This window comes from Parabacteroides sp. 20_3 (assembly GCF_964238835.1).
Taxonomy (GTDB): Bacteria; Bacteroidota; Bacteroidia; order Bacteroidales; family Tannerellaceae; genus Parabacteroides; species Parabacteroides distasonis.
This window is the reverse complement of sequence record NZ_CAXSNO010000004.1, coordinates 1-115,343: the sequence shown is the minus strand read 5'-3', so window position 1 is coordinate 115,343 and position 115,343 is coordinate 1. Positions and strand designations below refer to the sequence as shown.

The following is a 115,343-nucleotide window of genomic DNA, read 5'->3' as shown; positions in this document are numbered from 1 at the left end:
GGTCTTACCAAACTGAATTGGAAGATGGTATCCGATTGGCTTATGATGATTTCCTGCATAATCCCATGCGTGCAGAAAGGTAACGATTTAAAACATTATTTATGCAAATTCTTTTATTATCCGGAGGCTCTGGGAAACGTCTTTGGCCTCTGTCAAATAACAGTCGTTCCAAACAGTTTATAAAATTACTCAATTCTCCCGATGGTCAAAAAGAGTCGATGGTACAACGGGTTATTCGTCAATTGGGAGAATCCGATTTAAAAGGTCATGTAACCGTGGCTACCAGCTTGTCTCAGGCTGATGTTATTTACAATCAGCTGGGTGAATACATCGATGTAGTGGTGGAGCCAGAAAGACGTGATACATTTCCAGCCATTGCTTTGGCAGCTTCATATCTGAAATATGAGAAATCATGTGCCGATGAAGAAGTAGTTGTTGTTATGCCTTGTGACCCTTTTACGGAAGCAGGATATTTCAAAGTTATTGAGCAGATGGTGCATGCGGTGGATGACAATGTAGCTGAGCTGGTTCTTATGGGGATTACTCCAACCTATCCATCTGTTAAATATGGATATGTAGTGCCTGATGAATCGAAACTGAAAGGTGGAATCTTTTCGGTCAAACGGTTTACGGAAAAACCAAATGTAGCTACAGCGGAATATCTTATAAAAGAAAATGCATTTTGGAACGGTGGCGTATTTGCTTTTAAGTTGGGATATATGATGAATATTGTGGAGCAATATATCCGGACTGTTTCTTTTTCGGAAATCCGTAACAGATATAGTGAATTCCCCAAAATCAGTTTCGATTATGAGGTGGCAGAAAAGGCCAAATTGGTAGCAGTAGTTCCTTTCTCTGGCAAATGGAAAGATTTAGGGACTTGGAATACACTTACAGATGAGTTGGAAGACCATGTAATAGGTAATGTTATCACAGATGGAGAGGCGGAAAATACACATATCATTAATGAATTGGATCTTCCGATTATGTGTATAGGAACCAAAGATTTGGTGATTGCAGCATCGAATGACGGTATTTTAATTTCCGAAAAGAACAAGAGCGAGAACATAAAAAAATATGCAGACCGGCTACAGTGTTGTCCAATGTATGAGGAAAGACATTGGGGAGAATACAAGATTATTCATAATGTTCAATATTCAGATGGCTTTCAGTCGTTGACGAAGCAATTGATTATAAAGGCAGGAAAAAGTCTCACATATCAAGCTCATCATCTACGGAAAGAGGTATGGACGGTTGTTGATGGAGAGGGACTGTTGGCTATAGAAGGAAAAATTACCCCAGTTAAACGGGGAGATACTGTTTGTATCCTTGAAGATATGCGCCACGGTCTAAAAGCCATAAATGACTTGACCCTGATAGAAACGCAAACCGGAAGCGATCTTCTTGAAGATGATGTGGAATTGTTTGATTGGAATTGGCAAAAGTAGATACAAAGTTTGGCGAGAACTTCCAGATAATCAAATCCGATTAAATATCTTACACAAAATTCAGAATTATAAAAGGTAAGGGCTTTTGTGATTCTTCCATTGATTATGAAAATCGAGTTTATGGGAGAATCAAAATTTATATTGCATTCCAAAAATGCAAATGTTCAGTGGATAGTATCAAAATATTCCGGTGTTAATCCATTAAGAATTTATCTTATGCTATTTCGTATGGGAATGAAGAAAGAACAAGAAGTGTTGGAACAAACTGCGTCTTGTACATCACTTTTTGTTCTTTTGATATCTTGAAAACATTGATTGTATAACATGGTTTCTTCGTTATCGGTTTATTATCGAAAACTTGCTTATCACGTAATAGAATCGGACGGCTTCCTATGGGTCGGATTCAAGCCGGGAATGGTACATTTTATTGCTAAAGAGGTTTGGAATATTCGCCCCTTGACCCGAACGGACGTTGAGAGATATTATGAGGAGTTTACAGTATTAACCCAAGGTAAAGGGAGTCTTTATTTTCGGATTGTAGCTCATGGTGGATTTCTGAAAGAGGCGTTGGCTTATGAGTTGCATGGTTTGACTGTTTCTGACGACAACTACCTCAGAAGCCTTAATTCCGGCAGACATGTAGAACTTTACCCACATAACGAGAAAGCTTATCGTGCTATTATAAAAGGCTTTGAACAGCATCGTATCGGTACCGTTGTGCAAGCGACCGGGACGGGAAAGTCATATCTGCTGGCTCGTTATATATCAGACCATGCCACAGAACGAATTTGCGTATTTGCTCCAAATGTCACAATCCTGGAGGAGATCAAAAAAGCGGTAGGCTTTACCTCTCCTTATATCTGCTATCGAACGTTTCAGTCATTGATATATTATCGAAAAAATGATAAACAACTCAAAGCAGATCATATTTTGATTGATGAGTTTCATCATTTCGGTGCAGAAATATGGGGGGCTGCTTTGCAGGAGGTAATTGAATCCAATCCGCAGGCCTATATATTAGGAACATCGGCGACTCCTATTCGCCCGGAGGGAATGATTGATACGGTGGATCTTTATTTCGAGGGAAATCTGTTTTATGAACTTACCTTACCTCAGGCTTGGTATTACCGTATTTTACCAGTCCCAATCCTGGTACAAAGTGCCTATGGATTAGACGGTGAACTGAATCGTTTACAAAAGCGATTGGATCGAAGCGGATGTTCAATTCGACGAAAAGAACAAGTCCAAAAGAAACTGGATGTGGCTCGCGTTGATTTTAAAGGGGCGTTAGGAGCTCCTGAGGTAATCCGAAAGTTCTTGCCCAAAGATGTATGTAAACTGCTGGTTTTTTGCCGTGATCTTACCGATCTGAAACAGATGGTTCCTGAGGTGTGTGGCTGGCTGACACAAGCCGGACGGGTAATCATACCATTTGAGATCCATCACACTCAAAGCGAACGGACTAATAATCAAATACTAAAGGCTTTCCAAAAAGAATCTGGGAAATTGCATGTATTGTTCTCTGTCAATATGCTGATAGAAGGACTGCATGTGGAGGGCATAGATGCCGTCTTGTTTCTACGGCGGACAGAATCCTATATTGTTACCCTGCAACAGCTGGGCCGTTGCTTGGATGCCGGAAGCGGGAAACAGCCTGTCGTATTGGATTTTGTGAACAACCTATCGGGCAAATCTGTATATGACATGATGGCCTTGCACATGGAACGCCTTGCCTGTCAGCCTTCACCCAAGGGATTTGAAGGGGTGACCTCTTTTCTGACCACAGGTTTCCTATCAGACATACGGCTTCGTATTGAGGAGATATTGACAGAGTTGGAACCTTGGCAGATCATGTATGAGAGGCTTATTGAGTTCCGTAAGAAAGAAAATGACTGGCCTTCGGTTACAGAGGGGAAGCTGGGCTTGTGGTGCAATACGCAGCGCATGGCTTACAAACGGGGAAGACTCTCGGAGGAGCGTTACAAACTGCTGGAGTCTGTCGGCTTTGAATGGAACTTGCTGGATTCAAACTGGATGAAGGAATTCCAATCATTGAAAGTCTTCTTTGCGACTCAAGGCCGCTGGCCCAAACGGGAGGATGGAGCTTTGGCTACCTGGTGTTATACTCAACGGGAAAGACGCAAGAAAGGACGTTTGAGCAAAGAACGTATTCGTGTGTTGGATGAGATCGGATTTGTGTGGAGTCAGGACTTGAACGGTGAATGGATGAAAAATTATGAAGCGTTGAAAATCTTTCTTGACAAACAGCAGCGCTTTCCCAAATCAGCCGAAGGTTATTTGGGCGAGTGGTGCAGTAGACAGCGGAAAATGCGCAAGCAAGGGAAACTTTCCCCTAATCGTCAAACACTATTAGATCGAATAGGATTTGTCTGGTCGGTGGAGCAGGTCTGGCGAAGCTACTTGGAACAGTTGCACCAGTTTCATGTCCAAAATGGACGGTGGCCTGGATGTCGTGAAGGGGCGTTGGGGCGTTGGTGTACGGTTCAAAGACGGAATTATCGAAGAGGAAGCTTGTCGGATCAAAAAATCGCCCAATTGGAACAAATAGGATTTATACCCTTGAAAGGAGACAAGTAATACAGAAGAAATGGAAATACTCTCATTTCATACGAAACAATAGAGTTTCCGCAGCCTTATTATCGCAGTTCAAAGTACACTATGATTTTAGAATACAATATACCCAATCGCTTTTCGTACTAATAGGCATATTACCGTTTATACAAGCCACCCTTAAATTTCGGATAGAAGGACTGGTTGCTTTCCACATACATATAGTGTCTAAATAAACAGCAAATATTGATAAATGAGTATTCAATATAAAATCATCTTTGGATATATGGTGTTGATTGTGGCTATAATCGGTATGATTATAATCATGGTACGTGAGCGGAATAGGGTTTTGGTGATTGAAACTGAGGCACAAACAATTCATCGGGTTCAACACAATGGAAATATAGTCCAGCATCACATCACGATTCTCTCAACTTATGGTGAAACAGCCCTTTCTTGGGAAGAGGAGGATTTTGCGAACTATCATTCTCTTCGTCTGCATATCGATTCCATGTTGCAGGCCATGCACAAGGGGTATGAGGAATTTGTCAGCCAAAGTCAAATAGACTCGCTGCGCTATCTATTATCCAGTAAAGAAGAGCATTTATACCAAATTATGCAACTTTTCCATAGTCAGAACAGTCAGGAAGGTATGCAATTCTCTCATTTACCAGCGGAAGCTCAACCGCGTACTGTTATTCGTAAAAAGAAAGGTTTTACAGGATTTTTAGGGGCAAAAGAAACTCTGGAGATAGTTCCTTCCGCATCTACAATTCTCAAGACATTGAACAAGGAATTGCTATCCATGCAGGAAGAACGGCAGAAAAGTATCAATGCTTATACCGATAGCCTCCGCAACCACAACAAGGAACTCAACCGAAAGCTTCGCCATCTGATAACCACGATGAACAACCAGACAGAACGTGTACTTGAAGCGAAGGAATGTCATCTTAGAGAATCTTACAACCGTTCCATATGTGTCATCTCCTGGCTGATTATCTCCGCCATTATTCTGCTTGTCATATCCTATCTGATTATTCAAAAAGATTTACGGGAAAAGGCAAGAACAAGGAAGCGTTTGGAAGATACGATACAACAAAACACTGCGCTGTTGGAAATGCGCAAGAATATTATCCTGACCATATCGCATGACATACGTGCCCCTTTGAATGTCATTGACGGCAGTGCCGATCTGGCAATGGATACACGTGAAAAGAAACGGAGGAATATCCATCTGAATAACATAAGGAGGGTGTGCAAGCATGTGGTACATCTGCTTAACAACCTGTTGGATGTGTACCGGTTAAACGAGGCGAAAGAAATACGGAACGATGTCCCATTCGACCTGCATGAATTATTGGAACGTACCGCTGCCGGTTTTTCTCATATAATCAATAATAAGGGTATCCTGTTCAATTGTGATTTTAAGGATACGGAAGTCAAGTTATATGGTGATGCAGACCGCATAGAACAGATTATAGACAATCTGCTTACCAATGCAGTTAAGTTCACGGAGACCGGCACAATCAATTTCAATGTGCACTATCTCAATGGACTGCTGGTCATGGAAATAGTGGATACCGGTGTTGGTATGAGTGAGGAGACACTTTCCCGTATCTTTCGTCCTTTTGAACGCCATACCTCTGCAACCAATGCGGACGGATTCGGATTGGGGCTTCCGATCACGCAAGGACTTGTCAATCTTCTTGATGGGACAATAGAAGTAACAAGTTTGATTAATTGTGGAAGCACATTTCGTGTGACCCTTCCCATGCCGGAAACGGATGAACCGTTGGAAAGCGAAAAACATGTCCCGACGCATTCCACACACCTGCATCACAATGTACTTGTTATTGATGACGACAGTATGTTGCAAGCTGTCATTAAAGAAATGTTAGAGCGTAATGGCGTGGCCTGTACAACTTGTACCACAGTCAAAGAGGTAGTAAAAGCCATGCGGGAAAAAGATTATAACCTGTTGCTTACAGATATCCTGATGCCTTACACCAACGGGTTTGAATTGTTGACTTTGTTACGTAACTCAAGTATTGGCAATTCAAAGACTATACCCATTGTCGCTATGACTGCACGTGGAGAGAAGGAGAAAGATGCTTTTTTGAATGCCGGATTTACAGCCTGTATTTATAAGCCGTTCTCATCTACAGAGTTGATCGGTCTGTTGTCAACTATAGAAAGGGGTTGCCCTGACAAAAAGCATGATGTAGATTTCAGCATGATGTTGTGTGAGGTGAGCGATAAGATAAAATTATTATGTTCCTTTATTGACCAGTCGAAAAAAGATGTTGAAGAACTCAATTCGGCCATAGAAAATTGTAATAGGAAGAAATTGCGTGAAACGGTTCACCGTATGCTGCCGATGTGGGAATTATTACATAATGAAGAAATGTTGTTCGCTTATCGTTCCCTTTTAAAAGATGAAAGGGCCAGTGACACTGCTTTAAAAGAATATACTCAACGGATAATAAATCATACCGATATGTTGATGGCAGCAGCAAAAAATGAAATAAAAAGACAGACAAATGAAACGGAAAATACTGATAGTTGAAGACAATATCAGTCTGTCTCAGATGCAGAAGGACTGGTTTGCACAAGCTGGTTATGATGTCGTGACAGCTATGAACGAACCGATAGCCCGTTCACTGATACGCAAAATACAATTTGATCTGATTCTATCGGACGTACGTCTACCCGAAGGGGACGGAATATCTCTACTGGAATGGCTGCGCAAGGAAAGAAAGGATATTCCTTTCATCATCACGACCGAGTATGTGTCGGTTCCCGATGTGGTGCGCACTATTAAGTTGGGAGCGATAGACTACCTTCCCAAGCCGGTACGCAAGGAACATCTGCTGGAACTGGCAGAAGATGTGTTCCGCCCCATGGTTACGGTACGGAAACAGGAAAAGGTACTGTTTCACCGTACAAGTCCGAAGATCCTACAAGTGGAGAAACTTGCCAGACTGGTAGCTCCATCGGAAATGTCGGTGATGGTACTTGGTGCCAACGGTACAGGGAAGGAGTCGGTGGCACAGAGCATCCATCTGGGCAGCGAACGCCGGGAGATGCCTTTCGTGGCGGTGAACTGCGGGGCACTGCCACGTGAACTGGCCGCCTCGTTGTTCTTCGGTCACGAGAAAGGGGCATTTACCGGTGCCGACACCGCCAAGACCGGATATTTCGACATGGCGAAAGGCGGAACTCTGTTTCTGGACGAGATAGGTACAATGTCCTATGAGATTCAGTCCATGCTGCTGCGCGTGTTACAGGAGAATACCTATACTCCGATAGGCAGTGACAAGGAACGGGTAGCGGACGTGCGTATCGTTACCGCCACAAATGAGAATTTGCAACTGGCCATCAAGGAAGGGCGGTTCAGGGAAGACCTTTACCACCGCCTTTGCGAATTCGAGATACGTCAGCCTTCATTGGCGGAATGTCCGGAAGACATCATCCCTTTGGCTGAGTTTTTCCGTGAACGCCATTCGAAAGAACTGAAAAGGGAAACACAAGGCTTTACGGAAGATGCCAAGCGCAGGATGCTTACCTATTCATGGCCGGGCAATGTCCGGGACTTACAGAACCGGATCAAACGTGCTGTATTGATTGCGGAGACTCCGATGCTGGATATGGAAGGATTGGATATTGAGATCCGCCAAAGTGGAGATACGCACTCCCCGGCAATTCAGCCGTTGAAGGATGAGTCATTGGAGAAAATAAATATTATCAATGCTCTTAAAACTTGCAACGGACACCGGGAACAGGCTGCCGCACTGCTGAACATCAACCCAGCAACACTGTACCGGAAGATGAAGAAATACGGGGTGAAATAAAAATGAGCCTGCCGTTAGTGCAAATCTCACTGAATATGTGTACATTTGCAAACAAATAGAGAAAAATCGACATATTGTCTCTAAGACAATTGCTGACTGTATATGACATAAGACCGCAAGGTGTTTCTAATGGGAATCTGGAAAATTAACATTGAAAGGAACTATTGCGTGATTGCTTATGCTATGCCTACGCATAGCGTGCATTCACCTATTCCTTTCAAAGGCATTCCAGAGCCTCCATTAGAAGTAGCGTGTTTGCACGCTTCTTTTTTTGACGGCTTACGGTCCGGTATCAAAACAGAATTTATGCCAAAAGTCCAAGCTGTAACGGCGATGACACTGGACGGCTTCCTGCCGGAAACCGACAACGTGCTGATGCGATGGGTAATGAACCACAGGAAAGGTTTTGCCCGTTGGCGGGAGCGTTGTGATGCCCGGATTTTACCCTATTACATACTAGACCTTCTTTGTGAAAAAGACACTAAAGGCGATTCCTTTATCTACCTAGCAGAAGTTTCTGATGCAGAAACATTGGATCTCCTGCGTGGCCTCTTCCATTACAATCTTGTGGAAGAATTTATTATCTACCTTTTTCCTTATTCCGCCGGCAAAGGGAATTCCATACAGGCCATCTTTCCCGTCCGGCAATGGCAGTTACACAAGGCCGTTGTCCTGCCTGGTGGCATCTGCCGTCTGATTTATCGTAATCCTTGCAGGATGTAACTTGCAGATTGCGAGAATCCTTGCATCCTGCAAGGTTAATTTCCCATCAAATATTTCTCCTTTATTTTTTATTATACTGTATTTCAACGGAATAGCTATGTCATTTCGTGAAATACAGAGCCATTGGCACGCCGTTAGCCCTATATCATAATATAACCTGTTGCGCGACAAGGTGTAACCGGTCAATTATTTACACTTTAAAGACAGACCGTATTATGATACAGACAGACCGTGAGACCTTCCAGATGATGCTTCATCAGATTATGGAAAGGTTCGACAGGATTGAAGACAGGCTGAGCCGTATGAACCGCCAGACCTCCGCGCTTGACGGAGACAAGCTGCTGGACAACCAGGACATGTGCGAGCTGCTCGGCATTACCAAACGCACTCTCGCGCGGTACCGCCAGAAGAAACTCGTGACCTATTACATGATAGACGGGCGTACCTATTACAAGTCCTCCGAGGTCGAGGCGTTCCTCAACCAAAAGGGCAGGCGTTTGCCGGCGAGACTGAAAAAACAGATGGAAAATTAATATAAATGAAAGAATATGGAACTTGTATGTATTGACAAACAGACTTTTGAAGAACTGCGTGTCCGTTTTTGCGAATTTGAGGACCGGGTGACACGCCTGTGCCGTCCGGTCGAGGATCTCGGCCTGAAAAACTGGCTGGACAACCAGGAGGTGTGCGACGTACTCCGCATCAACAAAAAGACCCTTCAGGCGTATCGTGCCAAAGGTCTCCTTCCTTTCAGTCGCATCAAGAACAAGCTTTTCTACAAACCGGAAGATATACGGAGATTATTGGAATTGAGTTACCACCCTTTAATAAAGAGCAAATTATGAGCTATCATTTTATAGACAAGAAAGACCCACGCATTGACGTGATGTTCCAGGGACTGGAGAAAATGGAGAGGATGCTTTCAGTAATGGAGGATGTACCGAGATCACTCTTCAACGGTGAACGTTTCCTTACGGACGAGGAACTTTCCAAAGTCCTGCGGGTAAGCAGGCGTACATTGCAGGAATACCGTACATTCGGTGTAATCCCTTACTATCTGGTGCAAGGGAAGGCACTCTATAAAGAGTCCGATATCATGAAAATACTGGACGATGCCTACAAACGGTGCCGGGAGGAACAGCGCTGGGTATAGTACTGCTTCTTTAATCAAGCACGGAGAAACTGCCTGCTGTCAGCCGGGCAGTTTCTCCGTTTTCCATTTCATACAGCCGGTGATTTTATTTTCCGCTTTTTCCTGACGGTGAAATCCTCCTCGCAAAGGTCTATCCTGTTTCCGAAACCTGTGGACCTCAACCGTTTCATGTCCTCGTCCACTTTCGTGTCCGTAACCTGCGCGTAAATCTGCGTGGTGGAAATAGAGGTATGTCCCATCATCCGGCTTACCGTCTCTATCGGAACGCCGAGCGAAAGGGTGATGTGGGTACCGAAATTATGCCGGGCCTGGTGAAAGGTCAAATCAAAACCATATACCTGCCCCAATTCCCTAGTCAACAGGATAAAATACCCGCGGGCATAAATATTGAACACCTTGTCTCCGCTTCTTTGGCCGCGGTATTTCTCTATGATTTGAAGAGGAATATCCAGCAGACGGACAGAAGAGAGCGTATCGCTCTTTTTCCGGTGGATATGAATCCACCATGTGCCGTCGCCGGCCTGCGTGATGTCCTTGTCCGAAAGCCGTTTCAGATCCGCATACGCCAGTCCGGTAAAGGTTGAAAAGATGAACATATCCCGCACGAATTGCAGTTGCGGTTTCTCCACCGGAGTGGTCATGAGTGTTTTAAGGTCTTCCAGTTTCATGTGGCGGCTCTTCCTTTTGGGCAGTTCGGGATGCAGGCGGCAATAAGGGTCGCGTCGCAACGTGCCCTGGCTCACAGCCCGCATCGTGAGCTTTTTCAAACGGTACAGGTGTTCATGCACGCTTTTGGGTTTCAGGTTGCGGTCAGTCCGCAGGAATACCTCGAAATCGTCATAAAACGTCCGGTCAAGGCTTCGCAGCGTCACATCTTCCACGCCTTTCTTTTCCCGGACAAAAGCGGAAAGATGCTTGTAGGAACGCTGATAGGAGTCGTATGTTTCCTGTATGCGGTCTATCCCGACCCGTTTCCTGAACTCCTCGTTATGCTCCCTGAAAAGAGCCAGCAGGGTAAGCGGTTTCTGTCCGATACCCTTGACTGCGTTTTTGACCAGTTCAGCCGTGATGAACCCCAGGCTGTTTCTTATCCGCTCATAATGTCCGGCAATCTCACGTGTCAGGTCATCTATGGCACGGTTCACGGTAACGGCATTCTCGCTCCTTCCGTTGGCACGGCCTTTCTCCGGATTCCAGATACCCGGATTGACAGAGACTTTGGTTCCTATCTGTGCCCATTCGGCATCAATGCTCACCTTGCACAATAGCTGGCACATTCCGTCCTTTCGCACTTTCGTGCGGTTAATATAAAACAGCACGGCAAAAGTGCTGCGTCGTTTGACATTCTGTTTTTCAGTATTCTTTTCCATATTCTTTCCATTTAAAAGGTTATTAAATGACGACAGAAAAACGCTCCGAGATTTTTCGGTTCAATGCCTTGGTGTCGGCGTCTATCTTCTCATCGGTCACTTTCGCGTAGATTTGTGTGGTCTCTATCTGACTATGGCCGAGCATCCTGCTGACCGTTTCAAGGGGGACCCCATGAGAGAGTGTGATTTCCGTTGCGTATGTATGCCGTCCTGCATGGAAGACCAACGGACGGTCAATGTGGCAGATTCGGGCAATCTCTTTCAAGTAGAGGTTCAGCGTGGAATTGCAATACATCGGCAGCAGCTTGTCACCGGGAGCTGTACCGCTATATTTCTTCAGAATCTGCAACGGTAAATCCAAAAGAGGAATCTCAAATTCTATCTTGGTTTTCTGCCTGGCACTCTTGATCCACCATATTCCATCTTCCGCAAGGCATAGGTTGTCCTTTGTCAGCAGGCGCATATCTCCGTATGGAATGCCGGTAAAACAGGAAAAAAGGAACATGTCACGGACATGATAGAGGGTCTGCCTGTGAAGCGGGGTGGTCATAATCCTGTGCAACTCTTCTGCCGTGAGATATTTCTGCACGTGCTTCGGGCGCACCGGCTCGTAGCCCATGAACGGGCTGGCGGTAATAATACCGTCAGCAATGGCCTCTCCGACAATGGTTTTCAGTTGGACGGTCAGGTTGATGATTGTTCCGGGAGCGAGGTTACGTTCCGTCCGGAGATACAAATCATACTTGTCAATGAAAGAACGGTCCAACGCAGAAAACGGAATATCGGAGAGCTTGTATTGCGCCTGCAAGAATCTTTCGATATGGCTATAGGCATTGCTATAGGCTCTCAGGCTTCCTACCGTACGGTTTATCCCCACACGCTTTTCAAAGTTGCGGATGAACCGCCTGAAATATCCCAGAAGCGTTTCCTGCCCGCTTGCCATTCCAAGCAGTATGCCTTTCACCTCTTCGGCCGTCACACCGTCACGGACAGCCGACTGTTCCATATAGATATTCAATGCCATCGCACGTATCTCATCCAGCCGGTTGTTGATTTCCTTTGCCGCCACGCTTTTTCCGGAAGCGCGTCCCGAAGACCAGCGGGATTGCGGGACTTTTATCTTCACACTGAATGCCGCTTCGGAATATTTTCCGACATTCAACTTTGCCATTACGGGGCAATTCCCGTCGGCATCCACCTCGCTCTTTTTCAGGTAGAACGACACCTTTACATTTGCCTGGTTCATAACCAATTCCTTTGTTTGCAAAATTATTATATGCAGAGTAAATGAACGGCATGAAAAATGTAGCGGAACGTAGAATAAGACCCCTCGGCCTGCAAACAAAGCCTGTATTTTTTTCTGATACGGAAAAATATGACTAAGTTTGCGTCAGCAGACATGGAAAAAACAGCGTTCTTTGCGGTGGTAAACGGGGTTATCAATGAAAGACGAAAGCTTGTTTTTCAAGCCTCTTTTTTTATCCCGAAAAGGCAACGGATAAGTAGTGATTTGTCCTCCTAACTCCACCTAAAACTTGCTAAAAGCCTCCTGCGGAAGAATGTGGTACAAAACGACATATCCCTTTTGCTATCAAACACTTTACATTATTTTCTCCAAAGTTATCCGTATGTGAGCGAGTTTTCCTATCTTTGATCCATTGGAAACATCCCAATCTGTATTATATGCTGTATATCAACTAGATGATAGAATGGTTAGAAAATAAAAAAGAAAAGTTTCCAATGTAATAAATCCCGTCTTATGACGGGATTTATAATTTCTAGAAGAGCTCTAATTGTTGACCGGGCGTATTAGGAGGTTGTACTTTTTTCCCATAGAACAACTCAATATTTCCAAATTGTTTGTCTGTAATGCACATTATTCCTATTTGCCCGTGTTCTGGTAAAAATGATTTTACTCGTTTTATGTGTACTTCTGCATTTTCTTGGCTGGCGCAATGTCGCACATAAATAGAGAACTGAAACATGGTAAAGCCATCACGCTGCAGATTCTTACGGAAATCACTATAAGCTTTCTTTTCTTTTTTTGTTTCCGTAGGCAAGTCAAATAATACCAACACCCACATAATACGATATTCGCTAAATCGATCCATGATTATTACCGTTCTGGATACACGATTCTTCGTTGCTCTCCACTGAAACATTTGTAAAGAGAGGCTGTTGTTTGAGCTACAGCGATCATTAACGGACTTCGTTTACCTCCAATCTTAACTTCTAATGTAGGAATGGAAAGAAGTGATGCTTTCCATTCTTTTGTTAATATTTCGGGTGATATGCCTCTTGTTCTTATCAAACCAAATACAAGCTCATCAACATAAGGTCTATAAGGTTCCATGATGTCATCGGCTAAACAATAAGCATTATATCGGTTATGGTGATGAATACCCAATGTGGGTAACATACCACTTGTGACTAGTCCACGTGCAACAATAGCACGAAGGATAGCATAACCATAATTTAATAAATTATTAGGAGGTATACCTTCCCGATCTCTTGTAAAACCTTCTATGTGTCCGAACAGATACTTCCAATAATAAGCAGCTGCACGTCCTTCCAAATTGTCAGGATCTCCACTACGTACATCATTGGCCCATATTCGCATACATTTTATTTCTTCGTTTTTACAAGAGCATAATACTGATGCTTGATTGTTGATTTTCGCTTGAATAGTCTGTTGCCAAAGTTGTTTCTTTAAAGGTAAGGAAGCGTCTAATTGATCTCGAAAGCGCTCATTTTGTGTCGTGTTTCCATAAAGCGGAAGCATGAGGCCTACTGGCATACTTCGTCCATCACATGTAATAACTGCGCAATTATTCTCTAGTAATGCTTCCAATACACCCTGGGTAATAGTAATTTGTTTGTTGTCAAGAACTATCACTGCAATATCTTCAATTGGTTTAGTAATTTCTGATTGTCGTTTGAAGCTTTCGGGCACAGTATCATTCTTTACTATCTCCGGTAACTTAATAACTAATTGCTGGTTACGAAGTGACAGGTAAGCAGGATTACCAAAATAAAATGTTTTCTTAATCATAGGATAAAATCTAATTAGTTAGTATACATAAACCTACTTGAATTATATTTCCTAATCTATCAACTTTAATGGGAAAACATATTTCTTTAACCATTTCACCTGTTATAGCTTTTTGATTTTTAGATTGAAGACTACCAATACCATATTCATTCTGAATGCAATTTTCACCATTACAATAGATTTCTGCAGTAGCTTTAGGTAAAGCAAAAATCAAATTGGCTGTTGAAGCTGGGATGAAATTAGCGGTAATGCCACTTGAGTCAACCATTTTGTATATTCGATCCCTATCTATCGGCATTACGACTTCCCCCTTATTAATCTCCTCCTGTGTCGGTACATATACCAGATCATTAGGAGAGAGTATATATTTAGGTAGATTACCATTCTCATCTTCAGGAGCCGAGGAAAGTCCCTGCTTTTGGCGTTCGATCACTACATTTAAGGGAATCGTGCTATAACTTCTTTTACGGATTACTTTTTTCGTATCCTTATCAATCTCTTCTGTTTCATAGATAGCAAAGAACAGGTTGGTTCCTTTTGCTGCCTCTACAAATTTAGTTCGCTTATTCCCTTTTTGTCCTACAGTAAACTTTTCAGCTTTTTCGTAGACACGCACTTTATAAATGGGCTGATGCTTTTTTCCTTTATTCAATATAAGAATATTACGGTTCATTTCATCAATACCATCTGGAGAGAATGCCAATGTGGGATCATTGTCTTTAGTTTCCAAATGTCGAAGCATAATTTGTTGGATACCTGTATCTGTAATGCTTTCCTTTATCTTCTTTTTGTCGAAACTAGTATCTATAGGCTTCCGCACCGCAAAATAGCGGTCTTTCGTCTCTTTTGTAAAGTAATAGACTTTGATTTTTGATGGATTAATATCTTGCCAAGTATCTTTATTTTCCTCGAAATAGTTCTTTATTCTTTTAGTGTCATAGCCTAACTCGAGCATAGCGAGTATTTTCTTCTTCAAGTCCATTTCTACTATTGCCTGTGGTTTCTTTAAGGCCTCATTAAGTGATACGGTTTTTATCATACGCAAATTTACTTCTCCGTGAACCGTTTCCTTATGCATTGATTTACGGATAGCCCAACTATCCCCTTTTGATTGGTTGGAGACTATCTTCTTTCCATTTTCATAATGCTGATAGTGGTTTGTTGTCTTGTTGATCACACGCAAATTTTGCTTAAAGCTAACCGTTATTTTCTGCAAAGCTGTCAATGTATCTTGAGTGAATGTTTCCCAAGGCTTGTCAATAACCCATTTGTAATTACCGTTATTATCAGTCTTGTCCTTGTGACATAATAGGGTTTGCAAATCTCGCCGTGTTATCTTTGTGTTTTTACTAGCCGACACATTATTGAGATAGTTCACGATGTTACGATTTGCGCATGCAATGATAATGGCATCCATCGCATGATGGCGGTGATCAATACGTTTTTTATTGAATCCCTTTTGTAACTCTAAGGGCATGGAGGGGATCATTGTATTATTGGTATTGATAGAAGTGAAACGGGTACTTTCAGTCAGTTCATTCAACCGAATGAAACGAGGAAGTACAATCTTATTCCAAACATCGTTGATGCCCCAATCCTTTTTTAATCGATCGGTAATACCTCCTGTACAAGGAATGACATTCTTGGAGATAGCCTCTTGCTCGTTTTCTTCACGCACTATATTAGAAAGCAGAGATTTTACTACTTTACTAATATAGCGGCTGTCGTTGAGTTGCCGTTCTATAAATTGATCTGGAATATCTTCCATGAGTAACTTTTTCATTTTACTTCTGTTATGTGAATAAGATTCATGCACAAGTTTTTCATAGGCTTCCACGGAAAGTACCTCAACAGGCTTGTCAAAAGCTAATTCCACCTTTTCTCCATGATGGTTTTTAATAAACTCATAGCCGAGGCTCCTATCCTTCAATTTATTTATCTCAGATTCACAGATCACCTTGTTGCTAAGTGAATCATCGAAATAACGTGATTGAGGAATAATATGCTCTATTTCATAAGCAGGAGTGAATAATTTACTTAATGGTATCATTTCGCCTGTATAAGGTGAACGATATTTTTGCTCCAACCATAGTTTGTAACGTAGTATTTCCGAGCGTGTTGGACGTTTTAGAGTATCTGTTTGGTTGAATTTTCCTAATATAATTCCTATATCTTCCGGTAATTTTAATATACTATTTAGTACGCCTTCTTCATAAATACGCAATAAATCCTGCTGGCTGGGGGAATATGGACGTACATTCTCTATTCCAAATTCCGGATTCAAAAATTCAGTCAATAGTGCTTTTATGCGTAAATTGGTATTCTCGTTCTTTATCATTTGTTGTGACATCCGGGCACGCTTGTCCGCCGGATTTTTCATTTCCCGTCCTAATTCAATATGTATCTCATCGATATGGCCTACTTGTTGCCAAATATCTCGTACGGTACGCAAGGTTTCCGTTATCACTTGCTCCACGATTGGGTTGCGTAACGAATGTTGTTTAAACGATTTTAAATAGAGATCTATATCCTTGGGAGTCTTCCATTTAACTATATCCTTGACTTCGGAGTGACGATCGTAAACTAGATAACAAGCTAACCATAAAGGCAAAGCTCGAAAATGGGTAATATCAGTTAGGTTAATAGCTTTTTGTCTAACTCTCTCACGAATGTTCTCGTCATACTCTCCATCTATAATTTTATTAATTCGTATTCTTGTCCCATTATCTATGTTTTCGATACTCCAATATTTACCCATTCGCATCAATGGAAGCAATTTCTTTATCGCCTTAGCCGAGTAAGAGCCATATTCCTTCTTGAAAGGAGGGAAATTCTTGAATTGTTCAATAAACTCTTCGCTTAGGTTATTCTTATTGGCAAAAGAGTGTAAGGCTTTTTCTATTTCTTGTTTATCTTCTATGGAATATAATATATGCCATAATGTCTCTTCCTTTTCCTTAGAAAGAAAAGCTTTTGGGATATGCGCTTTTCCTAAACGAGTTATTATTTGTGCATGGGTTTCATTACAGGGATAAGGTTTATCTTCCACATAATTCCAACGATAGTTTGAAGTTGTTTTCTTAAAGCCGAATGGCGGGTATTTAAAAAAGGCTTTTTGATCGATTTCTTTCTTTTCATTCAGCCACTCAAATAAAGTGACATAATCAGCCTCGGTAGGGAGTAATTCTTGTGTTACGTCAACATCCGTTTCCTTCCTGTAGATACGTAGGTTTACAATAAATTGCCAAAGGCGAAATTCTTGATAGAGAGGATGAGACTTGGCTATACATTTAATGGATGCATGTTTGATTTCTCCACTCTCTTTATCAATATACCTATTTTCCTCATAGGGACAATTGTCGATCAATGATTTCTTGCTCTTCAGTGGACGTTGATAGAAAATGATATCTTCTATAAATAAATGACAGAAATCTCGTGTGGAAATACTATTCCTACGTGGTTCGTTATTGGGATAAAGCTCATTAAGGCAAGCGATATATAACTGTTTATCTCGTAATTCCTCATGAAATTCACTTTGGGTCTTTAGTATTTGATAGAGTTCGTTTTTATAGTATTTACGTTCGATAGTACGTACTAGCTTCCCACGTATTTTCTGGTCTGGTTTTTGCAGAAGTGTATCATAAATATAAGCGCCGACAGTCATCTTGATCTTGTCGATATCTGCTTCCGTCTTCTTTTTTATTAATGTCCAATCATCATCTTTTGGCGCACGGAAAGAACGCTTTATATTTCCTTCCTTATCTTTCTTAGGACTACCATCAGCCTCTAGATCAGTGGTGACTATAAATTCTTTAGTTTTACCTTCCCAATCCAATGGTATATTACTTGTGCGCCGGTAAATCATCCCATTCTCCAAATGTACGTTATACCAGGTGTCCTTGCCTTTTCTCTCTCCCGAGTCTTCGACTTTTTCTACTTTCAATGAATAATATTCTACTAGTTTATTTGGAGTTTCCTCCTCTTCACCTCGAAGTTGATAGTATCCTCGTTTCTGATTAAAGTTCAAAAGAATCCAAGCGAGTTCCTCTTTTGATATTTTTTGTGTTAAAGCTTTCTTTCTAAGGTAATAGATCGTCCAATCGTAGGGTACTTTTTTGTTGTTTGCGATAAGTTTGGGGTGATGTTCGGTGAAATCGGCCAACATCTCTTTGAACGATTCCTGAAAGATAAATTTGTAAGAACCTGTTTCGTCTTTTACCCAAGGTAATTTACATTCTATGTCATTTAAGAATTTGCCATAGCGATTGAGAGAATCAGAATAATGCTTTGGTAAAAAGCCGAGTAAATCGAGAATTCTATGCAGGCGCTCACGTCTTAATAGATGGCGTTCACGCAATCTACGTATACCACGATAGCTTGTTCGATCCGCAGTTTGTGAGATAGAATTTCCCTTATCGAAATTTCCTAAGATGGCTGCGTCCATAGGTATAATACGACTGCCACAAGCTTCTATACCATATAAGTGTTCTTTATTATATTCATCTATATAAGCATTGATTAATGCCCATCCTATACTATTTGTACCTAAATCTAATCCTACTATTTTTTTCATGACTAGTATTGTGTTAACGATTTTTTCAAAGATAAAATAAATTATCAAGAAATACTTGCTTTATAAATATATTCTTTATTTCTTTGCTATACTAATTTGAAGCAAATCACAATAAGGATTATTCCGTTGTGAAAACATTTAGGTTCTAGCCCATCGTCCTTTATCGGTGGGCTTTTTTTATGTGTAACTAGTCCTGTTTTTTGATAAGAATGCCTTCGTTAGGCTACGCATATAGTCATGATAGGCTACACGATTACCTTAAATTTTTAAGGAAGTGTAGCTTGAAGATGAAGTATCGGGAATGGCTTGTTGGAGGAATCTGTCTCGTCTCTTCCTATCACTTGGAATCCCAGATGCTGATAGAAATGAAGTGCGGTTGTGTTTTGCTCATTTACGTCGACTTTTCGGATGGGTGTCTCTTGCAAGGCGAATTGGATAAGTCGTTTACCTAATCCTTTGCCTTGCTCTTCCGGATGTACGAAAAGCATCTCGATAAGCTCATCGCTTAAGCCCATGAAGGCGGCGATCTTTCCTCGCTCATTTCGGATGATATAAAGTTCTACCAATGGGAAATATCCGGGAACAAGTTCTTTATAAAATAAGATATCCTCTTCTTTTAGGAAATGATGGGTACTACGTACGGACGCTTCCCAAAGCAGAAGAAGCTCATTGAAGTCCTCGAAGGAGGGACGGGTTATCGTTCGCCTCATCGGGGTGTACTTCATCCCATGTGTAGTTTGTTCTTCGCAGATTGGTTCGAACCCGAATTTCCGGTAGATTGGGATTGCATAGGAAGAGGAATTGACTGTCATTTCCGAGACTGGCTTATCTTGGATAGCGGCCTCGAATAATCGTTTGCCGATACCTTTTCCATGATACATAGGCGTGATGAAGAATAAGGAAATATGCTTTCCTTCATTTTTTGTAGCGATTAGACCTATTAATGACTCACCCTCGAATGCTCCGTAAATGGTTAGCTCATTTACCAGATCCTTATTGTAAATGAAACTCTTGAAGGTTTCCAATCCCTCTTCGTCGAAGTCATTCTTGCCACATTGGATGAACACGTCCAAAGACAAGGTTAATGCCCTATCGTATTCGTTTACCTGTAATTGTCTTATTTGCATAAATGGATTATAAGTCTTTGTTCCCAACTAATTTCTCATCCGCTACGATCTCAAAATGATGCGCATCGATGAATCGCCCGTTTTTGTAACAAGCTTTTCGGAAGATGCCAGTCTTCTTGAATCCCACTTTCTCTAATACCCGCATGGATGCCAGATTATATTCATACACCGTGGCGAATATACGAATAACCTCCGTATGCTCAAAATAATACTGGATCGCATCGGCTAACGCTTCAGAGGTAATCCCTTGGTTCCAATATCTCTCACTGATCCAATAACCAACTTCCGCATTGAAACGTTCCACATCCGTTCCTCTCACAAAACCTATATTGCCGATTGCCTCACCATGAACCACAATGCAGAAATCCGATATTTCAGTTTTTTCTCGTGCTTGGCTGATGAAGCAGCGGGCATTTTCTTTTGTATAAGGATGAGGCAATCCATCCCGACAGTTATCCCAGATCTTCTTGTTATTAAGGTGCAAGGTTAAGGATTCCGTATCTTGACCTTCCCAACTCCTGAGCGTATATAAATCTTTTGTTACTACTATCATAAACTATTGTTTTTGTTTGAAAAGGAATGATGGTCAAGATAATAGCACAAATGATCCTCTATTTGTCCAGTATGCATTAGCTCTGCTTGATGAAGCCGTCCTTCGTATACGAATCCATTCTTCTCTAATACACGTTGTGAGCGTTGATTGTGAGGATAACAATTCGCCGTGATCAAATGTAAATTCATTTGAGTGAACCCATAATTCAATACGGATTGCACTGCTTCTGTCATGAAGCCTTGTCCCCAACACTCTTCTTTTAGCCAATAACCCAGCATGCGAGCATGTGGGTTTTCTCTTTTGGGATCAGGAATGATGCCAATGGAGCCAATGACTTGTTGAGTCTCTTTTGATACGATAGCCCAAACCCCTTCTTTTCCGATAAATATGGTATTTAGTACATCAATAGTCTCTTCGATCGTTTCGAGAGGTTTCCATCCTGCGTTATTGCCTAGGTTTGGATTCTTACAGCTCTCAAAAACATCAGGAGCATCGCTTTCGCTGAAAGGACGGAGCACAAGACGGTTGGTTTCTATGTTCGATGTTTGTGTCATATACGGATGTTTATTTAGTCGAGATAAATCATTTTCTTGGTCATCCCACCGTCAATCGTAATATTCTCGCCATTAATGAAATCGTTTTCCTCTTGACAGAGAAATAAGCACATACGGGCGATATCCTCCGGCTTTCCCACCCTTCCGGACGGATGTTGAGCATGATCCTCCGGACGAAGCTGGTCGTAATTGTTATTCTGTATCCAACCGGGAGCGATAGAGTTTACCGTGATATGCCATTCCGAGAGCGATAAGGCCAACGCATGCGTCAAAGAATAGATACCTCCTTTAGAGGCGGCGTAACCCTCGCTACCGGGTTCACTCATCAAGTAACGGGTAGAGCAGATGTTGATAATCCTGCCGTATGGATTGGGGGTATCGAGAGATTGCCGATGGAGCGCTAATCGCCGGGAAGTGATGAACGCAGGACGTAGGTTTATGGATAATATCTTATCAAAATCCTCTACACTCGTTTCCGTGATGGATGAGAACTGGCTGATACCCGCATTATTGATGATGATATCGATATCGCCCCATTCCTCGATGATCTTTTGCAGGCAATTCTCCAATGCGGTCTTATCGCTAACGTCCACGGGAAAGAATTGAGTTCCGGTTTGTAACGCGGTCTCTTTTCCTGATGCTTCGTTTTTATCACAGAACGCTACTCGATGGCCGGCTCCCCTGAACGTTCTCACGATGGCTTTTCCAATCCCCTCGGCCCCACCGGTAATGAAGACTCTTCTTGTTTTATGGAGTGTCTTCGTATTGTGACTGGTTCTTGTCCCGGAGGTTTTCCGGGCTTGATATTGCTCGTATTTTTTTTCCAAATAGTTGTCTGCCATGATCCATTATTAGTTGAAAGAACAAATATAGTGTTTAACTAAATAGGTTGTGTGCTTGTTTATAAAGTAAAGCTCATTTAGAATCATGAAAATAGCGATCAGCGGTGCGAGTGGATACATAGGCCAGCATCTTACTCTTTTTTTCACGGAGAAGGGTGATGAGGTAGTTCCTTTAGGAAGGAACCTGTTCAAGGATGAGAATTTCGATGAGCTATGCCATCGTGTGGAATCGTGTGACGTGGTCATTAATCTGGCGGGTGTTTCCATTAATAAGCGCTGGACAAAAGCGTATAAACAAGAATTATATGATAGTAGAATCCGGACAACCCATCAGTTGGTAAATGCCATAAATACCCGGGATATTCTCCCTAAGTTGTTTATATCAACTTCTGCCGTAGGTTATTATCCCACATCCGGAGAATATGATGAATATAACAATCGGCAAGGTGAGGGTTTCTTGGCCCGGTTATGTGGCGCATGGGAAAAAGAGGCGCATGCGTGTTTGCCGGATGTGCGGCTTGTGATTGCCCGGTTCGGGGTCGTACTCTCGGAGGATGGCGGGGCATTGAGACAGATGCTTCATTTGCAACGTCTCTCCCGGATAGGTGTGGTGATAGGCGATGGCCAACAGAGTTTTCCGTGGGTTAGCGTGCATGATTTGTGCCGCTCTTTTGATTTTATGATACAAAATAGTACGTTGAGAGGAGTGGTCAATCTTGTCTCTCCGCAATGTATCACCCAAAAGCAACTGGCATATGCGCTGGCGAGAGCAGATGGAATCCGTTGGGTTATGCCTTTGCCTACATTCATTTTCCGACTGATGTTCGGTGAAGGGGCTTCGTTTGTAACGAAGGGGCAAACAGTTCATCCCACGAAATTATTGGAGTCTGGTTTTACGTATGATTATCCGACAATAGAAAAGCTTATGAATATAACAGATCATCGTACCGTGCAGGCACTGGATGTCCGCCGGTATATGGGAAGGTGGTATGAGATCGCCCGTTACGAGAATCATTTCGAGAAAGGTATGACGGATGTTACGGCTACTTATACATTGCGATCGGATGGAAGAATCCGTGTGGAAAACGAGGGGTTTAAAGATGGAATCCATAAAAAAGCAGTAGGCCGGGCGAAACAGCCGGAACCAGAAAATAGTCCGGGTAAATTGAAAGTCGCTTTCTTTTTATGGTTCTATTCAGATTATTATATCTTCGAACTCGACGAACATTATCAATATGTTGTGGTAGGAAGCAGTTCTGACAAGTATCTCTGGATTTTGAGTCGTGAGAAATCCTTGCCGGAAGCGGTTATGGAAGATTTGCTCGGCAAGATACTGAAACGAGGATATGATATCTCTAAATTGGTTTATAACAGAATTTGATTACATAGTTTCCAAAATTAGTATTGATGGTAATCTAGGTTACTATCAATACTAATTGCGTTTTCTATAGATACTAATTGCTATTACCCTGTCATTTATTTCAATTGTTTTCCATCGGAAAAGGCATTTCCTACCTTTTCGCCCACTCTCAAATAGTCGTTGTTGAATGGATCAAAGATGATGGGAGCGGCTTTAGCTACATTCACCTTGCCGTTCTCATCAAGTACACGCTCGTCAACACTGACATTTACGATCTCGCCACGGAGTATGCAAGTATCCGGATCGTAATCTTTCAATTTACATTCGATAGCCACGGCCAATTCGTCGATCAACGGAGCATCTACGAAGTCTGATTTTGTAGCGTGAAATCCTGCTTTGGCAAACTTGTCGGTAACTTTATTGCCTGACACGATACCTACATAATCACAAGCTACGACATGATCGGCATCTGCCATGCTTACCGTGAAAGCTCCACGCTTCAGGATATTCTTAACAGTCTTGTGACCGGCGCTAAGACACATGCTGATCTCATTCATCTCACTGATACCGCCCCAAGCGGCGTTCATCGCGTCGGGAGTTCCATCTTCTCCATACGTGGCGATAATAAATACGGGTTGCGGATAGCTCAAAGGCTTCGCTCCAAAATTCTTTCTCATAATCATTTATTTTTTAGTCCAATTCTTGATATCTTCTTCTGTCGCTCCGTTCATCAACTTCCCTTTTTGCCAGTTCACATCCGGATAGGCTTTCCGCAATTCACTCTCTGCGTTCGAGATACTGCTACTGCCTGATGTGGCGAATGGGATAACGGTTTTACCCGAGAGATCGTATTTCTCCAAAAAGGTGTTGATGAGTCTTGGGGCTTGATTCCACCAGATGGGAAATCCTAGGTAAACGGTGTCATACTCCGCTAGGTTCTTCAAATCATCGATAATGGCCGGTCGTGATGTAGGATCGTCCATCTCTACGCTGCTGCGTGAGGATTTATCCCGCCAGTTCAGATCGGCGGAGGTATAGCTTTTCTCAGGTTGGATCTTGTGAAGATCACCGCTGACAATAGATGCGACTTGTTGGGCCGCTTTTTCAGTATTTCCCGTTGCCGAGAAGTAAGCTACTAAAACTTTTGTCCCTTCGGCAGCCTTTTGCGCATAAGAGGCGATACATACCATTGAGACCATGACCATGAATAATACGATTCGTTTCATACTTCTTGAATTTTTGTTGTTTTTATATTCATTACGAGAATGCTATGTATTTATGGCGATAAAGATAGGAGAGAAAAATGAAACAGTTTGTACCCAAATTACTGATATATCTGATATTTTTGGCGATACGATCCTTATCTTTGTAAGGCGATTAACTAAAAGAAGAAAATATCATGCTTGCGTACACTTATATTGAACAAGGGAAATTTGAATTGCGGGAGAAACCGATACCGGAAATACAGGATTCATGGGACGCTATCGTACGTGTGACTTTGGGTAGTATCTGTTCTAGCGATCTTCATATCAAACACGGTAGCGTACCACGTGCGGTACCCGGAATAACCGTTGGGCATGAGATGGTTGGTGTGGTGGAAAAGGTGGGTGCCGATGTTACTGTAGTCAAGCCGGGTGACAGGGTGACCGTGAATGTCGAGACCTTTTGCGGAGAGTGTTTCTTCTGCCGGCGTGGATATGTCAATAATTGTACCGATCCCAATGGCGGTTGGGCGTTGGGCTGTCGTATCGATGGGGGGCAGGCGGAGTATGTCCGGGTTCCTTATGCGGATCGAGGCTTGAATCGTATCCCAGATACGGTTAGCGATGAGCAGGCTTTGCTGGTCGGTGATGTGTTAGCGACAGGTTTTTGGGCTGCCCGCATCTCGGAGATCTCAGAGGAGGATACGGTTCTCATTATTGGCGCTGGTCCTACGGGGATCTGTACTTTGTTGTGCGTGTTGTTGAAGAAGCCACGACGTATTATTGTTTGCGAGAAGTCTCCGGAAAGGGCCCGGTTCGTTCGCCAGCGTTATCCGGAAGTCTTGGTGACAGATCCCGAAAACTGTAAGGAATTTGTTCTTCGTAACAGCGATCATGGCGGTGCGGATGTCGTATTGGAGGTCGCGGGGAGTGAGGATACCTTCCGCTTGGCATGGGATTGTGCCCGTCCGAACGCCATTGTCACCATCGTAGCCCTCTATGATAAACCTCAGCTTCTTCCTTTGCCAGACATGTATGGCAAGAACTTGACTTTCAAGACTGGTGGGGTGGATGGCTGCGATTGCGCCGAGATTCTTAACCTAATAGAAGAAGGTAAGATAGACACGACGCCTCTTATTACCCATAAGTTTCCATTGAGCGAGATTGAGGAGGCTTACCGTATCTTCGAAAACAGGTTGGATGGGGTTATAAAGGTGGCGATTGAGGGGAATCTCATCAAACCTGTCTTTGTTTTGCCGCATACACCTTGATTCTCTCCTCGCAACATTGTCGCGTGATATCCCGGAGCCGTTCTACTTTGGGTATAAGCGCCTCGATATCTTCTTTAGTGACGCGGAAGTGTAAATTATAACGAGCTTGAACGTATGCGTCCTGCAGCAAATCGAAAAGTCGTTTTTCTTCTTCCGTATCCCGGGGAAAGGCTTCGGATGACTCTAGGGAATGCGTTTTGGCTCTGCCGGATAACGTTATTAGGCTATGCTCTTTGGGACTATACAATGTAAAAGTCAAGATTATGCTGTTGTAATAATTCTCACAAGCTTGATGCAAATGAAAAGAACATATTTTATATCTCTCGTCGTTTTTGTCATACATTGCATTTCGTAAAAAATCATTCGCACGTTCAAACCTGTCGTTGTAATACTCCTCCGCCAACTCTTTTATCTCCCGATAGTTCAGTTTACGACGGCGGGCCAACTTATAACGGCCGCTGTTGTAAAGCATGATACCTTCTCGCTTGATATCGGTATAGAAATATCGGTTTTTATCGATGGCTTTATTCAAGTCGTCGATGCTTTCGTCTATAAATTGTACGGTGGTGGATGCGTATCTGTTCTTCCCTTTGTAGTAATTATCGGTGGCCTTGCTCAAGATGTGATTGATAATATATCTTTGGAAACGGGTACTGGTAACTACCAAAATATCATAATCGCTCATAAAACAGGTGCGGATACCGTATTCGATGCGTTGGTCGTAGTCAACGTATGTATTCCGGGCATAACTTCCGTAGAGAATGATCATCTCACAATCGGGAAGTACTTCCAGTACGCACTCTACAATTCTTCTGAGGTCATCCCGTTTCTGTTCGGGAAGGTAATTGATGGATGTTTTCATTCTTCGTTTATCTATGCAAATTGTTTGTAATCACTTTTTACTTTCAATGAACATTGTTCTGTCCCGATAGCCTTTACGATAGCTAAAAGCGGTGCGCTGAACTGTTCGGTTAGCTTGTTCGGTACTTGTTCGGTCGACTTGTTCGGTTGGCTGTTGTGGGGTCATGATTTTCTCCCATCATTAAGTTTCTGAAAAATGCGATCAAGAAACTCATATCCGGTTCAACGTCTTTTCGCACATTTCTATAATTCGCACGAACCAGCGCATTGCGAAAGTACCAAGAGTTGTCGGCAAACAGATCATTGTTCACGTCAAAACCGATGCTACGCAAATGCTTTATAGCTGTATCTTTTAAATAATCGGATGTTTGCAAGCCATCTACAGCTTGTAAACCAATGGCTGTTTTCCAAGCTGAAGCCTTTTCTTTTTTGTCGGGCTCACTACCACGGATGTATGATTCGAAATCTATGTCCATATGTATCCAATCATGATTATAAACAGGCAATAAAGATATAAAATATCCTGCTATGTGATAGTGAAAAGATGAAGAAGTTGTATTGGCTCGGTCTTTTACGTATTATGAGTTTCCTGTAACATTGAATTTATAAAAATATCTACAATATCTACCACTCTATTATATACTTTTTGTAAATGAGAGTATTATCTGTTGGTTGTAGATCTCCAAACATCTACAATTATTATTCAATATCTACCATTTATTATTGATTTTCATGCAATTTTCTTTTCGCATGAAGGAAAAAAGTGTTATATTTGAGGAATACTGAAAATCTAAAAGATATGATAGAAAAACTCGATTACGCTATGGTGCCGACAGGCTTTGTACATTGTTTTAATGGAAATTGTAAGAACGCCAACCGCTGCTTGCGGCATCAAATCATCCGTTTTATCCCCGATACGCTTTGGGCGGTGAGTGTCGTGAATCCCGCACGTACCAGTCCTACCGGAAAGTGTGCGGCTTTCATGGCGGATACTCCCGTGCAATACGCTGTCGGCATGGATCACCTATTAGACCAGATACCTTATCTGGAGGCGAAACGCATCAAGCAACGTCTGTTGATGACATACGGTAAGAATAAGTTTTATCAGTTTAAGCGCAAGGAAAGAACCTTCTCGCCTGAAGACCAACAGTATATCCGTCAGGTCTTTCGGATGTACGGAGTAAAGGATGAGCCAGTCTTTGATGCTTGGCTGAGTGGCTACCGATGGACGAAAGGATAAGAGCTGATAAGAGTTTCCCTTAGGAGAACAAAGAGTTTCTCTTAGGGAAAACAAAAGTTTCTCCTAGAGGAAACAAAAGTTTCTTTAGTAAGAAACAAAAGTTTTATTAGGGGAAAACTTTTGTTTTTCTATAGGAAAAACTGTAAGCATAAGTTATTCAACTTCTTAAATGATATATTAGACATGAAAATAACCAAGCAAACAGCCTATCGACATACCGTCGCGCAGCGGGCGATGCGTATGGAGGAGATCGTGGCATGGGTAAAGGATGAGCGGACGAGGGATAAGCTTGCGCTCTTTCGAGAGAAATTAAGGCGGGCTTATCCCGACAAACGGTATCCGTTTACCCGGAAATTACCTCAGTTGCTCTTTGCCGGAACTTTTCGAAAAGGCGAGTTGAAGGAGTATAATGGCTGGATTTTGCTGGAGATCAATCGATTGAAGAGCATAGAAGAGGCTTTGTCCTTGAAACAAAAAATAGTGGAATATCCGCAGACACTGTTCGCTATGATCGGCTCTAGCGGACGGAGCGTGAAGTTCGTGGTGGCTTATACCTATCCCGACGGGTCGCTTCCCCGTTCGCGTACGGATGCCGAGGTTTTTCATGCGCACGCTTACCGACATGCGCTCAAGACGTATGAGCCTCGCCTTTCTTATCCCATCGAGCTGAAACGTCCGGTGCTGGAAATGGGCTGCCGCCTCAGTTATGATGCCGATGTGTATTACAATCCGGACGCTCTTTCCATTCATCTGGAGCAGCCTGTGGCTATGCCCGACGAAAGCGCCTACCAGGAACGGTTCGAAAAACGGGTGCCGGTACCGGTAGAGAGTGCCGGGCAGACGCTTTATGACCAATACCGTTACGTTGCCATCCAATATGAATTCGCTTTGCAGCGGGCTTTGGAGGAACATGGAAGTTTGAGCATAAAGGTGGATTTCAAACCTTTGTTGGTCACTCTAGGAAGACTTTGTTTCGCGGCTGGGGTAGAAGAGGAGGATTGTGTGAAGTGGACGATGCTTTATTTGGGGAATCTGATCTCGGAAGTGGAGATCCGGGAGACCTTGAGGCAGTCTTACCGCTTAGCCTCCGATTCTGATTTTGGCAGTACGTCCCTTTACAAGCCGGAGCAGCTACAGAGCTTGAAAATGGAGGAGTTTATGAACCGTCGTTACGATTTCCGGTATAATCTGATGGCCGGCGGACCGGAGTATCGGGAGAAAAACACGTTCTGTTTTGACTATCGCCCCGTGACGGATCGTGTGCTGAACAGTATCGCCTTGAATGCCCAGAAAGAAGGATTGCAGCTATGGGACAGGGATGTACGGCGTTTTGTCTTTTCAGATCGCATCCCGGACTATGCGCCTATCGAGAACTATTTGACCCGCTTGCCCGTGTGGGATGGCAAGGATCGCATCCGTCCGCTGGCCGCACGCATCCCTTGCGACAACGTACGGTGGGAACAGTTGTTTTACACTTGGTTCCTGTCGATGGTAGCGCACTGGCAGGGACGTGACAAACAGCATGGCAACAGCCTTTCCCCGCTCTTGGTGGGCGGGCAGGGATGCGGGAAGTCCACGTTCTGCTTCAACCTGTTGCCACCGGACTTGAATACGTATTACACGGACAGCATCGATTTCAGCAAGAAGCGGGATGCCGAGCTGTATCTTACTCGTTTCGGATTGATCAATATTGATGAGTTCGACCAAGTGAGCGCGAGGCATCAAGGCTTCTTGAAGCATCTGTTGCAGAAGCCGGTCGTAAATGTGCGCAAGCCTCATGCTACGCAGGTGGAATCGGTGAAACGTTACGCTTCCTTTATCGCTACGAGCAACCATACGGATTTGCTGGGCGATCCTTCCGGCAGCCGCCGTTTCATTTGTATCGAGGTGAAAGGGATGATAGACAATGCCCAGCCTATCGATTATCTCCAGCTCTATGCGCAAGCGGTTGCCGCCTTGAATAATAACGAGCGTTATTGGCTGACGCATGAGGAAGAGGTCTCGCAGATGCAAGCGAACGAGGCGTTTCAACAACGTCCTTTGTTCGAGGATCTGTTTTTTCAATATTATCGTCCCGCTTCGCATAAGGAGGAAGGTTTGAAGATCTCTGCCGGAGAGATCTACCTATCGCTGCAAAAAAAGAGCGGCGTAAAACTTCCGATGAGCAATGTCTCCGTCTTTGGTCGTTTCTTGAAAAAGATAGGGCTTAAGACGCAGTTAGCGAGTAGGGGACGGTTGTATTTAGTGGTCGAAAAGTAGTAAATGGTGGTAGATGTAAGTTGTTGGTGGTAGATGTTTTATTATCTACCACTATTAGATAAGTGATTTATCCCACTTCTGGATCTTCCCAAACACCTGTTTTGTTCATTCGATAGCTTCTCTCTATCTTTGGGGAAGAGTCTGCCTCCAGCGCATAGAGTATTTCACGACAGAACTCCAGAGTGGCAAATCCGTTGGCGGTAATAATGTTTCCGGCTCTGACGGCCGGTTCATTTATATAAAGACTTTCACCTGTATAATTTGGCCCAGCGAATTGTTTGAGGTAATCCAATCCGTTGCTGGTATGATTTACATGGTTCAAGAAACCGTGCCTGCCAAGAAAGACGGAGGCGTTACAAATTCCGGCTACCAGCCTCTTCTTCTCGATGGCCTCTTTTACCAGAGGAACAATGGCTTCGGCTTCCGGGGTGAACCAGCTCATGCCACCTATTAATACGATCCCTGCATAATCGGCCGGAATGTCATTGATTCCATAGTCGGGCAGCACCTTGAATCCTCCGATCGATACAACCGGCTCTTTCCTGACAGATACGGTTTTAACTATATATTTGCTTTCACTTCCGGGTTCAACACCTGCATTGAGGTTTGGAGCGATATAAGCCCCTTCCCAGTCGGCAAAGTCTTTTAACAAGACGAATAGAATTTCTTTTTTCATTATTTATTGTATTTATCGAAGTTATACTTCTTTCTAATCTCGTTTTGCTCGTCAGGCGAAAGAGATTTGAAATATCCTTTCCAACCTGGGCAGAAGTTTATGTGCCAACGCCAAAAGCGTCCCATTAATGACTGAGGACTTTTATCGTATTTTTTCCTTAGGGGGCAGTTGTTGCAGTTACTTTTTTGCATGGATGTTACAGAATGCTTGTTGTTTACAAAGGTAGTGCTTTTATTGGAATTGCTTTATTTCAATCTTTGTTTATTATGATAATATACCCCATCTGATATAATTGCCAATATTTATCGTAATTTTGCATTATTCGTGAAGATGGTAGTTGTTATGAGCATCCTCATTGGTTTGAATTGGCAAAGGATAAATGGGCGCAGGTTTATAAAACTACGGGAACTCCATGTAGTTGTTGGATGTGTAGAGGGGAGGAGTACGACCGCAAAGGATATAAGCAAGAGATTTTGCGTATTACCAAAGAATCAGAATATTAGATGTTTAATGAAAAGAAAGAAAAGATGTTGAAAGGTAAAACAGTTCTTGATGGTTTGTAAGTGTTTAATAGAGCCGTACACCGTTATAGGCTCAAAAATCTTACAAACAATGAGTAGAAGTAGAAAAGTAACCTTATGAGAAAAGTTAGAAAGAATACAGCAACTAGACAGGTCATTCATATTGTCGGTGAAGGATTGACTGAATTATTCTATTTCAACCATTTGAAAAAGTTGCTTGGTTATAGGTACTCTATTTCTCCACGTCTGTTTGACAATAATAGTGTTATAAAGCTATCAAAAAGTTAGCGAATAGTTGATTGGTTCTCAAGAAAATTCAGTATTTTTGCACTTACAATTGAATAAAAACATTAAAAAAATTACAATGCTGCAGAATAGAGTGAACATATTAGTAAACACATTATGTCGAAGCACAGTATGCTTTGAGAGTATGTCGTATGTTCATACTTTAGGCATTGAGTCATTCGGTAAATTCAAAAACACTTTCCAGCGAACGTTTTATAGACAGGTAGGAGTACATTAGATGCAGGTATTCCTATTAAAAAGATAAATTGAAGCCGTTGAAAAGTCCTTACTAAATTTTTCAACGGCTTTGTTTTTGCCCATTGGTGACGTTCGCATTATGCGCTCTACTCCGTCATTTCCGTCCATGGGCATTGAAAACTTCAGTTTTATTAACCAGCGCAGTGATGTGCATAAAAAAAGAAGATTATGGATTACAAATTCAACGGAAGCGGGGTGTTCTTTACATCCGATACCCACTTCAATCATACCAATATCATCCGGTTCTGTAGCAGACCATTCAAGGATGTAGAACACATGAATGAAACACTTATTGCCAACTGGAACCGTGTGGTCGGTCCGGATAATATCGTATTTCATCTTGGCGACTTCTGTCTTGGTGGCTCTGCTGAATGGACAAAGATACTCAAAAGGTTGAATGGGAAAATCTATCTCATAGCCGGTAATCATGACATGAAGAACTTGAGGCAGAATTATACAAAATATTTCGAACTGATCACGATGCAGATGTACATTGAGGTCGATAAACAGAAGATTTATCTGAATCATTGCCCGTTCCTTTGCTATAGCGGCTCATACGATGATACCTGGCAGCTTTTCGGCCATGTGCATACAAGCAGGAATAACACCGGAAAAGATAAGCCTCGCCTTCAAATGCTTTTCTCTACACAGTATGATGTGGGAGTTGACAATAACGACTTCACTCCGGTTTCATTCGCACGGGTAAAGGCAATCATAGAGAAACAGGTTGAACTATCAAAGAAATGAGAATACAATACATGAGTGATCTGCACCTATGCCCACTTTTCAGGTAGTTGCACCTTGTCACAAAGATTTGGTGCTGAACAGTGCCTTTGCGAGTGACTATGGGGACTTGATAAGCAACAACCGGATTGATGTCTGGATATACGGTCATTCACATACGAATATTGATGCAGAGATTGGTGGAACCAAAGTATTATCCAATCAGATGGGATATGTTTTCCAGAACGAGCATCTTATGAATGGGTTTGATTCGGGAAAGTATATTGAAATTTACTAAGAATGAAGATATGAACGAAAATAAGATAATAGATAGAAAGTTCTTTGCCGATTTGGCTGAAGAATATGCCTTGAATACCTCTCATTTTGAATGGTTGGGCGGGGTGCGTCATCTGGAGATTGTTGTTAAGGGTGATATGTTGGACAGGCTGATTGAACTCCAGTCCCAGTTTAAAAGATTGGAAGTGATGGGTGATATTCAACCCGATGGAAACACGCTGGTTTCATGTCGCTTCCATATACATGGAGCGAAGAGCAATCCGGTTTACAGACCGGAAATATACCCGTTTCGTTGTTTCAAATTATTCTTCGTATGTTTCGGATAATAATGAATACTATAACGATGAATGGAGCAGGGAAACTATTACCCGTATTTTTGCCTATCTGCGCAGACTGGTGGATGCCATTATTATTGTATGAGTCGTTCTACAGAAATTTGCCTGTCAGTAAATACAACCAGACTGAACAGACTTATGGCCCTAATGAATTGCATGACGTAGCTTATTATAATCGGATGAAGTTTGCAAAAATTGATGAGCAGTACGATATTGATAGTCCGGATGATTTCATCTGGTTTGCCAAGGATCATTATGGAGAACTGGGGCTTTCCCGCCTGAATATCTTTGCATCAGATACAGAACGGTCAGGATGGGTGATTGTCGTTTCCAACAGTTATTCTGCGAATGCCGGTCTCGCCATTGAAGTTGCCACAGCTCTATATAAGTCCGGTGTTCCATTAATAATCCACGATGCTGACAAGCTTCTGAAGATTCTTGAGGAAGAAGATTATGTCAGGTTGGTTCCTTATTCATACCATAACTATATGGGCTATCAAGAAGAAGGCTCCGTTTATGAGCTACCGTGGGAATACGAATGTAGTGAAGATGGTGGATCATCTCTGACTGCTGAGCAATACAAAGAGATTGTCTCGTTTGCTGAATGGCAGGAAGAGGAGAGGGTGAAGGTAAACTAATGTCATATTTCATATGTTAACGCACATCTGGCAATCCGTTTGGTTAGTCAGTAACATGCAAATTATCGGCACTGATTCGAAATAGTACCGATAATTTGCATAATTCTGATATTTCAAATATGACTTAATCAAATTCTAACTAACAGGCATTGTTCGATGCAATAGAATTCCCTACGATAGATGAAAGAATAAGAAATCTTTCTAATATGATGGATTGGATGAGATATCTTCCATCAGTTTCATTAGGTGGAGATCAAGAATTGTATTCAATAACGAAATAATAAGTTGTAGAGTAATGGTGTAAGATTCTATTAGCATATCGAGGATAATTTCAATAAACTTGGAGTTCGTTGATAACAACTTCTAGAGTTGCTGAAATAATTAACGAGGATATTTTTCTAACATTCTAAACGGAATATCATTTGTAGTAACTTTATCTATAGATATTTTGTTTATATTTAGCTGTATATCATTATTATAACATTTGTATGTATTCACAAATAAGAGATCCAAACAGCTTTATGAAATGATAATTGTCTATGATTTTGCCTAATTTGATAGGAATAAGTCTTCAAATTACATTGAGGGACATAAATTTGTCTCCCGTGTGCGACTTGAGGGGCAAATGGGGGACAAAAAACTGAAAAAATAATTATAACAAGAGAAAATACGAGTGAAAAAAGAAAATGGAGTAATGCTTTGAAGTGACTGATTTAACTCATTTTACGACTTTATATTTTCTCTTTTTATGATTTTGTTTTCATTTGGTTATTTGCCGATGCAACATGTAGATATAATTGATAATCAAAAACTTATATTTTAAACGGTAGAAAAGTATTTTTTAGACCATAACGGGTTGTTTTTGAGCCTGAATTTACTGTTCCTACGTTTATTCTTCAACATAAAATTAGAACCGTGGAAAATCTAAATTTTCCAACTGAAGTTCACCTGTTTTCTATCTACTTACAAAGATAGAGATAATACGTGAGTTTTTCGCCAAGTATGTCAACTAAATGCAAGAGAGTTTCGCGAATATTGTTTTACTGAACAAAGGGAAAAATAAAACTATTCTCTCTTTTCCCTTTATTTGACTTTACTTTAATAGACGTATATATGAATACGGTAGTAAAGTCAAGGCATTTTCCACTATTAACGCAATATATAAAGTTCATCATAATTCAAGAAAATGTCAATTCTATCATTTTTTTGAATTATACCATCAATAATTTATTATATGTTCAAATATAATAGTATATTTGTGGCAGTAATGTAATAGTTATGGAACGTAAACTTTTGAATCGTATAAAAGTTATTCTTGCCGAAAAAGGTAAAACTAATAAATGGCTTTCTGAACAGTTAGGAAAAGATCCTGCAATTGTTTCAAAATGGGTGACAAATACTTCACAGCCCAATGTGGAAATGTTAATTCAGATAGCTAAGTGCTTGGATGTAAAGGTTGATGATTTATTAAGAACCGAGTAATTATGGAAAATGAAACAGGTTATGTATATATATTGACAAACCCAAGTTTTAGAGAAGATTGGGTCAAGATTGGTAAAAGTTCACGTCCTGTAGATGTCAGAAGCAAAGAACTTGATAATACTGCTGTGCCTTTACCTTTTGAGATTTATGCAACTCTCAAAACAACTAAATATGCTAAAGTTGAGAGACAGATACATAAACAGATTGATCGTCTGACAGATTTGCGTATAAGACAGAATCGTGAGTTTTTCAATATAGCTCCATCTGTCGCTTTGGATATTATGCGTGATATTGCAGATTTGCTAGATGACGCCGAGCTATATGTGTATGTTGATGGGAAGCCTGTTGTCAGCAAAAGTAAAGATGAAGATAAGAAGATAGAGGCTGAATCTAAAGAAAAACAACGTAAGATCCAAAAGCCTCCGTTTAAGTTTCATATGATTGGCTTGAATGTAGGGGATACGATTGTTTTTGATCCACTTCGAATGCCTGTCAGAATTGCCAGTGATGATAAAATTGAGTATGATGGCCGTCTGTATAGCCTCTCTGCGTTTACAGCTAATTTCTTGCCAGAAGAAAAGCAGAATACATCGGGAGCATATCAAGGTCCTAAATATTTCAGTTATAATGGGAAGGTGTTAAGTGAATTGAGAAAGGAAAAGGAACAGCATTAAAAAGTAAATTATATATGATAAATATACGAAAACTTGAAGCAGAACTTTGGGAATCGGCTGACCTGTTGAGACAAGGCAGCAAACTGACAAGTAACCAGTATTGCATGCCGGTTTTGGCTTTGCTGTTTCTCCGTTATGCTTATAGCAGATATAAATTGGTGGAAGCAGAGATATTGAAAGATCGTCCTTCGCGCGGAGGAAGAGTAATGCCTGTTGAGCCAAGCGATTTTGAAGCAAAAAGCGCACTTTATCTTCCTCGGGAAGCTCAGTTTGATTTTCTTGTCAATTTGCCGGACAAGATCACTTCTGCCGGACTGAGAAACAAGGACGGTCAGCCGGTGAATTCATTGGGTGAAGCCGTAAACAACGCCATGCAATTGGTGGAAGAGCAAAGCGAACAGCTTACAGGTGTATTGCCCAAGACATATACGATGTTCGCCGATGATTTGCTCCGTGAATTGCTGCGCATTTTCAATAATAAGACAATTGATGAAATAGGTGGCGACATAATAGGTCGAATATATGAATATTTTCTTTCAAAATTTGCGAAAGCTGTAGCCAGTGACGATGGAGTTTTCTTTACTCCAAAGTCTTTGGTAAAAATGCTGGTCAATGTGCTGGAGCCGGAACAAGGCGTGATGCTCGACCCTGCATGCGGTTCGGGCGGTATGTTTGTTCAGACCGGTGATTTTGTAAATGCGGCAGGAATGAACGCCAATACGCAGATGACATTCTTTGGTCAGGAAAAAGTGGAATACAACGCCCAGCTCTGTTTGATGAATATGGCTGTTCATGGTCTTAACGGACGTATTGTGTCTGGCGATGAAGCCAATTCGTTCTATCATGATGCGTTCAATCTCGCAGGCAAATGCGATTATGTGATAGCTAATCCTCCTTTCAATGTGGATAAGGTAAAATCGGAGTCGGCTTTCAGTGCGGGACGCCTTCCTTTCGGACTGCCTGGTGTCAATGCCAAAACAAAGGAGGTGGGCAATGCCAATTATCTTTGGATTAATTATTTTTACGCTTATCTTAATGAGCGTGGACGTGCCGGCTTTGTCATGGCAAGTTCAGCTACCGACAGTTCCAACAAGGACCGCGACATCAGGGAGCAGTTGGTAAAGACCGGACATGTGGATGTGATGGTCAGTGTTGGGAACAACTTTTTCTACACATTGTCTTTGCCTTGTTCACTGTGGTTTTTCGACAAGGCTAAACGGGAAGAAAACCGCGACAAGGTGCTTTTTATAGATGCTCGTAAATATTATACAGTTGTTGACCGCACACTGAACGAATGGACTGAATGGCAGCTGCTCAATTTGCAGGCAATCGTCCATCTTTACCGTGGAGAAACAGATAAATATCAGGCATTATTGGAAAAATATAATCATGATATAAGCGAGGCGGTAAATTCTATTTCGGAAGAAGCACTTTCATTTGTGTCTTTCCTTGATGACGAGACTGCCAATCAGTTCAACTGTTCATTGGCATGGCTTAGCAGTCCGTGGAACAATTATGATGAATTATCCAAGAACTTGAATGGACAGATAGAGCAAACCAAGAGTTGCGTCAAGTTGGCGGAAGAAAGGCTGAAAAAGCGTGAACTGAAATCCATGAGGCTGGCAGGAGATAAATTCTGCAAAGTGCTTGAGGAAATTCTGACGATTATAGAAGAACACGAATGGCTGACCGGAAAATTCGGTAAAGGCAAGTATAACGACATTGCCGGGCTCTGTAAGATTGCCACTTTGGACGAAATCGAGGAAAAAAACTATTCGCTCACACCGGGTGCCTACGTTGGTGTTCCGGAAGCAGAAGACGACGGTGTGGATTTTCATGAACGTATGAATGAAATCCATGCGGAACTGGCAAAACTTCATGAAGAAGCAAATGTGCTTATGAAGGAAATATTAAACGACTGGGAGACGCTGAAATGAGCATGAACAATAAGACGGAAACATTGCTTTCCCTGCTGGATGAATATAAGGCATTGGGTATTGCGGAGCAGATAGACTACAACAAGTTCTATCTGTATTCCCTTATTACCCATTCCACAGCCATTGAGGGCAGTACGGTTACCGAAATAGAGAACCAGTTGCTTTTCGATGAAGGTATCACGGCAAAAGGCCGCAGCCTGCAGGAGCAGATGATGAATCTGGATTTGAAAGCGGCATACGAACAGTCAATGAAGCTTGCCAAGGTGCATGCTGATTTTTCTGTCGATATGTTAAAAGGCTTGTCTGCTTTGGTGATGAAAAACACAGGTGGAGAATATAACACAGCAAGCGGTAGTTTTGACTCATCCAAGGGAGAGTTGCGCTTGCTTGGTGTTACAGCCGGTGTAGGAGGAAGTTCCTATATGAATTTCCGGAAAGTTCCTGCCAAATTGGAGGAGTTTTGTCGATATATAAACAGTCTGCGAAAGGAACTGCTGAATACAGACGATGTAATCTCCAAATATAGGCTTAGTTTTGAAGCTCATTACCAGCTTGTCACCATTCATCCTTGGGTGGACGGAAACGGACGCATGTCAAGGCTGGTGATGAATCATCTGCAATATGAATTCGGTCTTATTCCTTCGAAAGTAGTCAAGGATGATAAGGCAGAATATATCCAGTCGCTTATTGATGCACGCGAACAGGAAACGCTTCTTCCTTTCTATGAATTTATGTTCGACGAACATATTCGGAACATAAATAAAGAGATTGAAGCATACAAAAAGTCACAGGCTGCTGACCTGATAAAACCTGTATCTGACCCGATAAATGATATATCTGACCCGATAACAGGACACTTGTATCAGGCTATTCTGAAGAATAATAAACTGAATTATGCTGAATATGGAGCATTATTGGGTGTATCGGAAGCAACTATCAAGCGACGTTTGGGTGAGTTGAGGAAAGTTGGGATGATTGTGCGTATGGGTAGTAATAAGAGCGGATATTGGGAAGTGGTAAGTTTGAAGGAAAGAAAGGAGGGAAAGGTATGAGTGAATGGAAGAAGGTGAAGTTGGGAGAATTATATACAGTGCATAATGGACTGTCAAAAAGTAAAGATTTCTTTGGAAGTGGTTATCCTTTTTTGACTTTTTCTAACGTGTTTAATAATTGGTTTTTGCCAGATAAATTAGATGCATTAGTAGAGTCTACAGATAAAGATAGAGAGTCTTTTTCTATTCATAAAGGTGATGTTTTTATTACGCGTACAAGCGAAACTATGGATGAGTTAGGAATGAGTTCTGTTGCTTTAAAGGATTATCCTAATGCTACATTTAATGGCTTTACGAAGCGATTACGTCCAAAAAGTGATAATATATTGCCTGAATATATCGGTTATTATCTGAGGTCAAAGAAATTTAGAAATAAATTTTTGGCGTTTTCTTCTATGACAACTCGTGCTAGTTTGGCTAATGGTGATTTGTTGAATATGGAGGTGGAAGTCCCTGAAAAGAACGTTCAACGAAACATTGCAAATATTCTCCTCCGTTACGATTCCTTAATAGAAAACTACCAAAAACAGATTAAGTTATTGGAAGAATCAGCACAGCGTCTTTATAAAGAATGGTTTGTTGATTTTCGTTTTCCAGGGCATGAGAATACTAAGATTGTGGATGGGATGCCGGAAGGATGGGAGAAGATATGTTTAGGTGAACTTGTATGTTTTAAGCGAGGCAAAACAATAACAAAAAAAGAAATAATTGAAGGTAATATACCTGTTGTTGCAGGTGGTACTGAACCTGCATATTATTGCAATAATTCGAATACAGGAAATCGTGTCATAACAATTAGTGCATCAGGCGCAAATGCAGGATATACACGTATGTATTTTGAAAAAATTTGGGCATCAGATTGTTCTTTTATTGATTGCTCTATGACGAACTATTTTCATTTTGTTTATTGTCATCTTATTGCAAATAAAATTGCAATTGATAACTTGCAAAAAGGAGCAGCTCAGCCACATGTATATCCTAAAGATATAAATGCATTAGCACTGTGCTGCCCACACAACGATATTCTTGATAGTTTTGAGTCTAAGATATCATATTATTTTGATTTGATATCTTCGTTACAAAAACAAATTCATAAACTCACCGAAGCCCGCGACCGCCTGCTTCCCAAACTGATGAGTGGAGAAATAGAAGTATAAAATCTAAAATTGAAATATTATGCAAGATATAACAATAAAAAATTTCCGATGCTACGAAGAAAAAAATATGGAATTTCGGAGAGGAGTAAATTTGCTGATAGGAGATAATTCTGTTGGTAAAACTTCGTTATTGCACGCCTGTAACTTAGTAGTAAATGCTTTTTTCTCTGGTTATAGCGATGAAAACACTGTATGGAAAAGTGCGGATGACAATGATTTCCGTGAAACGGGAGTTGCAGAATTACCCATTGAAATTATATTTCACCCCAATGAACAAGATTATCCCATTATACAAACACAGTCTGGTAACAATTATTCTTTAGACCCAAATGTAGAGCTGAAGATAGAAAAAAAGTCTAAAAAGAATTCTCGTAATCTTACAACAGGTTTAAAGCCATTAAGAGATTATGCCACTGTTTGTAATCATTCTTCTCATATACTACAAGAAGATAAAAGTATTCTACAAGTAAACGTATTGCCTGTATATGCTTGTTTTACTACGGAAGATATCCATTCAGTGCGTAAGTTTGATAAGAATAAATTTAACAAATACAATCACAAACCTTCATTTGGATATTTTGAGTGTTATGATTGTAGAGGATTGTTTGAGTGTTGGATAAAACGTTTGCTTGTATTAAAAGGGGCTCAAAAAGGTGAGGAGGAAATTAATTCCGTAAGAAATGCCATTATTGATGCATTAGGTCCTACTGGGTGTAATATCATCAATGATATGGATATACGTCATAATGAAGGCAAGGTATATTTCAAGTTTGTTGACGGACGCGAATCAGAATCCGCATTGCTGTCTGACGGTTATCGTCGTTTGGTAAATATTGTGATGGATATTGCTTTTCGTTGTGCTTTACTTAATAAATCTATGTTTGGCGCCCAGTGCTACAAACATACGCATGGCACTGTCATTATTGATGAGATTGATGAACATCTGCATCCGGCTTTGCAAGTCCGTGTGCTGAAAGCATTACAAGATACTTTCCCGAAAATTCAATTTATAATAAGTACGCATGCTCCTTTGGTTATGTCGTCAGTTGAACCAAGAAAAGATGAAAACGGTAATGACATCAATGTGGTGTACAGACTGGAATATGCCGATGGTATTTATTCTCATAAAGAATTAAAGCCATACGGATTAGATGCAAATTTAATTCTTGAAGAAATGTCTTTGGTAGATAGTCGGGTTCCTGAAATTGCTGACCGTATTGGAAAAATAAAAGATTTAATATCTGAAAAATTATTAGATCAGGCCTCTTCTGAGATTAGTTTATTAGAGGAAGAAACGGATCCGAATCAACCGGTATTGGTTAGACTCCGTGCTATTATTAACAGACTAGAAGCATTGGGAAAATGAGATATATTGAGAAAGATTTCAGCTGTGAAAATATAGATGTCATAGCATACGAAACAGAACTAATAGAAAATAAATTAGATAAATGTAATCTAAGTGATGCTGCTATTCATCCTACAATGTCAGGGCCTGATGTTTATGATGTAGTAAAGAGTTTTGACTCTTTTAAAGAACTTAAACAAGCAATGCTAAGAGAGCAAGGTTATATTTGCTGTTATTGTGGCCAGTCAATAAAAGATTCTACATGTATTGTAGAACATGTTTTGCCTAAATCGAAATATCGACATCTTGCTGGTGAATATGAAAATTTATTATTGTCTTGCAAGCCAACACAAGAAGAGGAGACTGAAAGAAAAAAAACTGGCGGAAATAAAAAAAACAATATAAAATATTGGCATTGTGATAAATTAAAAGAGAATGAGGAATTGAATTATACACCTTTGCAAAATGATTGTGCATCTCATTTTATATATTTGGATAATGGAGAGGTAAAAGGGGATGATATGCTTGCGAATGCCGATATAAAAACTTTAGGGTTAAACTGTAATTATTTAAAAAATAGAAGATATAATGCTATCCTCGGAGCAATATTCGATGAGGATAATACATTAATTTCAAATGAAGAAATGGAACAATATGCAACATTAGTTATGAAAAGAAAACAAGATGGCAGTTTAGTTGAATTTTGTTTTGTAATAGCGGGGGCAATAAATCATTTATTAAAAAAGGATAAATAAACCATGTCAACAGACTACAGCGAAGACCGACTCATACAGAAAAGTGCCGCCGAGTTAATGGAAACAGAACTTGGCTGGACTTCTGTTTATGCATACGACAAAGAGGTATTGGGAGAAAACGGTACACTTGGCCGTAACAGTTTTCATGAAGTATTGCTTATACAGCGATTCCGACTTGCCTTGAAAAAGCTGAATCCGTGGATAAACGACAAGCAGATTGCAGAAGCTATTGAAAGAATGACGGAACGTATGAACAGTCAGACTCTGATGCAGATAAACGAACAGAAATATCAGTTTATCCGTGATGGTATACCAGTAACACGTATAAAACAGGACGGTACATCGGAAGAAATAAAAGCTGTAGTCATAGATTTCGAAAATGCCGGCAATAATGACTTTCTATGCGTCCGGGAACTTTGGGTTTATGGTGCGCTATATAGGCGCAGAGCGGATATTGTGGGATTTGTAAACGGCATACCATTACTGTTTGTCGAGCTGAAGAACCACAATGTGGAAGTTGAAAATGCTTTTAACGAGAATTATCGGGATTATCTGAACACCATACCGCAGTTGTTCTATCATAATGCCTTTATCATATTCAGTAACGGACTGGAAGCCCGTGTTGGTACCATTGATTCGAAGTGGAAATTTTTCCATGAGTGGAAACGACTTACAGAATTGGATAATGGAAACATTGAGCTTCCAACAATGTTGCGCGGTATCTGTAAAAAAGAAAATTTCCTTGACCTGCTGGAAAACTATATCCTTTATGACCATTCCGACGGGAAAACGGTGAAAATTATGGCGCGAAACCATCAGTATCTGGGAGTGAACCAGGCTGTGGAGATGTATAAAAACCGTGAATATGTAAACGGAAAACTAGGAGTCTTCTGGCATACACAAGGAAGTGGCAAGAGCTATTCCATGCTGTTCCTTGCTTGTAAAATCAGACGGAAATTCGCGGGTTCTCCAACTATCGTAATCCTGACCGACCGAGAAGAACTGAACAAACAAATCAGTGACACATTTGAGAATTGCGGTGTGCTTGGGAATGTAAAAGCCAAAAGTTTCATTGCAAGCAGCGGAGATGACCTGATAACGAAGCTGAAAGGTAATCCTTCGTTCATATTCTCCCTGATTCAGAAATTCAACAAGCCTGATGCTGAACCAATTTATCCTGACCATGATATTATTGTAATCAGTGATGAGGCGCATCGTACGCAGAATGGAGTATTCGCAGAAAATCTTCTGCATTTGTTACCTACAGCCAACCGTATTGGATTCACCGGCACACCTTTGCTACGTGATGACAATATAACTGCCAGAACTTTTGGTGGATATGTCAGTATATATGACTTCAAACGTGCCGTTGACGATAAGGCTACTGTGCCGTTATATTATGAAAACCGCGGCGAACGTCTGAAGGAGCTGAAGAATCCGGAAATCAACGAAGAAATTGCTGCCGTTCTGGAACAGGCTGGCGAAATTGATGCTTCGCAACAGACGAAACTGGAACGCGAATTTGCCAAAGAGGTACATTTGCTGACAGCACCGAAACGCCTCAGAATCGTTGCGAAGGATTTTGTTCGCCATTACAGTGACTTGTGGACTTCGGGAAAGGCAATGGTAGTGTGCTACAACAAGGTGACTTGCGTACGCATGTACAATTATGTACAGGAATATTGGCAGAAAGAAAAAGAATCATTGGAAAAACAAATATCCAAATCCACCTATCAGCAGGAAGTACAGGAGTTAAAACGTAAACTGGATTGGATGCAACAAACGGAAATGGCAGTTGTCGTTTCGCAAGAGCAGAACGAAATACAGACATTCCAGAAATGGGGACTTGACATTTTGCCGCATCGTGAAAAAATGGAAAAACGCGAGCTTGACAAAGAGTTCAAAAACACAGAGAATCCACTGCGTGTAGTATTTGTCTGTGCAATGTGGCTGACCGGATTTGATGTCAAGTCGCTTTCATGCCTTTATATCGACAAACCAATGAAAGCTCATACACTGATGCAGACTATTGCACGTGCAAACCGTGTATCTGATGGTAAAGACAATGGCTTGATCATAGATTATATAGGAATTGTAAAGGCTCTTCGTAAAGCATTGGCAGACTATACAGCCAGTCCGGAAGGTGGAGCCGATGGTAATGATCCGACAATTGATAAACAGGAACTGATTAAGCATGTGACAGAAACAATTTCTGCGGCAACAGCTTTTCTTAAAGAACATGATTTTGAACTGCAGGAACTGATTGATGCTGATACATTCTTGAAACTGTCGCTGTTGAGAACTGGGGCAGACACTGTATGTGAACCGATTGAGATACGTAAAAGCTACTGTACATACATCACTACTTTGCTGAAATTATGGAAGTTCCTCGATCGTGATGACATCACGCAGGAAATGAAACAGAGCAAGGATGCTCTTGAGGCAATCTACAAAGAGCTGCAGAAAAAACGCAAACATGCTGACATCACTAATCTAAGTGTAGCGATTAATGTTATTGTTGATGAACATTTGGAATTGGATGCTGACAATATAGTAGCAGAAAGTGGTTCGAACCGTCGTTTTGATATCAGTAAAATCGACTTTGATTTACTCAGGCGGGAGTTTGCAAAAAAGAAAGAAAAGAATCTGATAATGAAAGATATCCAGGAACTACTACAGGAACGTATTGTTCAGATGATGGCAGCTAATCCCTCCAGAATTAATTTCTACGAGAAGTATCAGGAAATCATTCACAACTATAATGCTGAACAGAATAGGGCAAGCATTGAAAAGACTTTTGAAGATTTGATACACCTTACAGAAGAGTTGTCGGAAGAAGAAAAGCGTTACATCAGAGAGGGATTTGAAAGTGATGAACAGCTTTCTTTGTACGATGTATTGTTTAAAGACGATTTGTCAAAAGAAGATATTAGAAAGCTGAAGAATGTAGCCAAAGACTTATTGGGTAGAATAAAGTCTATGCTAAAGACAATGGATCATCCATTTGACAAACAGGAAACAAAAGCTTCTATTGTTATTGCAATAAGGGATTTACTATGGCAAGAACTACCTGAAAGTTATTCAGATGAAAGCATTACTTATTATCGTGATGCTGTGTTTAATTATATCAGCCAACGGTACGGTGGGGTAGCCTGAATATACAAAATTAATTTTTATCAAATAAATTATGATGACTTATAAAGATACTACACTTTGGAAAGAAGCATTCAATGATAAATACGGGTATATTGCATTAAGAGAAAGATTAACTAATGCATTTGAAATAGCACATAATAATGCATCATTTCTACTCGATAAAATTAGAATAGATTTTCCTTCATTAACAATACATGATATAACTCATGTTGATAGTCTTTGGCAAGTTGCAAGTATAATTGCAGGAAAGGATTATCAATTAAATCCTTTGGAAGGCTTTATTTTAGGATGTTCATTTCTTATACATGATGCAGCATTGTCTTATATAGCAGTAGGGGGTAAGGATTCATTGCGCTCTACCACTGAATGGAAAGACTTTCATTCAGATTATATTTCTAAATCAGATATGACTGATGAGGAAAAAGAATATGAAACCGATTTTAGAACTATTCGTTATCTCCATGCTAAATACGCAAAGGATTTATGTAATCAGATTTTTGATAGAGAAAATGGATCTACGTTTTACATTATAGAAGATGATGAATTAAGAAAACATTTATGGCAAGTTATAGGTGATATTGCAGCAAGTCATCATTGGAATATGGATAAAGTCAAAACGTTAGGAAATCAAATCCCTGCTTTAGCAGGTTTTCCTGTAGACTGGCGAATAAATCCATTGAAATTAGCTTGTCTTTTGAGATGTGCAGATGCGGGACATATTGATTCAGGGAGAGCGCCAGACTATCTTTTAAAATTATTAGATATAAATGGAGTTTCTCGGAATCATTGGGAAGCCCAAAATAAATTATCTCAAATAGATATTGACACAACAAATAAATCTAATGTTATTATTGCTTCAAATATTGCTTTTTCGGAATCAGATTATGCAGCATGGAATGTTGTTTACGATGCTGTTATGGTTCTTAACAATGAGCTTATTCAATCTTATGAAGTTTTAAATAATCTTCCGTCTCCGATACCTTTTCAGGCACGTCGGGTAAGTGGTGCTGGATCAAGAGAAGAATTATGTAAATATGTAAAGACATATGGATGGTTCCCTTGTGATGCTAATATTCATATTAGTAATATTGAAGGGGTTATAAAGACTCTCGGAGGGGAAAAATTATATGGAAAAGAAAAAAAAGTAGAGTATGTCGTACGCGAGCTAATACAAAATGCAAGAGATGCAATTGTCGCTAGAAAATATTTGGAAGAAGGCTTTGAAGGTCGTATTGATGTTTATATTGAAGAAAAAGATAATAATCAATGGCTTATTGTTAAAGATAATGGTATCGGCATGTCTATGCAAACCATAAAAGACTATTTATTAAATTTTGGAAAGAGCTTTTGGGCTTCAGATCTAGCTAAAGAAGAAAATCCAGGTTTGGCATCTTCTGGATTCAAATCTGTAGGTCAATTTGGAATAGGCTTTTATTCTATTTTTATGATTGCCTCTGAAGTTATTGTTGAGACTAGGAAATATAATGAATCGCTAAATAGCAATATTAAATTACGTTTTCCTAATGGTTTATGCTTACGTCCAATTGTATCACAATGCAATGGTAGCAGTATGAATGTAAGCACAATAATAAAAGTATGTATTAATCCTAAAGAGGTAATCTGGAAAAACATTGTAAAAGTTCATTCAGGGATGTCTGGTGTAAAGGATTTTAACGTTCCTTTTAAGGATATACTAGCAAATATTACTGCAGGACTTGATGTGGATGTGTATTACAATGAACTAGGAAATTCTTTTGGAAAAATACATGTTAATATATATTCTGAAAACTTTGATAAACACCAATGGTTGATAGATGCAACGTATGCTAGACATCATGAAGGGCAGAGATATGTAAAGTACATAGATAGCAATTATAATCGATTACGCTATATTTATTTCAATGAGCAAATTGTAGGATTGGCTGCATTAAATACACTTTATCAACGTCATTTTTCATATATGAGTATTCGTACAGTTGGAGGATTATCAACCTTTTCTGGTGATAGTGGAATGGGACTCTATATGGGATATATTTCAACAGAACCAGAAACAGCCAGACGTGATGGAAAATTTGACACTAAAATATTAAATGAATGGGTTATAGAGCAATATGACATTTTACTTAAACAAGGGTTAACTGATAGTGATAAACTATGGCTACCATATAACTTATGTAATTTTGATATTGATATGTGTGATATTTTAATGGTTTATTTTGCTAATAAGTCTAGCTTATTTTCTGCAGATCTAAAATCATTATTATCGTTGATAGCAAAAGGAGCTAATTTAGTCTTTGCGATTGCACCACATGGTGATGATGATAGGATTGATACATATACGGATAGGGAAAGAAGTATTAATATGCTTAATGAAAATGAATACCTTTTTATTCCATGTACTAATAGTAGTTTTTTAAATACTGAAGTTAAAGATAATTCTTATTTTAACATTATTAGTTGTATAAAAGCTGTTGCAGCCAAAATGGAACTTAAAATCCAATTTAATTTGGTTGATAACAAAACTCATTCTGGAATAGGAGGAAGGTATAAAGGGTTGGTCCTTAGTTGTTCGTGATTTAATGTATATAGGGAATTATTAAAAAAAGAGTTCTCAACTGGTAGATTAAAGTTTACCAGTTGAGACTATCTTAATATTTTACTTTTGTAAAAAATACGTCACCACTACCACCATCGTAATTCCCAAGATTGCAATAACTCCACATACAGCAACCATTCTCCAAATTAACCAGGAATGCAAAAATTCTACATTCGCCACGATCATACAGACCAAGAAAGAGGATAGGGCTATTAGAATGACAATCCAAATATAAAATGCTTTATATGATAGAGAAATGTGATTATCCATTTGAGCAATCCTCTGCTCTGTCTCTGTGCACTTGATCTCTATTTGGTCAATGAACTGGCCAAGAACGGTATTGCCAAATTTTACAGCCTGCTCTTGCGTATCCTGGGTAATAGACAACTTGTATTTTCCTAATAAATCTACCAATGCGGTAAGATCCGTCCTCAATCCATACACATTGTCATTCAACTCAGCAAGTTCTTTTACGTTTATGCCAAGCAGACGTTTTTCCTCTTCAAGATATTCATTTTGAGGAGTACTTATGGTAGCCTGCGTTTCCTTCATTTCAGCGGTAAAATCAAATTTCTTTTTCATAAGCTCATCGTTTTAATCCAGTTTTCGGTTTCTTTCCTAAGGAACGAATGGCAGCACGGGCACATCTTTTTGCCCAAAAGAGATCATCCTCGTCCTTATCTCTCCATGGCAATTCGCTTTGTGAACCACCGCCACCTCCGGTTGGTACATTGGGGACTTCCAGCAATCCGACAAATATTGCTACTGCCATATCGGTTAAATCCTGTGAATTGGAGACGAAACGATAATCAAATTCATTGTTAAAATGGTTGAGAACCTTTTCTGGAATGTAGAACCGATGTTCCTGACCTTCGTGACTCAATGTATAGGGAACCGTATTCGGATTGTAGTTCTTATATTGGGTATAATCTGCGGATGCCGATGCCTTCTGAATCTGTTTCGAATCAATGTTTTTAGGTTTGTTATTCGCTGAAATGCCTGACCTATAATGAAGTTTCTCCCATGTGGCAGGAAGTTTTGAAACCATCAAGTTTCTACCAATACCCAGATCGGAAGCTTTGTATTTCGTCTTTCCTTTCATGATAGCATATCCGTGAAGAATACCATCATCGTCCTTTCGCTCATGTATGGTGTATCCTTTCTTTGTCAATGCATTCTTGTATTCATCCCATGACCATGATGACATGGATTTAAGTACATTCATACAATCCCGTGTAACCAATGGTATGTTAACATTTCTTACCTGTTTTGCTGTTGTCCATCCACGTTTCTTTGCCACTCTTTCCGCTGCCCATTGGGCACGAAGGTGTATATTGTGGTCGTTGTTAATCTGTCCGTCTTCATCCATCCGGCAGACAGCAGCATGAAGATGTGGAACACCGCTATTGGATTCCATATGGAGCCAGACTGTGTATTTGCTGTTGGCCAGATTGGTCGGACAGTTTCGTACTTTCCCGTCCTTGTCTTTGAACATCTGTTTGTCAAACTCTGTAGCGAAATCCTGCCAAAGTTTTTGCCAGTCTTCAATGGTGAAGTCCTTGGTATGTTCGGGTGACGGACTAAGTTCAATCCTGATGACTGAATTCTTCACCGGACGGAAGCGGGAAAGAGTAAATTGCATGGAATTCCAGACACCCATTGCATCTGGTTCAGATGGCATCATATTGTCCAATACCCGATAGATTTTTTCCGGATGTTTTTTATTATGTGATTCGCCGGTTATATAACGGATGTCGTTTATGCCATGCGATATTGCTTTAGCCTTTGCGATCATGATTCTTCAGTTTTATTATTGGTTGGAATACTGTTTGGCTCTTTTACGGAATTTAGGAATTGGCAGACATTTTCTGCCACATTGCCAAGCTCCTTCAGCCAGTTCACCATAAATGGAATCTGGTTGAACATCGTGTGCCGTTGGCTTGTACTCATTCCATGAAGGGCTGATGTGTATTTCACCAGGTCAGCACGGCAGTTGTCCAGATTCTGCAGCAGTGCAGCTTCTTCTTTGGAGAGTCTTGCCTTTGGCTTATAATTATATGCCCGCGCAAGCAGATAATCGCTTACGGTCATTCCGCATTGTTCGGCCAGTGACTTGATATGTTCTTTCTGTCGGGGGCTGACTTTGGCCCCGATAAATACGGTTCTCCTGTTGTCCGGAGTCTCGTTCTGTTCTGTTTGTTTTATTATTTCTTTTTCCATGAAAATCTAATATTATAACGGGTTAAAGTGCGAGCCTGCGAGTACCGCACCGGCGAAGTGGCTGAGCCGGCGAGAGCGCCAATGTACAACCATAACGGAGTGGAGGTTATACATTGGCATATCTCGCAACAGATACCTGTTGAAACTGCACGGCAGGCCGTGTCGTATATACAAATGAAATAGACATTTCGACTACTACCATAAACGATATAAGTATTCTGGTTATCCAATAAAAGGGGAGAAGATGAATATTCCCTATAACATCTTTATGACTTTGCTTTATTCTAATATGTACACCCTGCCAATAAAGTAAAGCCGAATTCAATAATGGCTGTCTGGGTTGATTTTATATTCCTTTCCCTCTTTTATGACCATCCTTTTGTTACTGAGGAAGGTGGCAACTTTAACTGCTTTGTTATGTCCCAGCTTAATGTCCTGCAGAGCATATCCTTCCTTCAGTCGTTCCAGATAATCGTCATAACTGGTAATACAGACGTTTGTAAAAGCTGCGTCCAGAGCTGCCCGATGCACGCTCTCGGAAATTTCCTTGTACGGATCAAACGGTTCTTTTGCAGGTCTTCCAATTTTCTTTTCCTGGGGCTGATAGGAATCGAGCAGTTCAGGTAAGACTTCATCGTTTATGCGGAAAGCAAACGGTTCAAATTCCCGGTCACGGATATGAATGGCTTCTACTACGCTCACTGTTCTGTCCATTTTGTCCACTTCTACCTGCATGACTGTTTCTGCCTTGTTATTCAGTTCCGTGCCGATGTGACCACGGGCATTCTCGTCATTCTTGTTCTGATGGAGAATGGTATGAATGTGAATCTGGCGGTCATCCGTCCATTGCATGAATCTGGAAATAATATCGGTCGCTTCACTGGGGGAATTGATATCATAAAGAAAGTCTCGGATGCCATCTATAATCACCAGTCCGAGATCGGGGATTGTGCCGATAGCCTGTTCGACTATAGCCAGACGTATCGGAGGGGCGTACTTGCGCAAAGCCAGCATAATCAGATTATCTGGATTCTTCTCCTCCGGGAGTCCGGCAAGGCGCAGGATTCTTTTCAATACTTTCTGGCAATGATGGCGTCCCTGTTCTGTATCAATGTACAGAACAGTTCGCTTATCCTCTGGAAATGATGAACGGTATTTCAGCACTGTTCCGTTTTTCAATGCTGACGCTGCAATGGCTGTAACGTTAAAAGTTTTCTTACTTTTGGCTTTGCCTATAGAGGCACTGAAGTTCCCCAGTGTACCGATTGCGGCATTATCTACCATCAATACAACCGGTGACTGTTCATAAGCTCCGTTTGCACTTACAGCAGACTCCTCCATATAAGCGGTCAATTCCTCGTCAGTAGGAATTCTAATGTCTGTCTTGTCCATAGGCTTTACACGTTTTTAGGGTTAGCCTTACGACGGATGGCAGCAAGCATCTGTGTCTGTTCTTCTTCAAAAGTCAGTGGAGCCTGTACCTTTCTTCCGGTCTCAAGCCATTTGTCCAGTTCATCACGATAGACAAAAAGATGTTTGCCTTGTTTGATTACAGGAATGCCTCCATGCTTGACCTTATAATAAAATGAGGATTTGGATATACCAAGGTAGGTACATACTTCATCCACCGTCATAGGAACGTGATGGTTCTCTTTGACCTTGTTTTGGACTGCCAGACTGTTTTTCAATACAGTTTCCAGACTTTCAATTCTCTTACATAATTCACCTACAACTGTAGGTAAATCGTTAAAGGTTAAATTTCTAAAATGCATAATGTCTTTATTTGTTGTGTTTAAATACGCCACAAACTAAATCAATGACATTATGCAGAAAAATAGGAGACGAGAATCATTTTCCGGTCTGTATTAATTCATTTTTTCTCACACTGGGCTTTGTTTATAAGAGTATAATCAAATTTGAAATCATCATATTTTGGACTGTCAATAGGAATCTGACTGTGTATGGTATCCTTGAGATTCTTGACAAGGTATCCCAAGGTGGCATTTTTTAATTCATTAGGGAATATAGTTTTTATGAAATTGGCTCTTTCTGATAATGATATACCTAACCGTTCGCCTATATTCCAGACAAAATGTCTTAATGAAGGTGATGTAAGAGGAGTTTCCATTTTTGAACGGATGGGTTTATACAAATCTGATTGCCCACTTGCCAAATGGTCTATGTTTTCATGTAGTATAAGCAGATTCTCTTTAGTAAGAAATTTTGCGGTAGAATAGGTGGTATATTCATGAATAGCCTTTATAATCATTATTTTTCTCTCCAATTCTTCCTTCTGAATTTCTTCCATACGGCTTTCGAATCCCTGGAGATATGAAAAAGCTTCGGGTTTAACTTCTGAGGTAGGTTGTTGCTCCAAAACTTTGATTTCTTTCGAATCATCATGCTGCTCTGATATTGTAATGGATGTAACGATTTCAGAGCTGACAGCTTTATTTTCTGTCGTATCAGTATTCTTTGTCTTTTCCGGTAACTCAATCATTGAAATAACTTCTGTTGCATTGCTAACTTCAATCATTTCTATATCTGAAACTTCTACAGTTGGTTCACTGCATTCTTCAATTATCATATCTGGTTTGGGAATAACTTTGTCAGGTATAGAATTTCTTTGATTATCAGAAAAGATCTGCGGACATTCATCCGTAAGGAATATATAGAATACACGTTGTAATTCTCCGCACGTTATGATTATTACAACAGTTCCTAATATTATAGGTGTTGTATATCTGGTCAGATCTATCTGGTGATTAATGTACAGATATGTTGCAATTACTGAAAAAAGGATACAACTTACTGCAAGTATGAAACTTGTCTTTCGTGCCGATAATTTAATATTGTTTGTCATGTTCCGTAATTATATGTATTAGTTTTTATGGCAAATATATTTTCTATTTCCAAATAGTTGTAATTAGTGACAGATAATCGTTGAGATTTTAAGAAAAATAAGCCTAAAGTACGAAAATCATACTCTAAATCATACTATAATCATACTTTAGGCCTATTATTTATTTAGAATACAGACTGCTATCCTTTCCTTTTTAGGGTAATCTTGTTGCTCGCTTCACGCTTGTTGCTGTCCACTACTTTCATGTATCTTTGGGTCGTGGTTATGCTCTTGTGAGCCATCATACTTTGTATGGTACGGATGTCGGTCCCTGCAGCTCCTTGCAGGGTTGCGAATGTTCTACGATACGAATGGAATGTTATATTCTTTGTGATTCCGGCAGAACGAATCCATTCCTTCATGGGAACTTGGGTCCAGCACCTTTTCAAACCTTTGAATACCAAACCCTTCTTCTCAGGTGAGTATTCTATCAGCTTCAGGGCTTCATCACTAATGGGGATGATGTCTTCCGTCTTTGTTTTCTGTGTGATGGTGTGTACACATTTTCCTCCTGCTGCAAAATCAACGATTTCCTCCCAGCAGAGAGTAAGTATGTCACTGAGTCTCAAACTAGTCAGGCACGAAAAGAGGGAAGCGGTTTTTAGAACTGGTATCTTGCATGGTGTTTCGGCCAGACAGTACAATTCCTCTACACTCAAATAGTCCTTTACCACATCTTCCGGTTCAATCTTTTCCAGGAAATCATTTATGTTTGACTTGATCAGCCGATTGCGGTAGAGAATCTTCAGGAATCCTCTGAATGTGGACCAGTAGCCGGACGCAGAGTTTCGTGTAATATATCCATCTCGTTTTAGCTGTCTGGCATTGAGCAGATATTCACGAAACTTGTTGCACAGCTCCACATCAATTTCTTCGAAAGTACATTTGCCATGTACGAAGTTATAGAAGTGCTGATAAACGAATTCCCATTTCTGGTCGTGCTTGGGAAGTTGCTTACGGTAGTATTCCAGAAAGTCTGCCTTATATTTCCTCTTGTCGAAGAAATCATATCGTTCGTTTACGATAGCTTCAAAGCGCCGGCATCGGATGGCTTCTGCTTTCTCTGACATAGTTGCATTGAAGTCACGTTCCCGCTGATTCTTCGGATTTGCATAGATATAAATGTTCAAACCTTCGTGACGGATAGTCTTCATCGTTTCCTGGTCACGATAGCCCGGATAATAGTCCAGATAGAAGGAAAGCATACCATTTTTTAGTGGGCGGGTTCTCAAAGTTACAGTTTTACATTCTGACATAGTTACAAATGTTATTAGTTGACTTAAATTTTGCGGTGAAGATGCACAATGACTTTATGCAGACCGCATTCAGCATAAAATCATTTTCCAGTCTGTATATCTGTCTGTACAGATTCATTATCTGGCGCCCATAATGTGGTCAAATTCCACTTTCAGGAATCTCACAAAGCGCCCTTTCTTCTCCCGTTTTATTTCGTGGAATTGCAGAATGCCGTAAACTGAATCCCGTGTGAGACTATACTTCTTCATGGCTTCCTGCACGGTATAATATTCTGAAGAATCATCTTCGGTTGTCTTCTTGGACAGATCGAAGTGAAGTTTTGAGTAGAATATCTGGCCGTGCTCTTTCTTTGAAGGGATGTTGTTGCGGTAAACATGTGAACGGATGGCTACACGTGTCATCCCATAGTTTTTCTCGATTTCTTCCGGAGTGTACCATTCGGTCAAGGCGTCATCAGTCTTATATTTGGCAAATGCCGCATCTATGTGCTTTTTACTGTAATAATTAAACTGGCGGATTCTGACCTTGGGAACATTATTTTGCCGGGTATAGGTCCACACCCATTTGGCGTTAACTTTGTACTTTTCCGCAATCTGTTCAGCTGTATAATACTCGGTAACGTCAAATTCATCTTTTGGTCTGAGAACTTCATAAGGTTTTGTTTTCAGCATAAGTTCGATGTCGGTTCTTCTGATGAGCGACATTCTTGAACTCAGCCTTGATGCACGAAGTTTGTCTTCTTTTACCAATTTATAGACATACTGGCGAGAAACTCCCATTAGTCTGGCTGCTTGAGAAAAGGTAAAGTATTCCTGGCTCTCCAGTTTGTTCTTTACCTCCAGCATTTCCTGAAATTCGCGCATTTCCATTCTACGTTCCTTCATACGGTGTTTGTAACCTCTTTTGGAACATTGCGGACTACAATAATTGGTAGTGGTCTTTTTTGCCATGAAAGGCTTGCCGCACCACTGGCAGATTCTTTTTACTTCCATTTTTGTTATTCTCCATATTTTAGTGAAACATGAGCTTTTTACAGCTCGGATAATTTCCCTTTTTGTCTACTCACGTAAACCATTGTCAACACACGTCAACAAATGCGTCAGTGTGACATCGGGCAAAATCCCTTAATTGTTCCGCGGTAGAAATACGGTAGAAAAATATGGTGAACAACAGTATCCAACTGTTTATAGCTGGATTTTTGGCAAATAAAAAAGCCGCTGAAAATCAGCGACTTCATTATAGTTAGTTCTAAATCGTTGCAGTTGATTACAATATCCTACTTGCCGATGCAAAAATGCTGAAATATATTCCCCAGCACCTGATCTGTCGTAACCTCTCCTACGATATCCGATAAATGGAATATACACTCCCGTAAATCTTGCGAGATGAAATCCCCGGAAAGGCTGGAGTTCAAACCTTCTTGTACCCTATGTATAGCTTCCAGCGCATGCGTAAGCGCCTCGAAGTGGCGGGCATTCGTTACGATGATGTCGCTTTGGTGGAGGGTGGGGATGGAAGAGACTTCCGTGAGGAGTTGTTGTAGCTCTGCGATATGCAGCTTGCCTTTGGCGGAAATAGCGATTTGATGCCAGCCTTCGGTGGGGAAAGAGAAGGTTGGGAGAGAGGATGCGGGTAATACATCGCATTTGTTCATCGCTAAGATAACAGACTTATTCGTTAATCTCGGAGCTATTTCTTGATAGAAAGCCTCGAAATCCTTGAGGTCACGGGTTAAGTCGTACATGAGGATGACGATTTGCGCTTGGTCTAGAGCCTTGAAACTACGTTCAATACCAAGAGCTTCGATCGTATCGCTTGTTTCACGGATACCGGCGGTGTCGATGAAACGGAAGAGCTGGCCGTTGATATTGATCGTATCCTCGATAACGTCACGGGTCGTTCCGTGGATGTCGCTGACGATCGCTTTATCCTCGTTCAACAAGGCGTTTAGTAAAGTAGATTTGCCGGCATTCGTCTCACCGATGATGGCGACAGGAATACCGTTTTTGATAGCGTTACCTACGCTGAAAGATTGGGCGAGTTTGGAGATGACCTGTTCGATATGATCCGCAAGCGTGCGAAGCTCGCTACGATCAGCGAACTCTAATTCCTCATGGTCACTGAAATCCAGTTCCAATTCCATGAGAGAGGTGAAATGGAGCAGTTGGTTTCGAAGTTCGGCGAGTTCCCTACTGAAACCACCTCGCATCTGGCTTAGAGCCAAACGATGTTGGCCGGCCGAAGTGGAGGCGATTAAATCCGCAACGGCCTCCGCTTGGCTAAGGTCCATCTTGCCATTCATGAAAGCACGTTGCGTATATTCACCCGGTTGCGCTATACGGCATCCGCTGGAGATAAGGAATTGCAGGATTTGTTGTTGGATATACGTCGAGCCGTGGCAGGTGATTTCCACCGTATCTTCCCCCGTGAAAGAATGGGGGGCACGGAAAACAGCGGCGATCACCTCATCTATGGTTTCGTCATTGTTACCGACGATGGAACCATACGTTAAGGTATAAGCCTTTTGGGTAGATAAACTCTTATCTACCTTCTTCGGCCGGAATATCCGATCACAAATCTTGAAAGCATCCGGCCCGGAGACACGGACCACTGCGATTCCTCCTACTCCCGGAGCTGTAGATATAGCGCAAATTGTACTCATTCCGTCTATTAAACTGTTATTAATTCATACGCTTGAGAACCCAGTCCGATTTCCTCCGCATAACGTAGGCCGGCTTGCCAGTTCGTATCCGGATGAATCAAATGGAATTTATCCTCTCCCTCAAGGTGTTCGTGAGGATGAGTCTCGGCTAATTTATTACCTCCGATGATAGGAGCGTTGATAACCATATCGGCGCAAGCCTTATCCAAGGCCACCGGATCGAAAGACGCGGCGATACCCAAATCGGGGATGATGGCGGCATCGTTATGATTCCAGCAATCGCATTCCGGAGATACGTTCATGATAAAACTAACATGGAAATGAGGCTTGTCTGCTAATACGGCTTTCGTGTACTCGTCGATCTTGTAATTCAATCGCTCGGAAGTATCACCTTCGCCCATTACGGCACCGTCGTACTGGCAAAGAGCCACACATTGCCCGCAACCTACACAACGCTCGTAATCAATTTCGGCCTTTCGGTTGTTATTCAAATGGATGGCATCGTGAGCGCAGTGCTTTACACAGATGTTACAGCCTTTACAAGCCTCCGTATCGATACGGGGTTGTGAGGCACAATGTAATTCCAGTTTACCGCCTACGCTGGCGCATCCCATCCCGAGGTTTTTCAGCGCACCGCCGAAACCGGCTTGCTCGTGACCTTTGAAATGGTTCATGGAAATGATGATATCGGCATCGGCGATAGCGGCACCTATTTTCGGGGCCTTGCAATATTGCCCGTCAATCTCGATTTCCCGGTAGTCCGTACCTTTCACGCCATCGGCGATGATAACGTTGCAACCGGCGGACATGGGATTGAACCCATTTTCCATGGCGCTTTGAAGATGATCGACAGCGTTGGAGCGGCGGCCCGAGTATAAGGTGTTGCAATCGGTAAGGAACGGTTTCGCGCCTAATTCACGTAACAGGCTCACCAAGCGAGCGGCGTAATTAGGACGAATGTATGCCAAATTCCCCGGTTCGCCAAAGTGGATCTTAATGGCTACAAATTGATTTTTGAAGTCGATATTGGCGATACCGGCACGTTTTACCAGACGTTCCATCTTATCCAGCAGGTTGCTGCTGGGGGTCGTGCGTAAATTAGTAAAGTAGACTTTGGATGTATTCATCTTTTTATTGGTTTAGTGTTGACAAAGGTACGAAAAACACGGAACATTTTTTATATTCGCGTAAAACAGATTTGTATATGGACTTGCTTCAGCGGAATCATCAGCTATTGTTGAAAGGAATAAATTGTACATTCCTGCGTTATTTGCATGCACGGATAGAGTGGGAGGATCGGTTAATCGGCATCTTCGGCTCTCGAGGGGTTGGTAAGACTACCTTGTTGTTACAGCATATTAAGTTGAAATTTGAAGATTCACGGGAAGCCCTGTATGTGAATCTGGATGATTTCTGGTTTGAGACACATTCATTGACCGATGCGGTTAAGGAGTTCCTGCAAGCCGGGGGGCATTATTTGTTTTTGGATGAGATCCATTTCTATTCGGGCTGGATGGAAGAGGTCTCAGCTTTATTGGATGCCAACCCCGCCTTAAAGATTGTTTTCGCTACCACTTCTTTGTACTCGCAGACAGAGGTGCGGAACGGGTTAAGGCATGAGGCTGCTTTTTATACCATGCATCCGATGTCGTTCCGTGAATTCCTTTCTTACGAAAGCATTCTGGATAAAGATCCCATTCCGTTGGAGGATATCTTAGCGAACCATCATGATTTGGTGAAGGAGATCAATGCGGAGATGAATATTGTGCCGATTTACCGGAACTATCTGGAACATGGATGTTATCCTTTTTATTGGCAAGACCCGGATATGTATTATTTCCGTCTGCAAGAATTAGTGAGAAAAGAGATTTGCCGGGATTTGCCTTCGGTGGTTTCTATTTCGATGAGTAATCTGGAACGAGCTCAAAAATATTTTATGATGGTGGCTGAGTCGGCTCCTTTACGTCCGAAATCGATTGATGTAACCCGTAAGACAAATATGCTTCGTCAGCAAAGCGATAGCCTGTTGCGTTTCTTTCATGATGTGAGGCTTATTTATTACTCGGCAGACCAACTGGGAACCACTCCGGCCAAGCAGAAAGTCTTTATGGGGGATACCAACTTGCTGATCTCTTTTTTCGGAGATAAGGAGAATCGGCAATTGATGTGTGAAACCTATTTCTTAAGCCAGATGCGTTCCGTGGCGAACGTGGAATTCATGGAGAACGGAGATTTCTTGATTGGCGGTAAATATATCTTCGCCGTAGGTGATCCCTTAAGGGGATATGATCGTCTCCGCTTCGTACCCGACGCTTATGCGGCTATCTACGGGTTACCGAAAAGCGTGTTTAACCGTATGCCGGCATGGATATTAGGATTTAGTTATTGAGAATTTAAAAATAGGATTGCTATGTTAGAATGCATGAAGAATAGAAGAAGTATCCGTAAATATACGGATCAGGATATCCCGGAGTCTTTGCTGAATGAATTATTGGAAGTGGCTACTCGTGCCTCGAATACAGGAAATATGCAATTGTATAGTGTCGTGGTTACCCGCGACCCTGCGAACAAGGAGAAACTGGCTCCGGCTCATTTTAACCAACCAATGATTACGGGAGCCCCGGTGGTACTTACTTTTTGTGCGGACGCGAACCGTTTCGTGAAATGGGCGGAGTGCAGGAAAGCGGAGGCCGGATTCGATAATTTACAAACGTTTATCGCTTCGACGATAGATGCGATGTTGTTCGCCCAGAGTTTCTGCAATGCCGCTGAGGAAAAAGGCTTAGGCATTTGCTATCTGGGTACGACGGCTTATAATGCGGACCAGATCATTGAGGCGCTTTCTCTTCCCCGTCTGGTTGTCCCGATCGTTACGGTTACGGTGGGTTATCCGGCAGAGCCTATACCCGCTCAAGTTGAACGTTTACCATTGGCGGCTGTGGTACAAAACGAGACTTATACGGACTTTACTCCGGCTTCCATCGATGCCTTGTATAGTGAGAAAGAGGCATTAGAGGTGAATAAGCAGTTTGTAAGGGAGAATAATAAGGAAACACTGGCGCAGGTCTTTACGGACGTACGCTATACGAAGAAAAATAGTGAACATTTCTCCGAGGTGCTCTTGAAGGTATTGAAACAACAAGGATTCATGAAGTAAGCCCTAATACTTCTACCTTATAGTTCATAAAGAGTCCACTCTCGAGTACGCCCGTAATCGACTTGAGAGTGGATTCTGTATTTTCAGGGATATAGTCCATCCATACGTCTAGGATCATATTGCCATTCTCGGTAATGATCGGTCCATCCTTACCTTGCCCCATACGAAGTTTTATCTCACCGGGGTTCAAACGCTGGAGTCTGTCCTCTACATAGGTGAGAGCTCCCGGGAAAATCTCTATCGGGATCGGGAATTTAGCTCCCAGCCTCTCCACTTTCTTGGAAGGATCGACCAGTATATAGGTCTGCGGACTGGAACTGATTAATAGCTTTTCCTTGAACATGGCGCCTCCACGCCCTTTGATCAAGTTAAAGTGGGAATCTACTTCATCAGCCCCATCGAAGGTCCAGTCCGGCTTGTGGGAAAACAGGCTGGTAACCGGAATGCCTAGCTGGGCGCAAGTCATCCGGATTTCTAATGAAGTGGGGATCGCCAAGATGGAAAGACGTTCCGTCCGGATACGTTCCGCTATGCGAATCAACGCTAGATAGGAGGTAGAACCGGAGCCAACACCTATGACTTGTCCGTTTTCGACTTTAGATGCGATAAGGTCCGCTATCTTTATTTTATCTTCCTTATGGGAGATCTGATTCCCCCATTCCAACGTATCGATTAGTGAATGATCCCACTTCATAGTCTTGATATTATTATATACGGTCTAATACAGTTTCAATCAGTTCCTCCAAAGAACCTTTATAATCCGTATTCATATGATTATCCACACGTCCGGCGATAATACAACATACGGTCATTGCCCGGTGTCCCATGAGAGCGGCCAGACCAGCTAAAGAGGAGCTCTCCATCTCGAAGTTCGTAATCTTTCGCCCGTTGTACTCGAAAGCCTCTATTTTCCGGTTCAATTCCGGATCAGTCAAGGGCAATCGGAGCTCGCGCCCTTGCGGCCCGTAGAAGCCATTGGCCGCGATAGTCGTTCCCCGGATAATATCATTACGGGTGATTTGCTCGATCAACGATGGATCTGCCGATACGACATAAGGCCATATGCCGCTAAGCCGCCAATCAAGCTGTTTTATTAATTCAGATTCCAAGTCTGCGTCACGAACGGAATTACTATTTGCGTAGAAATAAATGACTCCATCGAATCCGATCGATTTCTCCGCAGCTACGTAAGTCCCAATCGGGACAAATGGCTGTAACCCTCCGGAAGTCCCGATACGAACTAGGGAAAGTTGCTTGAATTCCGGCTTGATCGTACGGGTTGAGAAGTCAATATTAGCGAGAGCGTCCAACTCATTTAATACGATATCAATATTATCTGTACCGATGCCATGGGATACAACCGTGATACGTTTTCCCTTGTATTGGCCCGTGATGGTATGAAACTCCCGGCTGGAAACCTCACATTCCTGAGACTCAAAATAGGAAGCGACGGTTGTAACCCGTGCGGGATCGCCAACAAGTACCACACGATCCGCGAGTTGTTCTGGTTTTAAATGCAGGTGGAAAACACTACCATCTGAATGGATCGCTAATTCTGAAGCGGGGATTGTTCTCATATTCGATCAGCTAATTAAGTTTACTTTTAATCATAAAAGGGCAAGGTGCGACCCTGCCCTTGGAGATAGTTCCATGTATATAACTATTTTAGTCCTTTAATGGTTTTGATGGAGTACCGGTCGGTTTAGCTATCGCTTCACGCATAGAAGTGTCCGCCTCGATGTTCTTCATCTTGTAATAGTCCATTACGCCTAGGTTTCCTGTGCGGAAAGCGTCTGCCATTGCCTTGGGAACTTCCGCTTCTGCCTCGATCACCTTGGCACGGGCTTCTTGTGCTTTCGCCTTCATCTCTTGCTCGAGGGCGACAGCCATCGCACGGCGTTCCTCGGCTTTCGCCTGAGCGATATTCTTATCCGCTTGAGCTTGATCCATTTGCAAGAAAGCGCCGATGTTCTTACCTATATCGATATCGGCGATATCGATGGAAAGGATTTCGAAAGCTGTTCCGGCGTCAAGCCCTTTGCGAAGCACTAATTTCGAGATGGAATCCGGATTTTCCAATACGGTCTTATGGCTTTCGGATGAACCAATGGAAGATACGATACCTTCACCTACACGGGCTAAGATCGTCTCTTCTCCGGCACCACCCACTAATTGCTTGATATTCGCACGAACGGTGACACGTGCCTTGGCGATTAACTGGATTCCGTCTTTCGCTACCGCTGTTACCGGAGGGGTATCGATCACTTTCGGATTTACCGACATTTGTACAGCCTCGAATACGTCACGTCCGGCCAAGTCGATAGCGGTAGCCATCTGGAAAGGAAGGTCGATATTCGCTTTCGACGCGGAAACCAGCGCATGCACTACTTTCTCGACATGTCCACCCGCTAAATAGTGCGCTTCCAGCTCGTCGCGTGTAAGCGTCTTTATTCCTGCCTTATGCGCTTCGATCATCGCACGAGTGATGATGTAGGGAGGAACTTTTCGGATACGCATCAAGAATAACTGGATCAAGGAGATATTGACTCCTGATACTTTGGCCGAGATCCATAACAGGAACGGCACATAATAGAAAAAGATTGCCAGCAGAAGTACTGCGGCCCCCAATAGGATAAGTGGCAAAAAGGTTATTTCCATATATAAAAAATTAAGCGTGAATATTTGTTTCTTCTTTAGGACGGACAATTACGTTGTAACTGTCTACCCTGATCACTACGATCGGCGTGTTCTCATCGATTAATTCGTCTTGAGATTTCGCTTCCACGTTAATACCTTTAATCCGGGCCTTGCCGATAGGGGCTAAGCGTGAGAGCGTGATCCCCTCGTCTCCGGGTTCTATTCCGAGATCCCTGCTGGATGTCAGCTTGGAATCGATATCTGTCTTTAAAGCGATCTTGTTAAAAGACCGGGAACGCAATAACCAAGCGAAGATTATTCCGAATGTAATGATTGATAAGGATAAAGTCAGATGCCCTACCCATATACCTACCGTATAAGCGAAAACGACTCCGCCGATAGCGAAAATAGCCCCGCCTATACCCGCGAGTGTTATTCCCGGAAGAAGGAATATCTCCGCCAGTATCAGTAGGATGGCCGCTACCATGAGGAAGACGATGATGGCTATGTCCAGTAGCATAGTTCTTCTTATTTATGGTTGTTTCTTAGGTATACGATCTCTGCGTTACGTGCCTTTTTCTCCCATTCGTCCGGTTGGCCGAGCAGGTTGTTTAACTTTTCTTCCGCATCAAGAATCGTAGGCTTCAGTTGTTCTCGCTTCGCCTTATTCCCTTTGATGTAGCTGGCTCGTAAACTCTCTAGTTTCTCATTTAGCTCCTTGATCTGTCTATGGATGGAAACTACTTTCTCGTAGTAGTTCTTCGCTTCCGGACTTTGGATATCGTCTAAGGTGTAATAAACGATATCATCATGGATCGGGAACGTGAAATCTTTCTTTATTTCTATACGTCCATAAGGAATCTCGGTATGGGCTAAATGAATAAGCTCTTCGTAATTCGATCCGGGTTTCCATGAATCCTTGATCGAGGCAATAGAGGCCCGGGCACGTTTTAGTTCGACATCCTCGCTATCTACTCGCTCGCGGTTGTCGTTCGGGATGAATAAGTATACGCAGACTTTTCCTTCCGGTTGATAACGATCGGAAACGAACCATCCCAATTGCTTGGCTTCGTCGATCACCATCATATAATCGTTAAACGGGGAGTTATAGGGCATGCCCAATTGCTCCGGTGTAAGGTAAGTATCGGAATTGATGTTGTAACGGGTGACGAATAAATCATATCCGCCCAGAGAGCCGTTCCCTTTGGATGCGTAATAAATCGTTACGCCATCGGATAGCACGAATGGATACCCATCGTCGGCGTCACTATTGATATTCATCGGTAACTGTTTCTCGTCTCCCCATTGATCCATGAGCTTGGATTGGGTAAAAAGACAATTGTGGTTACCGTCTGTCGAGTGGGCGTAATAAATCTTATCCCCCTTCTGGTTCATGTATACCGATGAGTTGCCCGGATCGTTTGTCTGGAAGAAATCTTGGTAAGTGGTCAACGTACCGCTTTCCTCGCTTAAGGTATAGGCTGATAAGAAATCATCTTTATCAACGACCAAGCTATCGATAATCTGGACATTCTCTACCTTATCAAGCATACGGCTTGCTTTGTTCGCCAAGTCCATACGGATCTGGTAAGGCTCCACATCTTGTTTCTTTTTTGTTAGGAGGGTGATGTATTCGTCGAACATCTCCTCGGCTTCGTCAAAACGATAGGTCTGGTAGTATACTTCTCCAAGGTATCGATAAGCGTCTTGTACCCTACGCTTTACGGCAACCTTAAGATGTTTCTCCGCTCCTGCTAAATCTCCGGTCTCGAAACAGCAAACACCATACCATTGATTATAAGAGGCATTGCTTGGCGCTTGTTTCACTAGTTTCTCGAACACAGGTTTGGCTTCCGCGTATTTCCCGTCGTTATATAATTTTTTTGCCTGATCAAGACTTTGCGCATGTAGTTGCATTCCTCCGCATAGGAGTGTAACTCCTAGCGTATAAAGCAGCTTTTTGGATAACCGTTTCATTTTGTCTATTCTAGATTATATAGTTATGCAGTTTCAAAGATAAGAATATTTTTGTAGAGGCATACAAATCGAAAAGATAAATGTATAATTTTGCGCCCGTAAAGAAAAGATATGGCAAAATTGACAGCGGACGAACGTTTGTTTCGCAAGATAGAGAATAAGGTAAAGAGAGCGATTTTCGACTATGGCTTGATCAATGATGGTGACCGGATCTTGGTCGGGTTGTCCGGAGGAAAAGATTCCTTGGCCTTGGTGGATTTACTGGGGCGCAGGTCGAAAATCTATTGTCCTCGGTTTGAGGTCGTGGTAGCGCATATCGTGATGACGAATATCCCTTATTGTTCGGATCGGGAATATCTTAGAAGTTGCGCGGAGGAGCATGATTTGCCTTTCATTGTCCATGAGACAAGTTTCGATCCTTCTACGGACACTCGCAAATCTCCCTGCTTTTTATGCTCTTGGACTCGCCGGAAAGCTTTGTTTGAGATCGCTAAGGCTCATAAATGCAATAAGATTGCGCTAGGGCATCATCAAGATGATATCCTAGAGACACTGTTGATGAACCTGACCCACCAAGGGGCTTTCGGAACAATGCCTCCCCGGTTGAAAATGGATAAGTTTGATATGGAGATTATCCGTCCGATGTGTCTGGTGGAAGAGAGGGAGTTGATTCAGGTCGCCGCATGGAAAGGGTACCGGAAACAATTGAAGAACTGTCCTTATGAGTCGGGTTCCAGTCGTTCGGATATGAAAGAGCTGCTGAAAAGTCTGGAAGCGATCAATCCGGAGGCCCGTTACAGCCTTTGGGGGAGCATGACGAATATACAAGAAGATTATTTACCTCGAAAAATAAGATAATATGCAAAGTGTTTATACGATTTTATTGTTGATCGTGTCTAATATTTTTATGACATGCGCTTGGTATGGTCATTTGAAGATGAAGCAACAATTCAGTTGGTTTGAGCATCTTCCTTTGTTTGGCGTAATCCTGTTTAGTTGGTTTCTCGCTTTTTTTGAGTATTGTTTCCAAGTACCGGCGAATCGCATCGGTTTCCGGGATAACGGGGGGCCGTTCAACTTGATTCAATTGAAAGTGATCCAAGAGGTGATTACGTTGGTGGTATTCGTGGCCTTCAGTACCATCGCTTTTAAGGGGGAGTCGTTTAAATGGAACCATGCGCTTGCTTTCGTATTCTTGGTAGCGGCGGTTTATCTGGTTTTCAAGAAATAAAGTCGTTGCGTTTGGCTTTGATAATCAGCGGAAAACCTTGATGCCTATTTTAAGATGCTTACAATGCCTATTCAAGCATGTTTATAATGCCCATTGTAAGCACCTTATAATGGGCATTGTTAAAACGCTATATGATCTGTTGGCTCAGATGTGTAAATATAGCTTCGGTCTCATCCGGATGGAACCATGTTATTTCTGGGTCCCGTTTAAACCAAGTCATTTGCTTCCGGGCGTAGACCCGGGAGTTTCGTTTGATTTTCTCCACGGCGAGGTCTAATGTCCATTCTCCGCTGAAGTAATTGAATAATTCTTTATAACCTACCGTGTTCAAGGAATTCAAATGACGGAAGGGATAAGCCCGGCGAGCCTCTTCCAATAATCCTTCGCTCATCATTTGATCTACACGTTGGTTGATGCGGTCGCATAATTCGTCACGATCTCTATTAAGCCCTACTTTGATGATCCGGAACGGACGCTCTTTCTTAATGTTCGTGCGGAAGGAGGAGTAAGGCTTGCCTGTCATCCGGCAAATCTCTACGGCATGGATCACTCGTTTGTAATTATTCCGGTCCACTTCCTCGTAATGAACGGGGTCTGCTTCTTTTAATTCAGCGAGGATAGGGGCTAGTCCCTCGGTTTCAAATTGCATGTATAGGGCATCCCGGATCTCCGGTGTAACCGTCGGGATATCGTCAATACCTTTACATACGGCGTCGATGTACATCATAGAGCCTCCGGTCATTACGACGGTCGGGATCGTTTTATGTAATTCGGATAGGAGGGAGACCACATCTTCCTCGAAGTTGCTGGCGCTGTAATAATCGGTAAGTGAGAGAGTGCCTACCATATAATGCTTGACACGTGCCATTTGTTCCGGTGTAGGGGCAGCCGTGCCGATCGGAAGGTCTTTATAGAGCTGACGGGAGTCGGAAGAGATAATCGGAGAGCCGAAACGTTCCGCCACTTGGAGGCTTAACTCGGTCTTTCCGACTCCTGTCGGCCCAAGTAATATAACGAGGGAATTCATCAAAAGCGCTCGTCGTCGTAAGGATTATCCATCGGACCTTCGCCTAAACCGTCGAAGCCGCTTTTGTCTAATTCGTCCATATCGTATTCGGAGTCACCGTAAAAATCTTCTCCTACGTCCGTGCTACCGTTCTTAGCCTCGAACTCATCGAAAGAAACTATTTGGGCGGGAGGCGTACCTACCGATTTGCTGCAAATAGGAGCATCCAAGTCTTTTCCCGGAACGATCTCACGAAGTTCCATGAAGAAGGCACGTTCGGTCATATAATCGAAAACGAAAAGTAGTTTTTGGTGCTCGTCTTCCAACAATTCTTCCAGTTGAGTATCGGCCATGACATAGCTGTCTTCCTCGGAAGAGGTATCCATCTCCACTAATGTGATCTCTGTCTTTTTACTCCAGTCATCGTCACATATGAAGAAAGAGGTCATTTGATCCTTTGTATAACCTACAGAGTCGAGGATGGCGTTTTGCAAATCCAAGAAAGTAGACTCGGAATCAATCTTGATCTCGCGCTTGAAGTCATCTGCTTCATCTGATAGGATTAGAAATCTAAATAGCATAGTTGTTTAGTTTTATTATCGCCTCAAAAGTAGTAAAAATATGGATATACCCAATATACGTCGCTATAAATAATGAAAGAGGGTGCGCGTCTGATCCCTGTATCTGAGGCGACCGTCGTAGCTTCGTCTTCAACCTTCGTCAAAGAGACGGAATCTGCGGCTGAGATATTAGCGGCAGTTGTCACCTTGAATAGGTAATTGTAATATGGGTAAATAATAAAAATCACAGTATCAGATATCAATCTTTTGTCTTTCGCCCGAAATGACATATCTTTATGGCACCGCCCGCTATTGGGCCGTAACTTAAAACCTATCAACTATGGATAAAAAAAAGGAGGATCAACGCATAAAAGAATTAAAAGACCGATACATACGTTTCGATTGGGCGATCAAGAGACTGCTCCGGCAAAAAGCCAACTTCGGTGTGCTGGAGGGTTTTCTCACGGTTTTTTCTTGGAGAGAAGATTACCATCGTGGAGCTGCTGGAGAGCGAGGGTAATCAACTGTCATGAGGATGACAAGTTCAACAGGGTGTACGCCAAGGCGCTTAACGACAAGGGCGAGATCATCATCGTGAAAATACAAAATATTCGCAAGCTATATTATCTCGAACAGGTACTCTATGGCGTGGCGAAAACCATAACCGAGTACATATCACTGGGCGAGGACTACCTTTATCACGGGCAGAATCATTTCATCGGCGTACATACCAAGGATCAATTGGTAGTCAACACGAAAGAGAGGAATGCGATTGTTTCCCGGCTACCTTCCGAGATTTTCCCCGAATACATACTTATACGGGTCAACGAGTTCGATAAGGTAGCCGTCACTCCCTTAGAGGAATGGATGAACTACCTTAAGGACAGAACGATCCGTCCCGGCACCATGGCTCCGGGATTAGGCGAAGCTCGAGAAAAATTAAAATACTACTCCATGACTCCTGAGGACAGACACGCTTATGACGAACACTTGAATGCGGTCATGATACAAAATGACGTGTTGGATTCGGCGAAGCTTGAGGGACGTATGGAAGGACATATGGAAGGACATATGGAAGGACTGGCGGAAGGCGAGGCGAAAGGTAAGGCAGAAGCGAATCTAGAAAACGCCAAGAAGATGAAAGCTATGGGGATCGATCTTGAAATGATCCGGCAGATCACGGGAATTACCCTATAAATAACCTTTTGGCGACATAAATAGCGAATCGGCGCAAACCCCTCATCGTAAGATGCGGATTTGCGCCGATTTGTTTTTGGTTGTTCGGATGTCCGTGTCGCTTATTCGTCGATCGAACCTCTTACGATACCCCGGCTGGAAGACTTGATGAAATTGAGGATCAAATCCCGTTCCTCGCTAGGCTCGTACTCGGTCTCGATCGCTTTCAGCGCCTCCGTATTATTCAAGCCTCGGGTATACAGCGTGCGATAGATGTCTTGAATCAAGAATACCTGCTGATTCGTGAATCCCCGGCGACGTAAACCTACGATATTGATACCGCAATAAACGATCGGATCACGGCCGATCAAGGTATAAGGAGGGATATCTTTTCCGATACGAGAACCGCCTTGTACCATCACGTGCTTGGATATACGCGTGAACTGATGCACCAAGGAACCTCCGCTTACGATAGCGAAATCATCAATCTCTACCTCCCCGGCGATTTGCGAAGCGTTACCGATGATAATATGGTCTTTTAAGACGCAATCATGGGCCACGTGCGAATAAGCCATGATTAAGCAATTGCGACCTACCACGGTCTTACCTTTGGAAGCGGTACCCCGGTTGATCGTCACGCATTCGCGAAGCGTCGTGTTATCTCCGATTTCCGCCGTCGTGGTTTCCCCCGCGAATTTCATGTCTTGAGGGATACCGGCAACGACCGCTCCCGGGAAAATATTGCAATTTTTACCAATCCGTGCGCCATCCAAGATAACGGCGTGAGAATATATATGGCAATTATCACCGATTACGACATCTTTCTCAATCACGGCAAACGGATCGATAGTTACATTCTGGCCGATCTGGGCCTCTGGATGAACGACTGCTAGAGGAGATATATTCATTATCGTACTTTATCTTATTATTTGTTTTTTACAATCTGAGCCATGAACTCGGCTTCACTAACCAATTTATCACCAACGAATACATACCCTTTCATGGTAGAGATCCCGCGACGGATCGGTGCCAATAATTCCAGACGTAAGATCAACGTATCGCCCGGAACGACTTTTTGGCGGAATTTCACGCCATCTATTTTCATGAAGTAGGTAGAATAGCGCTCTGGCTCATCTACGGAATTCAAGACTAGCAAACCACCTGTTTGTGCCATAGCCTCAACCTGCAGGACTCCCGGCATGACCGGCTCCTGAGGGAAATGCCCTTGGAAGAACGGTTCGTTGGTCGTGATGTTCTTTACGCCTACGATATAGTTCCCGCCAACCTCGATGATCTTGTCAACCAATAAGAACGGATAGCGGTGCGGCAATAATTCACGGATACGGTTGATATCCATCACCGGCTCACGGTTCGGATCGTATACCGGGGCTTGCACCTCGTTCATCTTGATATCCTTGCGGATCATACGAGCTAACTGGTTATTGATCTTATGTCCCGGACGGGTAGCGATCACACGTCCGCGGATCGGCTTACCGATCAAGGCGATATCTCCGATCACGTCGATCAATTTATGACGTGCCGGTTCGTTATCGAATACAAGCGGCTTGTTATTGATATAACCTAATTCCTGCACGTTCTTGTGAGGGATGTTCAGCATATCCGCCAATTTGTCCAAAGATTCTTGCGGTATCTTCTGGTCGTAGATAACGATCGCATTGTCTAAATCGCCACCCTTGATCAAGTTATTGTTGAGCAACATCTCCACTTCGCGTACGAATACGAACGTACGTGAAGCCGCCAATTCTGTCGGGAATTCGCTGAGATCGTTCAACGTGGCGAATTGGTTGGAAAGCACGGGCGAATCGAATGAGATCAATACGTTCACGCTGAACTTATCATCCGGAAGGATGATCAACGAAGAACCGGTTTCCTCATCTTTTACCTCGATCTTGTGCTTTACGATATAATAATCCTTCGGAGCGTTTTGCTCAACAACCCCTGTCTTTTGGATTTCCTCGGAGAAGAAGCGAGAACTTCCGTCTAGGATCGGAAACTCGGGTGCGTTTACCTCGATCAAGCAGTTATCGATCTCATAAGCGTATAAAGCCGCCATCGCGTGCTCGATCGTACTTACTTGAACGCCATTCTTGCTAAGCACCGTACCCCGTTGTGTATTAACCACGTTCTCGGCCAAGGCGTCAATCGTCGGTTGGCCTTCCATATCGACACGTTTGATCTTGTATCCATGGTTCTCGGGTGCGGGATTAAACGTAATCTCTATATCTAATCCGGTATGCAACCCTTTTCCTTTCAAGGAGAAACTTGCCGCAAGCGTTTTCTGTTTTTGCATAGGTCTTTATTGTTTATTAATTTCTTTCTTGAGTTGTTCGATCTCCCGTTGCATTTGCCCCAGCGAGCGGTATATATCCGGAAGACGGTTGAAGATCGCGCTGGAACGCATGAAGTTCTTAGCGTTGATCGCCGGCGCCCCGAGCAATGTCGTCGCTTCCTTCACGTCGCTGATAACGCCAGCCTGAGCTCCGAATACGACGTGGTCCGCCACATGGATATGTCCGGCCAAACCAACTTGTCCGCCAAACATACAATGCTTTCCTACTTTTACGGAACCGGCGATGCCGACTTGCGCCGCCATCACGGTATTCTCGCCTACCTCCACGTTATGAGCGATTTGTACGAGATTGTCCAGCTTAACGCCTCGGTGAATGATCGTAGAATCCATCACCGCACGGTCAATTGTCGTATTGGCTCCGATCTCTACATCATCCTCGATAATAACGTTGCCTAATTGCGGGATTTTCTTGTAAGTCTCACCTTCGGGAGCGAATCCGAAACCGTCAGCCCCGACTACGCTACCGGCATGAAGGATACAATTATTGCCGATTATACAATTCTCGTAAACGGTGGCATGCGGATAGAATACGCAGTTATCTCCTACCGTCACGTGATCACCGATATAAGCGTGCGGGTATACCATACAGTTCTTACCCATTTTTACGCCTTCTCCGATGTAGGCGAAGTTACCGACATAACAATCGTCGCTCACGATCGCGGAAGCGGCGATAAAAGCGGTAGAATCAACCCCCTTCTTTTTGCTCTTCGATTGCTCTACCAAATTTAATAACATCGCGAGCGCCGCATAAGCGTTCTCTACTTTTACAAGTGTGGCTCTTATCGGTTGTTCCGGTTTGAAATCATTATTCACCAAAACAATGCTTGCCTCGGTATTATAAATATGATGCGCATATTTAAGATTCGCCAAAAAGGTCAATGTACCTGGCTTTCCTTCTTCTATTTTAGAGAAGTTGCTGACTTTAACGTTCGGATCTCCTTCAATCGTTCCGTTCAGGAAGCCGGCAATTTGTTGGGCTGAAAACTCCATTACTTATTCAATTATATATGTATCTTCGTTGACTGTCCGCTGTTTATAGACAGTTAGTTTGCAAAAATGGTGAAAATTCTTTATATAGCCTATGCTTTGCAGGGAATAATTCCCTTATCATGTAGATAACCGGCCATTTCTTTCTGTACGGCATGTGCCGCCTCACGGGCTACGTTGGCGAAAGCCTCCGTCTTATCCGCGTAAATAATCGCACGGGAAGAATTTACCAAAAGACCGCATTGGTCGTTCATCCCGTATTGAGCTACTTCCGCCAAGCTTCCACCTTGAGCGCCTACGCCCGGAACTAACAAGAAATGATTCGGGGCCTGTTTACGGATATCAAGGAACATCTTGCCTTGGGTAGCGCCCACTACATACATCATTTGCTCATCGTTAGCCCATTCTTGCGATTTCTTTAGTACTTTCTCGAAAAGACGTTCACCATTTGCGTCTTCCGTCATTTGAAAATCATGTGAGCCTTTATTGGAGGTCAAGGCCAATAAGATTACCCAAGCCTCCGGGTAGATCAAGAATGGTTTTACGCTATCCTCGCCCATATAGGGAGCGACCGTTACGGCATCTACCTTGATATGATCGAAGAAAGAACGGGCATACATCTCGGAGGTATTTCCGATATCACCGCGTTTCGCGTCGGCGATGATAAATTGATCGGGATAATTCTCCCGTAAGTAAGCCACAGTCTTCTCAAAAGCCATCATGCCCTTTGTACCAAGGCTTTCGTAAAAAGCCAGATTCGGCTTGTAAGCGACACAATAATCGGCGGTAGCGTCGATGATCGCTTTATTGAATGCGAAAATAGGATCTTCTTCCGACAAAAGATGTTGCGGGATCTTTTTTATATCTGTATCTAATCCGACACAAAGGAAGGATTGTTTCTTTTTAATATTCTCGAATAGCTGTTGTTTGTTCATTTTCTTATTCAGTATGAAATGATTGGATGTGTTTACAATTCAGACTCTTTTAATCGCTCAGCGTTCTCCGCTACGATCAGGTGATCCAAGCAATCTTGAATTTCGCCGTCCATAAAGGCTGAAAGATTATAGATCGTGTAATTGATACGGTGATCCGTGATACGCCCTTGCGGGTAATTGTACGTACGGATCTTCGCGGAACGGTCACCGGTAGATACCATGGTCTTACGCTTGCTGGCGATATCGTCTAGGTATTTCTGGTGTTCCTTGTCATAAATAAACGAACGAAGACGGGTAAGCGCCCTTTCTTTGTTCTTCGGCTGGTCTCGTGTCTCCGTACATTCGATCAAGATTTCCTCACTCACACCTGTAATGGGGTTCTTCCAGACATAACGCAGACGGACACCTGATTCCACCTTGTTTACGTTCTGACCACCAGCCCCACCGGAGCGGAAGGTATCCCATTTAATCTCCCCTTCATTAATCTCAACATCAAATTCATCCGCCTCAGGCAATACGGCGACTGTAGCGGCGGAGGTATGTACACGTCCTTGCGTCTCCGTAGCCGGTACACGCTGTACACGGTGTACACCGGACTCATACTTCAACGTTCCGTATACTTTCTCGCCCGATACCGTGAAGATGATTTCCTTAAAACCACCGGACGAGCCTTCGCTAAAGCTAGACACGCTTATTTTCCATCCCTTCAGTTCGCAATACTTCACGTACATACGATATAGATCACCGGCGAAAAGGGCGGCTTCGTCACCTCCCGTTCCTCCTCGTATCTCAACGATCGCGTTCTTGTCGTCTTGCGGATCAGCGGGAACGAGCAATAATTTTATCTCTTCTTCCAAAGCGGGAATACGTTCGTTGCAGGTATCCAGCTCCTCACGGGCCATTTCCCGCATTTCCGGATCTTGCTCGGACTCAAGCAAGGCTTTCGCTTCCTCGATCCCGTTCAATACTTTCACGTATTCCGAACGAGCTCCCACGATTTTCTCCAAATCACGGTACTCTTTGTTCAGTTTTACGAACCGTTTCATGTCGGCGATCACCGCCGGGTCGGTAATAAGCGTACCGACTTCCTCGAAACGGCTCACTAATCCGTCTAATTTACCAAGTAAACTATTTTCGGCCATTTATCTTTATTAATAGGTAAAGCGACCTTTCTCGCTTTCGATAATCAATTCATTTTTATCAGCTTCCTCTACGAAACCCACGATTTGCGCATCAATACCAAAGCTTTTTGAGATGCTGATTACTTCTTCCGCATGCTCGGGAGCGATGTAGATCTCCATCCGGTGTCCCATATTGAATACCTTGTACATCTCGCTCCAGTCCGTACCGCTCTGCTCCTGAATCGTGCGGAATAACGGTGGGATAGGGAAGAGATTGTCCTTGGTTACACGCTTGTTCTCTACGAAGTGCATAACTTTTGTCTGAGCCCCTCCCGAACAATGTACCATGCCATGGATTTGAGAGCGTAGTTTATCAAGCAATACCTTAATTACCGGCGCATAGGTACGTGTCGGCGAAAGCACCATCTTTCCGGCGTCTATCCCTAATTCCTCGATCTTATCCGTAAGTTTCAATCCTCCGGAGTAAACCAATTCTTCGGGAACGGCGGCATCGTAGCTTTCCGGATATTTCTGCGCTAAATACTTGGAGAAGACATCATGGCGGGCAGAGGTCAAACCATTGCTACCCATACCTCCATTGTATTCTTTCTCGTAAGTGGCTTGTCCGGAAGATGCCAGACCTACGATCACGTCTCCTCCTTGGATATTCTTATTGTCGATTACGTCCGAACGTTTCATGCGGCAAGTGACCGTACTATCTACGATGATGGTACGAACTAAGTCGCCAACGTCTGCGGTCTCGCCACCTGTCGCATAGCAACCAACGCCCATCTCACGTAACTCTGCCAGCAACTCATCTGTTCCATTGATGATCGCCGATATCACCTCGCCCGGAACCAACAGCTTGTTACGTCCAATTGTAGAAGAGACCAAGATATTGTCTACGGCACCTACACAAAGCAGGTCGTCGATATTCATGATAAGAGCGTCTTGGGCGATACCTTTCCACACCGAAAGATCTCCGGTCTCTTTCCAGTACATATACGCCAAGGACGATTTGGTACCGGCACCATCCGCATGCATAATATTACAATATTCAGGATCACCGCCTAAGATATCGGGGATGATCTTACAGAACGCTTTCGGAAAAATTCCCTTATCGATGTTCTTTATTGCGTTGTGAACATCTTCTTTTGAAGCGGAAACGCCTCGCAGGTTATAACGTTGATCACTCATTGTACTATATTATTTGAACCGCAAAGGTAATACTTTTTTATGTTACTTATCTAAGTTTTAAGACATCTCCTTCCTCCGGGATGTAATCTTTGTCTTTTTTATTCATTTTATACAGACTCTTGATCTGGATTCCGTACATCTGTGCGATACTGTGCATAGACTCTCCGACTTGTACCACGTGGTCGTAATTCGGCTTGTCCGCTTTCTTCTTTTTCTTTTCCAGATATACGATATCGCCTTCCTGCAACGGGAAGTCCTCGGGCACCTCGTTGAATTTCATCAACTGCTTGGCCTTGAATCCCATGCTTCGGGCGATCTGGTCGAAACTGTCGTTATCCTTAGCGTATACATAGATCAAACCGTGGGTACGATAGACTTGATAATTGAACACCGGAAGATTTTGCTTCTTGGTAGAGGTCTTCTTTGTTCCCTTACCGGAGTCAAAGCGGTATAACTCATAATCTTCGATAACCTTGATTAATTTATTTGCGTAAGCACGATCGGTGGCGTAACCGCATTTTTGTAGTCCTTTGGCCCAGCCTTTGTAATCCTTGATGTTTAATTTGAACAGGCGTTCGTAGCGGGAGCGTTCGGCGAGGAAGCGGGAATGGTCATCATAAGAATCCTCTACTCGTTTGTATTTCCGGAAGCACTCTCCCCGCAGGTCGTCGTCGTGATAGACCCTGCCGCCTCGCCAGTCCGAATGGCATTTGATACCGAAGTGATTGTTGGAGCGTCTGGCCAAGTCGCTTTGCCCAGCTCCGGATTCCAGTAATCCTTGCGCTAAGGTGATACTTGCCGGAATGCGATATTTCTTTTGGTGTTGAATCGCCAAATCACTGTATTTACTGATGTATTTTTGATAGGAAGTCAGCTTCCGCTGGCTTTCTGCCCCTGCGCTTAAACAGGCGAGGGACAATAATAATATACCTAAAAAATGAAGGGATAAACGCATAACTGTTCTTTTCGATCCGATTTTACCGGACAAATATATAAAAGAAAATACATATCTACTGGGAATTGATGGGTTAAAAATAGGAGATACGGGCTAGATAATCGTAATGCTCCCCATCTTCTATTTTTTCCGCTTTAAAGCCGGCTTGCCTTGCGTATAGATTCAGCGTGTTGAAATCTATATATAACCAATCAAATGAATCCCCTTTGATACTTTTATATTGCATGCGGAAATCGATCTCTCCGAAATAATCATCCTCAGGGGCGATATCCAGATTCCCGTCTTCATCTTCAAATAAATAACTTAAGTCGCTAGAGTCAAGTAAAAGCTGTCCGTCCCGGGCTAGAACCTCTTTTAAGCGGTGAAAGAAAGCCGGGAGATTTTCCAGTTTACCGATAATCCCGGAACCGTTCATTAAGAGAAGAATGGTATCGAATGGTCCGGTTAAGCTCCTGTCAAAAAAATTCTGTAAGCGGGCGTCTTTTACGCCCCGTTTGTTCATGGCCTCTATGGAAAGAGGGGATATGTCGATAGCGGTAACCTCTTTACCCATTTCCTGTAAAGCCAAGGTGTGGCATCCACTTCCGGCACCAACATCCAATATTTTACCTGTACTGAGTTGAAGGGCTTTCTGTTCCAAGGAGGGCATTTCTTGGAAAGTCCGGAATAATTGATTCACGGGAATCTCATCTTCATCGAACATGGAGGAGAATACACGGAGTTTGCTCGCTTTTCCATGTGCGAGATAATCGATGATAGCGGCGCCCATCGGGTCTTTATCGGATGTAAGAAGCATTGAATGCATATGTCTTTGTTCTATATTAAGGTATATTCTATGATGTGAGTGCGAAATTAATATATTCTTTTTATATTTATAGCCTATAAGAATTATAGTTATGTTTCTTTCAAAACATTAAAACAATCAAGAAAATGAAAGAATTGAAATTAGAGACCCGGGTAGAGGTCTATGCGGTAGGAGAATTGGACAATATATATAGGCAATTGTACGAGGCCGCTTTTGAAGCCTCGAAAAAAGCTTATGCTCCTTATTCCAAGTTTCATGTGGGAGCGGCGGTTCTATTGGAGAATGGGGAGATACTTTCCGGAAATAATCAGGAAAACGCAGCCTATCCGTCTGGGCTTTGCGCGGAGCGGACCACCTTATTTTATGCGGGAGCACGTTATCCGGATGCGGCAGTTCAGATTTTGGCGATTGCGGCTATGAAGGATGGGGAACGTGTGGATCTTATCACGCCTTGTGGTGCCTGCCGGCAAGTGATGTCGGAAACCGAGCAACGTTATAACAAACCTATGAAAGTCCTTCTTTGTGGAAAAGAGGAAGCGTATCTCGTTCCGAGTGCGACGGCCTTGTTGCCGTTTTGTTTCAGTAAGTCTGATTTGATCTGATAGAATAAAAAGAGGCAAGAACGATTCTCGCCCTTGCCTCTATATGTAATAATTAAGTTCGATTAGATCCCTAAAGAAGCCTTGATCTGATTGATCTTTTCTTCTGCCGCTTTCTCTGCCTCCGGCAATTCATCGATACTCTTTACCTTGGAGTGAACCTCGCAATAGAATTTGATCTTCGGTTCTGTTCCGGAAGGACGGATAGATACTTTTGTATTATCTTCCGTGAAGTATTGAAGCACATTAGAGGTAGTAGGCATATCTAATGTAACGGTTTCGTTCTCCGCATAGTCCTTACCTTTCAATGTAGAATAATCGTAGAAATAAGTTACCTTAGAGCCTGCGATCTCTGTCAACGGGTTCTCACGGAACTTTTTCATCATAGCCTCGATCTCCTCCGCTCCACTCTTGCCTTTCTTCACGACAGAGATACCTTTCTCCTTAGAGAAGCCGTATTCCACGTAAATCTTCTGAAGCAATTGATACAAACTCAAACCTTGATCTTTTGCCCAAGCTGCGATCTCGGCTAAGATAACGCAAGCGGAGACAGCGTCTTTATCGCGGACGAAATCCTCGCAAAGGAATCCGTAGCTTTCCTCGCCACCACCAATATAGTTTTTCTTGCCTTCGTTCTCACGCATAACGTTAGCGATCCATTTGAAGCCTGTATAAACATCGTACATTTCTACGCCATTACGCTCGGCGATTGTCTTGATCGTCTCTGTCGTAACGATTGTCTTTACGATATATTCTTTACCATTGATCTTACCTAACTCTTTCCAGCGAGTGATTAAATAGTAAACGAACATCAAAGCGGTTTGGTTACCATTCAAAAGTACCCATTCGCCTTCGTTATTCTTAACGGCGGCACCTACACGGTCTGCGTCCGGATCGGAAGCCATTACCAATTCAGCGTCAGTCTCTTTTGCTTTCTCTACAGCCATAGCTAAAGCAGCCGGCTCTTCCGGGTTCGGAGAGATAACCGTCGGGAAATCACCGCTAACAACATCTTGTTCCGGTACATGGATAATGTTCGTGAATCCATAAGCTTTCAAAGCGGCAGGAACCAATTTAACACCAGTTCCGTGGATCGGAGTGTATACGATCTTCATATCCTTATGGCGGGAAATAGCCTCCGGAGACAAAGAAATCGTTGTTAATTCCTTGATATATTCATCATCGATCGCTTGTCCGATGATCTCGATCAATTCTTTATTTCCTTTGAATTTAATCTCGCTAGCGTTACGGATCTTGTTAACCTCGGCGATCGTATTCTTATCGTGCGGGGCGATCATTTGTGCGCCATCATCCCAATAAGCCTTGTATCCGTTGTATTCTTTCGGATTGTGAGAAGCCGTCAAGATGATACCGCTCTGGCATCCCAGTTTACGGATAGCGAATGACATTTCCGGAGTCGGACGCAGGTCTTCGAATAAATAAACCTTGATACCGTTAGCGGAGAAGATATCGGCTGATATTTCCGCGAACTTACGGCTGTTGTTACGGCAATCGTGGCCGATGACAACCTTTATCTGTTCTAAATCCGCGAATTCCTTTTTCAGATAGTTGGATAAACCTTGGGTAGCCGCGCCAACTGTATATATATTCATACGATTTGAACCTACCCCCATGATTCCGCGCAATCCACCTGTTCCGAATTCTAGGTCTTTATAAAAACACTCGATTAACTCAGTAGGATCTTCGTTGTCAAGTAACGCTTGAACTTGAGCACGAGTTTCCGCATCATAACTTTTCGTAAGCCATCCTTGTGCCTTACTTCTTACCATTTCTAATAAGTCGTTGTTTTCCATGTTTATAATATTATTGTGTTTATTGTTGAGCAATCTACTCAATACGATAAATATACAAGAAACAAATATACGAATTTCTTAAAGTAAAGCAATCAAAGGACTTATATTTTGCCTAAAAAATGCGATAAATCGTCCTACCAAGTAAACGGATGTGTATAAATCGACTCATTTCCACAAGCATCCGTTACGATTAATTTAAGTTCATGCTTGCCTCTTTGCAACCTCTCTTTATCGAAGCGATAGGTAATAACCGATTTATTATTCATCTCGAATAAGACAAACTGCCCGTCTATTTCTCCCCGGTAGGTTTGTACCCCGCTTAAGTTATCGGACAAACGGAATATGAAGTTCTGTTTGCTGATCCACGTCTGTTGGTTGATCGGCGTGATAACCGGAGCCTTTGTATCTTGTTGTATCTTATAACTGCCCAATTCCTTGATATTTGCGTCGATCCAGCCATTACGGTATGTACCGCCCATCCAAGAGGCACGTCCGTTTTGTAAGCGAACCACACCATATTGTTGTTTATTCTCAAGCGTATCGCTTTGCAAGAATAGTGATAACTGGGCCGTTCCATGCAAAGGGATTGGCTTATCGTGCAATATGTGGGTGGCTGATAATGAGGTACTATCTTCTTTCACCGAATAGCGGAAGTAGAGGTCATTATATAGATTACCTTTAGGCAGGACGAGACGGATGCCTTTAGCGCCGAACCTATTCTCGCCACCCCAATGGAATAATTCTGTATGAGTCGTATCGATCTGGGGGATCTCTTGTTTCTTTCCCTCGATCCAGATGGATAAACGGGTGGCATTGCCGAAAGCGTCAGCAAGTGTATACGTCAAATGATAGGTACGAGGTTCATCTATACGCAAGATTCCCCGGTTTACGCTTTCAAGGAAGCGTAGACGGTTTCCCGGCTCGATGAAACTACGCATATAGAAAGAGCGATGATCTTTCCATTCTTCGTAATCTGTGAATGTGTTCAGATAACGGGTCTCGTCAAATGCGAACTTATCGAGATTACTATGGAAAATCACTTGGCTGTCTGCCGTGAGCGTGATTTCTCGTACGCCATAAATGTTAGTCGTATTATCCATATAATCATAGGCTTTTACAGCGAGCCCTATTTCTCCCCATGCCTCGATTTTTCCAGTGATTGTCTGTTTCCCGTTTTTCGCCGTGACGGGTTTTATCTCAAGCTTCTTGCTTTTGCCGTTTACTACGCCTTTTCCTTCGATGGGGACGATCTGTATTCCTTGGATTTTAGGAGGACGGGTATCGGTTATCCGATCCGAGAAATAATCCAAGGGGTCCATGACTTCCTCGGTATCGGTGTCTCGTACCTCAAAATGGAGATGAGGCCCACCAGAACTTCCGGTATTGCCACTTAACGCTACGACTTCATTTTTCTCGACAGGAAGCAAATCCGGCGTAAGGAAGAGATTTACATTGAAACTTTCTTGTGCGTATTGTTGCTCTTTTACATAATTCGCTATTTTCTTCGAGAATTTTTGTAGATGGCCGTATACGGTGGTCGTTCCATCCGGGTGTGTGATGTAAAGCCCGTTACCGTAGCCCCATGGACTTACGGATATACGTGATACGTATCCTTCTTGTACCGTATGTACGGGTTTACCTTCTACCCCTTGTGTCTTGAAGTCTATTCCGGAATGGAAATGATTACTTCTTAACTCACCGAAATTTCCGCTCAGTAAGATCGGGAAATCGAAAGGATTCCTAAGTTGCTGGGCGTTTGTGTTGATTATGTGGGAGCCGATGATCGCGAATAGACCGGCTAGATATATGGATCTAATATTCATAGGTATTACGTATTTTGTGATACAAAGATAGTGTTTTTTGTGTCTATGGAAAACACGTACGTGTTTTTACGGGCATATTTGGAAATCGATGACTAATGGCAGGTGGTCACTAAAACCGCCCTCATATTTAAAGCCGTAATAGGTTCGAAAAGGACGTACCCCCCGCCATGTTTTATCTTTAGTCAATAAAAAATCAGGAGCGAATATGTGGATGCTTTCCGGAATGATATGCATGGAAGACTCTTGCGTGATGAGATCCCGGTTTACGATTATTTGATCGAGTTGGCTCCATTCGCCTTGGTATTTATGACTACCCGGGAATTGAGTTATATGGGGGCTTGCGAACAAATTATAATAGGTACAAGATGTGGAATCTGTGATCTGCGTATTTTCAGGAAAGGCTTGGGCAGCGAATATCTCGGAAATACTTCTGTCTTGAGGGGTATCATTGAAGTCTCCCATAATGAGTATCTGCGGCTTTTCTCGTATCAGTAACAGGGAATCGCTAGATCCCCGTAAAGTGCGGGCCGCGTCAAAACGATCCTTTTCACTTTCTTTTTCTCCTCCGTAGCGGGAGGGGAAATGACACACGAAAACATCTAAGGTATCGCCTGTTATGATCTTTCCATATACGTGTAGGATATCTCGGGTTAATTTGTGTTTGTTCCCGGAAAAACGAATTGGAATGGATTCATGTCGTAAATAAAAGAATTGATCTCGTTGATAAAGAAGAGCGACATTAATACCTCTGGGATCGGGGCTTTGAGTGATAATATATCGGTAATCCTGCCAGCGGAGCGGTGTGCGACGGGTAAGATGAGACAGGACGGAGTCGTTCTCGACTTCGCAAAGAGCTATTAAGGCCGGTGTGCTCCATTCCCCGGCAGCGCTTATTACTTTCGCTATTTGTTGTAGCTTATGATAGTAGCGGCTTTGTGTCCAGTACCGGTTGCCGGAAGGTAGAAATTCATCGTCATTCTTGGTTGGATTATCCCTTGTGTCGAAAAAGTTCTCCACATTATAGGTCATGACCTTGAACGTAGCTTGGGCAAATAACGGAGGGGAGGCAAAGAATAAAAGAAAAAACATAAAAATCTTCATAGTTAAAGCTTTGATTAATTGTTAATATGTAATGTATTCTTATTGGTTTGAATCTTCGGTCTCTTCCTGAACAAACTCGTAGGCTCCTATGGTCGGGCCGTTCGAACTGGTTAGCCGGTTGACACCGTAACGATCGATCGGATAATTCTTCGTTATCTCGGGATCTGCTTTTCCGACTCCGGTAGTCGATACGGAATCTGGCCGGAAATCATAGGTGTATTTATTTTGCTTGCCTCCTACTTTCCGATAGGAAGGAGTCTTTTTGATAAACAAGACCTCCTTGAAGTGATCGCTGGAGGATTCTTTGGCTTTAAGCGCACAGTGATTGAACCGATAATCGAAATCTGTACTGCCATCTGCTTTTAATTCGACATCGTAACTTCCATCGATAGTGCAATTGTCAAAATAAGCTTGCGTGATAGGATACGGGCCATTTCCGTCTACTGTTACGTTATTGAGCAAGTACAGGCATTTACTATCCAAAGGAACAGTCTCGCTGGCCATTTCCCTTTTGGTTAAACTCATGTAATTAGCCATCGTACAGTGAGCGAAGTAATATTTACCACCGACTAAAGTGAGTACACTTCCTCCGGCATTGCTGAATTCCGTATTTGTAGCGATAACATCACAATTGATGGCGAAGAATAGATCGCTCCCCATATTCGTGATCTGTGAGTTGTTTATCTTGATCTTTGGCCGGTCCGGGGTGGAAGGCTCGCAATATACACCGGAGGTACCATTACGTACGATTACATTATCCCAGACATTCCCGTAGCTATCCGTCTTAAAGGTAATGCCTCCCCATTGTCCGGGAGTCCGGTCATACGGTAATATATCATTTAGTATATAATCCAAACGGTCGCCTCGGAAAGTGATAGGCTCATCCAAGGTGCCTAAAGCGTTCATGGAGCCGTGAACGATCAGGCTCGCTTTATCATGCATATAGAAAGTAGCCCCCTTCTCGATATTCAATGAAACCCCTTTAGCGATAACCAAACTATCGTAGATCAAATAAGGACGATTGGCCGTGAGGATAGAATCTTTTGTAATCGTAACACCGCCTTTGTAAAGATTAACATCCTGCCCATAGGCTTCCAATAATACGGATTGACGGATGCCATTCACGGTGAAAAGTACGGAATCCTGTATCAACAGAGGTTGATTGCCCCCATTCGGATCGACCGTTACTTCCACGAATACATACATGCTGTCGTTGGCGAGTATCCCTACATTATTAAATGAGCTACCTTTGCGTCCATCCACATTCATGCGGAAGCCGGTAGACTCTCCACTGGCCAGCATGATGGACTCAATGCTCAGAGGTTCACTATTTTTATTGTAGATCATAAATTGACGAGTGGTAGAACCGATCGTACTGAAGATCGTGTCAAAAGCGAGCGTGTCTGTCGAGAAGCTTAGCCGGTAAGTCGGGTTGGTGGAATAATGATCATCCAAACCGTCGCATGCCGGAAGCATGTTCAACAGAAGCGTCGCGAGTATAAATAGCGTTATCGTTAATCTTTTCATTTTCGTAAATGTTAACTGTAAATATCTTGTGTTCTTGTTTCAATAGATAAACAAAATTATCATAAAAAAGTTGCAAGACATTAACATAAAAAAAGAGGATAGACACGGTTATCGTGTCTTTCCTCTTCTTATAACGCAAAAAACGTTGGTTTATTTTGCGGGGATGCTCTTTAATAATTCAAGAAGGTGGCTCCACCATAAACCGACCGTAGCGATCTCGATACGCTCGTTGGGTGAATGTACGTCACGCAAAGTAGGCCCGAAAGAGATCATATCCAGTTTCGGATATTTTTCCAAGAACAAACCGCACTCTAATCCGGCGTGGATGGCCATGATCTTGGCGTCTTTGTTGAATAGGCGTTTGTAAGTCTCCTGTGCGATCTTCAATATCTTAGAGTCGGGGTTCGGGGCCCATCCTGGATAGCCATCGCCATGTTTTACATCTGCTCCAGCCAATAGGAACGTGGAGGCTACCGTATTGGCGATAGCGATCTTGCATGATTCGATAGAGCTACGTTGGCTGGTACCGACCAAGATCGTATCGCCTTCTTTCATCTTTACGGAAGCAAGGTTGGTAGAAGTCTCTACCAAGCCTTCTATATCGTGGCTCATACCGATTACGCCGTGCGGACAAGCGTGCAAGGCGTAGATTAATTTCTCGGCGGTGGCATTGTCGATATGATACTCCGGACGATCCGTGGACTCCATCGCTAACTGAACGTTCGGGTCTACATGTTTCAACTCATTTTCAACGTCGGCGGCGAAATGGTTCAGCAAGATACGTACATCCTCCTTATTTTCCGGATGCAAGCCGATCACGGCGTGTGCCTCGCGAGCGATTGCGTTACGTAAGTTTCCTCCATCGATAGAGCAAAGAACGAAATCATATTTCTTTTTCAATAAGAATAAGAAACGAACCAAGATCTTGTTGGCATTGCCTAATCCTTTGTGGATCTCGCCACCGGAGTGACCGCCATTCAGCCCTTTCACGTCGATACGGAAATACTGCATCTTATCGGACGTAGGAACTGGCTCGTAATGGAAAGTCGCTTGTGTGTCTTTACCTCCGGCGCAACCCATAAAGATCTCTCCCTCGTCCTCGCTATCGAGATTTAACAAGATATCTCCGGTCATGAAACCTTCTTTCAAGGCTTTCGCTCCAGTCAAACCTGTTTCTTCGTCTACCGTGAACAAACATTCGATCGGACCGTGTTGGATATCATCGGAGGCAAGCAAAGCCAACTCGGCCGCTACACCGATACCATTATCGGCTCCCAAAGTAGTGCCGTTGGCACGCAGCCATTCGCCGTCGACGATCGTCTCGATCGGATCATTGTCGAAATCGTGTTTCGTACCGTTATTTTTCTCGCAAACCATATCCATGTGAGACTGCAATACGACTACCGGACGATCCTCCATTCCCGGAGTGGCAGGCTTTGACATTAAAAGGTTGCCGGCTTCATCTTTCTTGATAGCTATTTTGTACTCTTTCGCGAATGATTCTAGGAATTCAATCATTTTGCCTTCCTTTTTTGAGGGGCGAGGCACTTGGGTTACTTGATGGAAGAACTTCCATACGATAGTAGGCTTTAAATCAGTAATCTTCATAATGTTACAATGTATTATAGATGTTACTCTAAAGTTAATAAAACCGCAACTGAAAGAGCTTAGTTCGAAAAAAAGTAGAATAAAATGCCAAAAAGACACTTAGTAATCACTTAAACTCTTATATTTGCGTCCACAAATATAGAGAAAATGCTTACAACGTTATTATTTACGGTCATAATTCTTGTTATCAGTGTCGTGTTGCTATCGATAAAAGTGCTGTTGAAAAAGGGAGGAAGGTTCCCGAATACGCATATCGAAGGAAACAGGGCGTTGGGTAAGAAAGGTATATTTTGCGCGAAGACCATGGATCGTATGGCGGTTAAGCAAAAGGGGCTCTATGACATCATGAACGAAATAAAAGAATAAAAAAATAAGATTTAAATTGCACTTTATGAAGAACATTAACTACGTTATTAACGGTGTGCTAGCGGTGGCTGTCGTAATCTTGTATATTATGCAATTTTCCGGCAAGAAAGAATCAAGCGTAACAAGAACATTTGCGTCAGCGGGAGACACAACGGCCTTACTTCCGATCGCTTATGTAAATGTGGATTCCCTGTTACTTAATTACAATTATTCCAAGGATCTGAACGAGATCATCTTGAAGAAACAAGAGAATTCCCGTGCTAACATCACCCAGAAAGCCCGTAGTTTACAAGGCGAGATGCAAGATTTCCAGCGTAAGGTAGAAAATAACGCTTTCCTTACCCGTGAGAGGGCGGAGCAAGAGCAACAACGTTTATTGAATAAGCAACAAGAGTTGCAGAACTTAGATAACCAATTGGCTCAAGAGTTGATGCAAGAGCAGCAGAAGTTGAACGAGCAATTACGCGATACGGTTGTTTCTCAATTGAAGGCTTTCAATCAGGGTAGGGGCTATCAAGTGGTATTCAGCAATACGGTAGGAGATAATATCCTTTTGGCTGGCGATTCCTATGATATCACAGGCGAATTGCTGGAATACTTGAATAAGAATTATTCCTCTCCGGCCAAGTAAGCTATTAATAGAATTTATAAAAGAAAGGGTGTATCAAAGGAACGTTTGATACATCCTTTTTTTAACGGTGCTTACCGGGGATTTTATAGAAGATATACTGTATCTGCAAAGTAATATATACTGCGTTGGCCTGGTCAGTATATATTCATCGGTCGAGACTGCGTTTTGCGGCCAATTACTCTTTAGGAGTAACGAAAGCGGTATATACTTGTAAGATAGCGGCTACGCTCAAGCAAAGGATCCACTCGGTACGGTTGTTGAACATAAAGCCGGAAGATACGATCATTAGAAGTCCGGCGAATACGTTGAAACGGTGGAGCCGACGGCGACGAAAGTCCAAGTCCTTAACCGGAAGGGTCAGATAGCAAACGGCTATACCCGCCGCACCGACAGCGAATAAATAAGGGGCGACAGCCCAATGAGTAAGAAACAATACGGCACCGGCTAATACGAGTAATCCCGCTACGCCGAAAATAATCGATCTGATTTGTTGATTCATTTATTTGTCCTTGATAATAAAAACATCCTCGTTCGACCTTTTCATAAAATACTCTTCACGGGCGAAACGTTCCAGTCCCTCCTTGTCCGTATGAAGGTCGTTTAATTTCTTGCTGTTGATTTCGATCTCCTTTTGGTAATGTTTGATCTCTTTCTCCAAGCCGCGTATTTTCTCGTCGTACGTATAGCGTTTATACAGGCTGCTATCGCCCACCGTAAAGGTGACGATAAGGAACACGATGGTAACCAACCAATAAGCGTTGATCCACGATAGATACTTTATGTAAAACTCTTTTATGCGTGACATCGGAACATCGTTTTCGCGAAGATAATGAATTATTTTGTTTATCTTTGTCTTATCAATAAAAAGCAGAGAATGGATAATTATATTGTATCGGCAAGAAAATATCGCCCGTCCACTTTTCGGAGTGTAGTAGGGCAGAAGTCTCTTACCACTACGCTGAAAAACGCGATACAAAGTAACAAATTAGCGCATGCTTACCTGTTTTGCGGTCCTCGTGGAGTAGGAAAGACCTCGTGTGCCCGTATCTTTGCGAAGACGATCAATTGCTTGAATCCGACGGCGGATGGCGAGGCTTGTAATGCGTGCGAGTCGTGCCGGGCTTTCAATGAGCAGCGTTCTTATAATATTCATGAACTGGATGCCGCCTCGAATAACTCGGTGGACGATATTCGTACCTTGATCGACCAAGTGCGTATCCCGCCTCCAATCGGTAAATACAAAGTCTTCATTATTGACGAGGTTCATATGTTGACGACCGCCGCTTTCAACGCATTCTTGAAGACATTGGAGGAACCTCCGCATCATGCTCTCTTTATCTTGGCTACGACCGAGAAGCATAAGGTGCTTCCCACGATCCTTTCCCGTTGTCAGATCTATGATTTCTCCCGTATATCCATCGCCGACATGGTGGAGCATCTGCAATATGTCTCTTCGCAGGAGGGGGTAACAGCGGAACCGGAAGCCTTGAACGTGATCGCCCAGAAAGCGGATGGAGGTATGCGCGACGCTTTGTCTATCTTTGACCAAGTGGTAAGTTTCACGAATGGCAATATCACGTATCAAGCGGTTATCGATAACTTGAACGTGCTGGATTATGAGTATTATTTTCGTCTGACGGATGCGATCTTATCTGGCAATGTGCGGGCATCTTTATTGATCTTGAACGAGATATTAGGCAAAGGATTCGACGGGCAGAATATCATAACCGGTTTGGCCGGGCATTTCCGGGATTTATTGGTATGCCGGGATGAGTCCACCTTGGTGCTATTCGAGGTGGGGGCTTCTATACGTGAACGATATAAGGAGATGGCGAAACATTGTCCGGATCAACTTCTGTTCAAGGCGATAGAGCTAGCGAATACGTGCGATTTGAATTATCGTGCCAGCCGCAATAAGCGTCTTTTATTGGAATTGACGTTGATTCAGCTCTGTCAATTAACACAGGTAGCCGCCGACGATAAAAAAAAAGCGCTGATTGAGCCGATCGCCGGGACGAATCCAGCTTCTCAAGCGGTGAATAGCGGGAAGCCTCAACAGCCGCCTCAAGCTCCTTCAGTTACGGCAGCGGCCGGTGCTCCACAAGTTATGAGTACGCACATGCCGAGCTCGGTTCCTGCGCCACCTCCGTCTACAGCGCCTAATCCGGTTCGTAGAACGGCTCGTCCGATGGGAATCTCCATGAAGGAGATCGGAGTGGAGAAGCCTAAGCAACAAACCGTTCAACAAGCGACAACGAACGTAAAGGAGGTAGTAACTCCCTTTGACAATGATTCCTTGGTTCGTGAATGGGATAATTACGCCGCAACGATTGACAAGAAAGTGTATCTTAAGAATACGATGATCAATTGCAAGCCTACCTTGCAAGAGAATTATTATTTCGAGGTAGCCGTACATAACCCGGGGCAGCAAGAGGAATTGATCAATAACGCGATCCATATCCTGCCATTTCTCCGCCAGCATCTTACTAATAGCCGTATCCAGATGCGTGTCCGGATCGTAGAGGGAAATGAGAAGCATTTGGCTTATACATCCACGGAAAAGCTAGAGTTGCTGATGAAGATAAATCCTACCTTGGGCCGTTTGAGGGATGAGTTTAATTTGACGTTAGATTAAGTAGATATGCTAAAGATCCCAAGAAGGGATCTTTAGTCTTATTTTTTATTCCTTTGTCTCAAGATAAACCACTTGAGTTTGCAAATACTCCTCAAGTCCATGTTTTCCATCCGCGCCACCGATTCCGGATTTACGCCATCCCGCATGGAAGCCTTGCATAGCCTCAAAATTCTCACGGTTAATATAAGTCTCCCCGAATTTTAAGGAACGCATTACCTTGAATGCATTATCCAAGTTTTGTGTATATACGGAAGATGTCAATCCATATTCGCAATCATTCGCCCATGCGATAGCGTCGTTGATATCTGAATATTCGACAACCGGCAGTATGGGGCCAAAAGTCTCTTCTTGTATGATATCCATTTTCTGTGTAACACAATCCAAAACGGTCGGTTCGAAGAAATATCCTTTTGTACCGATCCTATGCCCGCCACACAGTAGCCTAGCACCTTGCTGGATCGCTCTCTCTACTTTTTTCTCCATAGACTCCAACGCGCTGGCTTCAATAAGCGGTCCCATATCCAGATCCGCGACCTCATTGGGGTTTCCTACTTTTACCTGCTTCATGCCGGCGACTAGTTTTTCCATGAAGGTCTCTTTTATCGCTTTGTCTACATAAACCCGTTCGGCACAATTACATACCTGTCCGGTATTGATCACACGAGAGGCAATAATAGACTTAACAGCAAGATCGATATCTGCGTCCTTCATCACGATAGCCGGGGCTTTACCTCCTAACTCCAGAGATACTTTCGTGATATTAGGAGCGGCAGCGGACATGGTTTGTTGTCCGGCTCCCACGCTTCCTGTCAGACTAACCATACCTACTTTCGGATTCGCCGCGAGTTCATGCCCAATCACGCTACCCCGTCCATTTACCAGATTGAAAACGCCGGCAGGCAAACCTGCCTCCTCCACGATCTGTGCGAATACGTATGCGTTCTCTGGCGTAAGCTGGCTAGGTTTTATCACGATCGTATTTCCGGTGATCAAGGCCGGAGCGGCTTTACGAGCGACTAGAAAGAATGGGAAATTCCAAGGTAGGATACCTGTCGTTACTCCAATCGGTCTCTTAAATAAGAAAATGCTTTCATGAGGGCGGTCACTGGGAATGATTTCCCCTTCGTACCGACGGGCCCAGCCTGCCATGTAATCCATATAATCCGCGGTAAAAAGAACTTCAACATTGGCGAGTCCTTGGGTTTTGCCTCCTTCACGGACGATGATGTCGGTCAGTTCCTTCTCTCTCTTACGGATGCCTGTCGCTATCTTTGTCAGATAAGCCGCCCTTTCTATAGAGGGTGTTCTTTCCCATTGATTCTGCGCTTTCTCTGCGGCATCGATCGCTTTTCTGGCATCTTCAACCGTCCCGTCAGGCATCAGTGAAATAACCTCTTCGGTAGAAGGATTCAATACCTTGATCCATTTCCCAGACTCATTCTCAATGAATCTGCCATCTATAAACATTTTCAATTCTTTCATGATACTATTTTTAGGTTGAATAATTTGTTCTTAAAAGTACGGGAAAGGAAGGAATGGCAATGTTTTAAAAATGATAATAGTTCTATCAGAAATGATAGTGAATCAAGATAATAGGGTAGATATAGAAAAACAGCCTCAAGAAGTTGATCTTCTCAAGGCTGTTTTTTTATAGAATGATCGTTTTTCGTTTTAGCAGGCTTTGAAGCTCATATCCAAGCTCTTCACGGAGTGAGTCAAAGCCCCTACGGAGATGAAGTCTACGCCACATTCCGCGTAATCACGTAATGTGTCGAACGTGATACCGCCGGAAGACTCTACCTCGAAACGTCCGTTGATGCGGCGAACCGCTTCTTTTGTATTCTCGATATTGAAATTATCCAACATGATACGATCGATACCGCCTACTTTCATGGCTTGTTCCAACTCGTCGAAGTTACGAACCTCGATCTCGATCTTTAGGCTCTTTCCTTTCTCTTTCAGATAGTTTTGCGCACGTGTGATCGCTTGCTCGATGCCGCCGGCGAAATCCACATGATTATCTTTCAATAAGATCATATCGAACAAACCGATGCGATGGTTCATGCCGCCACCGATACGTACGGCCTCTTTCTCGATCATACGCATACCGGGAGTTGTCTTGCGAGTATCTAGAACGTGTGTCTTGGTGCCTTCTAACGCCTTGGCGTATTTACGAGTCGTAGTAGCGATACCGCTCATGCGTTGCATAACATTCAGCATCAACCGCTCAGTCTGCAATAAGGATTGGATCTTACCTTCCACCACGAACGCTATATCCCCTTTTTTCACTTCGGCTCCGTCTTGTATAAAGACCGTCATTTTCAGTTCCGGATCGAAGTCGTGGAAGATACGTTTAGCCATTTCCACGCCGGCCAATACGCCATCTTCCTTGATGATCAGCTGGCTTTTCCCCATCGCTGTCTCGGGGATGCAACATAAGGTGGTATGATCACCATCGCCAATATCCTCGGCAAACGCTAATTTGATTAAGTCGTCAATAAGTTTGTCCATCTTTTATTCTATTCTGATTGATTGTATAATCGCTGTATTCCCTTCGGCACGGTACGTGATGTTTACACGGTACTCACCGGAAGACGTCGGAAGCTTTCCGACAAGGAAACCGCTTTCCTTTTTATCCGCATGATGTACGACCGAGAATCCGGAAGGCTTATTCGAACTGAAAAATGAGGACAACATAGAGACGGCCTCACTTCCGTTACATTTCTTAGAGGAACCGGGCAAGGCTACATCCACCACCTTATCCATAGCACCGGATAGAGAGGAGGCATTTCCTGCCTTGAAAGCATTTGATATACTGGTAATATCCGCCGCCTGCGCACATACGAATGCGAATATCAAGGCGAATGTAAGTAAGAGTCGTTTCATAAGCTTTCTTTATTTTATTGAGTAATTAGTGGCAAAGGTATGTATTTTTCTTGTAACTTAGCCTTTCTAAACCTGTAAATGTAAGTAGATGAAGATTGGACTGATTGTGATTGGTAAGACGGATGCCGGTTATTTTGTGGAGGCTATCAATGAGTATAAAAATCGCTTGACGCATTATATACCCTTTGAAATGGAAGTCATACCGGATATAAAGAACGTGAAGAACCTCTCAGAGGCGCAGCAAAAGGAGAAAGAGGGCGAATTGATTTTAAAGGCTTTGCAGCCCGGCGATTATTTGGTGTTGCTGGACGAGAAAGGGAAGGAGTTCACCTCCATGCAATTTTCTACTTATCTGGAAAAGAAAATGCATACGGTCCCGAAACGCTTGGTATTTGTGGTGGGCGGTCCTTACGGTTTTAGTGAGGCCGTGTATAAGGCGGCATCGGAAAAGATCTCGTTGAGCAAGATGACTTTTTCCCACCAGATGATCCGATTGATCTTTATCGAGCAGATTTACCGGGCGATGACGATCTTGAATAACGAGCCTTACCATCATGAATAACCGCATCGTTTAACGCCGGTATCCGCATAGCCCTACGCCTATACTGGCGTAAGTTCACACCGATACTGCCGTGAGGCTATGCGAATACTGGTGTTTTTCTCCCGGATTAATGGACTAATTTCAGGCCGACGATCCCTATCAATATCAAGGATAAGAACAATAACCTGAATATATTCGCGGAATCATGGAAAAACAAGATTCCAAGAAGAACAGTCCCTATAGCCCCGATCCCGGTCCAGATTACATAAGCCGTACCGATCGGGATGCTTTTCTGGGCGAGATATAAGAAATAACCGCTTAAGCCCATGGATAAGATCGATAAACCTATAAACCAAATAAAATATTTGGAATGCATACTTGCTAATTTAAAGCCCAGCGGCCAGCCGATCTCGAATAATCCGGCTATAATTAACAGAATCCAAGCCATATAGAATTAGTCTTAAAAGTTTTCCCGTGTCTTCTGGATCAATAAATAATCCAATAAAGTCATGGCGGTCATAGACTCGACGATAGGTACCGCACGAGGCAATACGCATGGATCATGACGTCCGCGTGCCTTTAATATCGTATCCTCTCCCTCCATGTTAACCGTTTCTTGTTCCATCAAGATCGTAGCGACCGATTTAAAGGCTACCCGGAAATAAATATCTTGTCCGTTGGAGATCCCTCCTTGGATACCGCCGGAATTATTGGTACGAGTATTGATATGCCCGTTATCATTGAAAAAGCGATCGTTCCTTTCCGATCCGCGGAAGAAGGCGGCGTTGAATCCGTCTCCATACTCGAAGCCCTTCACGGCGTTGATCGTAAGCATCGCATGTCCCAACGCGGCATGTAACTTGCCGAACACAGGCTCTCCCAATCCGACGGGAACCCCTTTCGCCACACAGGTAATAATACCGCCGATCGTATCTCCTTTTGATTTGACCTCGGCGATCAAGGTTTCCATCTCTGAGGCGGTCTTCGGGTCCGGGCAACGTACGTCGCTCTCCTCCGTCAAGCTTAAATCATAATCTTGGTAACTACCCGCTAATTGGATCGGGCCGACCTGCGAGGTATAAGCTTGAATCTGTATGCCGTATTGCTTAAGGGCGAGTTTAGCGATGGCCCCAGCCACGCAACGAGCTATCGTTTCCCGGGCGGACGAACGTCCACCTCCACGGGGATCACGGATTCCATATTTCGTTTGATAGGTATAATCAGCATGGGAAGGACGGTAAACCGTTTTCATATTGTCATAGTCCGAGGAATGTTGGTTTTTGTTCCAGATGATGAAACCTATCGGCGTGCCGGTTGTCTTTCCCTCGTAGATACCGGAAAGAAACTGTACCTCATCATCCTCTTTACGGGGGGTCGTGATACGGGATTGTCCCGGTTTACGACGGTTCAGCTCTTGCTGGATGAATGCCGTATCTAATTCGATCCCGGCTGGGCATCCGTCGATCACGCCGCCGATACCGGGGCCGTGCGATTCGCCGAACGATGTTAATCTATAAATATTACCAAAAGTATTCACCGCTTTGTCTAATTGAAAATTGAAAACTGAAAATTGAGAATCAAAAGCCGATGATTAGGCGTTTCTCCTAATTTTCAATTTTCAATTCTCAATTTCCCATTATTTAGTGGCATCCACCACAACCACAACCACCCTCGTGGTTATCGCCACAATCGCTACCGCAATCGTCGCAACCGCAACTACATCCACCTGCGGGAGCGGAGAAGGCTGCGATCTCTTCCGCTGTCGGTTCGTGTACGTCGATTACCTCGCCGCTGAAATGCAAAGTCTCGCCAGCCAACGGATGGTTGAAGTCCATTACCACGATATCATCCTTCACTTCCAATACAGAGCCGTTCATACGGTTGCCATTAGAATCCATCATTGGGACGGTATTACCTTCCTTGATCATCTCGGCGTCGAATTTACCGTCCACCTCGAAGATATTCTTCGGAAGATCCAATACGTGCTCCTCGTTATATTCGCCATAAGCCTCGGCTGGCTCGATGGAGAAGTTGAACGTGCCACCTACTTCCAGCCCGTTCAAGGCTTTCTCGAATGCCGGAAGCATCATGCCTGTTCCGTAGATGAATTTCAAAGGAGCCTCGACCGTCGCTTTTTCCATTAACTCACGTTCTTCACCTTCGCCAACGTTCAGGTCGTATGTAACCGCAACGTATTTGTTTGCTGTAATTTTCATTTGTCTTGTATTTTAAATATGTATAGAAATGCTCGCAAAGATACGATTTTATTTCTTATCCACCGCCTTTTTAAGAGCGTTCATCGCTTTATCTAAAACAGAGCGGGGGCAACCAATGTTCAAACGCATATGGCCTTCTCCCCCGGGACCGAAGATACTTCCGTCGTTCAGCGCTAGTCCGGCTTTGTCTTTGAACAGGTGTACGAGTTCATCTTGACTTAATTCCAGTTCCCTGCAATCCAACCAAACGAGGAAGGAGGCTTGGGGCTGGTAAACTTTTATCTTGGGGAGATGTAGTTTCATGAACTCTTCCACGAAACGTACATTCTCCATGATATACATTCGCATTTGTTGCAACCATTCGGCGCCATAGGTGTAAGCGGCGGTTGTCGCCGTATAAGCGAAGATCGTGCCATCGCCAAACTCTCCGGCCTCAAGGAAAGAGTAAAATTCTTCCCGGATGCGATCATTGGGTACGATTGCGTAGGAAGTCACGATACCGGCGATATTGAACGTCTTGCTCGGTGCCATGAAAGTTACGCTGCAAGAAGCGGCAGTATCCGATACGGAGGCAAATGGATAATGCGTATACTGAGGATAGGCCATTTCCGCATGAATCTCATCGGAGATAACCAAAATATTGTGCTTGGTGCAAATCTCGGCCAATCGGACCAAGGTTTCCTTTTTCCAGACGATCCCGCCCGGATTGTGAGGGTTGCAGAGGATCAATACCTTGCATTTATCATCTATAATAGATTCAAGATGATCGAAATCCATCTCATAGATGCCGTCTACCATCTTTAGCGGATTATAAACGACCTCACGCTTCATTTTCTCCGGAACGATGCGGAACGGATGATAAACAGGGGGCTGGATGATGACCTTATCTCCTTTTTGCGTAAAGCATTGGATAGCGAAAGCGATTCCCTTTACGATTCCCGGGATATAGCTGATCCATTCCCGTTGTATTTTCCAGTTATGTTTGTAGTGTACCCAATTGATGATACTCTCGTAATACTCGTCGGAGCCGAATGTATAGCCGAATATCTCGTGCTCACAACGTTTCTTCAGGGCCTCTACAATAAAGTCCGGTGTGCGGAAATCCATATCCGCCACCCATAGTGGTATCAGATTCTCGTCACCGAACATCTCTTTCAAACGGTCGAATTTCACGCAACTCGTCCCATGCCGTTCGATAACTTCGTCGAAGTTGTAGTGTTTCATATTTTTATTAACGATCAGTTTCTTAATTGTTTTAGGGGTCAAACTTACATAAAAAACTGCGATTTTAAAGCAAAATATGTATAAAGATGATGTTTTTGTATAGTAGGAAACTTTATAAAAGACTTTTCTCTCTAAAAATAAAATCAGTGAATTTGCTTCTTGAAAAATAAGAGAAACAAATTCACCGAATAGTATAAGACATATAGTTTACTTTTGGTCGAAGATACTCTTAGCAATCTTTAATGAAGCTTTATGTGCATTGGCCAACATGGTTAATTCCTGTACAATATCCGGATGTTCTTCTGCTATATTGTATAATTCTCCAGGGTCAGTACCTAAATCATATAAAACAGGTTTATCATATACGATTTTATCCGTTGCTCCATAAGCTGGTCTATAAGAGAAATGGGCTTTATATTTACCTTTTCGAATCGCGTATAATTCACTGCCTCTGTAAAAGTAAAACACATCGCGTTTACAAGTAGACTTATCTTTTAATACATTTAGCAAGCTGATTCCATCATAATGCCGATCTGAAGGCAATGGAATTCCTGCTATCTCACAAAATGTAGGTAGTAAGTCTAATGTACTAGCCATATCCGTTATATATCCCGGTTTAACCATTGCTCCCCACATAATACATGGAACGCGGAACCCTCCTTCGAACATGGAAGCTTTGCCATCCTTTAACGGACCCGGTGATCCTCCTTCTTGTTTACATAAAAGCCATGGCCCATTATCAGATGTGAAAATAACCAATGTGTTTTTATCTAATCCTTCAGATTTTAATGTTTGCAAGATTTGTCCTACACTCCAATCCAGTTCCTCTACGGTGTCACCATATTTGCCTCTGGCTGATTTACCTTGAAAGTCAGTAGAGGCATATACAGGCATATGAGGCATAGGGTGTGCTAAATACAAGAAAAAAGGCGAATTCTCATTTGATTTAATGTAGCGGATAGCAGCTTTCGTCACTTGTTGCGTTAAATTATATTGTTGGGGCTCCCTTTCCAGCTCTTTTTCTTGTTCATAAATAATATATTCATAAGGATATTTTGTGTTGCCTAATTTAATTTGTTCCTTCCGGCTCATATCATTGGAATAAGGATAACCGTAAAAATAGTCAAAGCCATGACGTAATGGCATGTATTCTGGTAAATGTCCTAAATGCCATTTACCTATGCAAGCCGTATGATATCCGGCTTGTTTCAGCAGTTCTGCGATCGTTAGTTCCTCAGAAGGCAATCCCCCTTTGGAATCAGGAAACAGGACTCTGCGTTGATCTCCATACATTCCGGTACGGACTCCTAGGCGGCCTGTTAATAATCCGGCACGGCTAGGAGAGGAGACTGATGCTGAAACGTAAAAACTACTCCATTTTTGTCCTTCTATAGCCATCCGGTCGATATTCGGGGTTTTTATCGTAGGACTTCCGAAACAAGATAAGTCTCCATATCCCATATCATCACAATTGATAACTATGATATTGGGCTTTGTCGGTTGACTATGCCCGTCATACGAGGCTAAAACTCCTGTAATGTACAGTATATATTTAATTTTATTCATGGATTAATTGTTTATTAAACGACATGGCATTCGTGTCTTGATATTGTTTTTGTAAACGTATAAGCTCCTTTTCCAGTTGATGAGTGATATTCTCATATCCTGTTTTTCCATACAAGTTGTTCATCTCCATAGGATCTTCTTGTAGATCAAATAATTCCCATTTATCGATATCGTTATAAAAATGAATTAATTTATAACGTTCTGTGCGTACGCCATAATGACGTTTAACAGAATGCTCCGCAGGGTACTCATAAAAGTGGTAATAGAGTGATTTACGCCAGTTCTCAACTTTTTCTCCACGTAACAGAGGCAAAAAGGAAACACCATGCATATCGGATGGGATTTGGATTCCTGCTAAATCTAGGATAGTCGGTCCGTAATCAATGTTTTGGACAAACTCACCGATATCTCCTTTCTTTCCTCCCGGCAAACGAATTAATAAAGGAGTCCGGAAAGATTCCTCATACATGAAACGTTTATCGAACCATCCGTGTTCTCCCATATAGAATCCTTGGTCGGAAGTGTAGACAATCATTGTGTTTTCTAATAATCCTGTCTTTTCTAAATAATTCAATAATACTCCAATATTTCTGTCTATGGAATGGATGACACGTAAATAGTCTCGCATATATTGTTGATATTTCCATTCAGATAGTTGCTTACCAGAAAGTTTGTCTTTCTTGAATTTCTGAATGATTGGATCATAATGAGCATCCCAAGCAGCTTTCTCTTCGGGTGTCATACTGTTATACATGCTGCGTCCGGCATTCTCTAACCCTGTAGTTGTATGGATTTCATTTTCTTTATCAGCCATTTTTAAATCATAGACTAAATCCATATCTTTTATGATACTCATCTTTTGCTCATGAGCGGCTTGACGACCGTTGTAGTCGTCATAAAAATTGGCTGGTAACTCGAATGTCGTATCGCTGAAAAGTTGTAAATCACAAGTATCGGGCATCCATGTACGATGAGGAGCTTTGTGATGGAGTAACAAGCAGAAAGGCTTATTTTTATCATGTATATTCTCCATCCAGTCGATTGCTTTTTCTGTGATGACGTTGGTAACATAGCCTTTTGATGGGACCTGTTTCCCGTTTTTGATAAATGGAGCGTTGTAATAAATGCCTTGACCTATTAAAATTTCCGAATAATCAAATCCGGTAGGAGCGGAAGTTAGATGCCACTTTCCGATTATTGCTGTTTCATATCCGGCTTTTTGTAAAAGTTTGGGGTATGTTTGCTGGGAACCATCAAATGTGGAACTGTTATCAGTGAAACCATTAGCATGACTATGTTTACCGGTTAATATACAGGCTCGACTAGGTCCACTGATGGAATTGGCAACAAAGCTATTGGTGAAACGTACTCCCTCGTTTGCCAGTCGGTCTATATTGGGAGTTTGTATGAAGCGTTTATCATAAGCACTGATTGTCTGGTAAGAATGATCGTCAGACATGATATAGATGATATTCATCGGCTTTTTTCCTGCTATCTGCTCTGAATCTGTTTTTTTGATGTTGCAGGAAGTCGTAGCTATTAAAGCAGAGAATGTGAATAATAATTCTTTTTTCATTATTTAGACTTTTATTGTGTTCGTGATTAAGGTATTTGTTTATTACAGGGTTTAGCCTAAAGTTTGTGAGGAAAGACTTTCTCTTTTATTAGGCTAAATCCTGTAATCAAGTAAATTACCAACCGGGGTTTTGGACCCATTGGTTACCTGTAAGCGATAGCATACGAGGTTGTATGGGTAATAAATAATCTCGTTCCGGATTGAATTGCCATCCGTTAGGATAATGCTTATTATTGAACGGTATGATATAGCGTTTGGAGTCGGAGGGCGTACCTGTTAAGAAAAGATTTTCACCTTCTTGCAGGCTTTCTCCATAAGCGGTTTCCAAAGAACTCCCTTTGAATAATGCACCTGTTGGAGTTTTTCCAATAATGAGGATGTCTGCGGCGGCCCAGCGCAAGATATCTTGAAGCCGGCTTCCCTCTAAAGCTTTTTCTATGCGTCGTTCTCTTCGTACTGCTTGTATATATTTATCCAATTTATTAAACGGGTAATCGGGATCGGTATTGAACTCTCTGTCGAAATCCATCTCGGGCATGCCCACACGCTCTCGAAGTGGCCTTAAGGCTTCTTTTATTTTGCTAGCGTTAGCCGCACCATCTAATTCTGCCAGAGCCTCAGCGTAGTTTAATAAAATATCGGCGTAACGGAATTGTATAGCTGGCGCTTGGCTTTTGCCTTCCCCATCTATAGTAGGAATATAAGTCGTATTATATTCTACGTATTTTAGGATAGAATAACCTGTCGTATTTTGATTCCGGCTTTCCTCATTCAAAGGAGGAAGTTTGAATACGAATTCTCCATTTGGACGTAAATCTTGTCCTGGCATGCAAATGGTCTGGGATAATCGTGGGTCTCGTAAGTCCGGACTCAATTCGTCCCCGTATATTACCTTCGCTTTGTCTCGTTCGGAACCGACAAAAGGCTTTCCTTCTTTCGTCAAATAATCATCAACAAGAGAAGCGGATGCCCCACAAGTGCCACCTCCTTTATTTAAATAACGTGTTACGGAATGGCCGATGTTATTGGCAGCATCATATTTCTTCCACCATAAAACTTCTGGATTATGTGAGAGATCCAAAGTGATGAACAAGTCTCGATAAGCGGTATTGGGATTCCCTTTTGAGATGCTCCATACCCCTTCGTCTATTACATCTTTAGCGACATCTGCGGCTTGCCGTAGATAAGAGTTGATTTTCTCATCAGTTACTTTTTTATCATAGAATGGCGTGTTTTTCGCACGATGGTATTTCTCCCAAGTACCTTCAAATAAAGCGACCTCACTCTTAAGCGCTCTTGCTACATCTTTGTGTACACGCATTGTCGAGCTATTGGTTTGAGTGTTTAGATGCTCGATCGCTATATCTAAATCCGCCAATATACTATCAGCGACCTCAAGCCTACTGTTTCGGGGACGTTCCATCTGTTCTTGAATCGGATCTAATACTTTCGTTAACCAAGTGACTTCTCCATAATTAACGAATAACCTATAATAATAGCAGGCTCTGAAGAAATAAGCTTCTCCGATGCATTGCTCCATTTCCGGACCGATCTCCTCGCAATTATCGAGGTTGTTGATTAAGAAGTTTAGACTTCTGATATGTTTATACTCTGTTAATTCGACAGCGGAACTTAATGTGGTTTCTCCCGCAAGACGTGTGTCTATTACATTACTCTGCATATTATCGCTATTCAAGTCCCCAAAGGCGATGCCCGTTGGATTTCCAATGCTGTTAGATTGTACCTTTATGGCAGAGTTTGCCACATCTTTGTCATTAATTTTAAGAGTTGATTCATAAAACTGATTCAGATACTTGGTGATTTCTGTTGTACTGGTGAAAGAATTGACAGAAGACAATTCTCCTTCCGGATATTTATCCATGTCGAAACAGCTACTTAGCCCTAATAGACATAGGGAAACCATTGATAGATATATTCTTTTCATAAATAAATTACGCTTTATAGATTAACAATAACTCCGATAGATAACACTTTATTCATTGGATAATTCTTTCCGGCCTCACTGGTATAGTCATTACCTGTAAAAATAGCTTCCGGGTCAAACATGGAAGGAAGCTTGGTAAATGTTAGAAGATTCTCTCCAGAGAAAAACACTTGTGCTTTGCTCAACCCAATTTTCTGGCTCCATGAATTAGGCAGATCATAACTAATTGTCAGATTTTTCAAACGGCAATAAGCGGCACTTTGCATGTATCTGTCACTTTTTTGTGAGGTCTTATTTCGAAACTGATTGATACTTCCTGCTGCTCCTGTATAAGGATTGGGATAATAGGCGTCTGGATTCTCTGGAGTCCAATAATCTAGATGATCGTTGAATACCGTGACTTGTGCATAAGCTCCCGATCCCCAAAAGTAAACGGTTCCTAGATCTGGAGACCAATTACGTTTTCCTATGCCTTGGAACATCATGCTAAGGGAAATTCCTTTCCATGAAATGGAACCATTAAGCGTATATTGATATCGAGGAGTCGTATTCCCGATAACACACATATCACCCATATCTTCCAATGTGTTATTTCCATTGTTGATCTTTTTGTCGTTATTTAAATCCATATATTTAACATCTCCCGGCATCCATTTTTGACCGGATAAGAAAGATAAATCGTATGTGTTATTATATGTGTCAGCTTCTTCTTGGGTCTGGAGTAGCCCAGAGGCTTTGTATCCCCAAATCTCACCGACTTTCTTCCCTACATACCAATTATCTTGAGGATTGGTCCCTGTCGGATTTTCATAAGCTGTAACTTCGGATGTCGCGTCAGCTAAAGAGCCTCCTATTGAATAATGAATATCCTTCCCGATTTTTCCTCGGTATTGCAGGCTAAGTTCCCATCCCCGGTTTCTCATCCTTGCGTTATTCGTATTGGGAGCCTCTGCTCCAAAGAAATCTGCAAGGTCGGCACTTGGTCCTAACATATCTTTTGTATCCCGCTGGAATACATCGAAGGTGCCGGTGAGAGCGTTGTTAAAGAACCCGAAGTCAAGGCCAAGATTCTTACTTTCCACTTTTTCCCAAGTTGTAAAAGGATCAATAACTCCAGGGGCGTTTATGTACATATCTCTTCCATCTTGAAAATACCAATTACCTAACGGCTGGATTCCCATGATTGAGGTAAAAGTATAAAGTCCGGCTCCGCTTTGATTCCCTAATAGTCCCCAAGAGGCTCGTAACTTTAGATTAGATAATACCTCTAAAGATTTTTCCATGAAAGACTCACGTGTAATATTCCATCCTAAAGAGACCGAAGGGAAAAATCCCCATCTATGATCTGAGGCAAAACGAGAAGAACCATCGTAGCGTCCATTCACTTCTAATAAATAGCGTCCGTCATAATCATAGTTAATACGTCCGAAAAATCCTCGGGTAGCCCATCCGTTTCGAGTATCTGTCGTGGATTTTTCTCCTGTGCCAAGATTGAGGCCCGGATTATTGGTGGAGATCATGTCGGTTACAGACTCATATAAATAGCTATATGCGTAATTTTCTTCTTGGTAACCAGCCATAACGGTGAAATTATGTTTATCGGCCAAAGAGAACATATAGTTTGAGTATAGATTAATTGATTGATATTGGCTTAAGGCGGATGAACGGGTGAATTGCCCATTCTCCATCACGCCTAATTCTTGCCTTGTCCCTTTGTATAAGGTCTCGTTATCCGCTCCCGGGATCATCGGGGCTACGTTGAGCGCCTCATAATTCTCATTATTTTGCCGGTACGTATAGTCGAAGAATATTCTCCAGTTCTTGATTGGTTGTGCTTCGAGACCACCAGTCAGTGTCAGATTATTTTTCTGTGTATTTGTATACGTGCCACTTTGTAAATAGGGAATCATTGTAAGCTCCGTAAAATGACCATTAGGATCGATTGGGCTTATGGTAGGACGGAAGCGAGCTAATGAATGATAAAAGCCTTCAGATAAGGCCCCTTTACCAAAAGGTGTGTCATTATCCGAGTTCATGAATTTAGTATTAACTTTCAAATTTAGCCAGTCCGTAATTTGAGAGGCGATATTTGCATTGAAATTTAAGCGTTTATATTTTATGTCCGCATATCTTAAAATACCATCTTCCGTATACATTCCGGTAGAGATATAATATTGCGCTTTTTTGCCACCTCCACTGAGACTCAAATTATGGTTTTGTTTGAATGCGGAGTTCTTGTAATGTAAATCAAAGTAATCCACATTGCCCAAACCCTTTGGTGTGTTTTCGAATGCTCCTACTAGATTATTTTCTCCATTAAGCTCTGCCCAAGGATTTACGCTAGCAGGATCTTTCATGTACTGCTGAAGTTGCTGTAATTTTTCCGGGTTATATTGCTTGATTACGTTAGCATTGGTACAAGCTTGATTGAAAAAAGTCGCATAGTCATAAGCATTAGCCATTTCCGGCATTACAGTAGGGGAACTCCATCCTACGGTACCTTGATAACTGATGCGCATCTTACCTTCTTCACCTTTTTTCGTCGTAACTAAAATTACGCCATAAGCGGCACGGGCGCCATAAATAGCGGCGGAAGCGGCATCTTTTAAGACGGAAATCGATTCAATATCATTGGGGTTTACATCTGCCAAATCCATCTCTACACCGTCTACTAATACATAAGGATTCGCTGTGTTCGCTAAATTTCCTTGTCCTCGTAAACTCAAGGCTCCACTAGCTCCCGGGCGACCTGAGTTGGAGTTGGATACGGTTAATCCGGGTACTAATCCTTGTAAACTTTGAGTTGCGTTAGCTACTGGGCGTTGGCTGAGTTCTTCGCCTTTTACGGCAGAAACAGATCCAGTAAGGTTTACCTTTTTCTGTACACCGTATCCAACAACTACTATCTCATCTAACTTCTGGGTGTCTTCCGTCATTGTAACCTGTAAGGAGGTTTCTTCCTTGACTGTTATTTGTTTGTCGGAAAAACCGATATAAGAGATATTTAAGATGGCATTTTCGGTAATTATTAATTCAAATTTTCCATCCAAATCCGTAATGGAACCGTTTGTTGTACCCTGCTCAATTACATTTGCTCCGATGATTGGTAAACCGTCAGGGTCTACAACTGTTCCTGTTATTTTTCTTGTCTTTCTCGGAGCTTGCGGTGAAGAAGATGATTTAACTGTTAATACAATCATATTATTGGCCTCTTTTTTATAGGATATTTCCGTATTGGCTAATAAGAGGCTCATGACTTCATCAATGTTTTTATCCTGTACGGATATTGACGTTTTGTGATCTAGGTTACTTAGATCACTGTTATAGAAGAATTTGTATTCCCCCGCCTTTTCTATCTCTTTTAATATGTGACGGATGGATTGGTCTTGTACATCCAGTGAAATTTGGGCATAAAGTGAAGGAGCCAAGATTAAACTACTGAATAGTGCCAGACCGACTGTTTTGATTGACCGTATTTTTATGTATTGTGATACACGGACAAGTTTTTTTTTCATACTTTTGTATTCTATGGATATTAGTACTTGCGCTTGCTATTTGCGAGATACCTAAGCGCGGTTAACTGATTTCTTTTTCGGGGGGAAATGCCTAGCATTTCTACCCCGATTTTTTACGGGCTTTTCATGAAATTGCTATTTACTGTTTTAATACTCTGTTATATAACTCTTTTTTGTCGTTGTTCTCATACAAAATAACCACACTGTCTTTTATCTCGTAGGCTAATGGTGAGGTAAGAGACAATAAATGTAAGATGCTCGCTAGACTGGTATTCCCGGGCTTACCTGTAAAACGATAACTCTTTAAGGCCTCAGATTTAAATACGATCTGGGTATTGTAATAACGTTCCAGCGTATGAGCAATCTCGCTGAATGGTGTTGACTCAAAATTCAATGTATTGTACATCCAACTGGAGTAATCTAAACTATTGTCAACTCTGTTTTTCCCCAGTATGCTAGAGTGTTTATTGAAAATAGCTTGTTCATTAGGCAACAGGTCTACATGGTTATCGTTTGCGGTTACTTCTACTTTCCCGGTCATTAATACAACGGATATGTGCTCTTCCGTGTTATAGTTCTTTACGTTAAAACTGGTTCCTAAAGCTTTTACGGATACCTTTCCCGATTGAACGATAAAAGGACGTTTAGCATCGGGCTTGACTTCAAAATAAGCTTCGCCTTCTAGATTCAGAACCCGTTCATCTGCATTAAAACGGCTTCCATAAGATAACTTTGAATCTGAATTTATCCATCCTTTTGAACCATCAGGCAATGTTATATTCGCTTTTTGTCCTTTCTCGACAGCGACAATCATGTCCATCGGTTCTCGCTGTTTATCCATTGCATAATGATAGGTGACAATACTTGTTGTTATGAGCAATAGGATAATTGCTGTGATACGTAGCGCATAATGGAAAAGTGAAGGGAGAGAAAGACTCATGAATGTCCTTTTCCCTGTTTCTTTAAAAAAGATTTGTTTACGGAGTTCGTCTAGTAAATGTTGTTTTACTGAAGGATCCATTTCCATCGGGGATTGCATCCATATATCATCAGCCCATGTGTCAAAAGCTTTTCGTTCTTTTAGCCATTCTATCAATAGCTTTATTTCCGATGGAGTTGCCTTATTCTCTAGGAACTTGTTAAATATATGTATGTAATCGTTTCTTTCCATTTTCCTCTGTCTTTATTCAGTATACAAATGACAGGGAGGTTTCCGTTATCGCATCCTGTGGATTTAGTATTCGTTAACTATTAAGGAGGCAACTTAAAGCTAAAAGTCCTAGGTCGTATTGGTCTTTTAACCTTTTGCGCAGAAAGGAGATGGCTTTGGTCAGTTGGGATTCCACGGTATTCTCTGATATCTGCAATTGGTCTGCTATCTCCCGGTTGGATAGGTGGGATTGTCTGCTTAGTTTATAAATTCTTTGCCTTCCTTCGGGCATTTGTTGTATTAAAGAATCAACGAATTCTTCTAGGAGATGATATTCTACGATCTCGTCCGTACCTCTGGCATAAGGAGTTCCGGGGTGGTCGATTTGTTGTTCTATATAGAGAATCTCCATCATTTTATGTTGGTAATGGTTAGTTAATAAGTTTTTTGCTATCGTACATAAATAGGCTCCAAAAGACAGTTTTGGGTCTAATTGTTCTCGATTTTTCCATACTTTAAGAAATACAGTTTGTACCATTTCCTCTGCCAAGTAGGAATCCTCATGAGAAATTTTCATGACAAAATTATATAATTTGCCACTCCAAACCGTGTAAAGATATTCAAAAGATGAACGATTACCCTTTCTAAGGTTCTCAATATGCTTGTTCCTCTCTCCCATGGATTAATCCATCAACAACTTTATGAATAGTCGCGATATTAGCTAATTTTCTTGAGGAGGGCAAATTTTATTTAAGAACTAGCTTGGAACTATATAAATTTCCTGTTTCGCTATTGGGGCTTTTTTATGAATTTTGGTGGGGATAGACTTTTCTATGTGAACCTTGTTGACGAAATGTCAAAGTGTTATTATTGCTCTCTGTGGGTGATGAATTATGGGGCGGGGGCTTGGTCGCACGGAAAAAACGCAAGCATTTGATGGTTGTGTAAATCAGAATGATGTTTGAATGCAGGTCTTGTTGGTCTTTTTTTATGATTGATGTTTGAAGAGCTGTCTATCGGTTGAGTATTTAAGGCTTTCTCTGTCTGAAAGTCATTTTGAAAATGTCTTTGCTTGAGCTGCTTCTAGCGTGGGTTATGCCGGATTTAGTCTTGATTTTAGGTGATTTTTATTCGAATGTTAACAAAATTTAGTCCGATACTAGATGAAATTTCTTCCTTATGTTCTTCAGAAAACTTCCTTATGTTTTTTCTAGAACACTATTATGAATTTTTTCAAGGCTATTTATAGTCTACAAGTGTTAATAAATATGTGATTTAGAGTTTATATGTATCTTTTTTATCGCTAGAATAGGATTTTCTTATGAGATACGTGTTATCGTAAGTCGTGTTATCTGATAAAAATGTTATCTGGAATCTGTTTTAGATAACATTTGTCTTTTTACTGTTTCTGTTTGGAAATCGAAGTTTTTTCCCTTCTATACCTTCCGATTCCTAAGTAATACACTCTTGCTCCTGTTAAAATGCAATCCTGAAATGGTATTTGCTTGAGAATTGAAAGAAAAATGAAGAATTTTCTTTTAAATCCTTTGCGCATATCAATTATTGTTCTACATTTGCAGCGTCAAACAAACAAAGACAATAAGAAAAGATGATGAACAACGTATTGCATATTATTCTCGTGGTGGTCCTTCTAGTCATTAGTAGGTAAGGAGAAAGGTGTGTAAGAAGTTGTGAAGTCGTAGAGATATTTCTTAAGCCTTTCTCCATATAGGGAAAGGCTTTTTTATTATAAATAAATCAAGGTAGAGGCGTGGATAAAGCGCTCTACGAACAAAAAATAGGAAAGAGATGAAGAATCCGTTAAGAAGCTCATTTAGCACCGAAGGTCGTAGGATGGCCGGAGCCCGTGCGCTATGGCGTGCCAACGGGATGAAAGAGGAACAGTTCGGCAAGCCTATTATCGCTATCGTAAATTCATTTACCCAGTTCGTGCCGGGGCATACGCATTTGCATGAGATCGGGCAACTGGTCAAGGCCGAGATCGAGAAACAAGGTTGTTTCGCCGCTGAATTTAATACGATCGCTATCGACGACGGTATCGCTATGGGGCACGATGGGATGCTTTACTCGCTTCCTTCACGCGACATTATCGCGGACAGCGTGGAATATATGGTAAATGCCCATAAGGCGGACGCTATGGTTTGCATCAGCAATTGCGATAAGATCACGCCGGGTATGCTTATGGCTTCCATGCGATTAAATATCCCGACGGTGTTCGTGTCCGGTGGCCCGATGGAGGCAGGTGAGCTGGATGGCCGCCATCTTGATTTGATCGATGCGATGATTGAGTCTGCCGATACATCGGTAAGCGATGAGCGTATCGAGCAGGTGGAACGCCATGCGTGTCCGGGTTGCGGTTGTTGTTCCGGTATGTTTACCGCTAACTCTATGAACTGCTTGAACGAGGCGATCGGTCTGGCGCTTCCGGGTAACGGGACGATCGTGGCTACCCATAAGAACCGTATCCAACTTTTCCGTGACGCGGCTAAGCAAATCGTTGAGAACGCTTACAAATACTATCGTGACGGGGATGATTCCGTGTTACCTCGCAACATCGCTACCCGTCAGGCTTTCTTGAACGCCATGTCGCTGGATATCGCCATGGGGGGGTCTACCAATACAGTGCTTCACTTATTGGCCGTGGCACAAGAAGCTGGCGCCGATTTTCATATGGAGGATATCGATATGTTATCCCGCAAGACTCCTTGCCTGTGTAAGGTAGCCCCGAATACGCACACTTATCATGTACAAGACGTAAACCGTGCCGGTGGAATCCTCGGTATCATGAACGAGTTGATGAAAGCCGGGCTTGTGGATGGCAGCACGAGACGTGCGGACGGCCTGACCTTGGCCGAGGCTGTTGATAAATACGCCGTCACTTCCCCGAACGTAACGGAGGAGGCGATCCGTAAATACAAGAGCGCTCCCGCTCATCGGTTCAGTATCCAGATGGGTTCCCAAGAATCTTATTATAAGGAATTAGATACGGATCGTGCCGAAGGTTGTATCCGTGACGTGGAGCACGCTTATTCCAAGGATGGCGGCTTGGCTGTTTTGAGAGGGAATATCGCCTTGGACGGATGTGTCGTAAAAACCGCCGGTGTGGATGAGAGTATTTGGAAATTCTCCGGCCCGGCGAAAGTCTTCGATTCACAGGATGCCGCTTGCGAGGGCATTTTAGGAGGCAAGGTCGTTTCAGGCGATGTGGTCGTCATCACGTATGAGGGTCCGAAAGGGGGGCCGGGAATGCAAGAGATGTTATATCCTACTTCTTATATAAAGAGCCGTCACTTAGGTAAGGAGTGCGCCTTGATCACGGATGGTCGTTTCAGTGGCGGTACGTCCGGTCTTTCTATCGGGCATATCTCTCCCGAGGCCGCTTCCGGTGGCGCTATCGGACTGGTGAGAGACGGGGATATCATCGAGATCAATATCCCGGAACGTTCCATCAACGTGCGGTTGAGCGACGAGGAGTTGGCCGAGCGCCGTAAGGCGGAAGAGGCACGTGGAAAGAAAGCCTTTACGCCGCCGACGCGTCAGCGTGAGGTCTCGAAAGCGTTGAGAGCGTACGGGAAGATGGTTAGCTCCGCCGATAAGGGAGGTGTAAGGATTGTTGAAGATTAAAGCCAATAATATACATTAAACACGTTATTTTTTATGGAGAAACAAAAGATAACCGGTTCGGAAGCTTTGCTGAAAGCGTTGATTGCTGAAGGAGTAGATACTATCTTCGGTTATCCCGGCGGACAGGCGATACCTATTTACGACAGTTTATATGATTATAGGGACCAGTTGAGGCATGTATTGGTGCGCCACGAGCAAGGCGCTACCCATGCGGCTCAAGGATATGCCCGTGTATCTGGCAAGGTAGGAGTGACGTTGGTTACTTCCGGCCCGGGCGCTACGAATACCATCACGGGTATCGCTGATGCGCTGATGGATAGTACGCCAATGGTCGTAATCGCCGGTCAAGTACCCTCGCCGTTGTTGGGAACCGATGCTTTTCAGGAAGTCGACGTGATTGGCATCACGCAACCGATCACGAAATGGGCTTATCAAATCCGCAAGCCGGAGGAGATCGCATGGGCTGTTTCTCGTGCTTTTTATATCGCTTCTACAGGCCGTCCGGGTCCAGTTGTGCTGGATTTAGCGAAGGATGCGCAAGTAGGGTTGGTGGAATATGAATATAAGAAGGTCGATTACGTACGTAGTTATCAACCGGAGCCGGATATCAATAAGGATCGTATCAAGGCCGCCGCCGATTTAATCAATGAGGCGAAGAAACCCTTCTGTCTGGTCGGGCAGGGAGTATTGTTAGGCGGTGCGGAAGAGGAATTGAAAGCGTTTCTCCAAAAGAATGATATACCTGCCGGATCTACGGTATTGGGCTTATCCGCGTTGCCAACCGATTTCCCATTGAACAAGGGAATGCTCGGCATGCATGGAAACGTAGGGCCGAACCGGAAAACGAATGAGTGTGATGTATTGATCGCTATCGGTATGCGTTTCGACGACCGTGTGACTGGCGATTTAAAGACATACGCTAAGCAAGCCAAGATTATCCATCTGGATATCGACAACTCGGAAATCGGCAAGAATGTTGCCGTGGACGTAAAGGTGCTGGGTAATGCCAAGCACACGATACCGATGATCACGGCGTTGCTGGAAGAACGTAAACGTCCGGAATGGAATGCCGAGTTCGATCGGGACGAGAAAGAGGAATACGATAAGGTAATCGAGAAGGAATTGTATCCGACCGAGGGCCAACTGAAAATGGGCGAGGTAGTCCGTAAGGTTTCCGAGGCGACCGGTAACGACGCTGTATTGGTGACCGACGTTGGGCAGAACCAGATGATGGGCGTCCGCTATTTCAAATATAAACAAACCCGTAGCGTGGTGACTTCCGGTGGTTTAGGTACGATGGGATTTGGTCTGCCGGCCGCTATGGGCGCTAAGTTCGGGGCTCCGGACCGTACGGTCTGCTTCTTTACCGGTGATGGGGGTATGCAGATGACGATTCAGGAATTGGGCACTATCATGCAGGAGAAACTGAATGTGAAGATTATCATTCTTAATAATAACTTCTTAGGGATGGTACGTCAGTGGCAAGAATTGTTCTTCCACGAGCGTTATTCAAACACCATCATGGAGAATCCGGATTTCGTGGCGATCGCTAAAGCCTATGGTATCGCCGGTCGTGCCGTTGAAAAGCGGGAGGAATTGGACGACGCTATCGCTGAGATGCTAAACCACGACGGCGCTTACGTGTTGGTCGCTAACGTGGAGACTTGCGGAATGGTATATCCGATGGTTCCTGCCGGGGGAAGCGTGACAAACATGATTATGGGAGACGAGAAATAAGGAGGAGATGAAGCTATGACAACAAAGAAATTATATACCGTTATTATCTTTTCAGAGAATATCGTAGGTCTTTTGAACCAGATAACGATTATCTTTACACGCCGACAGCTGAACATCGAGACTCTGTCCGTCTCTCCGTCCGCTATCAAGGGCATCCATAAGTTTACGATCACGACATTCGCCGATGAGGATATGATCGATAAGGTGGTGAAACAGATCGATAAACGTGTGGATATCTTGAAGGCTTATTATAATACGGATGAGGATTTGGTTTATCAAGAGATCGCTCTTTATAAGCTAAGTACCGAGCTTTTCATCAAGATGGGAACCGTGGAGGGATTGATCCGTAAATACAACGCTCGTATCTTGGAGATGAACGAGACCTGCGTGGTGTTGGAGAAGAGTGGCCACTATGACGAGACACAAGCCTTGTTCAATGAGTTGAGCGAGACGATCGGTGTCCTGCAATTCATCCGCTCCGGACGTGTGGCTATCACGAAGAGCAAGGTGGAGCGCTTGAGCGATATGTTGGCCGATATGGAGCGAAAGTTACATGAAAAGCAACAATAATAAGATATGGAGAAAGTAGGATTATTTCATTTCGTGGCGGAGCCGTATTTGATGGATTTCAGGGGACGTGTAACGCTCCCTATGATTGGTAACTATTTGATTCACGCCGCTTCCAGCCATGCCGGAGAGCGTGGGTTCGGTTTCAATGATATGTCGGAGCGTCATACGGCTTGGGTGTTGTCCCGTCTGGCTATCGAGATGAAGGAATATCCTACCGCCTTCGATAAGATTAATCTATACACTTGGATCGATGAGGTCGGACGCCTCTTCACCAGTCGTTGTTTCGAGCTGGCGGATGAGAATGGGAAAACCTTTGGATTCGCCCGTTCTATTTGGGCGGCTATCGACGTGGAGACCCGCCGTCCTACCTTATTGGATATAGAGGCATTGGGCAAATATATCGACGAGCGTCCGTGCCCGATCGAGAAGCCGGGCAAGATCATGCCGGCGGAGAATAAGGCGGAGGGAATCCCGTATTCGATCAAATACAGCGACTTGGATATCAACGGTCACTTCAATAGCGTGAAGTATATCGAGCATCTGCTGGATTTGTTCGATATCGACCAGTTCAAGACCCGTGAGATCGGCCGTCTGGAGATCGCCTACCAATCCGAGGGTAAACAAGGTATGCCGCTTACGCTTCATAAGGCGGAGTCCGCTCCCGATAAGCAAGACATGGCTATTTGCCATGAGGGAAAGGCGATCTGTCGTGCGGCGGTTACTTGGAGATAATAAAAGAGATACATAAATAGGTTTTTAAACATTAATAGTTAAAAAGAAAATGGCACAAATGAATTTTGGCGGTGTTGTAGAGAATGTAATGACCCGCGAGGAATTTCCGTTGGAAAAGGCAAGAGAGATATTAAAAGATGAGACAATCGCTGTTATCGGCTATGGCGTACAGGGACCGGGACAGTCATTGAACCTTCGTGACAATGGTTTCAACGTAATCGTTGGCCAGCGCCAAGGTAAGACTTACGATAAAGCGGTTGAGGACGGATGGGTTCCGGGTGAGACTCTGTTCGGTATCGAGGAGGCTTGCGACAAGGCCACGATCATCATGTGCTTGTTGTCCGACGCTGCCGTAATGTCTGTATGGCCTACGATGAAGCCTTATTTGACAGCTGGCAAGGCCCTGTATTTCTCTCATGGTTTCGCAATCACTTGGAACGATCGTACGGGCGTTGTTCCTCCTGCGGATATTGACGTGATCATGGTCGCTCCGAAGGGGTCTGGTACGTCTTTGCGTTCCATGTTCCTTGAGGGTCGTGGCTTGAACTCTTCTTTCGCTATCTATCAAGACGCTACTGGCAAGGCGATGGATCGTACGTTGGCGTTGGGTATCGGTATCGGTTCCGGCTACTTGTTCGAGACGACTTTCATCCGTGAGGCTACTTCCGATTTGACTGGTGAGCGTGGTTCTTTGATGGGCGCTATCCAAGGTTTGTTGTTGGCCCAGTATGAGGTATTGCGCGAGAATGGACATACTCCTTCCGAGGCTTTCAACGAGACGGTCGAGGAGTTGACTCAATCCTTGATGCCCTTATTCGCCAAGAATGGTATGGACTGGATGTACGCTAACTGCTCTACGACTGCCCAGCGTGGCGCTTTGGACTGGATGGGTCCGTTCCACGACGCAATCAAGCCGGTTGTCGAGAAATTGTATGCGAACGTAAAATGCGGTAACGAGGCTCAGATCTCTATCGACTCAAACTCTAAGCCGGATTATCGTGAGAAATTGGAGGCTGAATTGAAGGCGTTGCGCGAGAGCGAGATGTGGCAGACTGCTGTTACTGTACGCAAGCTTCGTCCGGAGAACAACTAATCCAATCTTAATCCTTATATATCAGCAAAAAGAGGCGGGTCACTTACGGGTGGCTCGCCTTTCTTTGTGTTATTCGATGTGGATATTCTTTGTTTTCTTGATCTTTCGCATGCTGGATGCTGAATGGACGATGTCCAGCACCTCGATGCGTTCCTCGGTGATGCGGTAGATGATAAGGTGTGAATCTAGGATGATGTTCCGGTACATGCGGCTTTTCGTGGTTAGGTGTCGGCATTCGGGGTAATAAGGATAGTCGTTTTCTAGTTTCTCGACTGTATTCAATATATGCTCAAGATATTTCCGGGCTTGGAACATACCGAATCGTTCTATGCCTTCCACGAAAGTCCTCTCAAGGCTTTCCTCGTAAATGGGAGAACCGATTACTTTTTTCCTTGATAGCTGTCCATCCATGATCTTATTCTTTGATGTACTTCTTCAATAGGATAGAACGGTCCCTTCTCAATCTCATGGATATGTTCCCGGATCTCTTCTTGGGTGAATTGCATCGGCTTGGTAGGATCCCACTTGGGCTTTGCGGGCTCGGTCTTGGCCTTACGTGTCTTTGCGGTCTTGGCCGTAGTTTCCTTGGCGGGGATGTTGCTTAATTTTGTCATAGTCGTAATCGTTATTAATTAGTACTGTGGCAAATGTATGGAATAATTTCCATGTAATAAGATATTTAATGAGTAAAAAAGAAGGCGGGTCACTTATGGGTGGCTCGCCTTTCTTCGTGTTATTCGATGTGGATATTCCTAGTCTTCTTGATCTTTCGCATGCTGGATGCTGAATGGACGATGTCCAGCACCTCGATGCGTTCCTCGGTGATGCGGTAGATGATAAGGTGTGAATCTAGGATGATGTTCCGGTACATGCGGCTTTTCGTGGTTAGGTGTCGGCATTCGGGATAATAAGGATAGGTTTGGTCTAACTCGTATAAGATGGATTTTATCTTGTTAGCGTATAATTCCGCTTGGTAGAATCCAAATAAGTCAAGGCCTTGAACATATACATTATCGTAACTTTCCCAAAATAAACTACTGGTTATAACCTGCTTTTGAGTAGGTCTTGCTTCCATGCCTCAAAACGTTTAAAACCTTCATCTAGGGTCATGAACGGCCCCTTCTCAATCTCATGGATATGTTCCCAGATCTCTTCTTGGGTGAATTGCATCGGCTTGGTAGGATCCCACTTGAGCTTTGCGGGTCCGGTCTTGGTCTTACGTGTCTTTGCGGTCTTGGCCGTAGTTTCCTTGGCGGGGATGTTGCTTAATTTTGTCATAGTCGTAACTGTTATTTATTAGTACAGTGGCAAATGTATGGAATAATTTCCATGTAATAAGATATTTGGTAAGGAAAAAAGTAGGTCTATAGGATTAACTCATTACCCAGTTGTAGAGACGGGGCGTGCCCCGTCTCCATCCCCTCAAAATGGTATTCAAATTTATTTATGTCACATAACCGCTATTTTTAATCGCTTATCCGCTATATACGCACAATAAGCATGAATTTTGGGGTGTGGGGTGTGCAGGTCTTTATTACATATTTTTTTATTTCTTATATTTACTACGTCTTATACATTAAAAGAGTATATGAAAATCATATGATAATGTGTGATAGATATATGATGTTAACCTTTTTTATCAGTATGCGCTTGGTAAATCGGAATAATTGTCTAGCAAGCAAGCAAGCAAGCAAGCAAGCAAGCAAGCAAGCAAGCAAGCAAGCAAGCAAGCAAGCAAGCAAGCAAGCAAGCAAGCAAGCAAGCAAGCAAGCAAGCAAGCAAGCAAGCAA

Annotated in this window: 105 protein-coding genes and 3 pseudogenes (1 of these 108 running past the window's edge); 44 read left to right on the top strand and 64 right to left on the bottom strand. The window is 42.7% G+C overall.

What is annotated here, in order from left to right:
- From ACESPU_RS09540 to ACESPU_RS09500, 9 genes are all read left to right on the top strand, one after another.
- On the top strand, positions 1–83 hold the 3' end of the coding sequence (locus tag ACESPU_RS09540; RefSeq protein ID WP_008777766.1) for a GDP-L-fucose synthase. 862 nt of this gene lie to the left of the window's left edge; the window shows 83 of its 945 coding nt (coding positions 863–945); its start codon lies beyond the left edge, outside the window; it ends in the stop codon at positions 81–83.
- Positions 84–101: 18 nt separating this feature from the next.
- Positions 102–1,448, top strand: a complete 1,347-nt coding sequence (locus tag ACESPU_RS09535) for a sugar phosphate nucleotidyltransferase (RefSeq protein WP_008777765.1) — start codon at positions 102–104, stop codon at positions 1,446–1,448.
- 324 nt (positions 1,449–1,772) lie between these two features.
- Complete coding sequence (locus tag ACESPU_RS09530) at positions 1,773–4,046, top strand: Helicase associated domain protein (RefSeq protein ID WP_077154671.1); 2,274 nt, start codon at positions 1,773–1,775, stop codon at positions 4,044–4,046.
- A gap of 226 nt (positions 4,047–4,272) precedes the next feature.
- Positions 4,273–6,585: a hybrid sensor histidine kinase/response regulator gene (locus tag ACESPU_RS09525; RefSeq protein WP_373133332.1), complete on the top strand. Its 2,313-nt coding sequence runs from the start codon at positions 4,273–4,275 to the stop codon at positions 6,583–6,585.
- A complete protein-coding gene (locus ACESPU_RS09520) occupies positions 6,560–7,870 on the top strand; it encodes a sigma-54 dependent transcriptional regulator (RefSeq protein WP_008777762.1) in 1,311 nt (436 codons plus the stop codon). The genes ACESPU_RS09525 and ACESPU_RS09520 overlap by 26 nt, the downstream gene beginning before the upstream one ends.
- Before the next feature lie 129 nt (positions 7,871–7,999).
- A complete protein-coding gene (locus tag ACESPU_RS09515) occupies positions 8,000–8,593 on the top strand; it encodes a hypothetical protein (protein WP_368313973.1) in 594 nt (197 codons plus the stop codon).
- 215 nt (positions 8,594–8,808) lie between these two features.
- Positions 8,809–9,126: a helix-turn-helix domain-containing protein gene (locus tag ACESPU_RS09510; RefSeq protein ID WP_008777760.1), complete on the top strand. Its 318-nt coding sequence runs from the start codon at positions 8,809–8,811 to the stop codon at positions 9,124–9,126.
- Between the two features lie 15 nt (positions 9,127–9,141).
- Positions 9,142–9,438 carry a helix-turn-helix domain-containing protein gene (locus ACESPU_RS09505; RefSeq protein ID WP_008777759.1) on the top strand — a complete coding sequence of 99 codons (297 nt, stop codon included), beginning with the start codon at positions 9,142–9,144 and terminating at the stop codon, positions 9,436–9,438.
- Complete coding sequence (locus ACESPU_RS09500) at positions 9,435–9,746, top strand: helix-turn-helix domain-containing protein (protein WP_005644200.1); 312 nt, start codon at positions 9,435–9,437, stop codon at positions 9,744–9,746. The genes ACESPU_RS09505 and ACESPU_RS09500 overlap by 4 nt, the downstream gene beginning before the upstream one ends.
- Before the next feature lie 68 nt (positions 9,747–9,814).
- Here ACESPU_RS09500 and ACESPU_RS09495 read toward each other — a convergent pair whose 3' ends face one another.
- The 10 genes and pseudogenes from ACESPU_RS09495 to ACESPU_RS09450 form a co-directional block, all read right to left on the bottom strand.
- Positions 9,815–11,116, bottom strand: a complete 1,302-nt coding sequence (locus ACESPU_RS09495) for a site-specific integrase (protein WP_008777758.1) — start codon at positions 11,114–11,116, stop codon at positions 9,815–9,817.
- 22 nt (positions 11,117–11,138) lie between these two features.
- On the bottom strand, positions 11,139–12,362 hold the full coding sequence (locus ACESPU_RS09490) for a site-specific integrase (RefSeq protein WP_008777757.1): 1,224 nt from the start codon (positions 12,360–12,362) through the stop codon (positions 11,139–11,141).
- Positions 12,363–12,894: 532 nt separating this feature from the next.
- Positions 12,895–13,227 (bottom strand): CRISPR-associated endonuclease Cas2, encoded by a 333-nt coding sequence (gene cas2 / locus ACESPU_RS09485; RefSeq protein WP_005864259.1) that lies wholly within the window; start codon positions 13,225–13,227, stop codon positions 12,895–12,897.
- Between the two features lie 5 nt (positions 13,228–13,232).
- Positions 13,233–14,168: a type II CRISPR-associated endonuclease Cas1 gene (gene cas1 / locus ACESPU_RS09480; RefSeq protein WP_122379840.1), complete on the bottom strand. Its 936-nt coding sequence runs from the start codon at positions 14,166–14,168 to the stop codon at positions 13,233–13,235.
- A gap of 10 nt (positions 14,169–14,178) precedes the next feature.
- A complete protein-coding gene (gene cas9 / locus ACESPU_RS09475) occupies positions 14,179–18,741 on the bottom strand; it encodes a type II CRISPR RNA-guided endonuclease Cas9 (protein ID WP_373133331.1) in 4,563 nt (1,520 codons plus the stop codon).
- Between the two features lie 266 nt (positions 18,742–19,007).
- Positions 19,008–19,451 (bottom strand): GNAT family N-acetyltransferase, encoded by a 444-nt coding sequence (locus ACESPU_RS09470; RefSeq protein WP_309431177.1) that lies wholly within the window; start codon positions 19,449–19,451, stop codon positions 19,008–19,010.
- Positions 19,431–19,868 (bottom strand): annotated as a pseudogene (locus tag ACESPU_RS09465) (GNAT family N-acetyltransferase); the annotation flags it as partial. The pseudogene ACESPU_RS09465 and the gene ACESPU_RS09470, both read right to left, overlap by 21 nt.
- Positions 19,869–19,875: 7 nt before the next feature.
- Positions 19,876–20,421, bottom strand: a complete 546-nt coding sequence (locus ACESPU_RS09460; RefSeq protein ID WP_005864267.1) for a GNAT family N-acetyltransferase — start codon at positions 20,419–20,421, stop codon at positions 19,876–19,878.
- Positions 20,418–20,975, bottom strand: a complete 558-nt coding sequence (locus ACESPU_RS09455) for a GNAT family N-acetyltransferase (protein ID WP_122144971.1) — start codon at positions 20,973–20,975, stop codon at positions 20,418–20,420. The genes ACESPU_RS09460 and ACESPU_RS09455 overlap by 4 nt, the downstream gene beginning before the upstream one ends.
- Before the next feature lie 14 nt (positions 20,976–20,989).
- The gene (locus tag ACESPU_RS09450) at positions 20,990–21,817 is read right to left on the bottom strand and encodes an SDR family NAD(P)-dependent oxidoreductase (RefSeq protein ID WP_373133330.1); all 828 of its coding nucleotides are present in this window, start codon (positions 21,815–21,817) and stop codon (positions 20,990–20,992) included.
- Positions 21,818–21,902: 85 nt separating this feature from the next.
- Between ACESPU_RS09450 and ACESPU_RS09445 the strand changes: the two genes are divergently transcribed.
- On the top strand, positions 21,903–23,198 hold the full coding sequence (locus ACESPU_RS09445; RefSeq protein WP_373133328.1) for a TIGR01777 family oxidoreductase: 1,296 nt from the start codon (positions 21,903–21,905) through the stop codon (positions 23,196–23,198).
- Between the two features lie 95 nt (positions 23,199–23,293).
- Here the strand turns inward: ACESPU_RS09445 and ACESPU_RS09440 are convergent, their stop codons facing one another.
- Both ACESPU_RS09440 and ACESPU_RS09435 read right to left on the bottom strand, forming a co-directional pair.
- Positions 23,294–23,854, bottom strand: a complete 561-nt coding sequence (locus ACESPU_RS09440) for a flavin reductase family protein (protein WP_121962677.1) — start codon at positions 23,852–23,854, stop codon at positions 23,294–23,296.
- Positions 23,855–23,860: 6 nt separating this feature from the next.
- Entirely contained in the window at positions 23,861–24,403 is a 543-nt protein-coding gene (locus tag ACESPU_RS09435) for a flavodoxin (RefSeq protein ID WP_048927550.1), read from the bottom strand.
- 173 nt (positions 24,404–24,576) lie between these two features.
- On the opposite strand from ACESPU_RS09435, the gene ACESPU_RS09430 reads away from it, so the two are divergent.
- Positions 24,577–25,650 (top strand): alcohol dehydrogenase, encoded by a 1,074-nt coding sequence (locus ACESPU_RS09430; protein ID WP_057326340.1) that lies wholly within the window; start codon positions 24,577–24,579, stop codon positions 25,648–25,650.
- Here the strand turns inward: ACESPU_RS09430 and ACESPU_RS09425 are convergent.
- Both ACESPU_RS09425 and ACESPU_RS09420 read right to left on the bottom strand, forming a co-directional pair.
- Positions 25,616–26,512, bottom strand: a complete 897-nt coding sequence (locus tag ACESPU_RS09425) for a HEPN domain-containing protein (protein ID WP_005864283.1) — start codon at positions 26,510–26,512, stop codon at positions 25,616–25,618. The two genes, ACESPU_RS09430 and ACESPU_RS09425, sit on opposite strands and share 35 nt — an antisense overlap.
- 109 nt (positions 26,513–26,621) lie before the next feature.
- On the bottom strand, positions 26,622–26,987 hold the full coding sequence (locus ACESPU_RS09420; protein WP_005854318.1) for a hypothetical protein: 366 nt from the start codon (positions 26,985–26,987) through the stop codon (positions 26,622–26,624).
- Between the two features lie 323 nt (positions 26,988–27,310).
- On the opposite strand from ACESPU_RS09420, the gene ACESPU_RS09415 reads away from it, so the two are divergent.
- Together ACESPU_RS09415 and ACESPU_RS09410 are read left to right on the top strand one after the other, a co-directional pair.
- Positions 27,311–27,751, top strand: a complete 441-nt coding sequence (locus ACESPU_RS09415) for a DUF6078 family protein (RefSeq protein WP_011966740.1) — start codon at positions 27,311–27,313, stop codon at positions 27,749–27,751.
- Positions 27,752–27,934: 183 nt separating this feature from the next.
- Complete coding sequence (locus ACESPU_RS09410) at positions 27,935–30,010, top strand: BT4734/BF3469 family protein (protein ID WP_373133327.1); 2,076 nt, start codon at positions 27,935–27,937, stop codon at positions 30,008–30,010.
- 67 nt (positions 30,011–30,077) lie between these two features.
- On the opposite strand, the gene ACESPU_RS09405 is transcribed toward ACESPU_RS09410, so the two are convergent.
- The gene (locus ACESPU_RS09405; RefSeq protein ID WP_122378503.1) at positions 30,078–30,686 is read right to left on the bottom strand and encodes a type 1 glutamine amidotransferase family protein; all 609 of its coding nucleotides are present in this window, start codon (positions 30,684–30,686) and stop codon (positions 30,078–30,080) included.
- Between the two features lie 317 nt (positions 30,687–31,003).
- Between ACESPU_RS09405 and ACESPU_RS09400 the strand changes: the two genes are divergently transcribed.
- The 14 genes and pseudogenes from ACESPU_RS09400 to ACESPU_RS09335 all read left to right on the top strand — a co-directional run bounded on the left by ACESPU_RS09400 (position 31,004) and on the right by ACESPU_RS09335 (position 47,876).
- The gene (locus tag ACESPU_RS09400) at positions 31,004–31,189 is read left to right on the top strand and encodes a hypothetical protein (protein ID WP_305953584.1); all 186 of its coding nucleotides are present in this window, start codon (positions 31,004–31,006) and stop codon (positions 31,187–31,189) included.
- Positions 31,190–31,918: 729 nt separating this feature from the next.
- Positions 31,919–32,497: a metallophosphoesterase gene (locus tag ACESPU_RS09395; RefSeq protein WP_008773628.1), complete on the top strand. Its 579-nt coding sequence runs from the start codon at positions 31,919–31,921 to the stop codon at positions 32,495–32,497.
- Positions 32,498–32,525: 28 nt separating this feature from the next.
- Positions 32,526–32,771, top strand: a pseudogene (locus tag ACESPU_RS09390) (hypothetical protein); the annotation flags it as partial.
- Between the two features lie 10 nt (positions 32,772–32,781).
- Entirely contained in the window at positions 32,782–33,096 is a 315-nt protein-coding gene (locus ACESPU_RS09385; RefSeq protein ID WP_373133326.1) for a hypothetical protein, read from the top strand.
- 17 nt (positions 33,097–33,113) lie between these two features.
- Positions 33,114–33,743 (top strand): hypothetical protein, encoded by a 630-nt coding sequence (locus ACESPU_RS09380; protein ID WP_373133325.1) that lies wholly within the window; start codon positions 33,114–33,116, stop codon positions 33,741–33,743.
- A 1,278-nt stretch (positions 33,744–35,021) separates the two neighbouring features.
- Positions 35,022–35,225 carry a helix-turn-helix transcriptional regulator gene (locus ACESPU_RS09375; protein WP_120138814.1) on the top strand — a complete coding sequence of 68 codons (204 nt, stop codon included), beginning with the start codon at positions 35,022–35,024 and terminating at the stop codon, positions 35,223–35,225.
- Between the two features lie 2 nt (positions 35,226–35,227).
- Entirely contained in the window at positions 35,228–35,899 is a 672-nt protein-coding gene (locus ACESPU_RS09370; RefSeq protein ID WP_373133324.1) for a GIY-YIG nuclease family protein, read from the top strand.
- A gap of 14 nt (positions 35,900–35,913) precedes the next feature.
- Positions 35,914–37,836, top strand: coding sequence for an N-6 DNA methylase (locus tag ACESPU_RS09365; RefSeq protein ID WP_373133323.1), 1,923 nt, complete (start codon positions 35,914–35,916; stop codon positions 37,834–37,836).
- A 2-nt stretch (positions 37,837–37,838) separates the two neighbouring features.
- Positions 37,839–38,888: a Fic family protein gene (locus ACESPU_RS09360; protein WP_373133322.1), complete on the top strand. Its 1,050-nt coding sequence runs from the start codon at positions 37,839–37,841 to the stop codon at positions 38,886–38,888.
- Complete coding sequence (locus tag ACESPU_RS09355) at positions 38,843–40,045, top strand: restriction endonuclease subunit S (protein ID WP_373133320.1); 1,203 nt, start codon at positions 38,843–38,845, stop codon at positions 40,043–40,045. Before ACESPU_RS09360 ends, ACESPU_RS09355 begins: the two co-directional genes overlap by 46 nt.
- 19 nt (positions 40,046–40,064) lie before the next feature.
- On the top strand, positions 40,065–41,411 hold the full coding sequence (locus tag ACESPU_RS09350; RefSeq protein ID WP_373133319.1) for an AAA family ATPase: 1,347 nt from the start codon (positions 40,065–40,067) through the stop codon (positions 41,409–41,411).
- On the top strand, positions 41,408–42,145 hold the full coding sequence (locus ACESPU_RS09345) for a retron system putative HNH endonuclease (RefSeq protein ID WP_373133318.1): 738 nt from the start codon (positions 41,408–41,410) through the stop codon (positions 42,143–42,145). The genes ACESPU_RS09350 and ACESPU_RS09345 overlap by 4 nt, the downstream gene beginning before the upstream one ends.
- Positions 42,146–42,148: 3 nt before the next feature.
- A complete protein-coding gene (locus ACESPU_RS09340) occupies positions 42,149–45,301 on the top strand; it encodes a type I restriction endonuclease subunit R (protein WP_373133316.1) in 3,153 nt (1,050 codons plus the stop codon).
- Positions 45,302–45,332: 31 nt separating this feature from the next.
- Positions 45,333–47,876: an ATP-binding protein gene (locus tag ACESPU_RS09335; RefSeq protein ID WP_373133315.1), complete on the top strand. Its 2,544-nt coding sequence runs from the start codon at positions 45,333–45,335 to the stop codon at positions 47,874–47,876.
- An 81-nt stretch (positions 47,877–47,957) separates the two neighbouring features.
- On the opposite strand, the gene ACESPU_RS09330 is transcribed toward ACESPU_RS09335, so the two are convergent.
- From ACESPU_RS09330 to ACESPU_RS09285, 10 genes are all read right to left on the bottom strand, one after another.
- Complete coding sequence (locus ACESPU_RS09330) at positions 47,958–48,479, bottom strand: hypothetical protein (protein WP_373133314.1); 522 nt, start codon at positions 48,477–48,479, stop codon at positions 47,958–47,960.
- Positions 48,480–48,483: 4 nt separating this feature from the next.
- On the bottom strand, positions 48,484–49,692 hold the full coding sequence (locus ACESPU_RS09325) for a relaxase (protein ID WP_373133313.1): 1,209 nt from the start codon (positions 49,690–49,692) through the stop codon (positions 48,484–48,486).
- Positions 49,689–50,117 carry a metalloproteinase gene (locus ACESPU_RS09320; RefSeq protein ID WP_120139437.1) on the bottom strand — a complete coding sequence of 143 codons (429 nt, stop codon included), beginning with the start codon at positions 50,115–50,117 and terminating at the stop codon, positions 49,689–49,691. The genes ACESPU_RS09325 and ACESPU_RS09320 overlap by 4 nt, the downstream gene beginning before the upstream one ends.
- Before the next feature lie 321 nt (positions 50,118–50,438).
- Entirely contained in the window at positions 50,439–51,509 is a 1,071-nt protein-coding gene (locus ACESPU_RS09315) for an AAA family ATPase (RefSeq protein ID WP_373133312.1), read from the bottom strand.
- Between the two features lie 5 nt (positions 51,510–51,514).
- Positions 51,515–51,889, bottom strand: a complete 375-nt coding sequence (locus tag ACESPU_RS09310) for a helix-turn-helix domain-containing protein (RefSeq protein WP_373133310.1) — start codon at positions 51,887–51,889, stop codon at positions 51,515–51,517.
- Positions 51,890–51,987: 98 nt separating this feature from the next.
- Positions 51,988–52,980: a hypothetical protein gene (locus tag ACESPU_RS09305; protein WP_373133309.1), complete on the bottom strand. Its 993-nt coding sequence runs from the start codon at positions 52,978–52,980 to the stop codon at positions 51,988–51,990.
- A gap of 179 nt (positions 52,981–53,159) precedes the next feature.
- Positions 53,160–54,275 carry a site-specific integrase gene (locus tag ACESPU_RS09300; protein WP_304244790.1) on the bottom strand — a complete coding sequence of 372 codons (1,116 nt, stop codon included), beginning with the start codon at positions 54,273–54,275 and terminating at the stop codon, positions 53,160–53,162.
- A 117-nt stretch (positions 54,276–54,392) separates the two neighbouring features.
- Complete coding sequence (locus ACESPU_RS09295) at positions 54,393–55,268, bottom strand: helix-turn-helix domain-containing protein (protein WP_042985143.1); 876 nt, start codon at positions 55,266–55,268, stop codon at positions 54,393–54,395.
- Positions 55,269–55,552: 284 nt separating this feature from the next.
- Positions 55,553–56,938 carry a tRNA uridine-5-carboxymethylaminomethyl(34) synthesis GTPase MnmE gene (mnmE, locus tag ACESPU_RS09290; RefSeq protein WP_158532254.1) on the bottom strand — a complete coding sequence of 462 codons (1,386 nt, stop codon included), beginning with the start codon at positions 56,936–56,938 and terminating at the stop codon, positions 55,553–55,555.
- A gap of 8 nt (positions 56,939–56,946) precedes the next feature.
- Positions 56,947–58,065, bottom strand: coding sequence for a DUF362 domain-containing protein (locus ACESPU_RS09285; RefSeq protein WP_008773563.1), 1,119 nt, complete (start codon positions 58,063–58,065; stop codon positions 56,947–56,949).
- Between the two features lie 77 nt (positions 58,066–58,142).
- On the opposite strand from ACESPU_RS09285, the gene ACESPU_RS09280 reads away from it, so the two are divergent.
- Both ACESPU_RS09280 and ACESPU_RS09275 read left to right on the top strand, forming a co-directional pair.
- On the top strand, positions 58,143–59,327 hold the full coding sequence (locus tag ACESPU_RS09280) for an AAA family ATPase (RefSeq protein WP_036617201.1): 1,185 nt from the start codon (positions 58,143–58,145) through the stop codon (positions 59,325–59,327).
- Between the two features lie 21 nt (positions 59,328–59,348).
- A complete protein-coding gene (locus ACESPU_RS09275; RefSeq protein WP_005854358.1) occupies positions 59,349–60,095 on the top strand; it encodes a nitroreductase family protein in 747 nt (248 codons plus the stop codon).
- Here ACESPU_RS09275 and rpiA read toward each other — a convergent pair.
- The 5 genes from rpiA to ACESPU_RS09250 all read right to left on the bottom strand — a co-directional run bounded on the left by rpiA (position 60,085) and on the right by ACESPU_RS09250 (position 64,709).
- Entirely contained in the window at positions 60,085–60,789 is a 705-nt protein-coding gene (rpiA, locus tag ACESPU_RS09270; protein WP_122144876.1) for a ribose 5-phosphate isomerase A, read from the bottom strand. The genes ACESPU_RS09275 and rpiA overlap by 11 nt on opposite strands.
- 13 nt (positions 60,790–60,802) lie before the next feature.
- Positions 60,803–61,672, bottom strand: coding sequence for a nucleoside phosphorylase (locus ACESPU_RS09265; protein WP_005864339.1), 870 nt, complete (start codon positions 61,670–61,672; stop codon positions 60,803–60,805).
- Positions 61,673–61,760: 88 nt separating this feature from the next.
- Positions 61,761–62,753, bottom strand: coding sequence for a flotillin-like protein FloA (gene floA / locus ACESPU_RS09260; RefSeq protein ID WP_005854361.1), 993 nt, complete (start codon positions 62,751–62,753; stop codon positions 61,761–61,763).
- Positions 62,754–62,763: 10 nt separating this feature from the next.
- Positions 62,764–63,252, bottom strand: coding sequence for an NfeD family protein (locus tag ACESPU_RS09255; protein WP_009275728.1), 489 nt, complete (start codon positions 63,250–63,252; stop codon positions 62,764–62,766).
- An 8-nt stretch (positions 63,253–63,260) separates the two neighbouring features.
- Positions 63,261–64,709, bottom strand: a complete 1,449-nt coding sequence (locus ACESPU_RS09250; protein ID WP_122144877.1) for a tetratricopeptide repeat protein — start codon at positions 64,707–64,709, stop codon at positions 63,261–63,263.
- Positions 64,710–64,820: 111 nt separating this feature from the next.
- Here ACESPU_RS09250 and ACESPU_RS09245 point away from each other — a divergent pair, with 111 nt between their 5' ends.
- Both ACESPU_RS09245 and ACESPU_RS09240 read left to right on the top strand, forming a co-directional pair.
- Entirely contained in the window at positions 64,821–65,567 is a 747-nt protein-coding gene (locus ACESPU_RS09245; RefSeq protein ID WP_122144878.1) for a tRNA 2-thiocytidine biosynthesis TtcA family protein, read from the top strand.
- A 1-nt stretch (position 65,568) separates the two neighbouring features.
- On the top strand, positions 65,569–65,940 hold the full coding sequence (locus ACESPU_RS09240; protein ID WP_005854365.1) for a DMT family protein: 372 nt from the start codon (positions 65,569–65,571) through the stop codon (positions 65,938–65,940).
- Positions 65,941–66,067: 127 nt separating this feature from the next.
- On the opposite strand, the gene miaA is transcribed toward ACESPU_RS09240, so the two are convergent.
- Together miaA and ACESPU_RS09230 are read right to left on the bottom strand one after the other, a co-directional pair.
- On the bottom strand, positions 66,068–66,967 hold the full coding sequence (gene miaA, locus ACESPU_RS09235; RefSeq protein WP_011966695.1) for a tRNA (adenosine(37)-N6)-dimethylallyltransferase MiaA: 900 nt from the start codon (positions 66,965–66,967) through the stop codon (positions 66,068–66,070).
- Entirely contained in the window at positions 66,967–67,527 is a 561-nt protein-coding gene (locus ACESPU_RS09230; RefSeq protein ID WP_005854369.1) for a hypothetical protein, read from the bottom strand. Before ACESPU_RS09230 ends, miaA begins: the two co-directional genes overlap by 1 nt.
- A gap of 72 nt (positions 67,528–67,599) precedes the next feature.
- Between ACESPU_RS09230 and ACESPU_RS09225 the strand changes: the two genes are divergently transcribed.
- Complete coding sequence (locus ACESPU_RS09225; protein WP_255352131.1) at positions 67,600–67,725, top strand: hypothetical protein; 126 nt, start codon at positions 67,600–67,602, stop codon at positions 67,723–67,725.
- A 121-nt stretch (positions 67,726–67,846) separates the two neighbouring features.
- A pseudogene (locus ACESPU_RS09220) lies at positions 67,847–68,703 on the top strand (PD-(D/E)XK nuclease family transposase).
- A 101-nt stretch (positions 68,704–68,804) separates the two neighbouring features.
- On the opposite strand, the gene lpxA reads toward ACESPU_RS09220, so the two are convergent.
- The 8 genes from lpxA to ACESPU_RS09180 form a co-directional block, all read right to left on the bottom strand.
- Entirely contained in the window at positions 68,805–69,590 is a 786-nt protein-coding gene (gene lpxA / locus ACESPU_RS09215; protein ID WP_009018102.1) for an acyl-ACP--UDP-N-acetylglucosamine O-acyltransferase, read from the bottom strand.
- Between the two features lie 17 nt (positions 69,591–69,607).
- The gene (locus ACESPU_RS09210) at positions 69,608–70,993 is read right to left on the bottom strand and encodes a bifunctional UDP-3-O-[3-hydroxymyristoyl] N-acetylglucosamine deacetylase/3-hydroxyacyl-ACP dehydratase (protein ID WP_005854379.1); all 1,386 of its coding nucleotides are present in this window, start codon (positions 70,991–70,993) and stop codon (positions 69,608–69,610) included.
- A 6-nt stretch (positions 70,994–70,999) separates the two neighbouring features.
- The gene (lpxD, locus tag ACESPU_RS09205; RefSeq protein WP_005854380.1) at positions 71,000–72,043 is read right to left on the bottom strand and encodes a UDP-3-O-(3-hydroxymyristoyl)glucosamine N-acyltransferase; all 1,044 of its coding nucleotides are present in this window, start codon (positions 72,041–72,043) and stop codon (positions 71,000–71,002) included.
- Between the two features lie 89 nt (positions 72,044–72,132).
- The gene (gene pyrF, locus ACESPU_RS09200) at positions 72,133–72,975 is read right to left on the bottom strand and encodes an orotidine-5'-phosphate decarboxylase (protein WP_005854382.1); all 843 of its coding nucleotides are present in this window, start codon (positions 72,973–72,975) and stop codon (positions 72,133–72,135) included.
- 32 nt (positions 72,976–73,007) lie between these two features.
- The gene (gene prfA, locus ACESPU_RS09195) at positions 73,008–74,117 is read right to left on the bottom strand and encodes a peptide chain release factor 1 (RefSeq protein ID WP_005854384.1); all 1,110 of its coding nucleotides are present in this window, start codon (positions 74,115–74,117) and stop codon (positions 73,008–73,010) included.
- A 9-nt stretch (positions 74,118–74,126) separates the two neighbouring features.
- Entirely contained in the window at positions 74,127–75,293 is a 1,167-nt protein-coding gene (locus ACESPU_RS09190; protein WP_005864354.1) for an AIR synthase related protein, read from the bottom strand.
- A 46-nt stretch (positions 75,294–75,339) separates the two neighbouring features.
- Positions 75,340–76,248, bottom strand: a complete 909-nt coding sequence (locus tag ACESPU_RS09185) for a glucosaminidase domain-containing protein (RefSeq protein WP_005864355.1) — start codon at positions 76,246–76,248, stop codon at positions 75,340–75,342.
- 73 nt (positions 76,249–76,321) lie between these two features.
- Positions 76,322–77,053, bottom strand: a complete 732-nt coding sequence (locus ACESPU_RS09180; RefSeq protein ID WP_005864356.1) for a bifunctional 2-polyprenyl-6-hydroxyphenol methylase/3-demethylubiquinol 3-O-methyltransferase UbiG — start codon at positions 77,051–77,053, stop codon at positions 76,322–76,324.
- Positions 77,054–77,178: 125 nt separating this feature from the next.
- Here ACESPU_RS09180 and cdd point away from each other — a divergent pair, with 125 nt between their 5' ends.
- Entirely contained in the window at positions 77,179–77,655 is a 477-nt protein-coding gene (cdd, locus tag ACESPU_RS09175) for a cytidine deaminase (protein ID WP_057327242.1), read from the top strand.
- Positions 77,656–77,717: 62 nt separating this feature from the next.
- On the opposite strand, the gene ACESPU_RS09170 is transcribed toward cdd, so the two are convergent.
- The 5 genes from ACESPU_RS09170 to ACESPU_RS09150 form a co-directional block, all read right to left on the bottom strand.
- Positions 77,718–79,466, bottom strand: a complete 1,749-nt coding sequence (locus ACESPU_RS09170; RefSeq protein ID WP_008780043.1) for a phospho-sugar mutase — start codon at positions 79,464–79,466, stop codon at positions 77,718–77,720.
- Between the two features lie 134 nt (positions 79,467–79,600).
- Positions 79,601–81,289 (bottom strand): M23 family metallopeptidase, encoded by a 1,689-nt coding sequence (locus tag ACESPU_RS09165; protein ID WP_122370014.1) that lies wholly within the window; start codon positions 81,287–81,289, stop codon positions 79,601–79,603.
- Positions 81,290–81,355: 66 nt separating this feature from the next.
- On the bottom strand, positions 81,356–82,390 hold the full coding sequence (locus ACESPU_RS09160) for an endonuclease/exonuclease/phosphatase family protein (protein ID WP_044545015.1): 1,035 nt from the start codon (positions 82,388–82,390) through the stop codon (positions 81,356–81,358).
- Between the two features lie 39 nt (positions 82,391–82,429).
- Entirely contained in the window at positions 82,430–83,917 is a 1,488-nt protein-coding gene (locus ACESPU_RS09155) for a hypothetical protein (RefSeq protein WP_158532255.1), read from the bottom strand.
- 150 nt (positions 83,918–84,067) lie between these two features.
- Positions 84,068–85,525, bottom strand: coding sequence for an aminoacyl-histidine dipeptidase (locus ACESPU_RS09150; protein WP_008780047.1), 1,458 nt, complete (start codon positions 85,523–85,525; stop codon positions 84,068–84,070).
- Positions 85,526–85,672: 147 nt separating this feature from the next.
- On the opposite strand from ACESPU_RS09150, the gene ACESPU_RS09145 reads away from it, so the two are divergent.
- Together ACESPU_RS09145 and ACESPU_RS09140 are read left to right on the top strand one after the other, a co-directional pair.
- Positions 85,673–85,891, top strand: a complete 219-nt coding sequence (locus ACESPU_RS09145; RefSeq protein ID WP_005854411.1) for a hypothetical protein — start codon at positions 85,673–85,675, stop codon at positions 85,889–85,891.
- 25 nt (positions 85,892–85,916) lie between these two features.
- Positions 85,917–86,522 (top strand): OmpH family outer membrane protein, encoded by a 606-nt coding sequence (locus tag ACESPU_RS09140; RefSeq protein WP_121735911.1) that lies wholly within the window; start codon positions 85,917–85,919, stop codon positions 86,520–86,522.
- 175 nt (positions 86,523–86,697) lie between these two features.
- Here ACESPU_RS09140 and ACESPU_RS09135 read toward each other — a convergent pair whose 3' ends face one another.
- Together ACESPU_RS09135 and ACESPU_RS09130 are read right to left on the bottom strand one after the other, a co-directional pair.
- Positions 86,698–87,021: a hypothetical protein gene (locus tag ACESPU_RS09135; protein ID WP_036613279.1), complete on the bottom strand. Its 324-nt coding sequence runs from the start codon at positions 87,019–87,021 to the stop codon at positions 86,698–86,700.
- Positions 87,022–87,327, bottom strand: coding sequence for a septum formation initiator family protein (locus ACESPU_RS09130; protein ID WP_005854418.1), 306 nt, complete (start codon positions 87,325–87,327; stop codon positions 87,022–87,024).
- 69 nt (positions 87,328–87,396) lie between these two features.
- Here ACESPU_RS09130 and ACESPU_RS09125 point away from each other — a divergent pair, with 69 nt between their 5' ends.
- A complete protein-coding gene (locus ACESPU_RS09125) occupies positions 87,397–89,157 on the top strand; it encodes a DNA polymerase III subunit gamma/tau (protein WP_036613276.1) in 1,761 nt (586 codons plus the stop codon).
- 45 nt (positions 89,158–89,202) lie between these two features.
- Here the strand turns inward: ACESPU_RS09125 and aldA are convergent, their stop codons facing one another.
- The 3 genes from aldA to ACESPU_RS09110 form a co-directional block, all read right to left on the bottom strand.
- Entirely contained in the window at positions 89,203–90,639 is a 1,437-nt protein-coding gene (aldA, locus tag ACESPU_RS09120; protein ID WP_057327362.1) for an aldehyde dehydrogenase, read from the bottom strand.
- A gap of 189 nt (positions 90,640–90,828) precedes the next feature.
- Positions 90,829–91,668, bottom strand: coding sequence for a carboxylating nicotinate-nucleotide diphosphorylase (gene nadC, locus ACESPU_RS09115; RefSeq protein WP_005854425.1), 840 nt, complete (start codon positions 91,666–91,668; stop codon positions 90,829–90,831).
- Positions 91,669–91,671: 3 nt separating this feature from the next.
- Positions 91,672–92,043 (bottom strand): DUF4783 domain-containing protein, encoded by a 372-nt coding sequence (locus tag ACESPU_RS09110; RefSeq protein WP_008780051.1) that lies wholly within the window; start codon positions 92,041–92,043, stop codon positions 91,672–91,674.
- An 88-nt stretch (positions 92,044–92,131) separates the two neighbouring features.
- On the opposite strand from ACESPU_RS09110, the gene rlmH reads away from it, so the two are divergent.
- Positions 92,132–92,605 carry a 23S rRNA (pseudouridine(1915)-N(3))-methyltransferase RlmH gene (gene rlmH, locus ACESPU_RS09105; RefSeq protein WP_005854430.1) on the top strand — a complete coding sequence of 158 codons (474 nt, stop codon included), beginning with the start codon at positions 92,132–92,134 and terminating at the stop codon, positions 92,603–92,605.
- Between the two features lie 106 nt (positions 92,606–92,711).
- On the opposite strand, the gene ACESPU_RS09100 is transcribed toward rlmH, so the two are convergent.
- The 10 genes from ACESPU_RS09100 to ACESPU_RS09055 all read right to left on the bottom strand — a co-directional run bounded on the left by ACESPU_RS09100 (position 92,712) and on the right by ACESPU_RS09055 (position 106,455).
- Positions 92,712–93,032, bottom strand: a complete 321-nt coding sequence (locus ACESPU_RS09100; protein WP_005854432.1) for a multidrug efflux SMR transporter — start codon at positions 93,030–93,032, stop codon at positions 92,712–92,714.
- A 12-nt stretch (positions 93,033–93,044) separates the two neighbouring features.
- Positions 93,045–94,121, bottom strand: coding sequence for a chorismate synthase (gene aroC, locus ACESPU_RS09095; RefSeq protein ID WP_005864373.1), 1,077 nt, complete (start codon positions 94,119–94,121; stop codon positions 93,045–93,047).
- A 103-nt stretch (positions 94,122–94,224) separates the two neighbouring features.
- Positions 94,225–94,800 carry a peptidylprolyl isomerase gene (locus ACESPU_RS09090; protein ID WP_005854436.1) on the bottom strand — a complete coding sequence of 192 codons (576 nt, stop codon included), beginning with the start codon at positions 94,798–94,800 and terminating at the stop codon, positions 94,225–94,227.
- Between the two features lie 48 nt (positions 94,801–94,848).
- Positions 94,849–96,024 (bottom strand): MalY/PatB family protein, encoded by a 1,176-nt coding sequence (locus ACESPU_RS09085; protein ID WP_008778607.1) that lies wholly within the window; start codon positions 96,022–96,024, stop codon positions 94,849–94,851.
- A 207-nt stretch (positions 96,025–96,231) separates the two neighbouring features.
- Positions 96,232–97,590: a sulfatase gene (locus ACESPU_RS09080; RefSeq protein WP_057327363.1), complete on the bottom strand. Its 1,359-nt coding sequence runs from the start codon at positions 97,588–97,590 to the stop codon at positions 96,232–96,234.
- Entirely contained in the window at positions 97,583–99,166 is a 1,584-nt protein-coding gene (locus ACESPU_RS09075; RefSeq protein WP_057327364.1) for a sulfatase, read from the bottom strand. The genes ACESPU_RS09080 and ACESPU_RS09075 overlap by 8 nt, the downstream gene beginning before the upstream one ends.
- A 115-nt stretch (positions 99,167–99,281) precedes the next feature.
- Positions 99,282–101,111 (bottom strand): RagB/SusD family nutrient uptake outer membrane protein, encoded by a 1,830-nt coding sequence (locus tag ACESPU_RS09070; protein WP_057327365.1) that lies wholly within the window; start codon positions 101,109–101,111, stop codon positions 99,282–99,284.
- Between the two features lie 14 nt (positions 101,112–101,125).
- Entirely contained in the window at positions 101,126–104,626 is a 3,501-nt protein-coding gene (locus ACESPU_RS09065; RefSeq protein WP_005854446.1) for a TonB-dependent receptor, read from the bottom strand.
- A gap of 139 nt (positions 104,627–104,765) precedes the next feature.
- Complete coding sequence (locus tag ACESPU_RS09060) at positions 104,766–105,797, bottom strand: FecR family protein (RefSeq protein WP_008773532.1); 1,032 nt, start codon at positions 105,795–105,797, stop codon at positions 104,766–104,768.
- Between the two features lie 73 nt (positions 105,798–105,870).
- Positions 105,871–106,455: an RNA polymerase sigma-70 factor gene (locus ACESPU_RS09055; protein WP_057327366.1), complete on the bottom strand. Its 585-nt coding sequence runs from the start codon at positions 106,453–106,455 to the stop codon at positions 105,871–105,873.
- A 1,130-nt stretch (positions 106,456–107,585) separates the two neighbouring features.
- On the opposite strand from ACESPU_RS09055, the gene ilvD reads away from it, so the two are divergent.
- From ilvD to ilvC, 5 genes are read left to right on the top strand one after another with little or no spacing between them, the layout of a single operon-like run.
- Positions 107,586–109,421 (top strand): dihydroxy-acid dehydratase, encoded by a 1,836-nt coding sequence (gene ilvD / locus ACESPU_RS09050; protein ID WP_005864376.1) that lies wholly within the window; start codon positions 107,586–107,588, stop codon positions 109,419–109,421.
- Between the two features lie 33 nt (positions 109,422–109,454).
- Positions 109,455–111,158 (top strand): biosynthetic-type acetolactate synthase large subunit, encoded by a 1,704-nt coding sequence (gene ilvB, locus ACESPU_RS09045; RefSeq protein ID WP_048927571.1) that lies wholly within the window; start codon positions 109,455–109,457, stop codon positions 111,156–111,158.
- Positions 111,159–111,173: 15 nt separating this feature from the next.
- A complete protein-coding gene (gene ilvN, locus ACESPU_RS09040) occupies positions 111,174–111,728 on the top strand; it encodes an acetolactate synthase small subunit (RefSeq protein WP_008780057.1) in 555 nt (184 codons plus the stop codon).
- A 6-nt stretch (positions 111,729–111,734) separates the two neighbouring features.
- Complete coding sequence (locus ACESPU_RS09035) at positions 111,735–112,460, top strand: acyl-[acyl-carrier-protein] thioesterase (protein ID WP_005864388.1); 726 nt, start codon at positions 111,735–111,737, stop codon at positions 112,458–112,460.
- A 49-nt stretch (positions 112,461–112,509) separates the two neighbouring features.
- Positions 112,510–113,553 carry a ketol-acid reductoisomerase gene (gene ilvC / locus ACESPU_RS09030; protein WP_005864389.1) on the top strand — a complete coding sequence of 348 codons (1,044 nt, stop codon included), beginning with the start codon at positions 112,510–112,512 and terminating at the stop codon, positions 113,551–113,553.
- A gap of 69 nt (positions 113,554–113,622) precedes the next feature.
- On the opposite strand, the gene ACESPU_RS09025 is transcribed toward ilvC, so the two are convergent.
- The 4 genes from ACESPU_RS09025 to ACESPU_RS09010 form a co-directional block, all read right to left on the bottom strand.
- Positions 113,623–113,964 carry a type II toxin-antitoxin system RelE/ParE family toxin gene (locus ACESPU_RS09025; protein WP_008773528.1) on the bottom strand — a complete coding sequence of 114 codons (342 nt, stop codon included), beginning with the start codon at positions 113,962–113,964 and terminating at the stop codon, positions 113,623–113,625.
- Entirely contained in the window at positions 113,934–114,167 is a 234-nt protein-coding gene (locus tag ACESPU_RS09020; RefSeq protein WP_008773527.1) for a hypothetical protein, read from the bottom strand. Before ACESPU_RS09020 ends, ACESPU_RS09025 begins: the two co-directional genes overlap by 31 nt.
- Before the next feature lie 119 nt (positions 114,168–114,286).
- Positions 114,287–114,628, bottom strand: coding sequence for a type II toxin-antitoxin system RelE/ParE family toxin (locus tag ACESPU_RS09015; protein WP_044546937.1), 342 nt, complete (start codon positions 114,626–114,628; stop codon positions 114,287–114,289).
- Positions 114,595–114,831 carry a hypothetical protein gene (locus tag ACESPU_RS09010; RefSeq protein WP_057327368.1) on the bottom strand — a complete coding sequence of 79 codons (237 nt, stop codon included), beginning with the start codon at positions 114,829–114,831 and terminating at the stop codon, positions 114,595–114,597. The genes ACESPU_RS09015 and ACESPU_RS09010 overlap by 34 nt, the downstream gene beginning before the upstream one ends.
- Positions 114,832–115,053: 222 nt before the next feature.
- On the opposite strand from ACESPU_RS09010, the gene ACESPU_RS09005 reads away from it, so the two are divergent.
- On the top strand, positions 115,054–115,343 hold a 290-nt coding region (locus ACESPU_RS09005), incomplete at its 3' end, for a hypothetical protein (RefSeq protein ID WP_373133298.1).

Excerpts from the sequence above, each read along its gene's own strand:
- ACESPU_RS09535 (WP_008777765.1), top strand. The coding sequence starts at position 102 with ATGCAAATTCTTTTATTATCCGGAGGCTCTGGGAAACGTCTTTGGCCT.
- ACESPU_RS09530 (WP_077154671.1), top strand. The coding sequence starts at position 1,773 with ATGGTTTCTTCGTTATCGGTTTATTATCGAAAACTTGCTTATCACGTA.
- ACESPU_RS09525 (WP_373133332.1), top strand. The coding sequence starts at position 4,273 with ATGAGTATTCAATATAAAATCATCTTTGGATATATGGTGTTGATTGTG.
- ACESPU_RS09520 (WP_008777762.1), top strand. The coding sequence starts at position 6,560 with ATGAAACGGAAAATACTGATAGTTGAAGACAATATCAGTCTGTCTCAG.
- ACESPU_RS09515 (WP_368313973.1), top strand. The coding sequence starts at position 8,000 with ATGGGAATCTGGAAAATTAACATTGAAAGGAACTATTGCGTGATTGCT.
- ACESPU_RS09510 (WP_008777760.1), top strand. The coding sequence starts at position 8,809 with ATGATACAGACAGACCGTGAGACCTTCCAGATGATGCTTCATCAGATT.
- ACESPU_RS09505 (WP_008777759.1), top strand. The coding sequence starts at position 9,142 with ATGGAACTTGTATGTATTGACAAACAGACTTTTGAAGAACTGCGTGTC.
- ACESPU_RS09500 (WP_005644200.1), top strand. The coding sequence starts at position 9,435 with ATGAGCTATCATTTTATAGACAAGAAAGACCCACGCATTGACGTGATG.
- ACESPU_RS09495 (WP_008777758.1), bottom strand. The coding sequence starts at position 11,116 with ATGGAAAAGAATACTGAAAAACAGAATGTCAAACGACGCAGCACTTTT.
- ACESPU_RS09490 (WP_008777757.1), bottom strand. The coding sequence starts at position 12,362 with ATGAACCAGGCAAATGTAAAGGTGTCGTTCTACCTGAAAAAGAGCGAG.
- cas2 (WP_005864259.1), bottom strand. The coding sequence starts at position 13,227 with ATGGATCGATTTAGCGAATATCGTATTATGTGGGTGTTGGTATTATTT.
- cas1 (WP_122379840.1), bottom strand. The coding sequence starts at position 14,168 with ATGATTAAGAAAACATTTTATTTTGGTAATCCTGCTTACCTGTCACTT.
- cas9 (WP_373133331.1), bottom strand. The coding sequence starts at position 18,741 with ATGAAAAAAATAGTAGGATTAGATTTAGGTACAAATAGTATAGGATGG.
- ACESPU_RS09470 (WP_309431177.1), bottom strand. The coding sequence starts at position 19,451 with ATGAGGCGAACGATAACCCGTCCCTCCTTCGAGGACTTCAATGAGCTT.
- ACESPU_RS09460 (WP_005864267.1), bottom strand. The coding sequence starts at position 20,421 with ATGATAGTAGTAACAAAAGATTTATATACGCTCAGGAGTTGGGAAGGT.
- ACESPU_RS09455 (WP_122144971.1), bottom strand. The coding sequence starts at position 20,975 with ATGACACAAACATCGAACATAGAAACCAACCGTCTTGTGCTCCGTCCT.
- ACESPU_RS09450 (WP_373133330.1), bottom strand. The coding sequence starts at position 21,817 with ATGGCAGACAACTATTTGGAAAAAAAATACGAGCAATATCAAGCCCGG.
- ACESPU_RS09445 (WP_373133328.1), top strand. The coding sequence starts at position 21,903 with ATGAAAATAGCGATCAGCGGTGCGAGTGGATACATAGGCCAGCATCTT.
- ACESPU_RS09440 (WP_121962677.1), bottom strand. The coding sequence starts at position 23,854 with ATGAGAAAGAATTTTGGAGCGAAGCCTTTGAGCTATCCGCAACCCGTA.
- ACESPU_RS09435 (WP_048927550.1), bottom strand. The coding sequence starts at position 24,403 with ATGAAACGAATCGTATTATTCATGGTCATGGTCTCAATGGTATGTATC.
- ACESPU_RS09430 (WP_057326340.1), top strand. The coding sequence starts at position 24,577 with ATGCTTGCGTACACTTATATTGAACAAGGGAAATTTGAATTGCGGGAG.
- ACESPU_RS09425 (WP_005864283.1), bottom strand. The coding sequence starts at position 26,512 with ATGAAAACATCCATCAATTACCTTCCCGAACAGAAACGGGATGACCTC.
- ACESPU_RS09420 (WP_005854318.1), bottom strand. The coding sequence starts at position 26,987 with ATGGACATAGATTTCGAATCATACATCCGTGGTAGTGAGCCCGACAAA.
- ACESPU_RS09415 (WP_011966740.1), top strand. The coding sequence starts at position 27,311 with ATGATAGAAAAACTCGATTACGCTATGGTGCCGACAGGCTTTGTACAT.
- ACESPU_RS09410 (WP_373133327.1), top strand. The coding sequence starts at position 27,935 with ATGAAAATAACCAAGCAAACAGCCTATCGACATACCGTCGCGCAGCGG.
- ACESPU_RS09405 (WP_122378503.1), bottom strand. The coding sequence starts at position 30,686 with ATGAAAAAAGAAATTCTATTCGTCTTGTTAAAAGACTTTGCCGACTGG.
- ACESPU_RS09395 (WP_008773628.1), top strand. The coding sequence starts at position 31,919 with ATGGATTACAAATTCAACGGAAGCGGGGTGTTCTTTACATCCGATACC.
- ACESPU_RS09385 (WP_373133326.1), top strand. The coding sequence starts at position 32,782 with ATGAACGAAAATAAGATAATAGATAGAAAGTTCTTTGCCGATTTGGCT.
- ACESPU_RS09380 (WP_373133325.1), top strand. The coding sequence starts at position 33,114 with ATGAATGGAGCAGGGAAACTATTACCCGTATTTTTGCCTATCTGCGCA.
- ACESPU_RS09375 (WP_120138814.1), top strand. The coding sequence starts at position 35,022 with ATGGAACGTAAACTTTTGAATCGTATAAAAGTTATTCTTGCCGAAAAA.
- ACESPU_RS09370 (WP_373133324.1), top strand. The coding sequence starts at position 35,228 with ATGGAAAATGAAACAGGTTATGTATATATATTGACAAACCCAAGTTTT.
- ACESPU_RS09365 (WP_373133323.1), top strand. The coding sequence starts at position 35,914 with ATGATAAATATACGAAAACTTGAAGCAGAACTTTGGGAATCGGCTGAC.
- ACESPU_RS09360 (WP_373133322.1), top strand. The coding sequence starts at position 37,839 with ATGAACAATAAGACGGAAACATTGCTTTCCCTGCTGGATGAATATAAG.
- ACESPU_RS09350 (WP_373133319.1), top strand. The coding sequence starts at position 40,065 with ATGCAAGATATAACAATAAAAAATTTCCGATGCTACGAAGAAAAAAAT.
- ACESPU_RS09345 (WP_373133318.1), top strand. The coding sequence starts at position 41,408 with ATGAGATATATTGAGAAAGATTTCAGCTGTGAAAATATAGATGTCATA.
- ACESPU_RS09340 (WP_373133316.1), top strand. The coding sequence starts at position 42,149 with ATGTCAACAGACTACAGCGAAGACCGACTCATACAGAAAAGTGCCGCC.
- ACESPU_RS09335 (WP_373133315.1), top strand. The coding sequence starts at position 45,333 with ATGATGACTTATAAAGATACTACACTTTGGAAAGAAGCATTCAATGAT.
- ACESPU_RS09330 (WP_373133314.1), bottom strand. The coding sequence starts at position 48,479 with ATGAAAAAGAAATTTGATTTTACCGCTGAAATGAAGGAAACGCAGGCT.
- ACESPU_RS09325 (WP_373133313.1), bottom strand. The coding sequence starts at position 49,692 with ATGATCGCAAAGGCTAAAGCAATATCGCATGGCATAAACGACATCCGT.
- ACESPU_RS09320 (WP_120139437.1), bottom strand. The coding sequence starts at position 50,117 with ATGGAAAAAGAAATAATAAAACAAACAGAACAGAACGAGACTCCGGAC.
- ACESPU_RS09315 (WP_373133312.1), bottom strand. The coding sequence starts at position 51,509 with ATGGACAAGACAGACATTAGAATTCCTACTGACGAGGAATTGACCGCT.
- ACESPU_RS09310 (WP_373133310.1), bottom strand. The coding sequence starts at position 51,889 with ATGCATTTTAGAAATTTAACCTTTAACGATTTACCTACAGTTGTAGGT.
- ACESPU_RS09305 (WP_373133309.1), bottom strand. The coding sequence starts at position 52,980 with ATGACAAACAATATTAAATTATCGGCACGAAAGACAAGTTTCATACTT.
- ACESPU_RS09300 (WP_304244790.1), bottom strand. The coding sequence starts at position 54,275 with ATGTCAGAATGTAAAACTGTAACTTTGAGAACCCGCCCACTAAAAAAT.
- ACESPU_RS09295 (WP_042985143.1), bottom strand. The coding sequence starts at position 55,268 with ATGGAAGTAAAAAGAATCTGCCAGTGGTGCGGCAAGCCTTTCATGGCA.
- mnmE (WP_158532254.1), bottom strand. The coding sequence starts at position 56,938 with ATGAGTACAATTTGCGCTATATCTACAGCTCCGGGAGTAGGAGGAATC.
- ACESPU_RS09285 (WP_008773563.1), bottom strand. The coding sequence starts at position 58,065 with ATGAATACATCCAAAGTCTACTTTACTAATTTACGCACGACCCCCAGC.
- ACESPU_RS09280 (WP_036617201.1), top strand. The coding sequence starts at position 58,143 with ATGGACTTGCTTCAGCGGAATCATCAGCTATTGTTGAAAGGAATAAAT.
- ACESPU_RS09275 (WP_005854358.1), top strand. The coding sequence starts at position 59,349 with ATGTTAGAATGCATGAAGAATAGAAGAAGTATCCGTAAATATACGGAT.
- rpiA (WP_122144876.1), bottom strand. The coding sequence starts at position 60,789 with ATGAAGTGGGATCATTCACTAATCGATACGTTGGAATGGGGGAATCAG.
- ACESPU_RS09265 (WP_005864339.1), bottom strand. The coding sequence starts at position 61,672 with ATGAGAACAATCCCCGCTTCAGAATTAGCGATCCATTCAGATGGTAGT.
- floA (WP_005854361.1), bottom strand. The coding sequence starts at position 62,753 with ATGGAAATAACCTTTTTGCCACTTATCCTATTGGGGGCCGCAGTACTT.
- ACESPU_RS09255 (WP_009275728.1), bottom strand. The coding sequence starts at position 63,252 with ATGCTACTGGACATAGCCATCATCGTCTTCCTCATGGTAGCGGCCATC.
- ACESPU_RS09250 (WP_122144877.1), bottom strand. The coding sequence starts at position 64,709 with ATGAAACGGTTATCCAAAAAGCTGCTTTATACGCTAGGAGTTACACTC.
- ACESPU_RS09245 (WP_122144878.1), top strand. The coding sequence starts at position 64,821 with ATGGCAAAATTGACAGCGGACGAACGTTTGTTTCGCAAGATAGAGAAT.
- ACESPU_RS09240 (WP_005854365.1), top strand. The coding sequence starts at position 65,569 with ATGCAAAGTGTTTATACGATTTTATTGTTGATCGTGTCTAATATTTTT.
- miaA (WP_011966695.1), bottom strand. The coding sequence starts at position 66,967 with ATGAATTCCCTCGTTATATTACTTGGGCCGACAGGAGTCGGAAAGACC.
- ACESPU_RS09230 (WP_005854369.1), bottom strand. The coding sequence starts at position 67,527 with ATGCTATTTAGATTTCTAATCCTATCAGATGAAGCAGATGACTTCAAG.
- ACESPU_RS09225 (WP_255352131.1), top strand. The coding sequence starts at position 67,600 with ATGAAAGAGGGTGCGCGTCTGATCCCTGTATCTGAGGCGACCGTCGTA.
- lpxA (WP_009018102.1), bottom strand. The coding sequence starts at position 69,590 with ATGAATATATCTCCTCTAGCAGTCGTTCATCCAGAGGCCCAGATCGGC.
- ACESPU_RS09210 (WP_005854379.1), bottom strand. The coding sequence starts at position 70,993 with ATGCAAAAACAGAAAACGCTTGCGGCAAGTTTCTCCTTGAAAGGAAAA.
- lpxD (WP_005854380.1), bottom strand. The coding sequence starts at position 72,043 with ATGGAGTTTTCAGCCCAACAAATTGCCGGCTTCCTGAACGGAACGATT.
- pyrF (WP_005854382.1), bottom strand. The coding sequence starts at position 72,975 with ATGAACAAACAACAGCTATTCGAGAATATTAAAAAGAAACAATCCTTC.
- prfA (WP_005854384.1), bottom strand. The coding sequence starts at position 74,117 with ATGGCCGAAAATAGTTTACTTGGTAAATTAGACGGATTAGTGAGCCGT.
- ACESPU_RS09190 (WP_005864354.1), bottom strand. The coding sequence starts at position 75,293 with ATGAGTGATCAACGTTATAACCTGCGAGGCGTTTCCGCTTCAAAAGAA.
- ACESPU_RS09185 (WP_005864355.1), bottom strand. The coding sequence starts at position 76,248 with ATGCGTTTATCCCTTCATTTTTTAGGTATATTATTATTGTCCCTCGCC.
- ACESPU_RS09180 (WP_005864356.1), bottom strand. The coding sequence starts at position 77,053 with ATGCATTCAATGCTTCTTACATCCGATAAAGACCCGATGGGCGCCGCT.
- cdd (WP_057327242.1), top strand. The coding sequence starts at position 77,179 with ATGAAAGAATTGAAATTAGAGACCCGGGTAGAGGTCTATGCGGTAGGA.
- ACESPU_RS09170 (WP_008780043.1), bottom strand. The coding sequence starts at position 79,466 with ATGGAAAACAACGACTTATTAGAAATGGTAAGAAGTAAGGCACAAGGA.
- ACESPU_RS09165 (WP_122370014.1), bottom strand. The coding sequence starts at position 81,289 with ATGAATATTAGATCCATATATCTAGCCGGTCTATTCGCGATCATCGGC.
- ACESPU_RS09160 (WP_044545015.1), bottom strand. The coding sequence starts at position 82,390 with ATGAAGATTTTTATGTTTTTTCTTTTATTCTTTGCCTCCCCTCCGTTA.
- ACESPU_RS09155 (WP_158532255.1), bottom strand. The coding sequence starts at position 83,917 with ATGAAAAGATTAACGATAACGCTATTTATACTCGCGACGCTTCTGTTG.
- ACESPU_RS09150 (WP_008780047.1), bottom strand. The coding sequence starts at position 85,525 with ATGAAGATTACTGATTTAAAGCCTACTATCGTATGGAAGTTCTTCCAT.
- ACESPU_RS09145 (WP_005854411.1), top strand. The coding sequence starts at position 85,673 with ATGCTTACAACGTTATTATTTACGGTCATAATTCTTGTTATCAGTGTC.
- ACESPU_RS09140 (WP_121735911.1), top strand. The coding sequence starts at position 85,917 with ATGAAGAACATTAACTACGTTATTAACGGTGTGCTAGCGGTGGCTGTC.
- ACESPU_RS09135 (WP_036613279.1), bottom strand. The coding sequence starts at position 87,021 with ATGAATCAACAAATCAGATCGATTATTTTCGGCGTAGCGGGATTACTC.
- ACESPU_RS09130 (WP_005854418.1), bottom strand. The coding sequence starts at position 87,327 with ATGTCACGCATAAAAGAGTTTTACATAAAGTATCTATCGTGGATCAAC.
- ACESPU_RS09125 (WP_036613276.1), top strand. The coding sequence starts at position 87,397 with ATGGATAATTATATTGTATCGGCAAGAAAATATCGCCCGTCCACTTTT.
- aldA (WP_057327362.1), bottom strand. The coding sequence starts at position 90,639 with ATGAAAGAATTGAAAATGTTTATAGATGGCAGATTCATTGAGAATGAG.
- nadC (WP_005854425.1), bottom strand. The coding sequence starts at position 91,668 with ATGGACAAACTTATTGACGACTTAATCAAATTAGCGTTTGCCGAGGAT.
- ACESPU_RS09110 (WP_008780051.1), bottom strand. The coding sequence starts at position 92,043 with ATGAAACGACTCTTACTTACATTCGCCTTGATATTCGCATTCGTATGT.
- rlmH (WP_005854430.1), top strand. The coding sequence starts at position 92,132 with ATGAAGATTGGACTGATTGTGATTGGTAAGACGGATGCCGGTTATTTT.
- ACESPU_RS09100 (WP_005854432.1), bottom strand. The coding sequence starts at position 93,032 with ATGGCTTGGATTCTGTTAATTATAGCCGGATTATTCGAGATCGGCTGG.
- ACESPU_RS09090 (WP_005854436.1), bottom strand. The coding sequence starts at position 94,800 with ATGAAAATTACAGCAAACAAATACGTTGCGGTTACATACGACCTGAAC.
- ACESPU_RS09085 (WP_008778607.1), bottom strand. The coding sequence starts at position 96,024 with ATGAAACACTACAACTTCGACGAAGTTATCGAACGGCATGGGACGAGT.
- ACESPU_RS09080 (WP_057327363.1), bottom strand. The coding sequence starts at position 97,590 with ATGAATAAAATTAAATATATACTGTACATTACAGGAGTTTTAGCCTCG.
- ACESPU_RS09075 (WP_057327364.1), bottom strand. The coding sequence starts at position 99,166 with ATGAAAAAAGAATTATTATTCACATTCTCTGCTTTAATAGCTACGACT.
- ACESPU_RS09070 (WP_057327365.1), bottom strand. The coding sequence starts at position 101,111 with ATGAAAAGAATATATCTATCAATGGTTTCCCTATGTCTATTAGGGCTA.
- ACESPU_RS09065 (WP_005854446.1), bottom strand. The coding sequence starts at position 104,626 with ATGAAAAAAAAACTTGTCCGTGTATCACAATACATAAAAATACGGTCA.
- ACESPU_RS09060 (WP_008773532.1), bottom strand. The coding sequence starts at position 105,797 with ATGGAAAGAAACGATTACATACATATATTTAACAAGTTCCTAGAGAAT.
- ACESPU_RS09055 (WP_057327366.1), bottom strand. The coding sequence starts at position 106,455 with ATGGGAGAGAGGAACAAGCATATTGAGAACCTTAGAAAGGGTAATCGT.
- ilvD (WP_005864376.1), top strand. The coding sequence starts at position 107,586 with ATGAAGAATCCGTTAAGAAGCTCATTTAGCACCGAAGGTCGTAGGATG.
- ilvB (WP_048927571.1), top strand. The coding sequence starts at position 109,455 with ATGGAGAAACAAAAGATAACCGGTTCGGAAGCTTTGCTGAAAGCGTTG.
- ilvN (WP_008780057.1), top strand. The coding sequence starts at position 111,174 with ATGACAACAAAGAAATTATATACCGTTATTATCTTTTCAGAGAATATC.
- ACESPU_RS09035 (WP_005864388.1), top strand. The coding sequence starts at position 111,735 with ATGGAGAAAGTAGGATTATTTCATTTCGTGGCGGAGCCGTATTTGATG.
- ilvC (WP_005864389.1), top strand. The coding sequence starts at position 112,510 with ATGGCACAAATGAATTTTGGCGGTGTTGTAGAGAATGTAATGACCCGC.
- ACESPU_RS09025 (WP_008773528.1), bottom strand. The coding sequence starts at position 113,964 with ATGGATGGACAGCTATCAAGGAAAAAAGTAATCGGTTCTCCCATTTAC.
- ACESPU_RS09020 (WP_008773527.1), bottom strand. The coding sequence starts at position 114,167 with ATGACAAAATTAAGCAACATCCCCGCCAAGGAAACTACGGCCAAGACC.
- ACESPU_RS09015 (WP_044546937.1), bottom strand. The coding sequence starts at position 114,628 with ATGGAAGCAAGACCTACTCAAAAGCAGGTTATAACCAGTAGTTTATTT.
- ACESPU_RS09010 (WP_057327368.1), bottom strand. The coding sequence starts at position 114,831 with ATGACAAAATTAAGCAACATCCCCGCCAAGGAAACTACGGCCAAGACC.